Annotated in this window: 105 protein-coding genes, 1 tRNA gene and 1 pseudogene (1 of these 107 cut by a window edge); 72 read left to right on the forward strand and 35 right to left on the reverse strand. The window is 59.0% G+C overall.

What is annotated here, in order from left to right; translation table 11 throughout:
- The first annotated feature begins 65 nt into the window (after nt 1-65).
- The 4 genes from clpX to ACT7DV_RS14470 all read left to right on the forward strand — a co-directional run bounded on the left by clpX (nt 66) and on the right by ACT7DV_RS14470 (nt 4,657).
- Entirely contained in the window at nt 66-1,358 is a 1,293-nt protein-coding gene (clpX, locus tag ACT7DV_RS14455; protein WP_060701801.1) for an ATP-dependent Clp protease ATP-binding subunit ClpX, read from the forward strand.
- A 48-nt stretch (nt 1,359-1,406) separates the two neighbouring features.
- Nucleotides 1,407-2,015 (forward strand): mycothiol-dependent nitroreductase Rv2466c family protein, encoded by a 609-nt coding sequence (locus ACT7DV_RS14460; protein WP_444663578.1) that lies wholly within the window; start codon nt 1,407-1,409, stop codon nt 2,013-2,015.
- 227 nt (nt 2,016-2,242) lie between these two features.
- On the forward strand, nt 2,243-3,112 hold the full coding sequence (locus tag ACT7DV_RS14465) for a hypothetical protein (RefSeq protein WP_444663580.1): 870 nt from the start codon (nt 2,243-2,245) through the stop codon (nt 3,110-3,112).
- Nucleotides 3,113-3,652: 540 nt separating this feature from the next.
- The gene (locus ACT7DV_RS14470; RefSeq protein ID WP_444663582.1) at nt 3,653-4,657 is read left to right on the forward strand and encodes a trypsin-like serine peptidase; all 1,005 of its coding nucleotides are present in this window, start codon (nt 3,653-3,655) and stop codon (nt 4,655-4,657) included.
- Nucleotides 4,658-4,960: 303 nt separating this feature from the next.
- Here ACT7DV_RS14470 and valS read toward each other — a convergent pair whose 3' ends face one another.
- Nucleotides 4,961-7,579, reverse strand: a complete 2,619-nt coding sequence (gene valS, locus ACT7DV_RS14475; protein ID WP_444663584.1) for a valine--tRNA ligase — start codon at nt 7,577-7,579, stop codon at nt 4,961-4,963.
- A 244-nt stretch (nt 7,580-7,823) separates the two neighbouring features.
- Between valS and ACT7DV_RS14480 the strand changes: the two genes are divergently transcribed.
- The 11 genes from ACT7DV_RS14480 (at nt 7,824) to ACT7DV_RS14530 (ending at nt 18,980) form a co-directional block, all read left to right on the forward strand.
- Entirely contained in the window at nt 7,824-8,588 is a 765-nt protein-coding gene (locus tag ACT7DV_RS14480) for an SDR family oxidoreductase (RefSeq protein WP_444663586.1), read from the forward strand.
- Nucleotides 8,589-8,621: 33 nt separating this feature from the next.
- Nucleotides 8,622-9,362, forward strand: a complete 741-nt coding sequence (locus ACT7DV_RS14485) for a sirohydrochlorin chelatase (RefSeq protein WP_444663588.1) — start codon at nt 8,622-8,624, stop codon at nt 9,360-9,362.
- A 67-nt stretch (nt 9,363-9,429) separates the two neighbouring features.
- The gene (locus ACT7DV_RS14490; protein WP_060701794.1) at nt 9,430-11,130 is read left to right on the forward strand and encodes a nitrite/sulfite reductase; all 1,701 of its coding nucleotides are present in this window, start codon (nt 9,430-9,432) and stop codon (nt 11,128-11,130) included.
- Nucleotides 11,127-11,849: a phosphoadenylyl-sulfate reductase gene (locus ACT7DV_RS14495; RefSeq protein ID WP_444663590.1), complete on the forward strand. Its 723-nt coding sequence runs from the start codon at nt 11,127-11,129 to the stop codon at nt 11,847-11,849. Before ACT7DV_RS14490 ends, ACT7DV_RS14495 begins: the two co-directional genes overlap by 4 nt.
- A 10-nt stretch (nt 11,850-11,859) precedes the next feature.
- On the forward strand, nt 11,860-12,783 hold the full coding sequence (gene cysD, locus ACT7DV_RS14500) for a sulfate adenylyltransferase subunit CysD (RefSeq protein WP_444663592.1): 924 nt from the start codon (nt 11,860-11,862) through the stop codon (nt 12,781-12,783).
- A 1-nt stretch (nt 12,784) separates the two neighbouring features.
- Nucleotides 12,785-14,080, forward strand: a complete 1,296-nt coding sequence (locus ACT7DV_RS14505; RefSeq protein ID WP_444663594.1) for a sulfate adenylyltransferase subunit 1 — start codon at nt 12,785-12,787, stop codon at nt 14,078-14,080.
- The gene (locus ACT7DV_RS14510) at nt 14,067-15,164 is read left to right on the forward strand and encodes an ABC transporter substrate-binding protein (protein ID WP_444663596.1); all 1,098 of its coding nucleotides are present in this window, start codon (nt 14,067-14,069) and stop codon (nt 15,162-15,164) included. Before ACT7DV_RS14505 ends, ACT7DV_RS14510 begins: the two co-directional genes overlap by 14 nt.
- Complete coding sequence (locus tag ACT7DV_RS14515) at nt 15,164-15,907, forward strand: ABC transporter ATP-binding protein (RefSeq protein WP_060701789.1); 744 nt, start codon at nt 15,164-15,166, stop codon at nt 15,905-15,907. Before ACT7DV_RS14510 ends, ACT7DV_RS14515 begins: the two co-directional genes overlap by 1 nt.
- Nucleotides 15,879-16,736, forward strand: coding sequence for an ABC transporter permease (locus tag ACT7DV_RS14520; protein ID WP_060701788.1), 858 nt, complete (start codon nt 15,879-15,881; stop codon nt 16,734-16,736). Before ACT7DV_RS14515 ends, ACT7DV_RS14520 begins: the two co-directional genes overlap by 29 nt.
- Nucleotides 16,729-17,508, forward strand: a complete 780-nt coding sequence (gene cobA, locus ACT7DV_RS14525) for a uroporphyrinogen-III C-methyltransferase (RefSeq protein WP_060701787.1) — start codon at nt 16,729-16,731, stop codon at nt 17,506-17,508. Before ACT7DV_RS14520 ends, cobA begins: the two co-directional genes overlap by 8 nt.
- A gap of 17 nt (nt 17,509-17,525) precedes the next feature.
- Entirely contained in the window at nt 17,526-18,980 is a 1,455-nt protein-coding gene (locus ACT7DV_RS14530) for an FAD-dependent oxidoreductase (protein ID WP_060701786.1), read from the forward strand.
- Nucleotides 18,981-19,142: 162 nt separating this feature from the next.
- Here ACT7DV_RS14530 and ACT7DV_RS14535 read toward each other — a convergent pair whose 3' ends face one another.
- From ACT7DV_RS14535 to helR, 6 genes are all read right to left on the reverse strand, one after another.
- Nucleotides 19,143-20,435, reverse strand: a complete 1,293-nt coding sequence (locus tag ACT7DV_RS14535) for a hypothetical protein (RefSeq protein WP_444663600.1) — start codon at nt 20,433-20,435, stop codon at nt 19,143-19,145.
- Nucleotides 20,436-20,753: 318 nt separating this feature from the next.
- Complete coding sequence (locus ACT7DV_RS14540; protein WP_444663602.1) at nt 20,754-21,188, reverse strand: DUF2871 domain-containing protein; 435 nt, start codon at nt 21,186-21,188, stop codon at nt 20,754-20,756.
- Nucleotides 21,181-23,283: an MMPL family transporter gene (locus ACT7DV_RS14545; RefSeq protein WP_444663603.1), complete on the reverse strand. Its 2,103-nt coding sequence runs from the start codon at nt 23,281-23,283 to the stop codon at nt 21,181-21,183. The genes ACT7DV_RS14540 and ACT7DV_RS14545 overlap by 8 nt, the downstream gene beginning before the upstream one ends.
- 111 nt (nt 23,284-23,394) lie before the next feature.
- Nucleotides 23,395-24,012: a response regulator gene (locus ACT7DV_RS14550; protein WP_060701782.1), complete on the reverse strand. Its 618-nt coding sequence runs from the start codon at nt 24,010-24,012 to the stop codon at nt 23,395-23,397.
- Complete coding sequence (locus ACT7DV_RS14555) at nt 24,009-25,256, reverse strand: sensor histidine kinase (protein ID WP_444663606.1); 1,248 nt, start codon at nt 25,254-25,256, stop codon at nt 24,009-24,011. Before ACT7DV_RS14555 ends, ACT7DV_RS14550 begins: the two co-directional genes overlap by 4 nt.
- Nucleotides 25,257-25,286: 30 nt before the next feature.
- Entirely contained in the window at nt 25,287-27,446 is a 2,160-nt protein-coding gene (gene helR, locus ACT7DV_RS14560) for an RNA polymerase recycling motor ATPase HelR (protein WP_444663608.1), read from the reverse strand.
- A 139-nt stretch (nt 27,447-27,585) separates the two neighbouring features.
- Here helR and ACT7DV_RS14565 point away from each other — a divergent pair, with 139 nt between their 5' ends.
- From ACT7DV_RS14565 to ndk, 5 genes are all read left to right on the forward strand, one after another.
- Nucleotides 27,586-27,735 (forward strand): hypothetical protein, encoded by a 150-nt coding sequence (locus tag ACT7DV_RS14565; protein ID WP_444663610.1) that lies wholly within the window; start codon nt 27,586-27,588, stop codon nt 27,733-27,735.
- A 147-nt stretch (nt 27,736-27,882) separates the two neighbouring features.
- The gene (gene ileS / locus ACT7DV_RS14570; protein ID WP_444663612.1) at nt 27,883-31,143 is read left to right on the forward strand and encodes an isoleucine--tRNA ligase; all 3,261 of its coding nucleotides are present in this window, start codon (nt 27,883-27,885) and stop codon (nt 31,141-31,143) included.
- Nucleotides 31,144-31,199: 56 nt separating this feature from the next.
- Complete coding sequence (locus ACT7DV_RS14575; protein ID WP_444664862.1) at nt 31,200-32,495, forward strand: bifunctional folylpolyglutamate synthase/dihydrofolate synthase; 1,296 nt, start codon at nt 31,200-31,202, stop codon at nt 32,493-32,495.
- Complete coding sequence (locus tag ACT7DV_RS14580; RefSeq protein WP_444663614.1) at nt 32,495-32,929, forward strand: DUF4233 domain-containing protein; 435 nt, start codon at nt 32,495-32,497, stop codon at nt 32,927-32,929. Before ACT7DV_RS14575 ends, ACT7DV_RS14580 begins: the two co-directional genes overlap by 1 nt.
- A 39-nt stretch (nt 32,930-32,968) precedes the next feature.
- Nucleotides 32,969-33,385: a nucleoside-diphosphate kinase gene (ndk, locus tag ACT7DV_RS14585; protein ID WP_060701776.1), complete on the forward strand. Its 417-nt coding sequence runs from the start codon at nt 32,969-32,971 to the stop codon at nt 33,383-33,385.
- 63 nt (nt 33,386-33,448) lie between these two features.
- On the opposite strand, the gene ACT7DV_RS14590 is transcribed toward ndk, so the two are convergent.
- The 4 genes from ACT7DV_RS14590 to ACT7DV_RS14605 all read right to left on the reverse strand — a co-directional run bounded on the left by ACT7DV_RS14590 (nt 33,449) and on the right by ACT7DV_RS14605 (nt 36,865).
- Entirely contained in the window at nt 33,449-33,655 is a 207-nt protein-coding gene (locus ACT7DV_RS14590) for a hypothetical protein (RefSeq protein ID WP_444663616.1), read from the reverse strand.
- 348 nt (nt 33,656-34,003) lie between these two features.
- Nucleotides 34,004-35,290 (reverse strand): AI-2E family transporter, encoded by a 1,287-nt coding sequence (locus tag ACT7DV_RS14595; RefSeq protein WP_444663618.1) that lies wholly within the window; start codon nt 35,288-35,290, stop codon nt 34,004-34,006.
- Nucleotides 35,291-35,494: 204 nt separating this feature from the next.
- Nucleotides 35,495-36,079, reverse strand: coding sequence for a GNAT family N-acetyltransferase (locus ACT7DV_RS14600; protein WP_444663620.1), 585 nt, complete (start codon nt 36,077-36,079; stop codon nt 35,495-35,497).
- 162 nt (nt 36,080-36,241) lie between these two features.
- Nucleotides 36,242-36,865 carry a vitamin K epoxide reductase family protein gene (locus ACT7DV_RS14605; protein ID WP_444663622.1) on the reverse strand — a complete coding sequence of 208 codons (624 nt, stop codon included), beginning with the start codon at nt 36,863-36,865 and terminating at the stop codon, nt 36,242-36,244.
- A 604-nt stretch (nt 36,866-37,469) separates the two neighbouring features.
- Here ACT7DV_RS14605 and ACT7DV_RS14610 point away from each other — a divergent pair.
- From ACT7DV_RS14610 to ACT7DV_RS14675, 14 genes are all read left to right on the forward strand, one after another.
- Nucleotides 37,470-40,310, forward strand: coding sequence for an Rne/Rng family ribonuclease (locus ACT7DV_RS14610; RefSeq protein ID WP_444664863.1), 2,841 nt, complete (start codon nt 37,470-37,472; stop codon nt 40,308-40,310).
- 228 nt (nt 40,311-40,538) lie between these two features.
- Nucleotides 40,539-40,847, forward strand: coding sequence for a 50S ribosomal protein L21 (gene rplU, locus ACT7DV_RS14615; protein ID WP_013349163.1), 309 nt, complete (start codon nt 40,539-40,541; stop codon nt 40,845-40,847).
- Between the two features lie 49 nt (nt 40,848-40,896).
- Nucleotides 40,897-41,151 carry a 50S ribosomal protein L27 gene (gene rpmA, locus ACT7DV_RS14620; RefSeq protein ID WP_022875303.1) on the forward strand — a complete coding sequence of 85 codons (255 nt, stop codon included), beginning with the start codon at nt 40,897-40,899 and terminating at the stop codon, nt 41,149-41,151.
- 126 nt (nt 41,152-41,277) lie between these two features.
- Entirely contained in the window at nt 41,278-42,867 is a 1,590-nt protein-coding gene (gene obgE / locus ACT7DV_RS14625) for a GTPase ObgE (RefSeq protein WP_444663624.1), read from the forward strand.
- A gap of 3 nt (nt 42,868-42,870) precedes the next feature.
- Nucleotides 42,871-44,028 carry a glutamate 5-kinase gene (gene proB / locus ACT7DV_RS14630; protein WP_444663626.1) on the forward strand — a complete coding sequence of 386 codons (1,158 nt, stop codon included), beginning with the start codon at nt 42,871-42,873 and terminating at the stop codon, nt 44,026-44,028.
- Nucleotides 44,029-44,038: 10 nt separating this feature from the next.
- Complete coding sequence (locus ACT7DV_RS14635; RefSeq protein ID WP_444663628.1) at nt 44,039-45,331, forward strand: glutamate-5-semialdehyde dehydrogenase; 1,293 nt, start codon at nt 44,039-44,041, stop codon at nt 45,329-45,331.
- Nucleotides 45,332-45,449: 118 nt separating this feature from the next.
- Entirely contained in the window at nt 45,450-45,662 is a 213-nt protein-coding gene (locus ACT7DV_RS14640; RefSeq protein WP_146278150.1) for a hypothetical protein, read from the forward strand.
- Nucleotides 45,663-45,664: 2 nt separating this feature from the next.
- The gene (gene nadD / locus ACT7DV_RS14645) at nt 45,665-46,270 is read left to right on the forward strand and encodes a nicotinate-nucleotide adenylyltransferase (protein ID WP_444663631.1); all 606 of its coding nucleotides are present in this window, start codon (nt 45,665-45,667) and stop codon (nt 46,268-46,270) included.
- 82 nt (nt 46,271-46,352) lie between these two features.
- Nucleotides 46,353-47,852: a hypothetical protein gene (locus ACT7DV_RS14650; protein ID WP_444663633.1), complete on the forward strand. Its 1,500-nt coding sequence runs from the start codon at nt 46,353-46,355 to the stop codon at nt 47,850-47,852.
- 57 nt (nt 47,853-47,909) lie between these two features.
- Entirely contained in the window at nt 47,910-48,290 is a 381-nt protein-coding gene (rsfS, locus tag ACT7DV_RS14655; protein WP_444663635.1) for a ribosome silencing factor, read from the forward strand.
- A 72-nt stretch (nt 48,291-48,362) separates the two neighbouring features.
- Nucleotides 48,363-48,435: transfer RNA gene (locus tag ACT7DV_RS14660), tRNA-Ala, on the forward strand.
- A 309-nt stretch (nt 48,436-48,744) separates the two neighbouring features.
- Nucleotides 48,745-49,836, forward strand: a complete 1,092-nt coding sequence (locus ACT7DV_RS14665) for a magnesium and cobalt transport protein CorA (RefSeq protein WP_444663637.1) — start codon at nt 48,745-48,747, stop codon at nt 49,834-49,836.
- On the forward strand, nt 49,818-50,483 hold the full coding sequence (locus ACT7DV_RS14670) for a GyrI-like domain-containing protein (protein ID WP_444663639.1): 666 nt from the start codon (nt 49,818-49,820) through the stop codon (nt 50,481-50,483). The genes ACT7DV_RS14665 and ACT7DV_RS14670 overlap by 19 nt, the downstream gene beginning before the upstream one ends.
- Nucleotides 50,484-50,491: 8 nt before the next feature.
- Nucleotides 50,492-51,187: a DNA alkylation repair protein gene (locus ACT7DV_RS14675; protein WP_444663641.1), complete on the forward strand. Its 696-nt coding sequence runs from the start codon at nt 50,492-50,494 to the stop codon at nt 51,185-51,187.
- A 54-nt stretch (nt 51,188-51,241) separates the two neighbouring features.
- Here the strand turns inward: ACT7DV_RS14675 and ACT7DV_RS14680 are convergent, their stop codons facing one another.
- The 3 genes from ACT7DV_RS14680 to ACT7DV_RS14690 form a co-directional block, all read right to left on the reverse strand.
- Nucleotides 51,242-52,627 carry an amino acid permease gene (locus ACT7DV_RS14680; protein ID WP_444663643.1) on the reverse strand — a complete coding sequence of 462 codons (1,386 nt, stop codon included), beginning with the start codon at nt 52,625-52,627 and terminating at the stop codon, nt 51,242-51,244.
- Nucleotides 52,624-53,697, reverse strand: coding sequence for a histidinol-phosphate transaminase (gene hisC / locus ACT7DV_RS14685; RefSeq protein WP_444663644.1), 1,074 nt, complete (start codon nt 53,695-53,697; stop codon nt 52,624-52,626). Before hisC ends, ACT7DV_RS14680 begins: the two co-directional genes overlap by 4 nt.
- A gap of 208 nt (nt 53,698-53,905) precedes the next feature.
- Nucleotides 53,906-54,415 (reverse strand): Lrp/AsnC family transcriptional regulator, encoded by a 510-nt coding sequence (locus tag ACT7DV_RS14690; protein ID WP_444663646.1) that lies wholly within the window; start codon nt 54,413-54,415, stop codon nt 53,906-53,908.
- 661 nt (nt 54,416-55,076) lie between these two features.
- On the opposite strand from ACT7DV_RS14690, the gene ACT7DV_RS14695 reads away from it, so the two are divergent.
- From ACT7DV_RS14695 to ACT7DV_RS14705, 3 genes are read left to right on the forward strand one after another with little or no spacing between them, the layout of a single operon-like run.
- Nucleotides 55,077-55,952 carry a VOC family protein gene (locus tag ACT7DV_RS14695; protein ID WP_444663648.1) on the forward strand — a complete coding sequence of 292 codons (876 nt, stop codon included), beginning with the start codon at nt 55,077-55,079 and terminating at the stop codon, nt 55,950-55,952.
- Between the two features lie 14 nt (nt 55,953-55,966).
- Nucleotides 55,967-56,974: an epimerase gene (locus ACT7DV_RS14700; RefSeq protein ID WP_444663650.1), complete on the forward strand. Its 1,008-nt coding sequence runs from the start codon at nt 55,967-55,969 to the stop codon at nt 56,972-56,974.
- An 11-nt stretch (nt 56,975-56,985) separates the two neighbouring features.
- Nucleotides 56,986-57,615, forward strand: a complete 630-nt coding sequence (locus ACT7DV_RS14705) for a pentapeptide repeat-containing protein (protein WP_444663652.1) — start codon at nt 56,986-56,988, stop codon at nt 57,613-57,615.
- Here ACT7DV_RS14705 and ACT7DV_RS14710 read toward each other — a convergent pair.
- Entirely contained in the window at nt 57,599-58,525 is a 927-nt protein-coding gene (locus ACT7DV_RS14710) for a LysR family transcriptional regulator (RefSeq protein ID WP_444663654.1), read from the reverse strand. The genes ACT7DV_RS14705 and ACT7DV_RS14710 overlap by 17 nt on opposite strands.
- 77 nt (nt 58,526-58,602) lie before the next feature.
- On the opposite strand from ACT7DV_RS14710, the gene ACT7DV_RS14715 reads away from it, so the two are divergent.
- The 8 genes from ACT7DV_RS14715 (at nt 58,603) to ACT7DV_RS14750 (ending at nt 65,798) form a co-directional block, all read left to right on the forward strand.
- On the forward strand, nt 58,603-60,327 hold the full coding sequence (locus tag ACT7DV_RS14715; protein ID WP_444663656.1) for an FAD-binding protein: 1,725 nt from the start codon (nt 58,603-58,605) through the stop codon (nt 60,325-60,327).
- Between the two features lie 402 nt (nt 60,328-60,729).
- On the forward strand, nt 60,730-61,032 hold the full coding sequence (locus tag ACT7DV_RS14720) for an urease subunit gamma (RefSeq protein ID WP_444663658.1): 303 nt from the start codon (nt 60,730-60,732) through the stop codon (nt 61,030-61,032).
- Between the two features lie 27 nt (nt 61,033-61,059).
- Nucleotides 61,060-61,395, forward strand: coding sequence for an urease subunit beta (locus tag ACT7DV_RS14725; RefSeq protein WP_146275237.1), 336 nt, complete (start codon nt 61,060-61,062; stop codon nt 61,393-61,395).
- 2 nt (nt 61,396-61,397) lie between these two features.
- The gene (gene ureC, locus ACT7DV_RS14730; RefSeq protein WP_444663661.1) at nt 61,398-63,110 is read left to right on the forward strand and encodes an urease subunit alpha; all 1,713 of its coding nucleotides are present in this window, start codon (nt 61,398-61,400) and stop codon (nt 63,108-63,110) included.
- Nucleotides 63,111-63,143: 33 nt separating this feature from the next.
- Entirely contained in the window at nt 63,144-63,617 is a 474-nt protein-coding gene (gene ureE, locus ACT7DV_RS14735; protein ID WP_444663663.1) for an urease accessory protein UreE, read from the forward strand.
- Entirely contained in the window at nt 63,598-64,293 is a 696-nt protein-coding gene (locus ACT7DV_RS14740) for an urease accessory protein UreF (protein WP_444663665.1), read from the forward strand. The genes ureE and ACT7DV_RS14740 overlap by 20 nt, the downstream gene beginning before the upstream one ends.
- A gap of 51 nt (nt 64,294-64,344) precedes the next feature.
- A complete protein-coding gene (gene ureG, locus ACT7DV_RS14745; RefSeq protein WP_444663667.1) occupies nt 64,345-64,956 on the forward strand; it encodes an urease accessory protein UreG in 612 nt (203 codons plus the stop codon).
- Entirely contained in the window at nt 64,917-65,798 is an 882-nt protein-coding gene (locus ACT7DV_RS14750) for an urease accessory protein UreD (RefSeq protein ID WP_444663669.1), read from the forward strand. Before ureG ends, ACT7DV_RS14750 begins: the two co-directional genes overlap by 40 nt.
- Here the strand turns inward: ACT7DV_RS14750 and ACT7DV_RS14755 are convergent.
- The 4 genes from ACT7DV_RS14755 to ACT7DV_RS14770 are packed head-to-tail and all read right to left on the reverse strand — an operon-like array spanning nt 65,795 to nt 70,623.
- On the reverse strand, nt 65,795-66,481 hold the full coding sequence (locus tag ACT7DV_RS14755; protein WP_444663670.1) for an ATP-binding cassette domain-containing protein: 687 nt from the start codon (nt 66,479-66,481) through the stop codon (nt 65,795-65,797). The genes ACT7DV_RS14750 and ACT7DV_RS14755 overlap by 4 nt on opposite strands.
- Nucleotides 66,478-68,037, reverse strand: a complete 1,560-nt coding sequence (locus tag ACT7DV_RS14760) for an ABC transporter permease subunit (protein ID WP_444663672.1) — start codon at nt 68,035-68,037, stop codon at nt 66,478-66,480. The genes ACT7DV_RS14755 and ACT7DV_RS14760 overlap by 4 nt, the downstream gene beginning before the upstream one ends.
- Nucleotides 68,030-69,028, reverse strand: a complete 999-nt coding sequence (locus tag ACT7DV_RS14765; RefSeq protein ID WP_444663674.1) for an ABC transporter permease — start codon at nt 69,026-69,028, stop codon at nt 68,030-68,032. Before ACT7DV_RS14765 ends, ACT7DV_RS14760 begins: the two co-directional genes overlap by 8 nt.
- Entirely contained in the window at nt 69,013-70,623 is a 1,611-nt protein-coding gene (locus ACT7DV_RS14770; RefSeq protein WP_444663675.1) for an ABC transporter substrate-binding protein, read from the reverse strand. The genes ACT7DV_RS14765 and ACT7DV_RS14770 overlap by 16 nt, the downstream gene beginning before the upstream one ends.
- 117 nt (nt 70,624-70,740) lie before the next feature.
- Here ACT7DV_RS14770 and ACT7DV_RS14775 point away from each other — a divergent pair, with 117 nt between their 5' ends.
- Nucleotides 70,741-71,085, forward strand: a complete 345-nt coding sequence (locus ACT7DV_RS14775; protein ID WP_195182181.1) for a metalloregulator ArsR/SmtB family transcription factor — start codon at nt 70,741-70,743, stop codon at nt 71,083-71,085.
- A 115-nt stretch (nt 71,086-71,200) separates the two neighbouring features.
- On the opposite strand, the gene ACT7DV_RS14780 is transcribed toward ACT7DV_RS14775, so the two are convergent.
- Together ACT7DV_RS14780 and ACT7DV_RS14785 are read right to left on the reverse strand one after the other, a co-directional pair.
- Nucleotides 71,201-72,883 (reverse strand): ABC-F family ATP-binding cassette domain-containing protein, encoded by a 1,683-nt coding sequence (locus tag ACT7DV_RS14780; protein ID WP_444663677.1) that lies wholly within the window; start codon nt 72,881-72,883, stop codon nt 71,201-71,203.
- Nucleotides 72,884-72,937: 54 nt separating this feature from the next.
- Nucleotides 72,938-73,783 carry a 3-hydroxyacyl-CoA dehydrogenase gene (locus ACT7DV_RS14785; RefSeq protein ID WP_444663679.1) on the reverse strand — a complete coding sequence of 282 codons (846 nt, stop codon included), beginning with the start codon at nt 73,781-73,783 and terminating at the stop codon, nt 72,938-72,940.
- A gap of 190 nt (nt 73,784-73,973) precedes the next feature.
- On the opposite strand from ACT7DV_RS14785, the gene ACT7DV_RS14790 reads away from it, so the two are divergent.
- The gene (locus ACT7DV_RS14790; RefSeq protein ID WP_444663681.1) at nt 73,974-76,511 is read left to right on the forward strand and encodes an esterase-like activity of phytase family protein; all 2,538 of its coding nucleotides are present in this window, start codon (nt 73,974-73,976) and stop codon (nt 76,509-76,511) included.
- Between the two features lie 87 nt (nt 76,512-76,598).
- Here ACT7DV_RS14790 and ACT7DV_RS14795 read toward each other — a convergent pair whose 3' ends face one another.
- Together ACT7DV_RS14795 and ACT7DV_RS14800 are read right to left on the reverse strand one after the other, a co-directional pair.
- On the reverse strand, nt 76,599-76,949 hold the full coding sequence (locus ACT7DV_RS14795; RefSeq protein WP_444663683.1) for a hypothetical protein: 351 nt from the start codon (nt 76,947-76,949) through the stop codon (nt 76,599-76,601).
- Nucleotides 76,950-77,031: 82 nt separating this feature from the next.
- A complete protein-coding gene (locus tag ACT7DV_RS14800) occupies nt 77,032-77,811 on the reverse strand; it encodes a hypothetical protein (protein ID WP_444663685.1) in 780 nt (259 codons plus the stop codon).
- Between the two features lie 59 nt (nt 77,812-77,870).
- Between ACT7DV_RS14800 and ACT7DV_RS14805 the strand changes: the two genes are divergently transcribed.
- Nucleotides 77,871-78,944 carry a PLP-dependent cysteine synthase family protein gene (locus ACT7DV_RS14805; protein WP_444663687.1) on the forward strand — a complete coding sequence of 358 codons (1,074 nt, stop codon included), beginning with the start codon at nt 77,871-77,873 and terminating at the stop codon, nt 78,942-78,944.
- Here ACT7DV_RS14805 and ACT7DV_RS14810 read toward each other — a convergent pair whose 3' ends face one another.
- Complete coding sequence (locus ACT7DV_RS14810) at nt 78,945-79,307, reverse strand: cupin domain-containing protein (RefSeq protein WP_444663689.1); 363 nt, start codon at nt 79,305-79,307, stop codon at nt 78,945-78,947.
- A 201-nt stretch (nt 79,308-79,508) separates the two neighbouring features.
- On the opposite strand from ACT7DV_RS14810, the gene poxB reads away from it, so the two are divergent.
- From poxB to ACT7DV_RS14845, 7 genes are all read left to right on the forward strand, one after another.
- Entirely contained in the window at nt 79,509-81,233 is a 1,725-nt protein-coding gene (gene poxB, locus ACT7DV_RS14815; RefSeq protein WP_444663691.1) for a ubiquinone-dependent pyruvate dehydrogenase, read from the forward strand.
- 75 nt (nt 81,234-81,308) lie between these two features.
- Entirely contained in the window at nt 81,309-82,043 is a 735-nt protein-coding gene (locus tag ACT7DV_RS14820; protein ID WP_444663692.1) for a YggS family pyridoxal phosphate-dependent enzyme, read from the forward strand.
- Between the two features lie 525 nt (nt 82,044-82,568).
- Entirely contained in the window at nt 82,569-82,799 is a 231-nt protein-coding gene (gene nrdH, locus ACT7DV_RS14825) for a glutaredoxin-like protein NrdH (RefSeq protein ID WP_060703392.1), read from the forward strand.
- 44 nt (nt 82,800-82,843) lie between these two features.
- Nucleotides 82,844-83,329: a class Ib ribonucleoside-diphosphate reductase assembly flavoprotein NrdI gene (gene nrdI, locus ACT7DV_RS14830; protein WP_060701736.1), complete on the forward strand. Its 486-nt coding sequence runs from the start codon at nt 82,844-82,846 to the stop codon at nt 83,327-83,329.
- Nucleotides 83,326-85,464, forward strand: a complete 2,139-nt coding sequence (gene nrdE / locus ACT7DV_RS14835) for a class 1b ribonucleoside-diphosphate reductase subunit alpha (RefSeq protein ID WP_146275220.1) — start codon at nt 83,326-83,328, stop codon at nt 85,462-85,464. The genes nrdI and nrdE overlap by 4 nt, the downstream gene beginning before the upstream one ends.
- 222 nt (nt 85,465-85,686) lie before the next feature.
- Nucleotides 85,687-86,661, forward strand: a complete 975-nt coding sequence (nrdF, locus tag ACT7DV_RS14840) for a class 1b ribonucleoside-diphosphate reductase subunit beta (protein WP_060701734.1) — start codon at nt 85,687-85,689, stop codon at nt 86,659-86,661.
- 576 nt (nt 86,662-87,237) lie between these two features.
- Nucleotides 87,238-88,455, forward strand: coding sequence for an FAD-dependent oxidoreductase (locus tag ACT7DV_RS14845; protein ID WP_444663696.1), 1,218 nt, complete (start codon nt 87,238-87,240; stop codon nt 88,453-88,455).
- Between the two features lie 77 nt (nt 88,456-88,532).
- Here ACT7DV_RS14845 and ACT7DV_RS14850 read toward each other — a convergent pair whose 3' ends face one another.
- Together ACT7DV_RS14850 and ACT7DV_RS14855 are read right to left on the reverse strand one after the other, a co-directional pair.
- A complete protein-coding gene (locus ACT7DV_RS14850) occupies nt 88,533-88,736 on the reverse strand; it encodes a cold-shock protein (RefSeq protein ID WP_013349123.1) in 204 nt (67 codons plus the stop codon).
- A gap of 622 nt (nt 88,737-89,358) precedes the next feature.
- Complete coding sequence (locus ACT7DV_RS14855) at nt 89,359-90,276, reverse strand: NAD(P)/FAD-dependent oxidoreductase (RefSeq protein ID WP_444663698.1); 918 nt, start codon at nt 90,274-90,276, stop codon at nt 89,359-89,361.
- 79 nt (nt 90,277-90,355) lie between these two features.
- Here ACT7DV_RS14855 and ACT7DV_RS14860 point away from each other — a divergent pair, with 79 nt between their 5' ends.
- Together ACT7DV_RS14860 and ACT7DV_RS14865 are read left to right on the forward strand one after the other, a co-directional pair.
- Nucleotides 90,356-90,931 carry a helix-turn-helix domain-containing protein gene (locus ACT7DV_RS14860; RefSeq protein ID WP_060701731.1) on the forward strand — a complete coding sequence of 192 codons (576 nt, stop codon included), beginning with the start codon at nt 90,356-90,358 and terminating at the stop codon, nt 90,929-90,931.
- Nucleotides 90,932-91,004: 73 nt separating this feature from the next.
- Complete coding sequence (locus ACT7DV_RS14865; RefSeq protein WP_444663699.1) at nt 91,005-91,823, forward strand: thioesterase family protein; 819 nt, start codon at nt 91,005-91,007, stop codon at nt 91,821-91,823.
- A gap of 7 nt (nt 91,824-91,830) precedes the next feature.
- Here the strand turns inward: ACT7DV_RS14865 and ACT7DV_RS14870 are convergent, their stop codons facing one another.
- On the reverse strand, nt 91,831-92,436 hold the full coding sequence (locus ACT7DV_RS14870) for a uridine kinase family protein (protein WP_444663700.1): 606 nt from the start codon (nt 92,434-92,436) through the stop codon (nt 91,831-91,833).
- Between the two features lie 95 nt (nt 92,437-92,531).
- Here ACT7DV_RS14870 and ACT7DV_RS14875 point away from each other — a divergent pair, with 95 nt between their 5' ends.
- Nucleotides 92,532-93,263, forward strand: a complete 732-nt coding sequence (locus tag ACT7DV_RS14875; protein WP_444663702.1) for a lipoate--protein ligase family protein — start codon at nt 92,532-92,534, stop codon at nt 93,261-93,263.
- A 61-nt stretch (nt 93,264-93,324) separates the two neighbouring features.
- Here the strand turns inward: ACT7DV_RS14875 and ACT7DV_RS14880 are convergent, their stop codons facing one another.
- Nucleotides 93,325-93,603: a mycoredoxin gene (locus ACT7DV_RS14880; protein ID WP_444663704.1), complete on the reverse strand. Its 279-nt coding sequence runs from the start codon at nt 93,601-93,603 to the stop codon at nt 93,325-93,327.
- 125 nt (nt 93,604-93,728) lie between these two features.
- On the opposite strand from ACT7DV_RS14880, the gene ACT7DV_RS14885 reads away from it, so the two are divergent.
- Nucleotides 93,729-94,457, forward strand: coding sequence for an SOS response-associated peptidase (locus tag ACT7DV_RS14885; protein ID WP_444663706.1), 729 nt, complete (start codon nt 93,729-93,731; stop codon nt 94,455-94,457).
- Here ACT7DV_RS14885 and ACT7DV_RS14890 read toward each other — a convergent pair.
- The 4 genes from ACT7DV_RS14890 to ACT7DV_RS14905 form a co-directional block, all read right to left on the reverse strand.
- Nucleotides 94,454-94,966 carry a hypothetical protein gene (locus tag ACT7DV_RS14890; protein ID WP_444663708.1) on the reverse strand — a complete coding sequence of 171 codons (513 nt, stop codon included), beginning with the start codon at nt 94,964-94,966 and terminating at the stop codon, nt 94,454-94,456. The two genes, ACT7DV_RS14885 and ACT7DV_RS14890, sit on opposite strands and share 4 nt — an antisense overlap.
- Nucleotides 94,967-95,080: 114 nt before the next feature.
- Nucleotides 95,081-95,710: an MBL fold metallo-hydrolase gene (locus ACT7DV_RS14895; RefSeq protein ID WP_060701724.1), complete on the reverse strand. Its 630-nt coding sequence runs from the start codon at nt 95,708-95,710 to the stop codon at nt 95,081-95,083.
- On the reverse strand, nt 95,710-96,795 hold the full coding sequence (locus ACT7DV_RS14900; RefSeq protein WP_444663710.1) for an S-(hydroxymethyl)mycothiol dehydrogenase: 1,086 nt from the start codon (nt 96,793-96,795) through the stop codon (nt 95,710-95,712). The genes ACT7DV_RS14895 and ACT7DV_RS14900 overlap by 1 nt, the downstream gene beginning before the upstream one ends.
- Before the next feature lie 837 nt (nt 96,796-97,632).
- Complete coding sequence (locus tag ACT7DV_RS14905) at nt 97,633-98,430, reverse strand: hypothetical protein (RefSeq protein WP_444663712.1); 798 nt, start codon at nt 98,428-98,430, stop codon at nt 97,633-97,635.
- Between the two features lie 215 nt (nt 98,431-98,645).
- On the opposite strand from ACT7DV_RS14905, the gene ACT7DV_RS14910 reads away from it, so the two are divergent.
- The 4 genes and pseudogenes from ACT7DV_RS14910 (at nt 98,646) to ACT7DV_RS14925 (ending at nt 103,678) form a co-directional block, all read left to right on the forward strand.
- Entirely contained in the window at nt 98,646-98,954 is a 309-nt protein-coding gene (locus tag ACT7DV_RS14910; protein WP_444664864.1) for a hypothetical protein, read from the forward strand.
- A gap of 35 nt (nt 98,955-98,989) precedes the next feature.
- Nucleotides 98,990-102,445 carry a DNA polymerase III subunit alpha gene (locus ACT7DV_RS14915; protein ID WP_444663713.1) on the forward strand — a complete coding sequence of 1,152 codons (3,456 nt, stop codon included), beginning with the start codon at nt 98,990-98,992 and terminating at the stop codon, nt 102,443-102,445.
- A gap of 14 nt (nt 102,446-102,459) precedes the next feature.
- Nucleotides 102,460-103,067, forward strand: a pseudogene (locus tag ACT7DV_RS14920) (GrpB family protein).
- A 2-nt stretch (nt 103,068-103,069) separates the two neighbouring features.
- On the forward strand, nt 103,070-103,678 hold the full coding sequence (locus tag ACT7DV_RS14925; RefSeq protein WP_444663715.1) for a nucleotidyltransferase family protein: 609 nt from the start codon (nt 103,070-103,072) through the stop codon (nt 103,676-103,678).
- A gap of 6 nt (nt 103,679-103,684) precedes the next feature.
- On the opposite strand, the gene ACT7DV_RS14930 is transcribed toward ACT7DV_RS14925, so the two are convergent.
- The 3 genes from ACT7DV_RS14930 to ACT7DV_RS14940 are packed head-to-tail and all read right to left on the reverse strand — an operon-like array spanning nt 103,685 to nt 105,764.
- Nucleotides 103,685-104,161, reverse strand: a complete 477-nt coding sequence (locus ACT7DV_RS14930) for a VOC family protein (RefSeq protein WP_444663717.1) — start codon at nt 104,159-104,161, stop codon at nt 103,685-103,687.
- Between the two features lie 35 nt (nt 104,162-104,196).
- Nucleotides 104,197-104,373 (reverse strand): hypothetical protein, encoded by a 177-nt coding sequence (locus tag ACT7DV_RS14935; protein ID WP_444663718.1) that lies wholly within the window; start codon nt 104,371-104,373, stop codon nt 104,197-104,199.
- An 11-nt stretch (nt 104,374-104,384) separates the two neighbouring features.
- The gene (locus ACT7DV_RS14940; protein WP_444663720.1) at nt 104,385-105,764 is read right to left on the reverse strand and encodes an MFS transporter; all 1,380 of its coding nucleotides are present in this window, start codon (nt 105,762-105,764) and stop codon (nt 104,385-104,387) included.
- A gap of 80 nt (nt 105,765-105,844) precedes the next feature.
- On the opposite strand from ACT7DV_RS14940, the gene ACT7DV_RS14945 reads away from it, so the two are divergent.
- From ACT7DV_RS14945 to ACT7DV_RS14985, 9 genes are all read left to right on the forward strand, one after another.
- Nucleotides 105,845-106,492, forward strand: a complete 648-nt coding sequence (locus ACT7DV_RS14945; RefSeq protein ID WP_444663721.1) for a helix-turn-helix domain-containing protein — start codon at nt 105,845-105,847, stop codon at nt 106,490-106,492.
- A gap of 108 nt (nt 106,493-106,600) precedes the next feature.
- Entirely contained in the window at nt 106,601-108,616 is a 2,016-nt protein-coding gene (gene thrS, locus ACT7DV_RS14950) for a threonine--tRNA ligase (protein WP_444663723.1), read from the forward strand.
- 24 nt (nt 108,617-108,640) lie between these two features.
- Nucleotides 108,641-109,195, forward strand: coding sequence for an HIT family protein (locus ACT7DV_RS14955; RefSeq protein WP_444663725.1), 555 nt, complete (start codon nt 108,641-108,643; stop codon nt 109,193-109,195).
- 277 nt (nt 109,196-109,472) lie between these two features.
- Complete coding sequence (gene bioB, locus ACT7DV_RS14960) at nt 109,473-110,714, forward strand: biotin synthase BioB (protein WP_444663727.1); 1,242 nt, start codon at nt 109,473-109,475, stop codon at nt 110,712-110,714.
- Complete coding sequence (gene bioA, locus ACT7DV_RS14965) at nt 110,711-112,090, forward strand: adenosylmethionine--8-amino-7-oxononanoate transaminase (protein WP_444663728.1); 1,380 nt, start codon at nt 110,711-110,713, stop codon at nt 112,088-112,090. Before bioB ends, bioA begins: the two co-directional genes overlap by 4 nt.
- A gap of 1 nt (nt 112,091) precedes the next feature.
- Nucleotides 112,092-113,273, forward strand: a complete 1,182-nt coding sequence (locus tag ACT7DV_RS14970; RefSeq protein WP_444663730.1) for an aminotransferase class I/II-fold pyridoxal phosphate-dependent enzyme — start codon at nt 112,092-112,094, stop codon at nt 113,271-113,273.
- On the forward strand, nt 113,270-114,466 hold the full coding sequence (locus ACT7DV_RS14975; RefSeq protein ID WP_444663732.1) for a cytochrome P450: 1,197 nt from the start codon (nt 113,270-113,272) through the stop codon (nt 114,464-114,466). Before ACT7DV_RS14970 ends, ACT7DV_RS14975 begins: the two co-directional genes overlap by 4 nt.
- Nucleotides 114,463-115,179 carry a dethiobiotin synthase gene (gene bioD, locus ACT7DV_RS14980; protein WP_444663734.1) on the forward strand — a complete coding sequence of 239 codons (717 nt, stop codon included), beginning with the start codon at nt 114,463-114,465 and terminating at the stop codon, nt 115,177-115,179. Before ACT7DV_RS14975 ends, bioD begins: the two co-directional genes overlap by 4 nt.
- An 88-nt stretch (nt 115,180-115,267) precedes the next feature.
- Nucleotides 115,268-115,343, forward strand: the beginning of a protein-coding gene (locus tag ACT7DV_RS14985) for a TetR family transcriptional regulator (protein WP_444663736.1). It continues 596 nt past the right edge of the window; 76 of the gene's 672 nt are visible here — the first part of the coding sequence; the start codon lies at nt 115,268-115,270; its stop codon lies beyond the right edge, outside the window.

Below are 115,343 nucleotides of genomic sequence, written 5' to 3' on the forward strand. Positions count from 1 at the left end.
TGGGGGACAACTAGCCTAGAATTGAGTAAGTCCACAGCTACTCAAGTAAACAGGAGAATGGTGCGATGGGACGCATGGGTGAAGGCTCGGATCTGCTGAAATGCTCTTTCTGCGGGAAGAGCCAAAAGCAGGTTAAGAAGCTAATTGCAGGCCATGGTGTCTACATTTGTACTGAGTGCATTGAACTTTGCAACGAAATCATTGCTGAAGAGTTTGCAGAAGAACAGGTGCATGAGGAGTTCTCCTTGGCTAAGCCACGAGAGATCTTTGACTCGCTGCAGGAGTACGTCATCGGCCAGGAGAACGCCAAGCGCGCGCTTTCGGTCGCTGTCTACAACCACTACAAGCGCATCCATGGAAACCAGGATCATGGACCCGTGGCGGCATTGACTAATGATGACCCATTGGGTGAAGTCGAAGTCTCAAAGTCGAACATCATGTTGATTGGTCCGACCGGTTGTGGCAAGACCTATCTCGCACAATCCCTGGCCAAGAAACTAAACGTTCCTTTTGCTGTAGCTGATGCGACGAGCTTGACTGAAGCGGGCTATGTCGGTGAAGACGTAGAGAATATCCTGTTGAAGTTGTTGCAAGCAGCAGACTACGACGTTAAGAAAGCCGAAACCGGCATCATCTACATTGACGAAATCGACAAGATCTCCCGCAAGAGCGAGAACCCGTCGATCACGCGCGACGTTTCCGGTGAAGGTGTCCAGCAGGCGTTGTTGAAGATTCTTGAGGGAACTGTTGCTGCTGTTCCACCGCAGGGCGGTCGAAAGCACCCGCACCAGGATTTCATTCAATTGGATACCACCAATATTCTCTTCATTGTTGCCGGCGCTTTCGCGGGTCTAGAAGAGATCATTTCCTCCCGCGCAGGACAAAAAGGTATCGGTTTTGGCGCTCCTTTGACGGCGCTCAAGAACGAGACAGCATCGTACTCGGACGTTCGCCCCGAAGACCTCCTAAAGTTCGGATTGATTCCGGAATTTATCGGCCGCCTTCCAGTGATCACCACTGTTGAACATCTCGACAAGGAAGCACTTGTTCGTGTCTTGACTGAGCCCAAGAACGCTTTGCTCAAGCAGTACCAGAAGATGTTCCAGATGGATGGGGTTGCACTGAGCTTCGATCAGTCGGCGCTTGATGCCGTTGCGGAACTGGCCATCGAACGCGAGACTGGTGCCCGCGGGCTGCGGTCGATCCTGGAAGAAACTCTTGGTGGAGTCATGTTTGACCTGCCAAGTCGTGAAGATGTTGCTGAAGTTGTCGTGACACGTGCCACGGTCATTGACGGTGAAGAACCGGCAATGCTGTCACACGCAATGGTCGCCAAGCGCGACAAGAAGTCCGCCTAACCTGTTCATTGATCAATAGTTTGATTTTCGTAGGAAAGTTGGTAACGCATGGCTGAGCGTCAGCACGTTGATTTCTGGTTTGATCCAATTTGCCCATTTGCCTGGGCAACGAGCCGGTGGATCAAGGAAGTTGAAAAGGTGCGTGACATTGACGTTTCTTGGCACGTCATGAGCCTATCGGTGCTCAACGAGGGCCGGGATTTGCCTGAAGACTATCGTGCAATGATGGATTCGTCGTGGGGTCCGGTGCGCGTAGTTCTGAAAGCTGCAGAAGTGCATGGCGAAGAAGTCAAGGACAGCCTCTACACTGCCATGGGCGAGCTGTTCCATTACGAGAACATCTCCGACCGGGGCGAAGTGATCAAGAAGGCGCTTGAGAGGACCGGTCTGCCTGCAGAACTGGCCGAGGCAGCCGATACCGATGCCAACGACGAAGCCTTGCGAGCCAGCCACGAAACCGGCATTAGCAAGGTCGGCCAAGACGTGGGCACTCCCATCGTAGCTGTGGACGATGTGGCCTTCTTCGGGCCGGTAATCACCCGAGTTCCGACTGGTGAAGACGCAGGAAAGATGTTTGATGCAGCAGCACAGCTGGCATCTTTCCCATACTTCTTCGAAATGAAGCGCACTCGTACCGAGAGCCCAACCTTCGAGTAAGTATTCCGGATGCACCGATAGAAGGACGCTCACAATTCGGGGGCGTCCTTCGTTGCGTTAAGTCTTGGACATCGCGTTGGGTAAAGCTGGCACTTTCAGTGGTCATCCTCAGAATTATTCCCACCGGGGGATAGGTGGCCACCTTATCTAGGGAGTACGTTGTGGAAAGTCGTGTGCATATGCCTCTCTGGCGAAAAATAGTGTCCATTGCCTGCATAGTTGTGGGTGTGATCGTGGCCCCGTTTTCGGTCGGAGCTCTATGGGCCTCAGGGCATCTGACCAATACCGACGGCTTGGTAAAGACGTTGGGCCCTCTGGCGCAGAATCAAAAACTCCAAGAACTGGTTTCTGGGCAAGTCGCGCAGTCAATTTCCGGGCAGCTTCGGATTGAGGAACGCCTTGACGCCGTCGCTGGCTCAGGATGGTTGTCGCGTCTCATCCCCGCTGAAGAGCTGGCATCAAAGGCAAACGAGACAATTGAGAATGCTGCATTGCGAGTCGTTCAATCTGAGAATTTCGCTACGAACTGGCAATCGGCACTACGTGCGAGTCATCAACGAACAGATCAAATCTTCACTGGTCAGAGTTCAGCTTCTCTTGACCAGGCAGGAAATCTAACTTTCGAGCTGGACGCAGTATTCGCCGGGATTTCAAAGACATTGACTGGATTGGGTATTCCGGATCTACCCGTATCGGGCCATTTCGACTGGCAATTGAAATTGATCCAGAACGATGCGCTGCCCATGGTGAAACAGGCTTACCTGGTGGTTGGCAATATTGGACCGTGGGCAATCTACCTGAACGCCGCTTTGCTTGTTGCCGGAATCCTGCTCGCTCCGCGGTACCTCTCAAAATCGTTGTTGTGGCTCGCTGTTGTCACCGCGCTGGGCTTCATCGCAATTAAAACCGTGATTCCCGACTTTATCCAAGAGCGCTTACTGGCCAACATGGATAGGGAACTGGCACGCGCCATTTTTGACCAGATTACCGGTGGCTTGGCCACAAGTTTCATCATCACCGCTGTTGCCGCGGGAATTCTTGGAATGGCGTCAGTGCCTCTTTTGCGCACGCGCATGCGTGAACTCACGAACCACTGACCCACCGGCTTTGCTTGAGTGAATTCGGCTTAAGTCCGCTATTGGAGTACTGCGCAACATCTTGGTTCGAGAAGGAGCCGGCACCGTCCTGGTTCAAGGAGGCCAACGGTTCAATAAATCCTTTTTTGAACGAAAACGGTAACTAATTTTTGCACTCTTCAAGACCGGCCCGGGTGCATAAAGTACCTGATACCGAAGTTTTTCTTTCATAATTTTATTGAGTGCAACCCAGATGCTTCGTATGTCTGGGGGTTCCTCTGATGAGAGCTGGCTAAACCGAATTTTCTGGGACTGTCCTGGTCGCCGGGAACTGATCGCCACGTAACGGGTCGTCTTGTCTCCTGAATCCAACGGCTCGGATTTACCTGTGAAGAACCTGAGTTGCTTCATGTTCGCAGGCTAAACCGCCGGGTTCGTCGACGTTAGCGGAGGAAAAAATTCCTATAGAAATTGTGTGAAGTGTGTGTTTGACTAATTTGCACGAGTGCTGCGGCACACCCATCGATAGTGGCCATCCGCCACTGGACAAGGAGTTATATCGTGCAAGTTCGTTCAGTAAAGTCGAATTCCTCGAAGGTCAAAGGCCGGCGGAGGCTGGCCGGAGCCGCACTTTTGGCAGGCGCCATGATGCTCAGCGTTGCACCAATGGCCAGTGCGGCACCCACCTCAACAAACGATGACATCAAATCGATTAAGATATCGTCGCAGAAGTCTGATTCGGCACTCGAGTATTGGACTGCCGAGCGAATGAAGGCTGCCAAGAGCGCTGACGCACTGGTCGCTGGCAAGTCGGGATCCGCAGCCAAGGTGGATACCAGCAAAGCTTCCAAAGTTCCTGGCCAGTCAGCCAACGCTAAAGCAGGAAAAATCAGCACAAAGGCTGGCGGGAAAACCCGCGGACAAGAGGCGCCCGTATCGCATATCGGCAAGGTGTTCTTCACCCTCGGCGGGCAGGACTATGTTTGCTCCGGCAATTCAGTCGTGTCAACGAACGAATCCACGGTGTCCACCGCGGGCCACTGCTTGAACGAGGGCCCTGGCGCCTTTGCAACTCGCTGGGTTTTCGTACCTGCCTATGAAAATGGAAATGCGCCCTACGGTTCCTTCGCCGCCACCGAACTGGTCACTACCGCCCAGTGGTCAGATGATGGCGACATCACCTACGACACGGGCTTCGCTGTGGTTTCGAACAGCAATGGCACGACACTAACCGACACCGTTGGCGCTTCGGGTGTTGCCTTCAACCAGCCGCGCGGTGAGTACTACACAGCCTATGGTTACCCAGCTGCTTCACCATTCAATGGTGAGACTCTGCAATCCTGTGCCGGTTCGGCAACAGACGATCCATTTGGCCAGACTCAGTCGCAAGGTATACCTTGCAACATGACTGGCGGTTCCTCGGGCGGACCATGGTTCTTGGGCTCGGGCTCATCGTCGTACCAGAACTCGGTAAACAGCTTCGGCTACAACACCGTTCGCAACACGATGTTCGGCCCATACTGGGGCTCGGTAATCCAGCAAGCGTACCAGAACGCGCAAAGCTAGATCGCTGAAGGTGGGCGGAGGAAAAGCAATGAGGCTTTTCGAGGCATTTCAAGGAGAAAGAAGAGACGATGCCACAAGAGCATTCTTCAAAAGACGGGCCCAGCCGCCCACCGCAACGGCATGATTTAGAGCAAGGCGCTGAGGAGCAACTGGAGCACTTCAACGAAGAACGCCGGCGCCAGGCAAAACCAAGAAAACTCATCCGCCCTTCACCGCCAAAGCAAAAAGCGGGGGAGGAGAAGAGCTGAAACGCATTGGGCGGCCATTCCAAGAGGAATGGCCGCCCAATGCGTTTACTTGAAACTAGGCTTCTTCGGCAGGTGCCAACTCAACGTTGGTTACCGTGAGCTCGCCTTCTGCTTCAACCAGTGTCAATTCGCGTGCGTTGGCTGCGGACTTCAGGTCCTCGAAACCAGCGCGCAACTGAGCTACCCGCGCCGGGGATGCCTGGATTTCGCCCGAGAGCACCTCGGTGCGCTGCTTGACCTTCGCATCGGACTTGGCCTTGCGGATGCCCGAAAGGGCTTCGCCAACCAGCGGGAGAACCGCAGGATCGGCGCCCTCGACGGCGCTGGCCAAGTGATCGGTGCCCGGCCACTGGGTCAGGTGCACCGAGCCGGTGCGCCACCAGCCCCAGACCTCTTCGGTGGCGAAGGGCAGGAACGGCGCGAACAGGCGGAGGACCGAATCCAGTGTCGTAGCCAACGCAGCCAGGACGCTGGCCTGCTCGGCCTCGCCATGGCCGCCGTACGCACGGTCCTTGACCAGTTCCACGTAATCATCGGTGAACGACCAGAAGAACGACTCGGTGATATCCAAAGCGCGCGCGTAATCGTAGTTGTCGAAGGCGCGCTTGGCGTCCTCGATCACGGTGGACAGGCGTGCCAGCAGTGAACGATCCAGACCGTTGGTGACAACCGAAGCATCGTCAGCCAAGACGTTGGCCTCGGTGGCGCCCAGATTCAGCACGAACTTCGAAGCATTCAGAATCTTGATGGCCAGGCGGCGGCCAATCTTCATCTGGTTGATTTCGTACGCGGTATCGGCACCCAGCTTGGCGCTGGCTGCCCAATAGCGCACGGCGTCGGCGCCGAACTTCTCCAGCACCTCGTTGGGAACCACGACGTTGCCCTTGGACTTCGACATCTTCTTGCGGTCCGGATCCAGGATCCAGCCCGAAATCGCTGCGTGCTTCCACGGGGCGCTGGCGTGCAGGGAATCTGCGCGGACGGCGGTGGAGAACAGCCAGGTGCGGATGATGTCGTGGCCCTGCGGGCGCAGGTCGAAGGGGTAGACCTTCGAGAAGAACTCGTCGTCGCGGCCCCAGCGGCCCGCGATCTGCGGAGTTAGCGAACTGGTGGCCCAGGTGTCCAAGACGTCGGCATCGCCGATGAAGCCATTGGCGGTGCCACGCTGATCCTCGGTGTAGCCGGTTGGCGCATCCGCGGCCGGATCAACCGGAAGCTGCTCGATGGCCGGCAGGATCGGTGCGTCGTAGTTCGGCTCGCCGTGCTCGTCGACCTGGTACCACACGGGTACCGGAACGCCGAAGAAGCGCTGGCGGGAGACCAGCCAGTCGCCGTTCAAGCCCGATACCCAGTTCTCGTAGCGCGAGCGCATGAACGAAGGATGGAAGTCGATTTCCTTGCCGCGGGCAATCATCTGGTCGCGGCGCTCTTCATCGCGGCCACCATTGCGGATGTACCACTGGCGGGAAGTCACGATTTCTAGGGGCTTGTCGCCCTTTTCGAAGAAGTTCACCGGACGCGAGATCTTCTTCGGTTCTCCGTCAAGCAGGCCCGCGTCGGTCAGCAGCTCGACCATGGTTTCCTTGGCGGAGAACACCATCTTGCCGGCGATCTGGGCGTAGGATTCCTTGCCGGCTTCGGTGGTGATCCACTCCGGGGTCTCGGCCAGGATGCGGCCGTCGCGCCCGATGATGGGACGGGTTGGCAGCTGCAGTTCGCGCCACCAGGTCACGTCGGTCAAGTCGCCGAAAGTGCACACCATGGCGATGCCCGAACCCTTGTCGGCCTGGGCCAGCGGGTGCGGGTGCACGGTGACCGGGACGCCGAAGAGCGGGGAGGTGACGGTCTTGCCGAACAGGTGCTGGTAGCGTTCGTCATCCGGGTGGGCCACCAGTGCGGCGCAGGCCGCCAGCAGCTCCGGACGGGTGGTCTCGATGAAGACCTGCTCGCCGTTCTCGGCGTTGAAGCCATAGCGGTAGTACGCGCCGGGCATTTCGCGGTCTTCAAGCTCGGCCTGGGCCACGGCGGTGCGGAAGGTGACATCCCACAAGGTCGGTGCCTCGGACATGTAGGCATCGCCCTTGGCCAGGTTCTCCAGGAAGGCACGCTGGGACGCAGCGCGGGAGTTGTCGTCAATGGTGCGGTAGGTCATGCGCCAGTCAACGGACAGGCCCAGGGTGGTGAACAGCTGCTCGAAGACCTTTTCGTCTTCGACTGCCAGCTCCTCGCACACCTCGATGAAGTTCTTGCGGCTGATAACGTCCCAGTCGCGCTGGTTCTTGGCCGGTTTTTCTGGTGGACGGTAGCCCTCGATGTACGGCTTGGTCGGGTCGCAGCGCACCCCGAAGTAGTTCTGCACGCGGCGTTCGGTCGGCAAGCCGTTGTCATCCCAGCCCAGTGGGTAGAAAACGTTCTTTCCGCTCATGCGCTGGTAGCGGGCCAACACGTCGGTCTGCGTGTAGGAGAACATGTGTCCTACGTGCAGGGACCCGGACGCCGTTGGCGGGGGAGTGTCGATGGAGTACACGGACTCGCGAGTGGTGTCCTCGTTGAAGTGATAGGTGCCCTCGGTGCGCCACCGGGACGAAAGACGTTCTTCCAAGCCTTCCAAAGCGGGCTTGTCAGGAACGGAAACCGTTGCGGGCGTGTCTGTGCCCAAGTTTTCTTCTGCCATAGCCTTATTCTTTCATGTTTTGCACAGCGACAAGGCATTGTTTCCCATGGTCTGCGCCACGATGCCGCCAAGGGCGGGTAAAACCGCGTTTTGGCCGCATTTCGGGCAGAAAGCAGAGGTCAACAGCCACAGCTCCTGGCATCCTGCAATTTGCCCATGAAGCAGTTGGGATCTGGAGGTCCTGAAACGTAAGAGAAATTCACGCCTTACCAGCTGGCAATGAAGTAGCCATAGAGTTGGAGGTATGACTAACACAGAATTTCAAGCATCCCGTTCCGCCGTTGTCACCGGCGCTTCTAGCGGTATTGGCCAGGCCACCGTTCGAGCCCTGCGCAATCAAGGATGGACCGTTTTCGCTGTCGCGCGCCGTGCGGATCGATTGGAAGCTCTTGCCCAGCAGACGGGTGCGATGTCCGTCCCTGCGGATGTCAGCGTCCAAACCGATGTTGAGGTATTGGCCAAGACTGTTGAAGCCGCAGGAGGCATCGATACACTGATCAATTGCGCCGGTGGCGCACGAGGTACTGAGTACTGGGCCGATGCCATTGACGAGGACTGGGAATTCATGTGGCAGGCCAATGTCATGGGAACGATGAGGCTTACTCGCGCCCTGTTGCCACAGTTGCGCCAGGCCCGGGGCACGGTCCTGAACGTGACCTCGACAGCAGCGCTAGCAAGCTACGAAGGCGGCAGTGGATACAACGCCGCCAAGGCGGCCGAGCGTGCCATGACCCAGGCTTTGCGTTTGGAAGAAGTGGAAAACGGCTTGCGAGTCATCGAGATCCTCCCTGGCCTGGTGCAAACCGAGGAATTCGCGCTGCGGCGCCTTGGCAGCCAAAGCGCGGCAGACAGTGTCTATGCCGGGGTTGACAATCCGTTGACGGCCGAAGATGTCGCCGAGGTGATTCGCTACGCCGTCAGCGCTCCAGCCCACGTTAATCTCGACGAGATCGTCATCCGGCCCCAGGCGCAAGCAGCCAACCACAAGCTAATCCGCAACGCCAAATAATCGTTGCGCAACCCACCGTTGAGGATTTATTCAATGAGCCAAAAAACCCAGCGCACGATTCACGTAGTTGCAACATCGCACGGAACGGACAATGCCAACGGCCAACAGCTGATCCACGATTTGCGAGCCCAGCTCGAAGAGCTGGGCAAGGACCAGATTCCAGCCTCGCTGGTATGGCACGAGGCCTACGTGGATGTGCAGCAGCCGTCGTTGGATGACGTGGTTGCCGGACTGCCAGGTGCGGAACCAGCCGTGGTTCTGCCGCTGCTGGTTTCAGATGGCGTGCACACCACCCTCGACATCGCCAAGGCCGTGGATTCCCGAGAAAATACTGTGTCGGCCGGTCCGCTAGGTCCGATGCCCGAGCTTGCCCAGGTCCTCGCGGACCGGGCTGAAGAGCATCTCGACGGTGACCCAATGGTCGTCCTGGCCGCTGCGGGCACCCGGCTTGAAATCGGCCAACGCCAAGTCCGCGACCTCGCCGGGCAAATTTCGCGCATCCTAGACCGTGACGTGCCTGTTGGCTATTGCGCCGGAGCAAAACCACAGATCTCAGAAGTTGTTGACGGCGCGTTAAAGCGTCCGGTGCTTGTTCTGAGTTCCTTGCTGGCCGACGGATACTTCCAGTACAAGCTCGCTAGCACGGGAGCAGATGTGGTGACAAGGCCTCTTTTACCTGACGTAACGATTGCGCAATGTTTCCTCGTGCGTCTCCAAGAGACGCTAAAACAGGCCGGTTATATGTCGCCAAATGACGAAGTTCTAACTCAGTAGGCAACCAGCGGTCATGTGACTACTTGCGTTTGCCGTCCCCCTGGGGTGGGTTTCTACGCTGGATTACATGACGCAGACAACCACACCCGCTCGTCCTAAGAGGGCGGCAAAGCCCAATGGCCAATGGAAAATCGACGGCCCTGCGCCGTTGAACGCCAACGAAGAAATGAAGGCCGCGGATAACGGCCTGAACGTGCGCCAGCGCATCGAGGAAATCTACTCGAAGCAGGGCTTCGATTCCATTGACCCAGAGGACCTGCACGGGCGCTTCCGCTGGTGGGGCCTCTACACCCAGCGTGCCCAGGGGATCCCGGGCGGCAAGACTGCGACGCTGACCCCCGAAGAACTTGAAGACCGCTACTTCATGCTGCGCGTGCGCATCGACGGTGGCGCGCTGACCACTGAGCAGCTGCGCGTCATCGGCCAGATCTCCACCGAGTTTGCCCGCGACACCGCGGATTTGACGGACCGCCAGAACGTCCAGCTCCACTGGATCGACGTTGTCGACGTGCCTGAGATCTGGCAGCGGCTGGAAGCCGTGGGCCTGCACACCACCGAGGCCTGCGGCGACGTTCCCCGCGTGATCCTCGGTTCGCCGGTAGCTGGCATCAGCAAGGACGAGATCATCGATCCGACCCCGGTGATCGCCGAAATTTCCCGCCGCTACATCGGCAAGCCGGAATTCGCGAACCTGCCACGCAAGTTCAAGACGGCCATCACCGGCCACCCCAGCCAGGATGTCGTGCACGAAATCAATGACATCGCCCTGATCGGCACCGTCCACCCGGAACTTGGCCCCGGATACGACCTCTGGGTGGGTGGCGGCTTGTCCGCCAGCCCGCGGCTGGGCGAGCGTCTCGGCGCCTTCGTCACCGAAGAGCAAGCGCCAGATGTCTGGGAAGGCATTGTCTCGATTTTCCGCGATTACGGCTTCCGCCGTCTGCGCAACCGTGCGCGCCTGAAGTTCCTGCTGGCCGAATGGGGCACCGAGAAAATGCGCCAGGTGCTGCAGGACGAATACCTGGGCTATGAGCTGCCCGACGGCCCGTTGCCTGTCCAGCCGACCGAGGCCGGGGACCACAGCGGAGTGAACGAGCAGAAGGACGGCAAGTTCTACATCGGGCTGACTGCTCCAGCAGGGCGAGTCTCGGGCACCTCGCTGACCGCTCTGGCTGATCTGGCTGAGGCACACGGATCCACCCGGCTGCGCACCACCCCGCACCAGAAGATCATTGCGCTGGACATCGCCGAAGACCAGGTCAAGGGCTTTGTCGGTGCGGCCCGCAGCCTGGGGCTGGAAGCGTACCCGAGCCTGTTCAAGCGTTCGGCGATCGCCTGCACCGGTATCGAATTCTGCAAGCTGGCGATCGTGGATACCAAGGACACCATGATCGACGCCGTGGCAAAAATCGAAGATCGCCTGGCCGACCATGAGGGCAAGCTGCCGCGCCAGCTGTCGCTGCACGTGAATGGCTGCCCGAACTCGTGCGCCCGCATCCAGACCGCCGACTTGGGCTTCAAGGGCCAGCTGATCACCAATGAGCAAGGTGAACAGGTTTCTGGCTTCCAGGTGCACCTGGGCGGGACCCTGGCCGGTTTCGAAAATGGCGAAGCGGCCCTGGGCCGCACGGTCCGCGGCCTGAAAGTCGCTGCCGATGAACTTCCCGAATATGTAGAACGCGTTGTCAAGAACTACTCGGCTTCCGCCACAGAAGGCGAGTCTTTCGCCGCCTGGGCCCACCGAGCCGAAGAGGATGAACTGAAATGAGCCAGCAGACCCCTAACCGCACCCGCAGCGAAGCAGAACTGCGCGAAATCGCACGGCTCGGAGCTGAAGAGCTGGCGTGGGATGCCAGCGCCGCGGAGGTTGTCGCCTTTGCCGCCAAGCACTTTGACGCCAGCGAAGTAGCCGTGGCCTGCTCCATGGCTGATGCGGTACTTCCGCAAGTCGTTGCCGAGCAGCTTCCGAAGGTCGATGTTCTCTTCCTCGACACCGGCTACCACTTTGTCGAAACCCGCAGCACCCGCGATGAGGTGGCCCGCGTCCTGGACGTGAACATTGTCGATGTCCTTCCCGAGCTCACCGTGGCCGAACAGGACGCCAAATATGGCAAGGACCTCTTTGCCAGCAATCCGGCGCAGTGCTGCCAGATGCGCAAGGTGGACCCGCTGGCCAAGTCCCTGGGCGGCTACAGCGCCTGGTTCACCGGGGTCCGCCGCGACGAGGCTCCCACGCGAACCAATACTCCGTTGGTGACTTTTGACGAAAAGAACGGGCTGGTCAAGTTCAACCCCTTGGCACCGTGGAGCTTTGACGAGCTGATCGACTACGCCACCGACAAGCAGGTCCCCGTGAACCTGTTGCTGTCCAACGGCTACCCATCCATCGGTTGCGAACCGTGCACCCGGCCCGTTGCCGAGGGCGAAGATCCTCGTGCCGGCCGATGGGCCGGGCTGAACAAGACCGAATGCGGCATCCACATCTAAGGAGCAAGCCATGACCATTACCGCTAACGCCCCCACCGGCACCCAGCGCAGCGTACTGGACGCCCTGGAAGCTGAATCCATCCACATCATCCGTGAAGTCCTCGCCGAATTCGAGAAGCCAGGTCTGCTCTTCTCCGGCGGCAAGGACTCCGTGGTGGTCCTGCACCTGCTGGCAAAGGCCGTCGCGCCACTGCGCGTGCCGATCCCGGTGGTGCACATCGACACCGGCCACAACTTTGCCGAAGTCCTGAATTTCCGCGATTCAGTAGTCGAAAAGTACGGGCTGAACCTTGTAGTCGGCTCCGTGCAGGAGTACATCGACCGCGGCGAGCTGACCGAGCTGCCAGATGGCACCCGCAACCGCCTGCAGACTCGTGTCCTGCTGGACACCATCGAAAACAACGGTTTCGATGTCGTCTTCGGCGGCGCCCGCCGCGACGAGGACAAGGCCCGCGCCAAGGAGCGCATCCTGTCGCTGCGCGACGAATTCGGCGTCTGGGATCCGCGCAACCAGCGCCCGGAAATCTGGAGCCTGTACAACGGCCGCCACGAGCCGGACTGGCATGTGCGCGCCTTCCCGATTTCCAACTGGACCGAACGCGATATCTGGGCCTACATCCAGCGCGAAAACATCGAGCTGCCATCGATCTACTTTGCTCATTGCCGCCAGGTCTTTGAACGAGACGGCATGTGGCGGGCGCTGACCCCGGTGAGCCAGCCCAATGATGACGAGCCGGTGATCATCAAGCAGGTGCGCTACCGCACCGTGGGTGACGCCAGCTGCACCGGAGCTGTGCTCTCGGCCGCCGACACCGTAGCGAAGGTGCTCGACGAACTGGCCATCGCCACCGTCACCGAACGCGGGGCCACCCGCGCCGATGACCGCATTTCCGCCGCGGGAATGGAAGACCGCAAGACCGAAGGGTACTTCTAAAATGACCACCACACTATTGCGCATCGCTACTGCAGGGTCGGTAGACGACGGCAAGTCCACTTTGGTTGGCCGGCTCTTGCACGATGCCAAGGCGATCCTTGCCGATTCCCTGGATGACATTGCCCGCACCAGCGCCGAGCGGGGCTTCGGCGGGTCCGATGGCACCTTGGACCTGGCCCTGGTGACCGATGGCCTGCGCGCCGAACGCGAGCAGGGCATCACCATCGACGTGGCCTACCGCTACTTCTCCACCGACAAGCGTTCCTTCATCCTTGCGGACTGCCCTGGGCACGTTCAGTACACCCGCAACACCGTCACCGGCGCCTCCACTGCGGATGTTGCCATCGTGCTGGTGGACGCCCGCAATGGCGTCCTTGAGCAGACCCGCCGCCACCTCGGCGTCCTCACCTTGCTGCGCGTTCCCAACCTGGTCGTGGCAGTGAACAAGATGGATCTGATCGGGTGGGATGAGCAGGCCTTTGGCGCCATCGAAGCCGAAGTCCTGTCGCTGGCTGCGGAGCTGGGCCTCCAGTCAACCACTGTTATCCCGGTCTCTGCGCTGCAGGGCGATAATGTGGTTGAACCATCCCAGGCGGCTCCGTGGTATGCCGGCCCCACCCTGCTGGGCCTGCTCGAAGAACTGGAACCGAAACTCGGCAGCGGCACCGCACGCCTGGATGTCCAGTACGTCATTCGCCCGCAGGGCGCCCTCGCTCCAGGCCTGGATCCGGAAGCCTACCGCGATTACCGCGGATATGCCGGAACCCTGGTCGACGGCACCTTGAACGTGGGGGATGCCGTGCAGGTGCTCTCCAACGGCCAGCCAGCAGCCAGCCGGGTCAAGGCCATCAGCACCCCTGCCGGTCCAGCCCAGAGCGCTCAAGGCGGCGAGGCGGTTGTTGTCGAGCTGGAATCGGACGTGGACATTGCCCGCGGCGACACCATCGTGGCCGGTGAACTGCCTGCGGCACAGCGCGAATTCCAGGCGAACATCTGCGTCTTGGATCCGGTAAAGCTCACCAGCGGCCAGCGACTGCTGATCAAGCATGGAACCAAGGTAGCCGCAGCCAAGCTGTCGACCATTGATTACGTGATCAACGTGGCCGACTATTCGCAGCAGCCAGCCGAATCCCTGGAACTCAACGACCTGGGCCGGATCACCCTGCGCAGCCAAGCCGCCTTGGCAATTGAACAGTACGCCTCCTCGCGTACCGGCGGCAGCTTCTTGCTGATCGATCCAACCACGGGTCGAACGCTGGCCGCGGGGATCATCGAGGAAAACCATGAAGCGGCCTGAAACTGCTGAACCGGCAAGGCATGGCAATCGTGTGCGCTTAACGGCTCATGGTCCCGAGGCGGGATACGGCGGCAGGTTTCTTGGGCTTGCAGGCGTAGGGGTGCTCGCTGCCCTGGCAGTGGTCACGGCCTTGTTGCCCGGGCCCAGCGACGAGCAGGCGCAAGCTGCGGATCTTGGACCCGCAGCCGAACTGAAGGTCGGCTACTTCGCGAACCTGACGCATGCTCCAGCCCTGATTGCCCAATCCGAAGGAATTCTTCAGGACGCGGTGCAAGAAGACGGAACCAAGGTGCAGAGCCAGGTTTTTAATGCAGGACCCGCAGCAGTGGAAGCACTGAACTCCGGTGCCATTGACGCGGCATACCTGGGGCCAAACCCGGCGTTGAACAGCTACCTCTCCAGCCACGGCGAATCATTGCGGGTGGTATCTGGTGTAGCCTACGGCGGTGCCAGCCTCGTGGTGAACGACCAGATCAGCAGCCCTGGGCAACTGGCTGGCAGCAACCTGGCTAGCCCGCAGTTTGGCGGCACCCAGGATGTGGCGTTGCGAAATTACCTCAACGGGCTAGAACTGAACCAGGACGCAACCGTCACACCGAGTTCCAATGGCACGGTGGCCCAGCTATTTGGCCGCGGAGAAATCGATGGCGCTTGGCTTCCTGAGCCTTACGCGTCGCTGCTGGTGGAAAAGTACGACGGCCATCGCCTGGTCAATGAGTCGCAGCTGTGGCCTGACGGAAAATTCCCGACGACAGTTTTGGCTGTCTCCCAGGACTTCCTGGCAAGCCATCCGGAAACAGTCCAGAAATTGGTGGATGCCAATACCGAGGCAATCAGCTGGTTGAACCACGCGGATGAAAAGCAAAAGCTCGAGGCCGTGCAATCCGCTTTGGTGAAGGCCAATGGAAGTTCGTTTGATGAGTCAGTAATCGCTTCTGCGCTGAAACAGATTTCATTCAGCGAAGATCCATTGCCTGAAACCTACCAAACGCTGGTGGACCATGCCGCCGCTGTTGGCGTTGGGTCCACGGGTGATGCACAAAGGCTTGTCGACACTCGCTTTCTCAACCAACAGGAGCGGTAATGGGAGTTCTACTCAATGAAGTATCGCTGAGCTATCCGGGCACGGGGCTGGTCATTGACCGGCTCAGCGCTGAAATTGAAGATGGCGAATTCATTGCAGTTCTCGGCGCCTCCGGATGCGGGAAATCCTCCTTGCTGAATATGATCGCCGGCTTGCTGGCGCCGAGTTCTGGATGGCTGGAAGTACCTGAAGACGGGGCCGCCTTCATGTTCCAGGACGCAAACTTGTTGCCTTGGCTCACTGCCAGCCAAAACGTCGACTTGGCCTTGAAGCTTGCCGGTTACCCGGTAGAGAAGCGGCCAGCACGAGTTGAAGAATTGCTGGATCTTGTTCAGCTGGGGCACGCCAGCAGCAAAAAGCCCCACGAGCTATCCGGCGGCATGCGCCAGCGGGTAGCCCTGGCCAGGGCTCTGGCACAGGACCGGCAGGTCTTGCTGATGGATGAGCCTTTCGCGGCGCTGGATGCCATTACCCGCGACATGCTCCATGAACAGCTGCGCGCCCTGTGGGAGCAAACGGGAAAGACGATCATCTTCGTTACGCACAATGTGCGCGAGGCAATTCGGCTGTCCGGACGGATCCTGGTGCTCTCTTCGCATCCGGGACGAATTCTGGAAACCCGCCGGATCACCGACGAATTACGCCAGGACCCGGCCCAAGCGGCCGCACTGGCAGATGAACTAACCACGATTTTGAGAAAGGAGCAACGGAAGCATGAGCTCACTGACCGAGTCTCCAACTGAGTTGAAGCCATTGCAGCATTCAAAGCTGCGCCAGCGCAGCCGCCTGGACGCAGTGGTCGCACCGTTGCTCACCGTGGTGGTACTGATTAGCCTGTGGCAGATCATTTCTTGGGCCAGCCCGCTGCGCGAGGATCTCTTCCCGGGCCCGCTGGCTGTCGCCCAGAAGCTTCCACAGCTGCTCTCCGACGGATCGCTGCTTTCAGCGGTGGGCACATCGCTATTCCGTGCCATTAGCGGATTCGCTATCGCGGTGGTCGTTGCGACCCCTGTGGCGTTGCTCCTGGCCCATCAGCCTTTGCTGCGCAAAGGTGTCGGCCCGCTGGTATCGGCGATGCAGGTATTGCCATCCATCGCGTGGGTTCCAGCGGCAATCATCCTCTTCGGATTGAGCGACGCAACCATTTACACGGTTTTGCTGCTCGGCGCGATCCCGTCCATCATCAACGGGCTGCTCGCCGGAATCGACATGATCCCGGCACAGTACAAGGCGTTGTCCAAGGTGCTTGGCGCCTCCAAATGGGAACATGTCATGCACATTGAGCTGCCAGCTGCCATGCCAGGCTATGTTGCAGGATTGCGCCAAGGGTGGGCCTTCGCCTGGCGCTCGCTGATGGCGGCCGAATTGATCGCGGTGGGCGGCTCGCTGGCCCTCGGCGTAGGCTCGCTGTTGCAGCGTGGACGCGACCTGGCAGATCTGCCATTGGTCATGCTGGTGATCCTGACCATCCTGCTGGTTGGCGTGCTGATCGAATTAGTATTCTTTGCTCCGATTGAACGCAAGCTTTTGCGTGATCGCGGCATGAGCCGAACTGGAGACAACAATGGCTAAAGGACATATCACCCTCATTGGCGGTGGCCCCGGTGATCCAGAATTGATTACCGTCGCCGGCTACAAAGCGCTTTTGTCCGCCGATGTGGTTTTGGCTGACCGGCTTGGCCCCACCGCATTGCTTGCCGACTTATCCGATGACGTCCTGGTGATCAACGTGGGCAAGTCGCCTGGCTGCCACGTGAAGACCCAGGATGAGACCAACGAGCTTTTGGTCAAGCACGCGCTTGAAGGAAAGCACGTGGTCCGGCTTAAAGGCGGAGACCCATTTGTCTTGGGCCGCGGCGGGGAAGAGATGCTCTACGCCGCCGAATACGGGATTTCCACGCGCGTGATTCCCGGAATCACCAGCGCCATTTCGGTTCCCGGCGCTGCCGGCATCCCGGTGACGCACCGAGGAATCGCTGCGGGATTCACCGTAGTGAGCGGCCATGCTGAACTGGCCGACGTGCCGATTCGCTCCGATCACACCCTTGCGGTGCTGATGGGAGTATCAAATTTGGCACTAATTGTTGAGACATTGCTTACCCGAGGTTTGCCGTCAAGTACGCCAATTGCGATAGTTGAGCGAGGTTACTCACAGACGCAGCGCACAACTATCGGTACGCTAGAAGAGATTGTAGTGCGCGCCCGCAAGGCCGCAGTGGCGAATCCGGCCGTCATCGTCATCGGTGATGTCGTTCGGCTAGCCCCGGAAGCCTCCGACCAACTGGTAGACCTCCTGCCGCTAGAGAATGCCGATGCCACCGAGCCGGCCTCATTCGTTGACTAAGAAAGAGAAGTTGTTTGATGAGTGAAATTATCGTCCCTGATCACCTGGCCTCCCGGGCACTGCGCGTGGCCATCGTTGGCGCCGGTCCTGCAGGCATCTACGCAGCAGACCTGCTGAACAAGAGCCAGCCAGTGTCCAGCGGTCAACTGAAACTGCACGTCGACCTCTTCGATGAGCTGCCCACCCCTTTCGGCCTGATCCGCTACGGCGTATCCCCGGATCACCCGCGCATCAAGGGCATTATCAACGCGCTGCACAAGGTGCTCGACAATGACTGGATCAATTTCTACGGCAATGTCGGCCTGGGCCGAGACATCAGCCTCGACGACCTGCACGCACGCTACGATGCAGTGATCATTTCCACCGGGGCCCAGAAGGACGCCGACCTGAACATCCCGGGCATCGACTACGAAGGCTCCTTCGGCGGCGCTGACTTCGTTTCCTGGTATGACGCGCACCCGGATGCAGACAAGAACTGGGACCTGTCGGCCAAGGAAGTCGCTGTTATCGGCAACGGCAACGTGGCCCTCGACGTCGCTCGCATTCTCTCCAAGCACGCTGACCAGCTGCTGGAGACCGAAATCCCAGAGCACATCTACCAGCAGCTGAACGACTCGGCCGTCACCGACGTCCACGTCTTCGGCCGCCGCGGACCAGCCCAGGTGAAGTTCACTCCTCTGGAACTGCGCGAACTGTCGCACTCCAAGGATGTAGACATCGTGCTGTACCCGGAGGACTTCGAATTCGACAAGGCTTCGGACGAAGCCATGAAGACCAATAACCAGACCAAGACCATGGTCTCGACCTTGACCAACTGGCTCATTGAGCAGGAAGAACGCGAAGAGGCACCAAGTGCTTCACGCCGCCTGCACCTGCACTTCCTGCAGTCGCCAGTCGAGGTTCTCGGTGAAGACGGCAAGGTCACCGGCCTGAAGGTGGAACGCAACGAATTGGACGGCAACGGCGGTGCCCGCGGCACCGGCGAGTTCGTCGAATACCCGCTGCAGGCCATCTACCGCGCCGTAGGCTACTTCGGCTCGGCCGTTGACGACATTGAGTACGACGGCGCCAAGGGTGTACTGCCAAACATCGAAGGCCGTGTTCTTGACGCTGCCGGAACCCATGTTCCGGGCCTCTACGCGACTGGCTGGATCAAGCGTGGCCCAATCGGCCTGATCGGCCACACCAAGGGCGACGCCTTGGAGACCATCACCCACCTGCTTGAGGACCTGACCCAGCTGGCTGAGCCTGAATCCTCGCAGCAGATCGCAGAGCTGCTTGAAAGCCGCGGTGTGGACTTCTCGGATTGGGATGGCTGGAAGACACTGGATGAACGCGAGAAGGAACTCGGCGCAGCCGAAGGCACCGTCTCCACTCGCTTCGGTGACATCACCCGTGACCGAATCAAGGTTGTCGAGCGCGAGGCCATGATGGAATTCTCTCGCGCAAAAAAATTAGCTGAGAGCCTGTAAGTCTCACCCCAGGCTCTGAGTCAAGTGGCACCCGTTGATCTTATGATCCACGGGTGCCATTTTTCGTCCACCACCGCAGGGAGTCGGACCGTTTGGTGTTTTCTTATTGCAGTGTTCGACGATCAAAGTTTTTCAAGGTTGAAAGACTATCGTGAATAGAGCTTAATCCCCGAGGATCTTCTCTGACAGATCAGATCGGAAACTGCTGTAGCTTAACCGCCAGTTTGGCTCATTTTCTTTGATATTGCTGAGGATTTTTTTGTAACTGTTCGTGTATGCATTCCTCTTTTCGAGACCTGTTAAGCCGAGTAGCAGCCAATTTGATCTTGGGTATTTCTTTTTGTTCTTGGTTAGTGCATCCAACACGAATGAGACCAAAATTCTAGAAGAGTCGAGCGAATCGAGGCACTCCTGAAATTTAGGAAGGTATCCGCCATGAATTGCTCTATGCCGTAAGAGGTAACAGTTTTTATACCATTCGCCGATTACCCCATCATCAATCGACCATGGTTCGCCGCCAAGGAGTGGATTGTAGTTGGACTTAATGCGTTTTGTAAGCGAACTCGTGGGACCAAATAGATGCACATCTTTAGGATCTGGAAGTATATTGGATTCGTTCGAAAAGTCGCTTCTAATTACTTTCGATTCCCAGAGCAACATTGTAAGCACAGTATCCAGGAACATTTCAGAAGCAGTCGCAGATTCGAGACAGGAAGCAGTGAGGTCGCCCTGCAAATGGAGCGCCGTGTACGCAGCAACCATTCGGTCTTTCGCACTGAGGATCTTGTTACCCGTTGCCAAATCCTGTAGTGCTAATTCGAATTCTGTAATCTTATCCTTGGTGAAAATTACTTCACTTTCCATTTCGGGAGCACGCGTACCTCCTAGGCCCATGGCAAATTCAGCAAGAGGCTTCACCCTTATTGCTTCCTGACCATTCGATCTTATTTCCTGTACGCGGCACATTCTGTAATAGATCGGCCCTTGGAGATGTCCTCCGGGCAGCAGAGGGATCGTGGATTCGAAAACGACTCGTAGAGCCATTAAATACATGTTTATCCCGCGGGATGCTCTAACGAGAGGGTTCGAGAGATCATCCCAGTTAAAAGTTGAGTTGTGTTTGTCGTTATATTTTTTGTCACCTTTCATTTTAGGAACGATTACCTCGAATACGGTCAACTTTCCTTCTAAAGAAGGTGTGAAAGCTCCACCTTGTCGTTGCCAAGCGGGTGCGTGCTCTTGCATTGATGGTCCATGTCTTGCAAATTCGTCAAGCGACAATAGATTCCTCGCCATTGCGGATAGGGGTGAGGTCGCAGTGTGTGCGGTAACAAGAACGACTAGTTCTTTGTCGGGTGATTTCAGTTGAATTCGTGTAGGTTCGTGGTCGCCGTCGATGCAAACATCGGGCAGAATGACTAGAAACTGATTGGCTGCATACCCTGTTGCTGACATGATTTCCTATCGTAATCTCTTTGATCTAAACCAATAGGTTTTTTCGATTATATCGCGCCGGGCAGTCGAGCGGTCGACCTCAAATTCGAAAATGTTTTGTTGTTGTGTATTTAGCGAATAGAGAGAAAGGATCTCAGTTAATCGCGATACGATCTATTCATGATTACTGCCGGTATGTTTCTGGGATTACATCCGTGTTTTGAGGATTTTAGCTTATGTACCATTAGAAGGTTGGCTTTTATCGCACTTATATATCCGCATGTTCTACATTCCATAATCTAGCGGGTCAGGTTTATGGTCAAAATATGAATCGCTAGTTTAGTCTGTGAGCTTCGTTTCTTTGCGGGAAGGTACGCATCGGCGAAGCATGATGAACAGCAAGATCATGCCTGCAGTGATAGACATGTGGCCAAGACCGGCGATGCCCGAAATCATCTTGGAAGACTCCATGCCTAGTACGGTCATAGAGCCGTGGGTGAGCTGCATTCCCGCGGTCAGGATTACTCCTGCGTTGTAGGTGCCCATGAACCAGGCAAAGAGCTTGCGGTGCTTGCTTAGCCCGAAGGACTTCTCCAGCAGCAATACCAGCAGCAGCATGATGAAGCCCAGAACCAGCAGGTGAGTGTGCACCACCGAAAGCTGGGTCCACTGTCCCTCGGGGAAGCCATTGATCTTGGTGAATTCGCGGTAGAAAAGACCTGAAGCAACGCCGAGGAGCATGTAGGCGAAGGAGAAATTAACGAGATTACGCATCGATTTTGCTTTCTTTCTGAATGGCTGGTTGTGCAAAAGACTTGGCGGGCGGGGAAGCTTTGCCAAAGATTGGATGCTTTCCTGAGCCCAGGACAGCGAAGAGCGCGGGCAGCATCAGTGTTCGAACCACGAAAGTATCGAGCAGGACGCCGAGCCCGACTATCAAGCCCAGCTGGCCCAGAACCGTCAGCGGCAAGGTTGCCAGGGCCGCGAACACGCCAGCCAACACGAGTCCGGCACTGGTAATGACTGATCCCGTGCGGCTAGCTGCCATGACGACCGCCTCACGCAGATCCAGTGCCTGTGCGTCTTGGCGCACACGCTGCGTCAGGAATATCGTGTAGTCCACGCCAAGGGCTACCAGGAAGACGAAGGCCAAGAGCGGCACTTGGACATCCAGTGCGTCAGCCTCGAAGACTATCGAGGAAACCAGGGAGCCGAGGCCAACAGCAGCGGCAGCGCTGAGCAGATTTGCCAACCCCAAGGCGAAGGCGGTGCGCCACGAACGGGTGAGCCAGCCGAGCATCACGAAGCAGATGGCCATGATCAGCGGGGCAACGAGGTACAAGTCGCGCAAGTGCATCTGGTGGGAATCCAGCTGTTCGGCGCTCTGCCCGCCCATCAGCACCTGTCCTCTGCCGATTGCTGCCGCGGTATCGCGCAGATCTTCCACCAGATCCCGGGCTTGCGCGGAGCTGGGATCTACAGCCGGAATGACGGTGAACTGCTGCCACGCGGTCTTCCCGAGCTGATGGACCTCGCCCACACGCTTGACGTTCGCGACGCTTGAGAGATCATGGCGCAGTACCTCGGTATCGATGTCTTGCGCCAATACCGTGATCGGCTGTGTTTCACCGGCGGGGAAGTGCTCAGCGAGAGTCTGCATGGCGTTGGTTGATTCGGTGGCCGTGCGGAACTGCTGGGCCTGGTCCAAGCCAATGCGCGTCCCGGTCAGCGCACCGGCAAGAACCAGGAGCAAAACCGCCAGCGCCGCGAGGTTCAGTCCCGGGCGATTCATCACAGAACGAGCGGCACGACTGAAGAAGTTTTCATTCTTGGCTTCCTGACCTGGACGAGGAATCAAAGGCCAGAAGGCATTGCGGCCGCACATGGCCAAGACCGGAGGCAGGAGGAATAGCGCGAAGACCGCAGCGATCAGCAAGCCAGCAGCGCAAACGATACCCAAACCGCGGGTATCTTCCATGGCAGCCAGCCCCAGCGTGAGCAGCGCCAAAACCACGGTCAGGTTGGAAGTCAGGATGGCTTCAAAGCTGGATGCCCACGCCCTGGATAGCGCCTGGCGATGATCGGAGCTTTTGTGCAGCTCATCGCGATAGCGGGAGATCAGCAACAAGGCGTAATTGGTGCCCGCGCCGAAGACCAAAACGCTGAGCACCCCGGAGTCGAAGTGCAGATCGAAGGCATTGCCCAGCAAATTGGCCACCAGCGAGGCGCTGCGATCGGCAATGGCAATCACGACCAGCGGGATCAGCCAGAGCACCGGCGAACGGTAGGTGAGGATCAGCAGGACTGCCACGATGCCGACGGTCACGGCCAGCAGGGTGAAATCAGCCCCCGCGAAGGCATTGGTGATGTCCACCGCGAATGCGGTGGAACCTGTGACCTGCAGCGCCATCCCATCGGCGCGATGGTCCTGGACCCAGTCGCGGATCTCGTTGAGCTTCTCACGATCGGCCTGATCTGAGACCGTGCCCCAGGTCAGCGGAACCATCGCTGCCTGCTGGTCCTCGCTGGCCAAGGTGCGCCCTGCGGTGACCCCGACGTCGTGGCTCAGTGCCGTGCTGAGCTGGTCCAGGGACGCCAAGTCGGCGTTGCCCAAGACCTGGCCATCGGGGCGGTTGGCCACCAGCAGGGCCGAGCTCTGGGAATCGGTGGTGTTGGCCTCCAGGATTTCGGCGACCTGCGCCGAATCCGAGCCGTCGACCAGAGAACTGGCCGAACGGGCGGGAGCCTGGATGCTGCTCAGGGCTCCGAAGAGCACCAGGACCACTGCAAAAACTGCGGCGGCCCAGATGCGGGCACCGCGGCGGCTGGTCAGCGAATCGCCGACCCGGGAGATAACTGGAACTTTCATAGTTCCAGTCAACGAGAATTTACGGGTTCAGCCATCGTGGAATGAGGTGAATAAAAGATCAACCGAAAGGTTGAGAGTACCTCTAGCGTGTCGGCCACACGATAATCGACGCTACAGCAAACCGGCCTCGCGGGCTTTATTAATTGCGTCGGTCCGCGTCCTCGCCTGAAGCTTGTCGAAAATGTGCACCAAGTGCGTTTTGACCGTCGCTTCAGAGACAAACAAGGACTTGGCGATTTGCTTGTTGCCGGCCCCGGTTGCCAGCTGCACGAGAACATCGCGCTCTCGGGCGGTCAGCTCCGCTTTGGGCCGACGCATGCCTTCAACCACACGGCGGGTCATTTCCGGGGCCAGAACCATGAGACCCGCGGCAGCTTGGCGCAAGGACTCGACGATGGTTTGGGCGCTGACGTCCTTGAGCAGGTAACCGCAGGCACCGGCTTCAATGCACGCCAGAATCTCCGCATCCTTGTCAAAAGTAGTCAAGATCAGCACCTGTGGCGCGCGGGGCAGCCGTCTGATGCTTGCAGTTGTCTGGGCGCCATTCATCCCTGAACCCAGTCTCAGGTCGCAGAGCACAACGTCAATTTGCTGATCTTTGGCGAATTCAACGGCTTCTTCTCCGGTGGAAACTTCGCCCACGACCTGGATATCGCCGTAATTTTCGAAAAGCGCTCTCAGCCCGGTGCGAACTATCGGGTGATCGTCCACCAACAGGATGCGGATCATGGATTGTCCTTTCGTGCCCGAAGAGGCAGATGGGCGCACAAGGCGGTGCCGTCTCCAGCAGCGCTTTCCACTTCCAGTCCGCCGCCAAGTTCAATGAGGCGTCGGTTCATCGCCGTGAGGCCAAAGCCTCCCACCTGCGTGTTTGGCAATAGCCGGCCGGCCGGGGGAGTAAAACCAATACCGTCATCCACGATATCCAGGCGTATCTCGTCATCGCTGAAACTCAAGCTCACGACGACCTTTGCGGCTTGTGCATGCCGGCGAACGTTGGACAGCGCCGACTGGGCCGTCCTCAACAGGGCAATTTGAACACTGGGGTCCAACAGCGGCAATCCAGGCTCAATATCCAGAGCGGATTCAACACCGGAGTCGCTGCTGAAGTTCTCAAGGACGCGAGAGAGGGCTCCGGCGAGCGCCTGCGAATCGAGTTCAGCAGGTGCCAGGGCGGCAATGATTCGGCGCAGGTCATTGAGTGCCTGCGCGGAGAGCTGGTCGATTCGTTGCAGCGCCTCTTGCGCCGCACCGGCGTTGCTGGCGCCCGTGGCGGCCTTGGCATGCAAGCCGATGGACGATAGCTGCTGGGCGATAGTGTCGTGGATTTCCCGGGCTAGGCGTGTGCGCTCGGCCGCGATTCCTGCTTCATGCTGGGAACGGGCCAGATCCTCTTGGAGCGCGGCCATTTCCTGTTGGGCTCTCATTAAGGAATTGACCAAAGAGGTGCGTTCTTGGGCGTCCCGTTCCATCTGCAGGTAGCCTCGCGAAATGCCCCAGGCAAAAAGGCCGCCGACCAATGGACCGGCTGCGGACGCAAGGCTGAGCTGCGTGTGGTGCAGGTAGGGTGCGAGCAAGGTAAAGGCATAAACCACGACGGACCACAGCACTGAAGGCAGGAATGGCAGCTGGTGCCCAATTAGCAGCCAAAGGCTGAAGGCTAGCCACATGAATTCAGCCGAAATCAAGAGGCTTGCTATCCAGATTCCCAGCAGGAGCGCCAACCACCACGTGGGTTTGGGGAAGATCCTGTTCTTGGCATGCGGGATGAATCCTGCGCTGTACCAGACGGCGAAGAGCAGCGAGATGAGAATTGCCGGCAGCGCATTGTCTTGTGCCGAAACTTGTCGCAGCAGCGCGATGACAAGCAGAATGGCTGTCACCAGATGCTGTCCCCAGCGCAGCACCCTTGGCGAGGCCAAGGAGTGCTGCTGATTCTGGGTCTGAACCGATCGTGGCTCCGTAGTACTCATGGATGCCAGCCTACCTAAAGGGTGCGTTGCCTATTGCTCGGTGAGCACCACCAGTTGAGCTGTTGCCCGGGTCATGGCCACGTACCTGCGGACAGCGCCGCCCAAGCCTGTTCCGAAGGACTGTGGCTGGCAGACGAGTACCAGGTCGAATTCCAGCCCCTTGGCGTTCTCCGGAGATAGCACGCTGACCCTGCTGGGCGCACGGAAGACAGGGGCACCGATGACGGCTGCCGTGCCCTGGGCATTCTCGGCCAGCCAATGATCCAGAATTGTTCCGAGTTCTGTGGGCCGGGCGTACTTTACTGGCGCACCGTCTAGGCGCAATGATCGCGGCACGTTCGCTTCTGGCAGGTGGGCCAGAATCTGCTCTGCGGCAGCTTCCATGATCTGCGCGGTACCTCGGTAGTTGACGTGTAGCGGGGATACGGTGATGTCGCGAATGCCAACCTGGGCCAGCCGCTGTTCCCATGTCTTCCTGAAGCCGTCGACGGCCTGGGCCCTGTCGCCCACAATGGTCAGGCTTCCTGAGGGGCAGCGCCTTTGGACCATCGCCCACTGGGCATCGGTCAAATCTTGCGCTTCATCGATGATGACATGTGAAAAAGGTCCACTGTAGCCGCCTGAGGCCACATGGCTCTCCAGGCCTTGGGCAAGCAGTTGCTCCTGAAGGTCTTGGTGCATGAGCTGGGACGACAGGTCTTCCTTGTCGTCAGCCGAAGCCATCAGGTCATCAATCACGTTTTTCCACCGCTGGCGCTCGGCAGCTATGCGCGATTGCTCATCGAGATGTTTCGATTCGCTGTGCGGGTCGCCAATGAGGAAGCGGGCCAAATCAATCAGGGGGATATCTGATGCGGTCCATGCCCCGGCTGCAGAATTTGCCAGCAGCTTTGCAATTTCTTCACTGCCAAGTTCTCGGCCGCTATAGCGGAGCAGCGCTGGCGTCGAATACAGGGCCTTGAGCAGATTTAGCGGATCCAACACGGGCCAGTGCTCATCTAGCAACCCGTTCAGCGCTGTACTTCGCGCCAACTCTGCGCGCAGCAGCGGCTCATCGTCATCGGCACTGGCAACTTGGGGAAGCAGCTGGTCTATGAGGGCTTCGCGTAATTGGATGCGTGCTTCATTGTGCGGGGTATCGTGATCAATCGTGGCAGAGGCATTGCGCCACAGCTGTGATGTCACGGTGGCTTGAGCTTCTGCAAGGTCGATGAGCACGTCGGCGGAAGGAGGTTCTTCAAAGACCAGCACTGCCCGCTTGATTGTGTCCAGCATTGCCAAGCTGGATTTTATGCGATGGACTTCTTGATCCGGTTCCACAAGCACGCCGTCGCCATTCGAAACTATATTCGAAAGCGTTGAAATGAGAACTTCGTCCTCACCGAGATTCGGAAGAATGTCAGAGACATAGGTGGAATAGGCTTCGTGCGGGCTTACCACCAAAATTCTGCCACCTTGGCTGCGAAGCCGCGGATCCGCGTACAGCAAATAAGCTGCGCGATGCAGGGCAACCACCGTCTTGCCGGTACCAGGGCCTCCATCCACGACCAAGGCGCCCTGCGAGCCGCTTCGGATGATTGCATCTTGATCGGACTGGATGGTGGAAAGCACGTCCTGCATTTTTGGTGAACGCTTGCTGCCAAGGGACGCAAGAAATGATGAGTGGTCATCCAAACGGGCATGGGAAGCCAGCTGGGAAGAATCGAACACTTCGTCCCAATAGTCGGAAATGCGTTGCCGGCGCCAACGGTAGCGGCGGCGTATCGCCAGGCCGTAATTCTTTTCGTGCGTCGCAGCGAAAAACGGTTCTGCTGCCGGGGCGCGCCAATCAATCATCAGCTGCTTGCCGTGTTCATCGCTCAACCCCAGACGGCCCACGTAGATGCGCTCGCCGGTCTCAGCCAGTTCCATGAATCCCAAGCAGGCGTACGGGCCTATTCGGTCTAGCTGGCGCAGCCGCTGAGCCATTTCACCGAGTTCGACATCGCGTTCAAGGGATTGCTGCAGAATGCCGGCCTGGTCTTTTCCTCGTGCGGCGATGCGCTCGATCAGTTCGGAACGGAGCTGCTCGATCCGCGCGGCGATTTCGGAGAGCTGTTGCTGGTCTTGTTCGGTATTGGCAGGGCTCTCTGATGATGGACTTGGCTGGGTGGCATCGAAGTAGCTGGTATTTGAGGTTTTGGCAGGCACGCGGGCTCCCTGAAGTGGCTGGCTTTCGTGGCGAAGATATCGATTATGGACCATCTGCGGGGCCTTGCGGCAAGGCCCCCTCGACGCGCTATTCTGAAAATGCAGGGATTGTTGTTTTGGGTTTTTCAGGCTGGGTGCTGTGAGCCTGAACTCACTTGCGATCCCTGGGATTCTGGTGAATGTCCACCACGGGCATCACGCGGTACGATATAAGGACTGCGACTTTGACCCGGCTATCACCGGCGAGTCTTCGGAAGAACAGTGTTCCGCATTGATTGGAACCACCTAGTAGAACCGAACGGGACCAGCCCGTCACAGCTGATGATAAGTGGTTCTCCACCATCTGGTGGGGGATAAGCGGGGTGGTACCGCGGCATTCGTGCCGTCCTCGTAGGCAAGGATTTATCGACCCTACGCTTGAAGGACGGCCCATTCGATGAGCTTCTACCCGAAGGTCACTACTGACCCAACCGGTTCGACCCCGGCTTCACCGCGCTTCCCTGAACTAGAGAAGCGCGTCCTCGAATACTGGAAGAACGACGACACTTTCCAGGCCTCCATTGACCAGCGCGAGGGCGAAGAATTCGTCTTCTACGATGGCCCTCCATTTGCCAACGGGCTGCCGCACTACGGCCACCTGCTCACCGGCTACGTCAAGGACCTGGTCGCCCGCTACCAGACCCAGCGCGGCAAGCGCGTCGAGCGCCGCTTCGGCTGGGACACCCACGGCCTGCCCGCCGAGCTGGAAGCCATGAAGCAGCTGGGCATGACCGACAAGAAGCAGATCGAAGCCATGGGCATCGACAAGTTCAATGATGCCTGCCGCACCTCGGTGATGAAGTACGCCGACGAGTGGAAGCAATACGTGAACCGCCAGGCTCGCTGGGTCGACTTCGAAAACGACTACAAGACCCTGAATGTCGAGTTCATGGAATCGGTCATCTGGGCCTTCAAGCAGCTCTCGGACAAGGGCCTGACCTACCAGGGCTTCCGCGTGCTCCCATACTGCTGGAAGGACGAGACCCCGCTGTCCAACCATGAGCTGCGCATGGACGACGACGTCTACAAGAACCGCCAGGACCAGACCGTCACCGTGGGCTTCACCATCCTTGCCGGCGAAACCGAGGCTTCCAAGGCCCTGGCCGGCGTGCAGGCCCTGGCCTGGACCACCACCCCGTGGACGCTGCCGACCAACGCCGCGCTGGCCGTGCATCCAAGCATCGAGTACGTGGTGGTTCCTGCCGGTGAAGCTGGTGTGAAGGCTTCGGCCGCCGCCGGCCCATTCCTGCTGGCCAAGGACCTGCTCGGCTCCTACGCCAAGGACCTGGGCTACAAGGATGCCAAGGAAGCTGCCGCGGCGATCACCGCCAGCTACACCGGTGCCCAGCTGGCTGGCGTGCGCTACCAGCCGTTGTGGGATACCTACACCGACACCGAGAAGTACGGCACGCAGAACGCCTGGCAGATCCTCACCGCCGACTACGTCACCGTGGCCGACGGCACCGGCATCGTCCACCAGGCTCCGGCCTACGGCGAGGATGACCAGAAGGTCTGCGAAGAGCACGGCATCCCGGTGATCCTCTCGGTGGATGAGGGCGCCAAGTTCCTGCCGGTCTTCGCCTCCGGCCCGCTGGCCGAGATCGTCGGCGTGCAGGTCTTCGACGCCAACAAGACCATCACCACTGTGCTCAAGGACGAGGCCAAGCTGGTCAAGCAGGCCTCCTACGAGCACTCCTACCCGCACTGCTGGCGCTGCCGCACCCCGCTGATCTACCGCGCGATCTCCTCGTGGTACGTCGAGGTCTCCAAGTTCAAGGACCGCATGGTCGAGTTGAACGAGCAGATCAACTGGATCCCGGGCAACGTGAAGCACGGCCAGTTCGGCAAGTGGCTGGAAAACGCCCGCGACTGGTCCATCTCGCGCAACCGCTACTGGGGCTCGCCGATCCCGGTCTGGGAATGCACCGGCGCCGAGTGCACCCACCGCGAAGTCTTCGGCTCGCTTGAAGAGATCAAGAACTTCTTCGGACGCCTGCCGGTCAACCATGAGGGGCAGCCGGATCTGCACCGCCCGTTCATCGACGAGCTGACCTGCGCCCATGAGGGCTGCGCCGAAGGCGGCACCCTGGTGCGCGTGGAAGACGTGCTCGATGTCTGGTTCGACTCCGGCTCGATGCCCTACGCCCAGGTGCACTACCCATTCGACAACCAGGACTGGTTCGATGGGGGACACCACCCGGCTGACTTCATCGTGGAGTACATCGGCCAGACCCGTGGCTGGTTCTACACCATGCACGTGCTCTCCACCGCGCTCTTCGACCGCCCGGCCTACACCAACGTGATCTCCCACGGCATCGTGCTCGGCTCGGATGGCCAGAAGATGTCCAAGTCGCTGCGCAACTACCCGGACGTCACCGAGGTCCTGGACCGCGACGGCTCCGACGCCATGCGCTGGTTCCTGATGGCCAGCCCGATCCTGCGCGGCGGCAACCTGGTGGTCACCGAGCAGGGCATCCGCGACGGCGTGCGCCAGGTGCTGCTGCCGCTGTGGAACGTCTGGCACTTCTTCAACCTCTACACCAACTCCGCGAACAACGGGGCCGGCTACGAGGCCAAGCGCTCCACCAGCTCCACCGATCCGCTGGATAAGTACATGCTGGCAGCCACCGGCCAGCTGGTGCGCGAGGTCACCGTTGCACTGGATTCCTACGAGGTTTCGGACGCGACCGAAGCAGTGCGCCAGTACATGGACACGCTGACCAACTGGTACGTGCGCCGTTCCCGCCAGCGCTTCTTCGACGAAGACACCCAGGCCTTCGACACCCTGTACACCGCACTGGAAACCCTGGTGAAGGTCACCGCTTCGCTGCTGCCGCTGGCCAGCGAGGAGATCTTCCGCGGGCTCACCGGCCAGCGCTCGGTGCACCTGACCGACTGGCCAGATGCCAACGAGTTCCCAACCGATGCTTCCTTGCTGGAAACCATGGAAACCACCCGCAAGATCTGCTCGGTCGGCTCCTCGCTGCGCAAGGCCAAGAACCTGCGCGTGCGCCTGCCACTGGCAGAACTGAAGATCGTCCTGAACGGTGCGGCCCGGCTGGAGGGCACCTACGCCTCGATCATCAAGGACGAGCTGAACCTGAAGGCCGTGACCCTGATCGACGCCGAAGGCGTGGACGCCGCCAGCTACGGCATCAGCCAGCAACTGGTGGTCAATGCCCGCGCTGCAGGCCCCCGATTGGGCAAGAACGTGCAGCAGGCCATCAAGGGCGCCAAGTCCGGGGACTGGTCGGTAGCCAATGGCGTGGTCACCGCCGGCGGCCTGGAATTGGCCGAGGGCGAATACACCCTGGATACCGTGGTGGACGCGGCCGGCGAGATCGCCGCGGCGGTCATCGACGGCGGCTTCCTGGTGCTGGACACCGAGGTGACCGAGGCACTGGCCGCCGAAGGCACAGCGCGCGACATGATCCGCGCCATCCAGTCGGCCCGCAAGGATGCCGACCTGCAGGTTTCCGATCGCATCCGCACCGTGATCACCGCCAACGCCGCGACCATCGCGGCGCTGGAAGCCAACCGCGAGCTGGTGGCCGGTGAAACGCTGACCGCTCAGCTGGAACTGGTGGCCGATGATGCCGCCGCGGACGAGCAGATCACCGTATCCAAGCTGGATTCCGACAAAGTTGAGGTCAACTAGTGAGCGAACTGGACCGCGTCTACGGGCAGCTGCTGGCCCGCGCGCCGGAAAACAAGATGGAACCGCGCATGGATCCGATGTTCCGCGCGATGGAGATCCTCGGCGAGCCGAACAACGCCTGCCCGGTCATCCACATCACCGGCACCAACGGAAAGACCTCGACCGCCCGGATGATCGAGTCGCTGCTCATCGCCCATGACCTGCGCACCGGCCGCTATTCCTCGCCGCACCTGGTCTCGGTCACCGAGCGCATCGCCATCGATGGCGAGCCAGTGGACGATGAAACGTTCGTGCGCGTTTGGGACGAAATCAGCCCGTTCTTGGAGATTGTTGACGCCGAGCTCGTGGAGCGCGGCGAAAACAAGCTGACCTACTTCGAAGCCGTCACCATTTTGGCCTTCGCGATTTTCGCCGAAGTCCCGGTCGATGTTGTGGTGCTGGAAGTCGGCCTGGGCGGCATCACCGATGCCACCAACGTGGCGGATGCAGATGTCTCGGTGTTCACTCCGATCTCCCTGGACCACACGGACCTGCTGGGCGATACCACAGAGCTGATTGCCGAGGAAAAGGTGGGCATCCTCAAGCCCGGCGGATACCTGGTTTCCTCGGTGCAGCCCACGGATGCAGCCGATGTCTTGCTGGCCCGCGCCCGCGAGCTGGAAGTGCCGGCCGCGTTCGACACCCTGGACTTCAAGCTCTTGGAGCGGAAGTCCGGCGTTGGCGGACAGCTGCTTTCGATCCAGGGCCAGGCCGCACGCTATGAAGAGATTTTCCTGCCGCTCTTCGGTGCCCACCAGGCGCAGAACGCCACCGTCGCCCTGGCTGCGGTGGAGGCCTTCCTGGGCGGCGGGCAGCGCGAGCTGAACATTGAATTGGTGCGCCAGGGATTCGCTGCGGCGTCCAGCCCGGGCCGGCTGGAACTGGTGCGCAGCGCGCCGAGCATTCTTGTTGACGCCGGGCACAACCCGGAAGGCATTCGCGTCTCCGCGGAAGCCATCAAGGAGTCCTTCGGCTTTACCCGGCTGGTTCTGATGGTTGGCATCTTGGCGGAGAAGGACGCAGAAGCAATGCTCTACACCATGCGCGAGGAGTACGGCGATATGGTCGAAGATCTGTGCATTACCCAGTCCTCGTCGCCACGAGCTATCCCCGCCGGCGAATTGGCCAATCTGGCCATGAACGCCGGATGGCCTGAAGAAGATATCCACGTGACCGAGGACCTGGAAGACGCGGTGGAGTGGTCGGTGGGCCGCGCCGAAGCTGGCGAGGACCTCGGTGGCGGCGTGCTGGTGACCGGTTCGATTACACTGGTGGGCGAGATTTCCCTGTTGCTCAAGAAAGGCGACTCCTAATGGCCAAACTCACCCGTGCCCAGCGCGAGTGGCGTCCGGGCATGAAAAAGAAGCTGCGGTCGACCAAGATGATGTTCGCGTCAACCGTCCTGGTCTGCGAGGCGCTCCTTGCAGTATTCGTCACGCTTGCTGCCTTTGGACTGAAGCGCGGGGGAGAGCCGGTGGTCGTTCTCACCCTCGGCGCTGTGGTTGCACTGTTGTGCATCCTGAACTGCGCCTTGCTCGGCAAGAAAATCGGCTACATCATCGGCTGGATTCTGCAGGTGGTCTTCTTCCTCACGGGATTCATTCTCGTGGACATGTTCTACCTGGCCGCCGCCTTTGCGCTGTGCTGGTGGTACGCCTTGTACAAGGGCGAAGAAATCGACGTGGAAAATAAGCGCCGTGCCGCAGCCCAGGAAGCCTGGGATAAAGCCCATCCCGAACAAGCCTGAAAACCTAGAAATACATCAACGATACGAAGAGGTAGTCAAATGACTGAACGTACCCTGATCCTGGTCAAGCCAGATGGCGTCAAGCGCGCCCTGACCGGCCAGATTCTTGCCCGCATTGAAGCCAAGGGCTACACCATTGCCAAGCTGCAGCAGCTGGAAGCAACACGTGAGCTCCTGGCCGAGCACTACGCCGAGCACGAGGGCAAGCCATTCTACGAGCCGCTGGTCGAGTTCATGCTCTCCGGCCCGGTCGTCGCCATCGTCGCAGAGGGCCAGGGCGTTATCCCGGGCTTCCGCTCGCTGGCTGGCACGACCGACCCAACCACCGCAGCTCCAGGCACCATCCGTGGCGACTTCGGCCGCGACTGGGGCCTGAAGGTGCAGCAGAACCTGGTGCATGGTTCAGACTCCGCTGAGTCCGCAGAGCGCGAGATTGCGATCTGGTTCGGCAAGTAAGCCAGAGGCCGAAGAGCCCCGACAGTTTAAAACTGTCGGGGCTCTTTTGCGTTAATGCCGGTTTCAGTACCAGTCATCCAGGCTTTCGGCAACTGGCCCAGGAGCCTGGGTCGCGCGGTGCACAAACGGGTAGGAAGTTTGAGGATCATGAACCGAATTTCGTCCGAGGTCTTCAACCGAGCCGATCTTGACGACCTGATGATGCCCTGCCGTTGCATCGACCAGGTGCGACAAATCATCATCCATGTTCTCGTTGCTGAAACTCAACATTCTCAGTCCTTCCAGGCTTGTTGCGTATCGACCGCTATTTTGCGGGACTATAGGTCCGGGGTGAGTGATCGTCCCGGCGGAAGATCAGGTGCTGCCGGTCAACCATCCTCACTTCAGTCACATTAAACACACTGGGCACTTCCGTGACAACGCCATCCAGCTGATTTCGAGCTGCGGCAGCCAATGAACCGAAAGCCGATCAGCCGCGCATCACGCTGGATCAGCCCGTTTCGAAATCATGCTAGCAATCGCACCTGGCGTTTTAAAGAATTTGCTCCACAGAAACAAGCCGGGTGTCTGCTGTGAATCTGTGGAGCATCATATTCTTCAAGCTGTCGAGGGCCGCGGCTAGCCTTTGCCTTCCCCGGAAGGGTTGTCCTGGCCAGCCTCGAGCTTTTCGAGGGCTTTCTCGTCTTGGTCGGATTCAACTTCCGATTTGATCTCGGCGCTGGCATCAGGGACCGGGTCGTTTCTTTCCCGACCCGTCCAGACCTTGATCACTGCCCACGATGCGGCAACCAGCGGAACCGAAAGCACGGCGCCAACGATGCCGGCCAGGACAGTGCCTGCGGTCAAGGCCATCAAGACCACCAATGCGTGCAGGTTCAGGGCGCTGGCCATGACAACCGGCTGCAGGAAGTTTCCTTCAAGCTGGTTCACCAGGATCACTGAGGCCAAGACAATCAAGGCAACGATGGGGCCGTTGGTTACCAGGGCAATCAAGGTCGCAAGAACACCGGCGACCGTGGCGCCAACCATGGGCACGAACGAACCGAGGAACACGATAATGCCCAACGGAATCGCCAGAGGCACGCGGACGATCAGCAAGGTCGCCGTGATGCCAATGGCGTCTACGGCAGCAACGGTAGCGGTGCCGCGAATGTACCCGCCAAAGGTGCGCAGTGCCCGGTCTCCTGAGAGGATCCACTTGTGGCGGTAGTGCTCAGGAGTCCATGAAACGGCAAAGGCCCAAATCTTGTCGCCGTCCTTCAAGAAGAAGAACAGGATGACCAGCAGCAGTACCAGGCCTGTGAGGAAGCTGCCGGCTGCGCTAAGGGTATTCAGCGCGCCAGTTCCGAACTGCGAGCTGGTCAAGAAGCCGGTGATCGTGTCAACAACGCTATCGATCTGCGCTTGGTCAATCGCGATCGGCAAATTGCCCATCAGGTCCTGGACCATGTCGTTGAGCTGATTGAAACCCTGGACGGCTTTGTCAACGAGTTTTGGCCACTCGTTAATAACGGAGAAGACCAATCCGGTGCCGATTCCACCGAGAATCAGCAATGAACCGAGGAACACGATCCAGGCCGAGAGCATCGGCGAGAAAACCTTGCGCAGTTTCACTACCAGTGGCCACAGCGCGCAGGAGATGATCACGGCAAGCAGGGTGGGGATGACGATCATCGTCAAACGCAGCATTCCGATGACGAGGAAGGCGCCCAATGCGCCGACAACGAGCAGCTGGGCGCTGCGGATCCCCAGCCGGCCGAGAAGATCAGTCCACAGCCCGCTGACCGTGAAGTCGGGTTTTGCATCCGTGCCGGCCAGCGTGGAGCCCGTCGCCGAAGCTGGAATGGCTTCCTGTGCGTGCTGTTTCTTCGGCGCCTGGGATTTACCCTTGCGGAAAAGGGCCATGGTTACTCCTTGTCGCTAGTAATAATTAGTTCTAAGAATAGGCTAGCTAGTTCGGACGCTGTGCGGGCAACACCGAAAGGATGATTTAATCCAGCGCAAGGCTGAATATTTGTTTCCAATGCCGAGGTTCCCCAGCCGTGCCAAAAAGAAATGGCCGCCCGCGATCGCGGACGGCCAGCACGCCCGAACGGCGTGAGCTAGACGCTACTTTCTGAAATATTCCTCGGCGAGCAGTCCCATGATGATCTTGTCGTGGAACGATCCGTCATGGAAGCCGGCCTGCCGAATGCGCCCTTCTTCCCGGAAGCCGGAACGGATGAACGTGCGCAGCGCCCTTTCGTTGTAGGCCCAGACAGTCAATCCAATGCGGTTCAATCCCATTTCACGGAAGCCGTAGTCAATGATCATCTTGGCGGCCAGGGTTCCATAGCCCTGTCCGACATTTGATCCGCCAATCATGATCATGAGTTCTGCGGACCGGGCAGGTGCGTTGTAGTCATATAGCGCGGTGTGCCCGATCAACGTGTCGTCGGGCAGGGTGATCGATAGGCCAACACCGTCCGTGGTGCCACGATTCAGGCTTCGGGACTTGAAGAGGGCGGCCGCTTCGTTGACCGGATGGGGGAGCACCAGGCTTCCCTGCAGTGCCATGAATTCCGGGCTGTTCCACCATTGCGTGAGGAAAGGCAGATCATCTTCCTGGAGTTCGCGCAGGCGCAGTTGTTCCGAGATCAGAAGATCGATCCCGTAGTTTTGGGCATTTTCTGTGTTCCATGTGTCACTTGCCATGTTCCCAATCTAGCGGTCTTAGCTGGTCAAGGACGGCAAAATCGCGACGCGCGCGGCCAAATCATCGGAAATCAGACGCGCTGGCACAGCTATCCGCTGGCTGCAGGCAAAAGAAAAGCCGGTTCGTTCCCAAGGCAACGAACCGGCAATCGACAGCGGGGCTTAGCCGAAAAATGCGTTCGGGAAGCGAAGCACCACTGTAGCTGCAACCAAGAGCCACAAGATGGCGGTGACAATCAAGCTCCACTCGGTGAAGAACTTTCTCACCGCTGCGCCAGCGGGGATCACGCCCGTGACCACATTGCGAGCCGTAGTGAAGACAAAGAGCGGTATGGTCATGGCCCACACGACCATGCAGTACGGGCACAGCGCGTTGATCTCGTAGAGGGCTTGCGACCAGAACCAGATGACCAGGCCCATGGCGGCGGTAACACCAATCTGGAAGCAGATCCAGAACCAGCGCTGCAGCTTGTTCGCGCCGGCAAGCAGCACCACGCCGATGGTGATGACGATCGCGAAGCAGACGATGCCGAAGAACGGGTTGGGGAATCCGAAGATTCCAGCCTGCTCCGACCTCATCACGGTGCCGCAAGAGATCCATGGATTGATATCGCAGCTGGTGACGTAGTCAGGGTTCTTGTAGAGCTCGATGCGTTCCAAAACGAGAGTTCCGGCTGCGAGCCACGAAATGAAACCTGTGGCGATGAGAACCAGCCCGAAACCGCGATCCTTTGCCCACCATGGCAACACGCCCGGGTTGGGGCTCTTTTCTAGTGATGAAACCATGTTTCGACTATTCCATAAATTTGTAGGAAAGCGGGAGATTCCGCTTCGAGCGTTTTCATCTTAGGAAGCAATTCTGTGCAACGGATGAGAAGCAATGAACAAGGCATGAACTAAATATGAGAGAATGGAAATGGTTGCTCGCGGATCCACAGTCTGCTTTCAACCCGACGACAGACTTTTGAAACAACAGATCGCCAGGCGATGCATCGCTTCGGTTGAGTGCCCAATATGTGCGCCTCCCGAGGGAATACCGCGGATCGTAGGGCTGCAAAGGAAAGCAGCCGGTTTTCTTAGGCCACGTTGATCCGCAGGAATTGCGTCCGGCTCAGTTATATGAGCCAGTGGCAATCTTGCGGAAAATAGAGAGCTTTTGTGTCTGGCCGATTTAAAGTAGTCGGCCAAGGGACACGTGATGATTGTAGTTTCAGCTGAGGCGCCGTCTGTGGAGGATGCCAAAGCGGGACATAGTAGGAGTACGCGAATTTAAATGAGCGCAGCAAATCAACGAAAGGGTGGGGCGCAGGGTAGCAAGCGAGGCAATCGTTCAACGCGAGCCCGTCGTACCAGCGTTTCAACCACCCCTGCGCGGCCCCTGCGCCGCGCCATGACCCTGGCTGAACTCAATGCCGCAGCCGGCATTGAAGAAAGCCCATACCGTTGGCGAGCTACTCGCCGCACCCAGGTTTCCACCCCTGATTCAGCCCAGCGCGCCAGCCGCCAGGCAGAGCGCCGTGCGCAGGTTGCACGCCATGCTGCCAGCGACGAAGCAGTTGAGCAGGCAGCTGCCAAGCAGGAGACCACAGAGCAGGCCAGCGAAGAAATCGCTAACCCGGTGGCAGAAGACAACACTGAGCCGCAGGGCGCCCCAGAGGTTGCAGAAGACCACACCGGCCAGCTGTTGGCCGAGCACGGCAGCTCGATGATTTTGAACCCTTTCGCCATTCCAGAAACCGCTCAGGCGGTTCTGGCGCAGGTCGTTGCCAAGAAGCACGAACCAGCGCGCAAGGAAATTCCTGAAGCCGAGAGCGATGACGTGACCTCGCGCCGCCGCCGTCGCCGCCGCCGCGGGGATGTTGATCTGGAACTTGAGGGAGGCTCGCAGGACGATCCACCCAACACCGTGACCCGCGTTCGCGCACCGCGCGGCAGCGTCGAAAGCCATGGCTCGGTCAGCGACAAGGTGACCTCCGTGCGCGGTTCGACCCGCCTGGAAGCCAAGCGCCAGCGCCGCCGCGAATCACGCGAGACCGGCCGCCGCCGCCAGGTGATCACCGAGGCAGAGTTCTTGGCCCGCCGCGAATCCGTGGAGCGCAAGATGATCGTGCGCCAGCGCGAAGACCGTATTCAGATTGGCGTCCTGGAAGATGGGGTGCTCGCCGAGCACTTCGTGTCCAAGACCCAGCAGGATTCGCTGATCGGCAACGTGTACGTCGGCAAGGTGCAGAATGTGCTGCCTTCCATGGAAGCTGCTTTCGTGGATATCGGACGCGGACGCAATGCCGTGTTGTATGCAGGCGAAGTCAACTGGGACGTTGCTGCCCTCGAAGGCCAGCCGCGCCGCATTGAGAATGCGCTGAAGGCTGGCGACTCGGTGCTCGTGCAGGTCACCAAGGACCCCGTAGGGCACAAGGGTGCGCGCCTGACCAGCCAGATCTCCCTGCCGGGCCGCTACCTGGTCTACGTGCCGGGCGGCTCGATGACCGGCATCTCCCGCAAGCTGCCCGACGTTGAGCGCCAGCGCCTGAAGAAGATCCTGAAGGACCACCTTCCGGAAAACGCAGGCGTGATAGTGCGCACCGCAGCCGAAGGCGCCTCCGAGGAAGAGCTGACCAACGATATCAACCGGCTGCGCGCGCAGTGGGAAGCCATCGAAGAACAGGCCAACTCCAACAAGACCCTGGCTCCGGAACTGCTCTACTCCGAGCCGGACCTGACCATCAAGGTGGTCCGCGACGTCTTCAACGAGGACTTCACCAAGCTGATCGTCTCCGGAGAGCATGCCTGGGACACCATCGAGGCCTATGTCATGTATGTGGCGCCGGACTTGATGGGACGCCTGGAGAAGTGGGAATCCGACGAGGATATCTTCGCCGACTTCCGCGTCGATGAGCAGATCGCCAAGGCACTGGACCGCAAGGTCTTCCTGCCATCGGGTGGTTCGCTGGTCATCGACCGCACCGAAGCGATGACGGTCATCGACGTGAACACCGGCAAGTTCACCGGCTCGGGCGGCAACCTCGAAGAGACCGTGACCAAGAACAACTTGGAAGCGGCCGAGGAAGTCGTGCGCCAGCTGCGCCTGCGCGATATCGGCGGCATCATCGTCATCGACTTCATCGACATGGTCTTGGAGTCCAACCGCGATCTGGTGCTGCGCCGACTGGTGGAGTGCCTGGGCCGCGACCGGACCAAGCACCAGGTCGCCGAGGTCACGTCGCTGGGCCTGGTCCAGATGACGCGCAAGCGCATGGGCACCGGTTTGCTGGAAGTCTTCGGCGAAGAGTGCGAGCACTGTGCTGGAGCCGGTGTGATCACCCACGAAGAGCCGGTGGAATCCCGCCGCACCTTCAACTCGGCCGGTGAACCGCACGCCAAGAAGTTCACCGAGAAGCCATCTCGCAATTCCCGCCGCCGCCGCGGTGGCGAGAAGGACGAGGCCAAGCCAGTTGCCAACCAGGAGACTGCCGCCACGGGCGAGAAGGATGAAGCCACCCGCAATGCGCTGGCAAGTATTGCTGCCGCATCGCATTTGGAGCCACACGCTGAGAATGCTGTGAGCATCGAAGGCGAGCAGATTCCAGTGCTGAAGACCGGCACGCCAGTGGCCGCCGACGTCTCCGTCACCCTCGAAGCGCTCGAAGCTGCCCTGCCGGGCAAGGACGAGACCGAGGATGAGGGTGGCGAAGCCAACCGCAAGCCGCGCCGCCGTTCGCGCTCCCGTGGACGCAATCGTTCACAGGCAGATGCCGAGCAGCAGGGCGCAAAGGCTGAGGAAGCTGGCCAGGACATCGAAGCGGAGCAGCCTGCGGCTGTTGCCGTGGAGGATGAGGCGAAGCAGGTTGAGCAGCCGCGCAAGCGTTCCCGCCGGGCATCACGTCCACAGGGCTCGGGAGCTGCCTCAGCGCAGGATCAGCCGGTACTCACCGGCCTGGCCATGCCTGCATCGAGCGTTCCAGCAGCTGCAGAGGCCACGGCCCCCGCAGCAACATCGGCTACCGCTGCCGCGGTGGCCCCACAGAGTTCCACGAAGCCAAAGCGGCGCAGTCGTCGAGCCACCTCGGCTCAGGGCGACGCAACCGCAGAGGTTCTCGTGGCAGAGGTATCCGCTGCTACCGGTTCGGTAGTTCAAATGGATGCCTCCAGTACGCACAACGAAAAGCCAGCTGAGCCTGCCGGGCAACCGGTAATGTTCGGTGTCGGCGTTCCGGTGCGCGAACTGAAATAGATGAACTTGATCACGCTTCACCCGCTGGGGCAGTTTGTATTTGCCCCAGTGGTGTGGACTAGCGTAATCTAGTTGATCGGTGCTAAACGCCAAGATCACGGACTTTCCGTCCGCTCGGCGTCAAGGCACAAGCGCATGAGATCCCCGTTCATTGCACTCATTTATGGGTGTTCGGGTCGATATCTGCGCCGGTAAGACAATAAACGTCGAGTAGAAGTGAGTACCCACGTGGTGTACGCAATTGTCCGCGCAGGCGGCCACCAGGAGAAGGTTTCCGTTGGAGACCTCATCACCGTTGACCGTCTTCAGGCTGCCCCAGGTAGCTCCATCGAGCTTCCTGCTTTGCTGTTGGTAGATGGCGAGAAGGTAACTTCCGCAGCTGCCGATCTGGCTAAGGTCACGGTTACCGCTGAGGTTGTAGAAAACCTTCGCGGCGAGAAGATCGTTATCCAGAAGTACAAGAACAAGACCGGTTACAAGAAGCGCCAGGGCTTCCGTGCCGCTCTGACCAAGGTCAAGGTCACCTCGATCGCCTAATTCAGGCTGATCGTAATATCCATTTTTGTAGCGAAAGAGGCTAAAAGGCATGGCACATAAGAAAGGTGCGAGTTCCACTCGCAACGGTCGCGATTCCAACGCACAGTACCTAGGCGTAAAGCGCTTTGGTGGTCAGGAAGTCAAGGCAGGCGAAATCATCGTTCGCCAGCGTGGCACCCACTTCCACCCAGGCGCCGGCGTAGGCCGTGGCAAGGATGACACCCTGTTCGCCCTGGCTGCTGGTGCAGTCGAGTTCGGCACCCGTCGTGGTCGCCGCGTGGTGAACATTGTTGCTGCTGCCTAATTCAGGCATCAGGCAAATTTTTTAGTACAGAAGGGGTGGGCCGTTATTCGGTCCGCCCCTTGTGTGCGTAGATAGACTTTTTCTGCGAGAGCTTCTCGCAACCCCGTTCTAGGAGAAGATGGCCCCGTGGCTGCATTCGTTGATCGCGTAACCCTTCATGTCACCGCAGGTAATGGTGGCCACGGTTGTGTGTCCATCAAGCGCGAGAAATTCAAACCGCTTGGCGGACCCGATGGCGGCAACGGTGGCAAGGGCGGCGACATTATCCTGCGCGTTGACCCCCAGGTCACCACGCTGCTGGACTTCCACCACCTGCCGCACCGCAAGGCCGGCAACGGCGAACCCGGAAAGGGCGGACTGCACCCAGGCAAGCACGGCGAAGACCTGATCCTCGGTGTGCCCGCAGGCACCGTGGTGAAGACCAAGGACGGGGACATCCTGGGTGACCTGGTCAACACCGGCGACGAATACATTGCCGCCATCGGCGGCATGGGCGGCCTGGGCAACGCAGCGATCTCCTCGGACAAGCGCAAGGCCCCGGGCTTCGCGCTACTGGGCATTCCCGGAACCAGCCAGGACATCGTCCTGGAGCTGAAGTCCATGGCCGATATCGCGCTGGTGGGCTATCCCTCGGCTGGCAAGTCCTCCCTGATCGCGGCGGTCTCCGCAGCACGTCCGAAGATCGCGGACTACCCCTTCACCACCCTGGTGCCAAACCTCGGCGTGGTTCAGGCTGGCGAGACCCGCTTCACCGTAGCCGACGTCCCAGGGCTGATTCCTGGCGCTTCGGAGGGCAAGGGCCTGGGCCACGAGTTCCTGCGCCACGTTGAGCGCTGTGCCGCGATTGTGCACGTGCTGGACTGCGCGTCGCTGGAGTCCGACCGCGATCCGATTAGCGACCTGGACACCATCGAGGCCGAGCTGGCGAACTACGAAGCCGACTCGACCTTCGCGGGCACCGATGGAACGATTATCCCGCTGATCGAACGCCCCAAGCTGATCGCCCTGAACAAGGTCGACATGCCAGACGGTGCGGAAATGGCCGAATTCGTGCGTCCTGAATTGGAACAGCGCGGATATCGCGTCTTTGAGATCTCTGCCCTGTCACGTAATGGATTGCGTGAACTGTCCTTCGCTATGGCTGAATTGGTAGAACAAGCGCGAGCCGAACAGGTCGTTGAAGCACCGGTAGTCGAGGTGCCTGTGATCCGTCCGCGCTATAGCAACAAGGAAGAGTTCTACATTCGCCGCGAGGAACAAAACCTTGAGCCTCTGTGGCGCGTTATTGGCGAAAAGCCAGAACGCTGGATCATGCAGACCGACTTCCGGAATGATGAGGCCGTCGGCTACCTCGCTGACCGACTGGCCAAACTGGGGGTAGAAAACAAGTTATTCAAGGCCGGAGCCAAGCCGGGCGACGCAGTCGTCATTGGTTCCGAAGAAGATTCGGTGGTCTTCGACTGGGAGCCAACCATGGCTGCCGGCGCTGAATTGCTCGGCGGCAGCCGCCGTGGCGAAGACGTGCGACTCGAAGACCGCGGCAATCGAAAGACCCGCGAAGAAAAGCGTGCCGAACACGAAGACCGGAAGACCGCCAAGGCTGCCGCTCGTGCAGAACTGGAAGCCGAACGCAAGGCCGGCATCTGGACTGAATCGGTCAACGCCAAGAACGCAAAAAATGCTGCTGGGAAGAAGGCAGCACAGGAGGAAGAATAAAGTATGAGTGAAAGTGCCACCAAGACTATTTCAGCCATTACCTCTCCTCACGAATTGCCGGATGCACGGCGACTCGTTGTAAAGGTTGGATCCAGCTCGCTGACCACGGTCAGCGGGGGAATATCCCATGAGAGACTGAAGTTTTTGGTGGACACTCTCGCCGAAACCGTGAACAACGGCACCGAGGTCATCCTCGTTTCCTCCGGGGCAATTGCCGCCGGCCTGGCCCCGCTGGGTTTGCCCAAACGTCCCAAGGACTTGGCAACCCAGCAGGCCGCCGCGGCCGTCGGCCAGGGGCTGTTGCTGGCCGAATACACGCAGCTCTTTGAAGAACATGACCTGCGTGTTGGCCAGGTATTGCTCACGGCAGATGACTTGATGCGCCGTTCTTCCTACACCAACGCATTGCGTTCCCTGGTCAGGCTCTTGAACCTTGGTGTGCTGCCCATCGTCAATGAAAATGATGCGGTCGCAACCCGTGAAATCCGCTTCGGTGATAACGACCGCCTTGCATCTTTGGTGGCGCACCTTGTTAAAGCTGATGCGTTGCTGCTGTTCTCCGACGTCGATTCCGTTTATGACGCGCACCCTGAAGAGGGCGGAAGCCGCATTACCACCATCGAGCACCCCGATGAGCTTGAAGCGGTAGACCTGGGTACACCTGGTGCTGCTGGCGTGGGCACCGGCGGCATGATCACCAAGGTTGACGCCGCAACCATGAGCTCTTCGGCCGGCATCCCAACCTTGGTGACTAGCACCGACAACGCTGCCAAGGCGCTGCGGGGCGAAGACGTGGGTACCTGGTTTGCCGCTCGAAACTCTCGCCGCTCGGCACGCGATGTATGGCTTGCCTATTTGGCAAGCATTGAAGGGCGCCTGATCCTTGACGAAGGCGCGGTCCAAGCAATTTCCCGAGGCACCAACTCGCTGCTTGCCGCCGGCATCATCGATGTAGAGGGGGCCTTCGAGCCCGGAGATGCCGTGGAAATCTGCGGTTCAGACCGCGTGCCTTTTGCCCGCGGTCTGGTGAATTACAGCTCTGAAGAGCTGCCGGAGATGCTTGGGCAGAACACCGGCGACCTGGTTGAGCAACTTGGCGAAGGTTACGATAAGTCGGTCGTGCATGTCGATGACCTAGCTTTGATCGAACCTATTTTCTAGAATGGGGATCATGAGTATCGACGCCGCACGAACCGAAGAACAGATCACCGACGTCACCAGCTCGGTCAACCAACTAGCCGATCGCGCCCGGCGCGCATCGCGAGTTCTCAAACGCGCCAATCGAGACTGGAAGGATCGCGCACTGCTGGCCATGGCCGCTGGCATCGACGCGAACCGGTCCAAGATTTTTCAGGAGAACAAGAAAGATCTGGAAGCCGGCCGTGCCAACGGAACCTCAACGGCGATGCTGGATCGTTTGAAGCTTGATGATTCGCGTATTGATGGATTGATTGCCGCGCTGCACGAACTAGCCGGACTTCCTGATCCGGTCGGACGGGTAGTTCGAGGCGAGACGCTGCCTAATGGTTTGCGGATGCGGCAGGTCAATGTCCCGATGGGCGTCATCGGAACCATTTACGAAGCCCGTCCCAACGTGACTGTTGATATTGCCGGCTTGTCGCTGAAGAGCGGCAATGCGGTCTTGTTGCGGGGCGGCAGCGCCGCGCTGAATTCCAACCAGGCGCTTGTTGCGGTCATCCGTGATGCGCTGGAATCCGTATCGCTTCCTCGCGACTTGGTCATCTCCATTGACCAGTATGGACGCGACGGTGCGGATGCCATGATGGGCGCACGAGGCAAGATTGACGTCCTGATTCCCCGCGGTGGTCGCGAACTGATTCAGCGCGTGGTCACCACCGCCAAGGTTCCAGTGATTGAAACCGGCGAAGGCAATGTGCACATCTTCCTGGACGCTGATGCCAATGAGCAGATGGCAATTGACATCCTCACTAACGCCAAGACGCAGCGTCCAAGCGTGTGCAATACCGTTGAGACGCTGTTGATCCACAAGGATTCGCCGATCGCCGCTTCAGTGCTGAAGGCATTGTCTGCTGCTGGCGTGACGCTGCACGTTGAAGAACGCGCAGCAGCGTTGGTACCGCAGCTGGAGACCATTGCCGCTGGTGAAGATGACTGGCGCAACGAGTACCTGGACTTGGATATTGCGGTCAAGGTTGTGGATGACATCGAGGAGGCGCTGGATCATATCCGCGAGTACTCGACGGGGCACACCGAGGCGATTATCACTTCGTCCTTGGCTTCCTCCGAGCACTTCATCGCAGAAATCGAGTCGGCTGCTGTCATTGTGAATGCGTCGACCCGCTTTACCGATGGCGGACAGCTGGGCCTTGGTGCAGAGGTAGGGATCTCCACGCAGAAGATGCATGCGCGTGGTCCTATGGGTTTGGCTGAGCTTACGACCACCAAGTGGATCGTCCAGGGCGACGGGCACGTTCGCAAATAGTTTCTGACCGCCGTTTTCGGTAGGATGTAGAAGAAACGTACCGTTACTTTTCGGACTGCTGGATCTTCGAAAGAAATTGAAGATCCGGCGGCTTCCGTGGATACGACTGGAGATTTACTTGAACGCGCTGATTATGGCCTCCGAAGCCGCTGCCCCTGGCTTGAGTGCACACACTTGGTCCCTGCTGATCGGTGGCGGCATTTTTGTTGCATTGATGATCTTGCTATTGATCACCGTTTCCTACACCAACGTTGGCAACCGCCACTCGGTCAAGGACGAAGAACAAGATATTCACCGCCAGTTCAAGACGCACGAACCACATAGCCACTAGTCTTGAGTGAGCGGCAGCACAGTGATCGCCCATTACGCCTCGGCGTGATGGGCGGTACTTTTGACCCCATCCACAATGGCCACTTGGTCGCCGCGAGCGAAGTTGCGGCCGAGTACGACTTGGATGAGGTAGTTTTCGTACCCACCGGGCATCCTTGGCAGAAGGCCGACAAGCAGGTTACCAGCGCGGAACACCGCTACCTGATGACCGTCATTGCCACGGCTTCCAATCCCCGGTTTACGGTAAGCCGGGTCGATATTGACCGTGAAGGTGCCACCTTCACTCGTGACACCTTGCTTGATCTGCGAGCAGAACGGCCTGATGCGGAATTGTTCTTCATCACCGGTGCCGATGCGATGAGCCAGATCATGAGCTGGCGTGACATCGACCAGGTCTGGGACCTCGCTCATTTTGTTGGCGTGAGCCGTCCTGGGTACGTAATGAGCGATCTTGGCAGGGACAATGTTTCCCAGTTGGAGATCCCGGCGCTGGCGATTTCGTCGACGGATTGCCGTGTACGAGTCGCTCAGGATAAGCCAGTTTGGTACCTTGTGCCCGATGGTGTGGTGCAGTACATTGCAAAATATGGGCTGTATACCGAGTCGTAACCTCACATTAGGTGACGTAACACGGCATAATCTCTAGGTAAGGGTGACGGTATTTGTCTATGCGGTCGGGGAGAAGTACAGGATGAGCGATAACTCGCAGCCGGTTTCTAGCAGGCGAGCTCTGCGCGAAAAGCGACGTGCCGAAATGGAAGCATTGCTGGCAAGCAGCAAGGCAGAACAAGAAGCAAAAGAACTCGCAGGTGAGAAAAAGGCGGGAGGGGCCGAGCAATCGGCAACGCCAGCGAAAGCTGATGCCGCTCCCGCAGCAAAGCCAACTCCGAAACCGGAACCGGCCAAGCCACAGGCGGCAAAACCGACCCCGAAACCCGCACCGGCAGCCAAGACCAGCCCAGCAGCCCAGAAGCCTGCTCCGCAGACCACTTCAAAGCAAGCCGACGAAGCGCCACAAAGCCCAGACAAGCTTGCAGCAGCGCCTGGCGTTCAAAAGCAAGCTCCGTCGAAGGGCAATGACGAGCAGGTAGTCAAGCCTCAGCCTAAGCCAGCGCCGCAGGCCAAGGCTTCTGCGAAGAATGATTCGCCGGCCACTGAGCCGGCTAATGAGGAACCGGTAGGGGAGCGCGCATCGCTTCGTCGTGCCCGGAATCGTGAAGCTTTGCGTGAGCGCCGTCGCCTTGAAGGCGAAGTAGATGCGTTGACTAGCCACATTCCAACGGTTGAACCTGCGGACGATCCCAAGCCCCTGACTCGTCGCCAGCTTCGGTTGCAGGCATTGGCCGAACAGGGCAAAGCCGATCCGGCAGCCGCGCCCAAACTGGCAGCGAAGCCAGCCAAGAAACCGGCTGCTGACGAAGATTCACCCGAAACTACGGTGATGAGCGTTGAGCAAGCACTTGCAGCGCGACGCGCGCATGCTCCAAAAGCGCCAATCGACCCGAACCTCTTGGGCGAAGATGACTCCGAGATTGATCTCGAAGTACTTGCCCATCAGCGTGAAATGGCAGCTCGTGCCGCCATTATTTCCCGCCGTGCCGCGGAACGCGAGCGCTTGCGTGTCGAAAACGCCAAGCAGGGCAAGGATGATAAGTCATCTGATCCTTTCACCGGCGCAATGGGGAATATTCGCGAGGTAGAAGACCGCATTGCCAAGACTGGTGTCCAGGGCCCCAAGACGCAAAGCGTGTCTCTTAATCTTGATTCCGACGGCAAAATCAGTTCCAAGAAGGATGAATCTGCACCAGCTGCAAAAAAGCCTTCGGCTACAACAGCTGACGCTGCCAAGCCAGCGCCAAAGCCAGCTGCGACGAAGCCGGCGCCCAAGCCCGCTGCCAAGACTGCACCTAAACCTGCACCGAAGGCAGCACCCAAAGCGGCCCCCAAGCCGGCAGCCAAAGCGCCAGCTAAGCCAGTTGCTGAGGCAAAAAAACCAGCCGCGGCTCCTGAAGCCTCCCCAGAAGTTCAAATGCCGCGAATTGATGCTGTGAATGCCCAGGGGCTTGAGCCGTTGGATGTTCAAACACATGGCGTTCGTCGCGCCAACAATATGCTTATCGCCATGATCGTGGCACTGAGCGTCGGCGGTGCAGCGCTGATCGCCGGGCTGATCATGTTGCTCGGCAACTAGTTTCGTTGCAAAATTAAGTTCTCGATCTACACCTCTAACAAGGAGACACCCCACTCAATGGGAGCACACGCAGATTCAATTGCCCTCGTGATGATTGCAGCACAGGCTGCATCTGAAAAGTTGGCAGAAAACATGGTCGCGCTAGACGTAGCGGACCGCCTGGGCGTTACCGACGCCTTCTTGATTGTCTCTGGTGGATCAGAACCGCAGGTGAACGCAATCGTTGATGAAATTCAGGCCAAGGTCCTGGAAGAATACAGCATGCGCCCGGTCCGCCGTGAAGGTTTTGGCTTGGGCCGTTGGGTCCTGTTGGACTACGGAGATGTTGTAGTCCACGTACAGCACCAGGAAGACCGCGTTTTCTACGCGCTGGAACGTCTCTGGGCTGATTGCCCGGTGATCGAGCTGCCTGAGGATCCGAAACAGCAGAACCAGTAATCGTGAATTTGCATCCTGATCAGGTAGTCATCTATGATTATGGAGTTGCCTGATCAGGGTAGCAATCCTTTTGGGGGTATGGCGCAGTTGGTAGCGCGTCTGCATGGCATGCAGAAGGTCAGGGGTTCGAATCCCCTTACCTCCACAAATTAAATCCTGGAATTCTTGAAAAAGAATTCCAGGATTTTTTGTATATTCAGCGCCTATTTTTTGGGTTCTTTGTATTCCCGGTTTTGCCTCGCCTCCGGTGTGCAGATTCAGAGCAACTCACAACTTATGCCACCTGAATGAGGGGGACCGCGGTGACACCCAACGTCGTGGTTCCATGCCTCGTTCGGTTCCCCCGATGGGAGTAGTAATTAAGCCAAATCTCACGGTGCTTTGAATCAGTATGTGCGCCACAATTTGATACTCACTTGCGATACTTGAACAAAATCGTTCGACCGGGAGAAGCATGGCACGTATACAGCGACGGGCAAACCGAGCGCGGCAGGCCGGTAATGGCCAGGGCCCAGCGCATAGTTCCAAGCGCGTGCGCTATATCGATGACGGAACCGTCGAACTGGCGCCTTCAAGCGTTACTGCCGCAGAAGCGCTGGATTTCTGCCATAGCGGCGAGAACCGCATTGCCTTGTCGCTGTATCCCACCCCGGACGAAGCAGACATCCAGGAACTTGCAGAAGCCTGGGACCTGCATCCGGTACTCGTTGAGGACCTCCTGCACGCGCGACAGCGTCCAAAGCTTGAACGCTATGGTGATGTCTTATTGCTAGTTGTTCGTTCGGCCTTGTATCTCGACTCGGCCGAGGAGGTCGAACTCTCCGAATTCCACATTCTCGTTCGGCAAGGTTCGATAGCCGTCCTATGCCAGGACCATCGCTGGATTGACGGAACCGATGGGCATGAATTTGCCGAGTCGATAAGCAACGGCAGCCTGCAGCAACATCAAATGCTGCTCAAAGATCCACAATTGCTTCGGCTGGGCTCCGAGGCGGTTCTCTACCGGATCCTTGACGAGATTGTTGATGGCTACGCTCCAGTGCTGCATGGCCTGGGAATAGACAAGGAGCAGATCGAGCGCCAGGTATTCAGTGGAGACGCTGCAGTGACCGAACGCATTTACCGGTTGAGCCAAGAAGTGATCGACGTGCTCCACTCCACGGCCTCGCTCCTGGAAGTCGTAAGGTCCCTCGATGACGGATTTAAGAAGTACCCGGTTCCCGAGGAACTGGAAACCTACTTGCAAGATGTCACGGACCATCTCACCAGGGCTCATGCCCAAGCACTCGAGTATCGTGACGCGTTGTCTCAAATCCTGAATGTGAATGCCACGCTGGTGGCTCAACGCCAGAATGAGGATATGAAGAAAATATCAGGTTGGGCCGCAATTTTGTTTGCACCCACCTTGATAGCCGCGGTCTACGGCATGAATTTCGACAATATGCCGGAGTTGCACTGGGCCTTTGGCTATCCAGCTGCAATATTGCTAATGGTTGGTTTCGCTGCCGTGCTTTATGGTGTTTTCAAATGGCGCAAGTGGTTCTAGCCGGCGGGCAACGCGGGGGAGAAGAAGCTGTGGCAGAAAAAATTGATTTTAAAAAGGCGACTGGCAGCTACCGCGCCAAATATGGGGAATTCCGTATTTTGCAGGTTCCAGCGATGCGCTATCTCATGATTGATGGACAAGGCGATCCCAACCTCGAGCGAACGTATACCCAGGCGTTGGAAACGATCTATCCCGTAGCCTACAAGCTCAAATTCGCCAGCAAGCAAAACGGGCAAGACTACGTGGTCCCACCTTTGGAAGGCTTGTGGTGGGCCGATGACATGAACTCGTTCACGACTGAACGCGATAAATCGAAATGGTCCTGGACTCTCATGCTGATGGTTCCCGAATGGCTCAACGACGATGATGTTCAAGTCGCCGTTGAAGCAGCAAAGTCGAGGCGAGACCTGCCAAGCATCGAAAGGATGCGGTTCGAGTTGCTGGATGAAGGCCAGTGCGTACAGACGCTGCATCTCGGAGCATATGATGAAGAAGGGCCCGTGCTTCGCATGATGCATGAGAATATTATTGTCGGACATGGCATGCGGCCTACCGGCAAACATCATGAGGTTTATCTTGGAGATCCGCGGAAAGTAGCGCCAGATAAGCTGCGCACAATTCTGCGGCAGCCGGTGGAATCAGTGTAATTGAACCAATGATGGAGGAGACGTTGAGTAATCAGCTCGGACCTGAAAGTACGGTGGCAGAAATCCAGCAGGCGCTGGCGGAGCTGGAAGATCCCAAGGCGCGAGCAGTCAATGAACGCCACGGTGATGATTTCGGGGTCAACCTTGGCAAGCTCAGAGCAATAGCCAAGGCCCTGAAGTCCAACCAAGACCTGGCCCAGAAGCTGTGGGAGACGAAGGAAACCCCCAGTCGCCTGGTAGCCCTCCTGATTGCTAAACCCCGCAGCTTCACATTGGAACAATTGCAGGCCTGGAGCAAGGAAGCCAGCACGCCAAAAGTGCAAGCGTGGTTCCTCAGCTACATAGTGAAGAAAACCAAGCTGCTTGAAGAGCTGCGCGAAGTGCTGATGCGGGAAAAAGACCCGGTCCAGTTGGCGGCGGGGTGGGAACTCACCGCACACCAAGTCGCCGAGGACCCGGGAAGACTCGACCTGCCCGGGCTGCTGGATATCATCGAAGGCCAGATGCTCGATGCGCCGGATCGCCTGCAATGGGCAATGAACACAACCCTGGCTCAGATCGGTATCGAGCATGCAGCCTTGCGCGAACGCGCACTGGCAATTGGCGAAAAGCTCCAGGTGCTTGCCGATTATCCAACTTCAGCCGGATGCACCTCGCCATTTGCGCCCATCTGGATCAACGAAATGGTGAAGAGAAAAGCCTAGGCCTGATTCACAGAAGTGAACCAGGCCCAGGCTCGGTCGAACCACGCTCGCTGGCTACAGGCCGCTGTCCTGTTCAGCATCTGCCTCGTGGCGCAGGAGCAATTTGGATATAACCCAAATTGCGGCAGTCAGGCCACCGGTCAACAGCAGCTGGGTACGAGCCGCTGGATCGGTCATCGCTACGACAACAATTGCCGCCAAGACCACGATCGTGGCGATGGACAAGCCAGGGAAGCCCCACAGCCGCAAGGGGAGCTTCTCGCCATCGCGATCTGCCCGACGGCGCAAGATCAGCTGGGTAACTGCGATGAAGGACCAGATGAAGATGATGGTGGAGCCAACTACGTTGAGCAGGATCGGCATGACCGCATCTGGCCAAATCCAATTCAACCCGACCGCCAGGAATGAGAACGCCACGGAACTGATCACTGCCTTGGCTGGAACGCCCTTCCCAGTTACGTGGGTGACGCTGCGTGGAGCAAGTTTTCGCTGTCCGAGTGAATAAAGCATGCGTGATGAACCGTAGATGTTTGCATTCATTGCTGAAAGCAGTGCAACGACTACGACAGCATTCATCAGCAGGCCCACACCTGGAATATGCATGACGGCCAGGGCAGCGGCGAACGGCCCCTCAACCACCGAAGGATCATTCCAAGGCACCAAGGCAATGATGATCAAGATTGAGCCGAGGTAGAAGAAGAGGATGCGCAGCATCACTGACTTCACTACTCGCTTGATGTTTCCGGCTGGGTCCTTGGATTCGGCCGCAGCGATTGAAACGACTTCGGTTCCGCCGAAGGAGAAGATCACGATCAGCACGGCGGCGGCGATGCCAGCCATGCCTCCTGGCGCGAAGCCACCGTGGGCTGCCAAGTTCGCGAATCCAACCGGTTCATCGGTAGGAATCACGTGGGCCAGCACGAGCGCGCCAAAGACCAGGAAAGCAATGATTGCTGCGACCTTGATAACCGCAAACCAGTACTCGAAGCGGCCATAGTTACGAACGCCCAAGAGGTTGGCCCCGGTGAGCACCACGACGAAGCCCAGAACCCAGGCCCATTGCGGCAAGGCCGGGAACCATGCAGCAGTGATCGCAGCGGCGCCAGTGGCCTCGGCGGCAATGACCACAACTAGTTGCACCCAGTAAAGCCAGCCCAAGGTGCTGCCCGCGCTGCGTCCCATGGCCTTGTGCGCAAAGGTGCTGAAAGCTCCCGAGGAAGGATGCGCCGCAACCATCTCTGCCAGCATCGCCATGATCACGATGATGACCGTGCCGGCGAGCAGATAGGAAATAAGCACTGCGGGGCCGGCAATCGAAATCGCTTGACCCGAGCCAACGAACAGGCCGGCGCCTATCGCACCGCCAAGACCCATCATGGAAATCTGGCGTCGAGTCAGGCCTGTGTGCAGCTGGGCTTCGGTGTTTTTTACTGCCGTCATGCGGTGGCTGCCTCTGCGGATGCACATGCTGGCAAAGCCGCCAGCACGCGATTGACGTCTTCTTCTGTACCGGAGGAGATGCGCAAGCCATCACCGGGGAAGGCGCGTACTACAACGCCGCCGGCGGCAAGGTGTGCTTCCAAATCAACGGTGTCAGCCCCTGCGCCTACCCATACGAAGTTGGCTTGGGATTTGACTACCGGATAGCCGGCCTGTGCCAGCCCCTCATACATTCGTTCACGCTGAGCTACCACTTCGTCGATGCGCACAGCCAGCTCGTCGATCGCAGCCAGCGACGCGACAGCAGCACGCTGGGCCAAATCGGAAACTCCGAATGGCACAGCGACCTTGCGCAGGTTATTGGCGACTTCGAGGGGGCTGATTGCGTAGCCGATCCGCAGTCCAGCAAGACCGTAGGCCTTGGAGAAGGTATGGAGGACCGCAACGTGCGGGTATTTTCGGAATAGCTCGATGCCGTCAGCACGTACTTCGGACCGGTCGAAGTGCACGTAGGCTTCGTCAACAACTACAAGTATGTTCCGTGGCACCGCGTTGATGAACTGGTCCAGCGCTTGAGCCTCGACGACCGTCCCTGTGGGGTTGTTCGGGTTGCAGATGAAGATGAGACGGGTCTTGTCGGTGATGGCCTCCAGCATGGCTGGCAGGTCGTGGCGGGACTCGGCGTCCAGCGGAACCTCGACAGGAGCAGCTCCGGCAATACGAACCAACGATGGATATGCCTCGAAGGAGCGCCACGCATACATCACTTCATCGCCTTCGGCGGCGACCGCATGGATGATCTGCGCGGCGACTTCAACTGATCCAGCACCCAGAGTGACATGCTCAGCGCCAATGCTGAACTGCTTGCTCAGTGCTGCGGTCAGCTGGGGCGCGGCGATGCTTGGATAGCGGTGGATGTTCGCCAGACCCTCCTGGATGCTGGAGATCACCGAAGGCAAGGGTGCGTGTGGTGATTCATTCGATGAGAGTTTTGAAGCTCCAGCGGGTGCGGGCTTGCCCTGCTTATATGCCGGGACGTCCTGCAAGGAAGGGCGCTGGTGAAGGGTCATGAGTTTCCTCTCTGACTGCCACCACTGCATGATGCTGGCAATCGTTCAAACAGCAAGGACGTGAACTGATGTCTTCAGCCGTGGCCTTGCTCATATTCTCGCGTGTCGCGATTCACAAGCAATGACTGTAGATTGATCGAATCAGCGGTGCAATCGACATCCGCTGGCCTATGCAGGTTGCATAGCAGTAATTGCCCATCCCTCTATTTTACTGGTCAATCTGCATAGCCTTTTCCTGCTCTGGCTCAGTCTTAGCGCATGCGGCCACCAGCGGCAGTGTTCGTCCTTGGAAGTGTTCATGCAAGGCAAAGGAAGATGAAGTCCTGGCAACCCCGGACACGCGATTGATCCGATCAAAAATGTCTTGAAGGTCCTCCGCCGTTTGCGCAACTACGCGCAGCTGCAAATCAGAATTTCCAGTCACGGTATACATATCGATGATTTCGGGGATCGTTTCTTCTAGGGCTGAAGCCACTGGTGCGTGTCCGTAGCGCTGGATGATTTCAACCTGGCAGAAGGCGACAAGCGAGTAGCCGAAACCTGCCGGTTCAATCCGTGGAATTATTCCGCGGATCACTCCTGCCTCATGCAGACGGGCCAACCGACTGCTGACGGTACCGCGGGCAACGCCTAGGCGGCGTGCGCATTCCATCACCGGCAGCATAGGGGAGTCGGTGAGCAGCTCGATAAGATCTGCATCCAGGCGATCAATGCGCACTGTGGTCCTTTCAGAGAATTCAGTCAGTCATCCAAGGCTAACTCTCCAAGCTGGGTGCATGGAGCAGCACCTTCCTGCGGTGCTTCTCGTCAGACGGTACCCTGGACAAAATCCGAGCCGCGGGTCTTCTGCGGCAGGACGTTGGCTGGAATCTGTAGCCGGCCTGCACCAGAGGGTCACTCGTGAAGTGCAGTCCACGAGCAGAATAAACGAGTCGAGCAATTTATGGCGGACACCAGTGGCCTCGATCTCCGGCCTAGGCGCACGGGCAATTACCGGCGCATCCCCCGATTGGCCCCCACTTCATGGTGCACCTTTGCCACGATTGGATGGCGCTGGCAACGCGTGGAAGCTGGCTACGACGACTTGATTAAGCCGGGCTCCATAAGTGTCTTGTGCGCTTCTATCGGTAAGTTTGCCGAGTCCCGGTCGACGTTGCGTCCCCGGAGCATCGGGACGCGAAGTTTTCCCTCAACCTGCCTGGGAATATGTCGCTGGTATGGCCCACGCAACAAATCGAACGATGGAGGAATTTTCCTGCAGGACAAACGCGGAAAAACTCGGCGGTGAATCTGGGCTAAAAGTTCTCTGATGCATCTGTTTTTGTTGTATTCTTCGCGGTACCGTGAAAGCGTCATTCAGTTACCCGAGAGGTTTCGTCATGCAAAAGCTCACCGTCAACCTATGGATGCAAGGAACGGCCGGAGAAGCTGGGGAGTTCTACGCGGCAGCATTGCCAGAGGCCAAGACAGAGATTGAATCGCGCTATCCAACAGAAGGCCTGTTGGATTTCCAGCAACCACTTGCCGGCAAGCCACTCACCGTCTCGGTGTGGGTCCGCGGCACAAAAATAACTCTGATCAATGCCGGCGAAGAGTTCGCACCCAATGCTTCGATTTCGATGATCTTAAGTTTCAACACCGATGAGCGCGATGTCCTGGATGCAACCTGGGCGGCCTTGGCTGAAGGCGGTAGCGTGCTCATGCCGCTGGACACCTACGATTTCAGTGCACGCTATGGCTGGGTGAGCGATAAATATGGTGTCTCCTGGCAGCTGATGGAATCCGCAGAGCCAGTGTCTGAAAATGCAAGGGTCATGCCATGCCTCATGTTTGGCGGACAGGCCCAGAACCAGGCTGCCGAAGCAATCGAGTTCTATGGGCAAGTGCTTGGCGCCAAGCTGGAAAGTGCCTTCCCTTATGGGCAAGCTACCGAAGTCGCCACGGCAGAATCGCTGATGTTTGCACAGTTCTCCTTGGCCGAGGATGCCGTTGCGGCAATGGATTCGGGCGTGCGCCAAGACTTCTCATTCACTCCCGGTGTCTCGCTGGAGTGGCCATGTGATGGCCAAGAGGAAATTGACCGCGTTTGGGAGGCGCTGTCGGCCGTGCCGGAAGCTGAAGCCTGCGGTTGGCTTACCGACAAATTCGGTGTCAGCTGGCAAATCGTACCGTCCAATATGGGCGAGCTCATGGAACGCCCTGGAGCATTTGAGCATATGCTGAACATGAAGAAACTGGTGATCAACGACTTCTAAAAGGTGGAGGCGCGATGGGCGGGAATGCGCGACGGGCAGTTGTTGCTGGAGCCAGCGGGTTTATCGGCCAAAGGCTAGTGGCCGAGCTGCGATCGGCTGGCTATGACGTTTCCACCATTGGGCGTGGTCCCCATTCGTCGGTGTCGTGGGGTGATGCGCCGGGAATTTCCCGTCTTATTGATGGCGCGCAGTTGCTCATTAATTTGTCTGGGAAAAATGTAGGTTGCCGTTACACCGAGGCGGCGCGCGAGCAGATCTTGGCTTCACGTGTCGATACCACGCAAGCCTTGCATTCCGCCGTGGCCCAGGCAGCCCTTCCACCGCAGTTGTGGCTCAATGCTTCAACGGCCACCATTTATGAGCACAGCATTCACAAGCCCAATACGGAGTCCACCGGGATCCTCGGCGAGGGGTTCTCGGTGGACGTCGCTCGCAATTGGGAAGAAGAATTCTTCACGGGGAAACTGCCCAGCACTCGACGAGTGGCCCTGCGCATGGCGATCGTGCTTGGGGATGGCCCAGCCACGCGCAAATTGCTGGCTATTGCCCGCCTCGGTCTGGGCGGGACGCAACATGATGGGTGGTGGCCTTCGCACCGCAGGTACCGCGGCATCGGACCGCATCCAAGCGGCCCAGTGCGTAGCGTCTGGTATCGCACCGCTGGACAACAGCGTTTCAGCTGGATACATGTCGACGATGTGCTCGGAGCCATCTGGCACGTGATTGAACATCAAGAGATTTCAGGGGCAGTAAATCTGGCAGCTCCGAACCCTGTAGTGAACCACGAACTCATGGCGAGCCTGCGTCACGCTGTCGGACGGAAGATCGGGCTGCCCGTTTGTCGATGGATGCTAGAACCTGCGATGTTCCTGCTCAGGGTGGAACCTGAAATGCTGCTTAAATCCCGATGGGCACTGCCGGAAGTTTTGCAGGCTACTGGTTACCAATTTAAGTGGCCGCAGCTCGAAGCTGCCTTAGCTGATATTGTCGGAAGCCTTGGAAAGAAATCCGCATCGCATTAAGGATGTACCACTTGAAGCCCAAAATTCGCCCTTTCACCCTGCCCGCATTGGCAGCCGGATTTGCCGGGGATCTTGGTGGTGGCGAGTACGTGGAACTGCTGAACTTTGAAGGTATTGATACTCCGGTTCACGCGGATGATGCCAGGCTTGAGGAATGCCGGTTCACCGGGGTAGCGCTGGAAATGTTGCGCAACGCCCGGCTTTTGCAGTGTGAACTAAAACAGATTGGTGCCCCGTCGCTCAACGCCGCCGGAGCGTTCCTCAACGATGTGCGGGTGACCCACAGCAGAATAGGTTCGGGCGACTTTGCCGAGGCCGAGTTGGATGGCGTCGTGTTTGAAAACTGCAAATTCGGCTGGTTGAACCTGCGCCGAGCCAAGGTTCGCGACGTCGTCTTCCGCAACTGCCAATTTGAAGAGATTGATTTTGGCGGCCAGATCCAGAGAGTGAGTTTCACCGACTCGCGAACCTCGGTACTCAACTGCGTTGGCGCACAACTTCGCGATGTTGACCTTCAAGGGCTGGACTTCGCTCACATCGAGGGGCTTGAGGCGATGCGAGGAGCCCAAATCAACTCCCTGCAGCTAAGCCTGCTAGCCGAGGAGATGGCCAGCCACTTGGGGATCAAAGTAGCGACGTAATTTGCTCGTGTCGAGCAGACAGGATTTTCGCGGTATTCTCAATCAGCTCGTGCATGGCGGTCGCAGCCCGGGTTAGTGATACATCTCGCCGGTGGGCAAGTCCAATGGTTCGGACCAGCTGCGGGTCGCGCAAGGCTATGGCGCGAATTCCCGGGGTTTCCAGGGCTACGGTCGCCGGCACCACGGCAACTCCCAAACCGCGATGGACAAAGCGCAATACGGCATCCATTTCGCCTCCCTCCACCACGATATTCGGAACCAGTCCGGAGGCCTTGAATGCCTGTGCGGTGCTTGCGCGAAGGTCATAGCTGTGGGAGAACGCGAGTTGCGCGATCGGTGCCAGATCCTTGAGAGTCAGGAATGCCGCATCTGCCAAATGTGGGCGCTCTAGCGAGTCGATCACAACCAATTGCTCTTCCAGAAGTGGCAGATTCTGCAGGTGTTTTTCGTTCACAGCGTGCTCTGACGTCACGATAAGTGCAAGATCCAGTTCTCCGCCGGCTAATTGCTCCAAGAGGCGGTGCGACCCTGCTTCAAAAATTTGCAGCTGCACGCCAGGGTAATTCTCGCGGTAAATCTCCAATACTTCCGAAACTAGCGAAACACACAGCGTGGGAGGTGCTCCGAGCCGAACACGTCCGCGCCTTAAGCCGGCCAAATCCGCCATTTCGCTGCGAATGGTTTCTTCATCGGCCAGCATTCGCCGTGCTCGGGGGAGCAGCGCCTGGCCGGCCGCGGTAAGCGAGATATTCCCTCGGGCGCGATGAAAAAGTTCGGACCCCAGCTCCTGTTCGAGAGTGGAGATTTGGCGGCTCAACGAAGGCTGCGTAAGGTGCAAAAGTTCGGCTGCATGAGTGAAGTGTCCCACTTCGGCAATCGTAATGAAGCCGCGCAACTGCTCTAGATTCATGTGAATAGCATATCGCTATCGTAATCATGCCGATAATTCATTGGACGTATTCCAATAGCCGTCAGATGCTGGGAAACATGAGAAAAGAACAGCAGATAACCACGTCGGTACTCGTCATCGGAACCGGTGGTTCTGGCTTGAGAGCAGCAATCGAGCTGGCAGAATCGGGCACCGATGTTTTAGCCGTTGGCAAGCGTCCAAAGCACGATGCACACACCTCCCTGGCCGCCGGCGGGATCAACGCGGCCCTCGGAACCATGGACAAGGAAGACAGCTGGCAGCAACACGCGGCAGACACCATCAAGGAAAGCTATTACTTGGCGGACCCGCGAACCGTACAGGTAGTTGCCCAAGGCGCACAGCGAGGGATCGAAGACCTTGAACGCTACGGCATGAACTTTGCCCGCGAACAAGACGGACGCATTTCGCAGCGCTTTTTCGGGGCACACAAATTCCGCCGGACAGCTTTTGCCGGCGACTACACGGGACTGGAAATTCAGCGAACCCTGATCCGCCGCGCAGAACAACTGCAGATTCCAGTTCTGGATTCCGTCTACATCACCGAACTACTCGTAGCCGAAGGCAAAATTTTCGGAGCCTATGGCTTTGATGTCAACGACGGCACCGGATACCTGGTTTACGCCGATGCCGTCATCCTGGCCGCGGGTGGGCATAATCGCATCTGGCGACGCAGCAGCTCCCGGCGCGACGAAAACACTGGCGATTCCTTCCGCTTGGCGGTCGAAGCTGGCGCACGGTTGCGTGACGCTGAGCTTGTCCAGTTCCACCCTTCAGGCATTATCGAGCCTGAATCGGTCGCGGGCACCCTGATCTCAGAGGCAGCTCGCGGTGAAGGTGGAATATTGACCAACGCGCTAGGCGAGCGGTTCATGGAACGCTACGATCCCGAGCGCATGGAACTATCTACGCGAGATCGGGTAGCCCTCGCGGCCTATACCGAAATCAGTGAAGGCCGGGGCACAGGCAAAGGCGGGGTGTGGCTGGATGTATCCCACTTGCCGCGAGAGACCATCATGTCCAGGCTGCCGCGGGTGTACCAGACCATGCTTGAAGAGCAGATGCTCGATATCACCCAGGAGAAGATCGAGATTGCGCCAACAGCGCATTACTCCATGGGCGGTGTCTGGGTGGACCCTCTCACGCATGCAACGGAAGTTCCCGGGCTATACGCCATTGGCGAGGCATCCTCAGGATTGCATGGGGCCAATCGGCTGGGTGGCAATTCGCTCATTGAACTATTGGTCTTCGGGCGCATCGTGGGGCAGGAAGCCGCTGGCTATTCTCGTGCACTGATGACCCACCAGCGCTCACAGCAAGCCATTGACCAGGCACGGCATTCCGTGCAGTCACTGGTGTCAGCCGACGGTGAAGAGAATGTGCGCAGCCTGCAGCGAGCAATTCGCGATGTGATGACTGCGCATGCTGGAGTGGTGCGAAATGAAGCAGGGCTCCAGCTTGGATTGGAAAAGCTGGGCGAAATTGAACAGCGGATGCAAAATATTGGCATCCATCCAGACATCGCCGGTTTCCAGGACCTCTGCCACGCCTTCGATTTGAAGTCATCAGTCCTTGCAGCGCGAGCCACCTTGGAATCAGCGCTGGAACGCAAGGAAACGCGTGGCTGCCACAATCGCAGCGACTATCCCATGACCGACCCCGAACTGCAGGTGAATCTGGTGTGGTCTCCGAAGGGCATCGTGCGTGAATCCCTCCCAGAGATACCTGCCGAAATTTCCTCGCTGATCGCTGAAGTATCCCAGGTAGGAAAGCTGGTCGAATAAAAGACGGTTTTCCTGCAGGGAAACTCATTATTACTGCTCTTCGAATCTGAAGCTTCGCCATCGAGCGCCCTTTGGTATTCGGGGAGCAGTTTTGTCCTGTCCTAGGCGCATCAGCTGCAAAGAGTTTTCAGGCGCAGGCAAGAATTGGAAGCAGATGTAATGCATTCTTAATTCGGCAGAAACAGACATGCCGACGCCTCGTAATTTTGGGCCGATAAAATCGTCTCTGTCTTGGGGAAATAATTTAAGTCGATGAGTGTTTCATGGCCCGATTTTTTCCCTTCCGCGCACGTTGAGGAGGTCCACTGTTCTTGCCATATTCACACCCCTCTCGGCGTATTCTGGCCGTTTCTGAGTACAAATGTGGAACCTCTAAGCAACTCTTGAATGGGGAATCTGTCAATGCATTTAACGCCGAGGGAGCAAGAAAAGCTCATGATCGTCGTGGCTGCGGATCTAGCACGCCGTCGCCAATCACGGGGACTGAAGTTGAACTACCCGGAGTCCATTGCCGTCATTACCTATGAACTGATCGAAGGCGCACGCGATGGCCGTTCCGTGGCAGACCTGATGAGTTATGGAACCACTATTTTGCGTCGCGAGGACGTAATGGACGGTATTGCGGAAATGATCCATGACGTCCAGGTTGAAGCGACTTTTCCGGACGGGACCAAACTTGTCACGGTCCACAATCCCATTCGCTAGACCAGGTGGAAACGAAAGGCACGGACAATGATTCCGGGAGAGTACATTCTTCGAGGCGAGCCCATTGCTTGCAACCAGACGCAGAAAACGCTTGAGCTCAAACTCGTAAATCGTGGCGACCGGCCAGTGCAGGTCGGATCCCACTTTCATTTTGCCGAGGTCAACGCGCAGCTCGAATTTGATCGCGACTCCGCCAGGGGATTCCGCCTGGACATTCCAGCAGGAACTGCTGTCCGATTTGAACCCGGGGATGCCCGCACCGTAAATCTCGTGGAATTTTCCGGTGCCCGCCAGGTTCACGGTTTTCGCAATCACGTTGCCGGTCCTCTGGACAGCACATCCATGAACGATCAGGAGCGCTAAGCATGAGCTTCGAAATGTCCCGCAAGCAGTACTCGGAAATGTACGGTCCAACTGTTGGCGATGCCATCCGGTTGGCCGACACCGAACTGCTGTTGGAAATTGAACACGATTACACCACCTATGGCGAGGAAGTAGTCTTCGGCGGTGGAAAAGTCATTCGCGACGGCATGGGGCAAAACGGCCGGTTGACCAGGGGCCAGCAGATCCCGGACACCGTCATCACGAACGTCGTGGTGTTGGACTACTCCGGCATCTACAAAGCAGACGTCGCCCTGCGAGATGGCCACATCTTCAAGATTGGCAAAGCCGGCAACCCAGACATATCCGACGGTATTGACATCACTATCGGAGCCGCAACCGAGATTATCGCTGGCGAGCACAAGATCCTGACTGCGGGTGCCATCGATACCCATATCCACTTCGTCTCGCCCGGCCAGGTCGAGACTGCGCTTGCCAATGGCACCACCACCATGATTGGCGGTGGAACCGGACCAGCCGAGGGAAGCAAGGCAACCAGCCTGACCCCGGGGCCATGGAACATCTCGCGAATGCTGCAAGCGGTCGAGAACCTGCCTATGAATATCGGGTTCCTGGGCAAGGGCCACGCCAGCGGCGAAGCGCCGCTAGTCGAGCAAATCCGCGCTGGTGCCATCGGCCTGAAAATTCATGAAGACTGGGGCGCGACCACGTCATCCATCGACACCTCGTTGAAGGTGGCCGACAAGTATGACGTGCAAGTGGCAATCCACACCGATACCCTGAACGAATGCGGTTTCGTGGAGGACACCATCGAAGCCATCGCTGGGCGAGTCATTCACACCTTCCACACCGAGGGTGCTGGCGGAGGGCATGCCCCGGACATCATTCGCATGGCCGGCTTGCCCAACGTTATCCCCGCCTCGACCAACCCGACATTGCCCTACACGAGCAATACGGTGGACGAGCATCTGGACATGCTGATGGTCTGCCACCACCTGAACCCCGATATTCCAGAAGATGTCGCTTTTGCCGACTCGCGCATTCGTCCTGAGACGATTGCCGCCGAAGACGTCTTGCACGACATGGGCGTCTTTTCCATTACTTCTTCCGATTCCCAGGCCATGGGCCGGGTCGGGGAAGTGGTGCTGCGAACCTGGCAAGTAGCCGATGCGATGAAACGCCAACGCGGCAAGCTGCCCGGCGATCCCGAAGTGGGCGATAACGAGCGCCTGAAGCGCTATGTTGCGAAATACACCATCAATCCGGCCATTGCCCACGGCATCGCTGACTCAATTGGAAGCGTCGAGGAAGGCAAGTTTGCCGACCTCGTGCTGTGGGATCCGGCCTTCTTTGGCGTCAAGCCAGATTTGATTATCAAGGGCGGGCTGATTGTCCAGTCGATCATGGGGGACTCCAATGGGTCCATCCCAACACCGCAGCCACGCACGTTGCGCCCTAGCTTCGGCTCGATGGGCAGTGCCGTCTATGAAAGCTCGATCACGTTCATGTCTCAAGCGGCCATTGAAGATGGAGTCCCGCAACGCCTTGGCCTGCGCAAACTCATCCGACCCTGCCACGGCATTCGCGGTCTAACCAAGGCGGATTTGAAACTCAACGGGAACACCCCTGAGATCAAGGTTGACGCGCAGACCTACGAAGTTTTTGTCGACGGAGAATTGGCAACATGCGAGCCATCGACGCAATTGCCCATGACGCAGCGCTACTTCTTGTTCTAGCCGCTGGCGGAAAATTTTTTGTGAAGGAGAACAATGATTATTGAAAAACTCGTGGGAAATATCCACGAGGATGGCAGCGGACTGCTCGACGGCCGGCATCACGAAAAAGTGGTCCTGCCCAGCGCAGACCTGGTCAAGCGAATCCAACGGGTGAGCACTGATCATGGACGGGAATTGGGCCTGCGCTTAGCACCGGGACCGGACCTGCGCGACGGCGATATATTGCACATTACCGATTCGGAACTCATTACGGTGTCGGTATTGCCCACGGATGTGCTGGTCATTGCGCCGGAGTCGATCTTTGATATGGGTTTCATTGCCCACTCGTTGGGCAATCGGCATCTGCAAGCGCAATTTTTTGACCGCGAATCTGACTATGGTGCTGAAGTGATGGTGGTGCAGTACGACCACACCGTAGAGGACTTCCTCAAGCACCATCATGCACGCTACCAGCGGCAGGAACGCATCATGCCCGTTCCATTCCGACATGCAGAACATACCCACTAGCTCGGGGCCCCTGCTCACCCTGCTGCAACTCTCTGACTCGGCACTGCCTACGGGAGCCTTCAGCCATTCCTTCGGGATGGAATCCTATTTGGAAACCGGGCAAGTGCACGACGAAGCGAGTTTTGCCCACTGGCTGCGCCTGTTTTTGGAGCAATCCTTGACCTACACCGATGGACTGCTGCTGCGCCTTGCATTCGAAGCTGACAACGACCAGCGCATTATCGAACTGGACCGGCTGATTCATGCGTCGGCTTTGCCTCGCCAACTGCGAATTGCAGCACAGAAGATGGGTTCCCGAATGCTAGCCGTGGCATTGGCCGGTTTTGCCGTGCCATCACTGCGCAGCTATCAGCAAGCAGTCCAGGCAGGAACCGGCACCGGGCATCCGGCCATTGCCTTTGCCCTGGCTGCACGTGGCGCCGGTGCGCCGCTTGCCGACGCGCTGAGCAGCTATTTGTTTTCCACCGCGACAAGCCTGACTCAAAACGCCATCCGCGCCATTCCGCTTGGCCAGGATGCTGGCCAGCGTGTCATCCGCCAGATGCACGAGACTGTCAACGCTGCGGTTGCCAAAATTTTCACGCTGGATGATCAGGACCTGGGCGTGGCCACGCCCGGCTTGGAAATAGCGCAGATGCGCCATGAGCACCAGCGGGCGCGCATGTTCATGTCCTGATTATCCACCCCGGCCGTTTCTGCGGTCCCAACTGATTCGAGGAATATTAAAATGGAACCAATTCGCATTGGCATCGGCGGCCCAGTAGGTGCCGGCAAAACTCAGCTCATTGAGCGGATCACGCGCGCCTTGGATGGCGAGATCTCCATGGCAGCAATTACCAATGACATCTACACCATTGAAGACGCCAAGATCTTGGCTGCCAATGGTGTCCTGCCATTGGACAGAATTGTCGGCATTGAAACTGGCGGATGCCCCCATACCGCCATCCGCGAAGACACCTCGATGAACGAAGCGGCAATCGAAGACCTCATAGCCAAGCACGAAGACTTGCAGGTTATTTTTGTCGAGTCGGGTGGCGATAACCTCTCGGCCACGTTCTCGCCCGAGCTGGTGGATTTTTCCATCTACATCATCGATGTGGCGCAGGGAGAGAAGATCCCGCGCAAGGCTGGTCAAGGAATGATCAAGTCTGATCTGTTCATCATCAACAAGACTGATCTGGCACCCTACGTTGGCGCCGATTTGTCGATTATGGAGTCAGACTCCAAGCAGTTCCGTGGAGATAAGCCGTTTTGCTTCACGAACCTGAAGACCGACGATGGCCTGCAGCAAGTGATTGCATGGCTCAAGCACGACGTGCTGATGACGGATCTTGCATAGTGGTTGGGCAACGGCTAACTGGCGAACTTGATCTGCACATTGAACGCAGGGCAGGCAAGGATATAGCCACTCGCCAGTATCATCAGGGGGCGTTGCGGGTACTTCGCCCGCATTACCTCGATAGCACTGCGCAGGTTTGCTACACGGTAGTCAATCCAGGTGGCGGCTACCTCGGCGCGGACAAGTATCGCATAGGCATTGGTGTTGGCTCCTCAGCGAGCGTGCTGCTAACGACTCAATCTGCGACAAAGATCTATCGAACGCCGCAAGGCGAAGCGCAGTCACAGCTGAACATCGAGTTGGGTGAAGACGCTGTGCTGGAGTATCTGCCGGATCAATTAATTGCCTATCGCGACTCCAGCTATCGCCAGGAAACGATCGTGCACATGCACGAGTCCAGTTCTTTGGTGATGTGCGAAATCATCACTCCGGGCTGGAGCCCTGATGGCGAGCTCTTCAAATATCAGCGGATCCGCTTGCGCACCGAAGTGCATATCGGCGGTTACTTGGCGGTGCTCGATAATCTCCTGGTTCAGCCGGATGACCAAGAGGTGGATTCTTTGCTCTATTTGCAGGGATTCAGCCACGTCGGGATGCTCTTGGCCGTAGATGCACGCATCGATGCCGCCTTGGTTGATGACTTGCGAGTTCAGGCCTATGCCGTAGCGGCGCAACAAGGTGAACCGGTCCATGTGGGGATTTCCATGACCGCTGCGGCCGGCCTTTCGGTGCGTACCTTGGGTAAATCGACGCAGTCGGCTGCCGCCGTATTGATGTGCATCGTTAATGAATTGCGCGGCCGGTTGCGCGCCCAGGCGCCCGTTGAATTGCGCAAGTACTAGCAAATAGAAGGTTGATGCAGGCCGGCCAAGGGGAGCACCGCATCGCAGTATCGAGTCAACGAGTTTCGATCGTGGGAAGCGATCAGCACCGCAGCCCCTTCGGCCGCCTTGGTGCGCAATGCGCTCAATATGGCGTTGGTAGTAGCTGGATCCAGGGCAGAAGTTGGCTCGTCGCAGACTATAAGCTTTGGATCCAGGCTCAAGGCCCGGGCCATCAAGGCGCGCTGCAGCTGTCCATCAGAAACTTGGGACGGGAATCGGCTCAGCAGGGTTATGGACAGTTGCACCTGAGCGCTTAAGCGAAGCAATTGGTCTTGATAGCGTTGCGGTACAGGCCGGGATTTGCCATCTCGGAAAGCCAAGGGCGCGGTGATTGTTTCTGCCAGCGTTAGTCGCGGATCCGCAAAATTTCTAGGATTCTGGGGCAGCATGCCGATGTTTCTGCGGACTGCCACAGGGATTTTCGACGTGGCTAACTCTGCGGGGATGGGAATCCCGTCGAAGAAGATCCAGCCCGCGTCTGGGCGCTGTAAAAGTGAGGCAATTGAGAGCAAGCTGCTCTTGCCTGCCCCCGAAGGGGCAGTCAGGCCCAATATCTGGCCCGCAGGAACTATGAGGCTTGTTGGCGGAAAGACTTGGCGCCCTGCCAGCTTCAGTTCTACCGATTCCATTCTCAAGGTCATTTGATGCCCTCCCGGTGGCTGAAAAGCACCTTTGTGGAAATCAACTGGCCATCCTCCATGGTGTGGATGACTCCGGCCAATTGCTCTGCCAAATCAAGATCGTGGGTAACCATCAACACGATGGTGCCGGCATCGGCTGTTTTCCGCAGGATCTGCGCAACGATCAACCGGGTATCTTCATCCAAGGCGCCTGTTGGCTCGTCGAGCACAACGCATGCTGGATCACCGGCTAGCCCGAGCGCTAGCAATGCACGCTGAGCTTGTCCGCCCGACAACTGATGCGGGTAGCGATCCAGGAGGTGGGCGTCCAATCCAAATTGCCGCCAGTAGGCCTCAAGGTTCCCGCCGGTGGCCTGTTGCGAATGTTTTTGAAGTGCCCGCGTGAGCGCTTTGCGCATCGTATGCACCGGATTAAGCGCGGTGGCTGCCGAACCGGGAATGAAGACCAGATCGCTGCCCAGGAATTTTCCAGCCCTGGCGTTGGAGCCTGCGCGCCCGTTGAGTGTCACCATCGATGATGCCTCCAACGAATCTGGCAACAGCCCGGCAATCGAGCGCAGGAACAGGGTCTTGCCTGCTCCTGAAGTTCCCATCAGAACATTGATGGTTCCAGGCTCTGCGCTGATTTCTACCTGCCTGACCAGCAGTTGTTCACCGGCCCGCACCGTTGAGCGAGCACTGAATCCTTGAGAAGGCCTTGGCGCAAACTCAGGGCTGGATTTGAGCGCTTTGAATGCCTTCCCAGGCCGCCTGCGACCAGGAGAACGGCGGCCAGGATCTTGTTGGGCCAATCGGGCAACCGCCCAACAGGCGGTGATCAGCACCGTGGACGGGAAAATCAGCAACCACCAGGCACCGGCGAGGATTCCGCTGCGCGCATCCTCTAAAAGCAATCCGAGCGAGGCTGCCTGAGCGGGAAGCCCCACGCCCAGGAACGACAGGGCCGATTCATGCCACATTGCGTGTGGCACCTGCAGTGCGAAGGCGATTCCAGCCTGCGGCAAAATGGCAGGAATAAGGTGGGTTCTCCATAAGGCCAGCGAGCTGGCCCCGGACGCCGCGCTGAGCCTGACATAGCCGTTTTCTCGTTCTGAGAGCAACTTGGCGCGCACTACTCGGGCCACCTGAGTCCAGTGGGTCAGCCCGATAGAGATGATTATCGCCCAAATCTGTCCGGGCCAAAGCGCCAGGATCACCACCGATAGAAGCAGGTGCGGAATCGCGTTGAGGCCGTCAATTGCACGGCTGATGACGCCATCCACGAATTTTCCGGAGGTGACCGCAACCGTTGCGGCAATGATTCCCATGAGCGTTGCGAAGGTGGCCGAGCCCAGGGCCATTAGCAATGAAACCCGCAGCGCGGCAGCAGTGCGTACCCACAAGTCGCGTCCCAGCTGATCCGTGCCGAATATGCGCGTTGGACCAGGGCGCTGGTAGACGGCGGAAAGGTCCACAGCGCCAACTGCGTTTGGGTTTAGGGCGGGAACAAGAAATGCATAGCCGAGCAGTGCTGCGCACAACAGCGCGGCCGGCATCGAGACACGGAAATTACGCATGGGCCACCCGGGCATCAGCGATCAGATATGCTGCATCGGCCAGGGCATTGCCAGCGAATACGGCAAGGGCTGAGCAAGCCGTCACGGCCGCGAGCAGGGCAAAGTCGCCCGCGATGGCCGAATCGATGACTGCCGAAGCAATTCCAGGCCAGGCGAAAATCGTCTCAATGATGAGAGCGCCGGTTATGAGCTCTCCTAACCGGGATCCGATGACGGTGATGAAGGGCAGCAAAGCTTGCGGCAGCGCTTCCCTTAGCAGTATTTGCGATGCTCCTCTGCCGCGAGCTGCGAGAACCGCATCGGAATCCAGCGCTTCAAACAGTGATGCCCGAAGATTCAGCAGCAGCCACGGCAGCAAGCTGAAAGCCAGGACGCTGGCGGGCAAAATAAGATGGACCATGACTGAACCAGGAGTTGGCCTCGTGCCGGCTGCTGCGATGCCTCCCGTGGGCCAGCCCAGGGGGAGGGCAATCATTGCGATTGCCAGCAAGGCCACCACGAATACCGGTACAGACTGAGCGAGCTGGGCGACAGCTTGGGCGAGACGGTCAAGGAACCCATGACGGTATTTGGCCGCGGCGAGGGACAAGAGCAAGGCAGCCAGGATCGCCATAAGCAGTCCTGTTGCGGTGAGCAGCGCTGTCAGGGGAATACGCTCGGCCAGCACTTGCATTACCGGTCGCGCCGCTATTACGGAGACTCCAAAATCCCCCTGCAAGGCATGTGAGACCCAATGGGTCCAAACCTGGATCCAGGATTGGTCAAAGCCAAGTTCCGCGCGCAATTGGTCGCGCAGGTCCAGGCTGGTGTGGGCGTAGCTTGAACCGAGGTAGCTGGCCAAGGGGTTGAATGGCGCAATGCCGGCCAGCGCAAAGACCACCGCCGTAAGGCCGGCAGTCACCGGTAGCGCGATGAGCATGCGGCGGATCAGCAGCGTGCCAACCAGATTCCAGCGGTGTGCTGCGAAGCGCGCTTTCACTGGTTGGTCCACTGTCCAATTTGCGCCCATGGGCCCCAGGCAGTTCCGTGTTCGTGGGGCTCCAGCAGTGTTCCGGTCGTGTTCCACCGCTGGTGGACGTTGCTGCGCTGGACATAGCTGTGATCCACAAAGGCTATGATCAGCATGGAAGGATCTTCGACGTAGAGTTCCTGCACTTTTTGGTAGGCGCTGGCTCGGGTTTTCGGGTCCGTGCTGGTGCGTCCGGTATGCAGCGCCTGATCCATCAGCTTGTTGGAATAGTGGCTTGGATTGTCGTAGTAAGCGCCGGCATCGGGGTAGCTCGAGTGCAGCATCTTATACAGCTGGGTATCCACGTCGTAGGGCGTATCGCCGCCGCCAAGCATGATCGCATCCTTGCGCACTCGGGGTTCTGCCTGATCAAAGGTTGCAGGTTTAACAATAACTTTGATTCCGTATGCTTCTAATTGCGCAGCGAGGGCCAGCGACAAGTCCCGGCGGAGCGTATCCCCGGGGTTGTAGAGCAGGGTGAATTCCGCGCGTTCTCCGTTTTTGCTGCGCACTCCATCGGCCGCTACCGTCCACCCGGCTTCATCAAGCAGTTGCTGGGCGCGCATCGGATCATGCTCGAAAACGGCCTGCGAATTGTAGTACTTTCCGTATTCCGGGGGAACAAACGTGTACGCAGGACGCCCGGCACCGGCCAATACGCCAGCAACGATCTCGTCGCGGTCTATCGCAAGGTTCAGTGCCAGCCGGACCTTGGGGTCCTTGGTTAGCGGGTGATCGGAGGGCAGCGAAATGCCACGCCAGTCAGCGCTGGTAGCGGTCACCACGTCAAAGCCCTCGCGCTGCGCAAAGCTGGCTGCGAGGCGAGCAGGCAAGACGGTGCCGGTGTAATCAGATCCCGCCATCACTTGCGTGCGCGTATTATCGTCGGCGGATTCGGTGTAGGAGACTTTCCGGACCGCAGGGGCTCCATCCCGGTAGTTTTCATTAGCGCTTAGTACCAAGGACGAGCTGTCGAAGCTTTCTAGCATGTAGGGGCCGGTGCCGATAGGCTCGCGGTTCAGCGATGACTCGCTGACAGGTGTCCGCTCCTGGATTTTTTCGGACGGGGCGATGCCGATGAGCAGAGAAGTCTTGAAGGACACCTGTGGCTCGTGCAGAATGAAGCGCACGCCATCAGGGCCATGAGCCTCCACGGCCGCGAGGTTTTCCAGGGTTCCGGCTAGGGGAGAAGCAGTGCGCGGTTCCTTGATGGCCCGGTAGCTCGCAACGACATCAGCCGGGTCAAAAGGCGTTCCGTCGCTGAATTCGATCCCTTCTCGCAAGGTGATGTCCCAGATGAGTCCATCTGCGGAAATTGAAGGCTCGTCTTGTGCGAGCAGCGGCACGATCTCAGGCAAGGCATCCGGCTCGCCTCGGAGCGTGAAGAGGGATTCATTGATTTTCCCGATGCCGTTGTTATCAAATCCCGCCAGCGGATTGAGCGTGGACGGCAGTGCCGGGGTGAGCAAATTTACGCTGGAATCGACCGATGCGTCCGTGCTGGCTACCTGGCACCCGCTGCAGACAATTACGATGGGTAGGAGAATCGCTGTGGCCCGGGAAATCGGCTGGCGCACGGTGCATGGGTCCTTTCGGAAAAGGTGGGGTGCTTGATGTTCTCAGAATACATGTGTTCGTTCAGACAGATGTCTGTGTGACCCGATGTTTTCCCATCAGAACAGGAGTGGAGAACAGTGGCTGAGATAGAACTGGAAAAAATAGGTTCCGAGGCGCTCTCAAAGGTTCAGGCAACGATTCCCGAGTGGATCGAGGTGTTTTCCCTGTGTGCTGATGAAACGCGCATCAGGCTTCTCATAGCGATGCATGCCGCGCCCGGCTCGTCTGTCACCCAGCTGGCTGAAGCGACCGGCCTGTCGCCTAATACGGTCACCCAGGCCCTTTCGACGCTTCATCGCGCTGGCGTCATTCAAGTAGAGCGGGACGGGAAGTACCGGCGCTGGCGGCTAGTGCACCCGGGAATTCATCAATTGCTGCATCAGCTGCAGGCACCGCACTCGGTGCTGCACCCCGAGCATTAGCCGGGGGTGCCATTGCCCGGCGTTGCAGCGAGGCGCAAAGAAGCCCTGGCGCCGATCATTCCACCATGGGGTTCTTGATCGGCGGCCAGGGCCGCCTTTGACTCGACCTTGTAGCCTAGCGCTTGCGCACTACGCGGGTCTCGTCCCATACCGGTTCTGCTGATTCGTAGACCTTGCCGTCCGAACCGAAGACCAGGAACCGGTCGAAGCTCTTGGCAAACCAGCGGTCATGCGTGACCGCTAGAACCGTTCCTTCAAATGCATTGATGGCTCGTTCAAGCGCTTCGCCGGAGTGCAAGTCCAGGTTGTCGGTCGGCTCGTCCAGGAGCAGCAAGGTCGCCCCGGAGAGCTGCAGCAGCAGAATTTGGAAACGGGCCTGTTGTCCACCGGAGAGCGACTCGAACTTCTGCTCGGACTGCCCGGCCAGCCCGTAGCCGTCCAATGCGCCGGCCGCTGCCTCACGAGGCAAACCGGAGCGATGCTCATCGCCGCGATGCAAAATCTCAAGCAGCGTCCGGCCAAAAAGGTCCGGGCGCGTGTGGGTTTGAGCGAAATAGCCTGGTCTGATCCTTGCACCGAGTTTAACTGTGCCCTCGTGTTCAACCCTGTCGATCACGATGTCCGAAACTGGCAAGTGCTCGCGTTCCGGGTCGCTGCCGCCGCTGGCCAGCAAGCGCAAGAAGTGGGACTTGCCAGAACCATTGGAGCCCAGAACCCCCACACGGTCGCCAAACCAAATCTCGGCGGAGAAGGGGTTCATCAGGCCGGTGAGTTCAAGTTTTTCTGCCACCACGGCGCGTTTGGCTGTGCGTCCTCCCTTGAGCCGCATATTCACGTTCTGTTCCAGCGGAATTGCCTGTGGAGGACCAGCCTCCAAGAACTTTTCCAAGCGGGTGGTGGCCGCATGGTATCGATTGGCCATGTCTGAGCGGAAGGCGGCCTTGGTCTTGTACATGTTGACCAGTTCCTTGAGCTTGGCATGCTCTTCGTCCCAGCGCTTGCGCAGTTCCTCGAAGCGTTCGTTGCGTTCTTGCCGGGCTTCAACATAGCTGCCGAATGAGTCGCCATGGATCCAGGCCGTAGCTCCGCCATGCCCTGGTTCCAGGGTGACGATGCGGGTCGCTGCATTATTCAGAAGTTCACGGTCGTGGCTGATGAACAGCACCGTTTTGGGGGAGTTGCGCATCTTCTCTTCGAGCCAGCGCTTTCCGGGGACATCAAGATAGTTGTCCGGTTCATCGAGCAGCAGCAGGTCATCGTTGCCTTCGAAGAGCGCCTCGAGAACGAGGCGCTTCTGCTCGCCGCCAGATAAGGTCCGGGCCAAGCGATGTGAAGCAGCATCGAATTCCACGCCGAGAGCTGCCATGCAGACCTTGTCCCAGGTGGTTTCCAGCTCGTATCCGCCAGCGTCACCCCATTCGATGATGGCTTCGGCGTAGCGCATGTGGACTTTTTCGTCCTCGCTGGTGAGCATCAGCTCCTCGTACTTGGCCACCTTGTCCGCCGCTTTGGCCAGTGCGGGAGCTGCGGTGGAAAGCAGGAGTTCCTTGACCGTTGTCTCGTCGCGCACCTGGCCGACAAACTGGCGCATGATCCCCAGCGATCCGGTGCGGTTGATCGAGCCTTCGTCGGCTTTGAGGTCGCCAGCGATGATTTTGAACAGCGTGGTTTTACCCGTGCCGTTGGGCCCGATCAAGGCTGTCTTGGTTCCTGCGGAAACCTTAAAGGTGACACCGCCCAGCAGCTGGGTGCCGTCGGAGAGGAAATACTGGATGTCAGTCACGTCAATATGAGCCACCGAACCATCCTATCCGAGGGGCAGGGTCGCGTTTTGCCGGGCGGTGCGTGCAGGTCAGTTGTACTTGTAGAATCCTTCGCCCGTGGCTACGCCAAGTTTGCCGTGATCGATGTATTCGTTTTTCAGCAGCTCGGCGAACTTCTTGCTGGTTTCATCGCCATGGCTGGAGATGTGATAGGCGGTATTCAATCCAACGATGTCGTAGATTTCAAAGGGTCCGTAAGGGGCGCCGGTACCCAGTTTCCAGGTGGTGTCAATGGTAGAGGCGTCGGCAACTTCGTTGACCAATAGGTGGCTGGCGGACTCCAGGAATGGAACGAGCAATGAATTGAGCACATAGCCTGGTTGTTCCTTGAGCACCCGGATGGGGACCAGCCCGGTGCGTTCTGCAAAATCGACCACAGCCTCGTAGGCTTCTGTGCTGGTGCTGGCGGTGCCCATGACTTCGCCGGTGTTGTTCTTCCAGATGTTGTTGGCGTAGTGCAATGCCAAGAATTTTTCGGGCCGGCCGGTGAACGGCGCGATGTCCGAGGGCAGCAACGTTGAGGAGTTGGTCGCAAAGATGGTGTGCTGCGGGGCGAGCGCGGCCAGCTTTTGGTAAGTCTGTTCCTTGATTTCCAAGTTTTCCGGAACAGCTTCGATGACTAGGTCTGCGCCTTTGACGGCTTGGGCCAGGTCTGTCGTCAGCTGGATTGACTCCCGAGCCGCTTGGGCCTTGGCGGGGTCGCCAAAAAATGAGGCATATTCGGCTACCAGTGCATCGAGGCGTCCGGAGGCTGCGTGAAGGGCTTCATTGCTGATGTCGAAGCCGATGACTGGCACGCCGTGGTAGGCGGTTTGGAAGAGGATCTGTGAACCGAGAACCCCAGTGCCCAGCACGGTTGTATTTGTCAGTTGCATGTTAATCTCCTTGAAAATTGAAGTTTCATTGTGAGTCTGCGCTTTTAGTTGAAGCAATGCAACTAAATGTGAGGAGTGGAACCATTCGACATGTACCGTCCTGCCGGTGTCCGCCTTTCGTTCATCAGCAATTAGCCCGCTACTGAGAATCTTGGGAGGAAACAACTAGTACTTCATAAGGGAGAAGCCGGTGCATCGCGCTGCAGGTAAAAGTATTGGATTAGTCGCGGCTGCGATCCTAGCCGCCAGCATTAGCACCCCCGCCAGCGCTGACACCAGCGAATATTTTGAGCGGGTCGCCACGTATCCGGTGTACGAAAACCATCCGGACGGTGCTGAAGGTACCACCGCGGCAGAAATTTCCACCGTTTCAGAAGATGGCAATACCCTGATCTATTCGGATGCCCTCTCGCGAAGTGTCGGTTTTGTCGACATTTCTGATCCGGCGAAACCTCAAGGCCTGGGACTGCTGGGGTTGCATCAACTTGGCAGTGCCGAAGACGAGCCAACGAGCGTTGCAGCCTACGGGCCGTACGTGTTTGTTGTCGTCAATACCTCCGCAAGCTACAGCGAACCCTCCGGACGGGTGGACGTTGTGCGCATCGCAGACCGCTCGCTTGCGCATAGCTTCGAGTTGCCCGGACAGCCGGATTCGATCGCAATCTCCAAAGACGGCGCGTATGCAGGCATCGCCATCGAGAACGAACGCGATGAGGATGCCGGCGACGGCGGGCTTCCCCAAGCGCCTGCCGGTTCCGTGGCCATCCTGGATCTCAAGGCGGACAACCCAGAAGAGTGGAATCTGCGCGAAGTCCCATTGACTTCTGGAACACCAAGCGATCCCCGAGCATTGCCGCTCTTGGCAAAAGCCGGCCTGGACACCCCACAGGACCCGGAGCCAGAGTATGTGAGCATCAATTCTGAAAACCAGCTGGCGGTAACCCTCCAAGAAAACAACGGCATGGTGCTTATCGACATGCCAAGCGGCAAGCTCAAGCGGGCTTTCAGCACTGGCACTGTCGACCTTCAAGGAATCGACTCGACCGACGACGGCCAACTCGATGCCGATGGCTCACTGCAGAATGTTCCGCGAGAACCGGATGCTGTCGCCTGGCTCCAAGACCGCTATTTGGCCACCGCCAATGAAGGCGATTGGAAGGGCGGGAGCCGCGGCTTTTCGATCTTCGATTCACGCACGGGAAAGGTAGTTTGGGACTCCGGAAATACCCTTGAACAACTCGCGCTAGCCCAGGGCCTCTACCCCGAAAGCCGTGCGGACAAAAAGGGTGTCGAGCCTGAAGGCCTTGCTATTGCACAGTTCAACGGCGTCGACTACGGATTTGTTGCCGCAGAACGGGCGAACTTTGTCGCCGTCTATGACCTGTCCAATCCAAAGTCTCCGCGTTATGTGCAGACTTTGCCCAGCACCAACGGGCCAGAAGGGATCCTGCCCATTCCAGAACGCGGACTGCTTGCGGTCGCTTCTGAAACCGATGAGGACGATGTGCGTTCCGCGCTCAGCCTCTACTCCTTCGGAGCCGACCAGGCGCAATTCCCGCAACTTGTATCAAACCAGAACTCGCTAGTTCCATTTGGGGCGCTCAGCGGACTGAGCCCTGACCCGAAAGATCCGGGCAAGCTCTACGCGGTCAGCGATAACGCCTATGCGGCACAGATTTATGGCATCACCCTTGGCAAGCCGGCAACTGTCGACCACTCGATTTCCGTCACCGGTGCAAGCGTGGAATTGGACCTTGAAGGGCTGGCTGCACGTGAAGACGGTGGTTTCTGGGCGGCCCATGAAGGAGCCGAGGGAACTGGGAACCTGCTGGTGAAAATCGATGACTCTGGCGCGGTGGTTGAAGAAGTCGCATTGCCGGAAGATGTTGTCGGCCCGCTTCAGAAGCAGGGCCTGGAAGGCGTGGCAGTGCGGGGAAGCGGTGATGATGAGCAGGTGATCTTCGCATTGCAACGAGAAGTCCCGGGCGAGTCATTTGTCCGCCTTGGCAAATATCTTCCTGCCACCGGCTCGCTTAACTGGTATGGGTACCAGTTGGATAAGCCAGCCGAAGATTCCTGGAATGGGCTCTCGGAGATCACAGCGCTGCCGGACGGCTCCTATGCCGTCATCGAACGTGACAACCAGGTAGGTCCAGCAGCTCAGCACAAGGCGATATACCAAGTGGAACTGCCCGGGGGCGAAGCCAAGGGTGCCGGTTCAGGCATAATCATGGTGGACAAGAAGCTTGCTTTCGATGTCTTGCCGGTGCTTGAAGCGACCCGCGGATGGACCCAGGAGAAGCTTGAAGGCCTGGCCGTGGCAGGGGAAGAAGTCTATGTTGCCACTGACAACGATGCGGTAGACGACGCCACCGGCGAAACTGTCTTCGCCTCTCTAGGCAAAGCATCAAGCGTCTTCGACCTTGAATCCGGCAGTCCAACCCCAACGCCGGAACCAAGCGAATCATCGCCAGTGCCGTCGCCTTCGGAGGATGCAGCAGAGCCTGGGCCGTCGCAGCCTGCGCAAGAACCCGAGGCGGAAGACCAGGACTCGGCCTCGGGCGAATCAAGCAGCATTGATCCGGAAAAAGTTGTGCAAGCTGAACCAGAAGGGAATCTGGCAGATACCGGTGCCGATAGCTTGTGGCTGATTCCAGTCGGACTGGTGGTCGCATTGCTCGGTGCGGCCGCGGCATTCAAATCAGCGCGCGAACGCAGGGCCAAGTAGCCAGTAGGGAAAGTAGCGCAGAAACGACTCAAGGCGTGGCATCCGTGGATGCCACGCCTTGAGCCCATATCCCTGGGGCTAGAAAACCTAGTTCTTCTTCTGCACCTGGGAGAGAACTACGGCCGCTACTGCTGCAACAATCAGCGAGACAATCAGGAACTTGCCTCCCTTGCAGGACTTCTCCTTAGGCGCCAGATTCTTCTGCGCGGTCTGGACGGCATTCTGCACAGAGGTGCGTGCACGCTGGGCAGCCTTGGAATTTCCGGTGACGTTTTCGATCAGGTGGGAACCTGCCTTGCTGATGGCATCAGCATTGACACTGGAAACAGCCTCCGTCCAGCCGCCACGGATTTCCTTGGGCAGCTCTTCCTTGGCAGCCTTGGCGAGTTTCGCCAACGACTTTTCAACTTCTTTAAAGCTCTTAGCAGTCTTCGACATGTTTTCCTCTCTGATGGACCTTTGGGCCTCGCCTTCCACACTATCCAGACAGGGGATGGCTCTCAAGCGTACGGCGTTGCGCTCAGTGAGAACTCAGGATTCGCCGGATGCGGGTGCGCAGTGCGCTGAGCAGGCATATCAGCATCAGGGCTGCGGCGACGAGGCAAACGGTGGCAAACACCGGAGAAGTGTCGTGTCCCGAGTATCGATCAAGAATGATCCAGGCCAGAACCCACAGCGCTCCGGCATTCAGATAAATGCCCATCGGGTTCTTGAAGGTGACCGCGCACAAAAACAGGGCGAGCAAGATCAATGCCAGCGCGCTGGCCCCCTTGAACATCAACGCATCCGGGTTGCCATGGTGCATTGCGGCGAAGGCCAGTGCCTCGGCAACGATAATGACCGACAACCAACCGGCGAAGAGCCCGAAGCACGCCCTGGTGACCCAGCGGTCAATGTGCTGCACCAGAACGCTGCGGTCAATGGCCAGCACAATGCGAGCCAATACCGCCAGCAGCGCCAGGCCAGCAATCAGGCTCACGCCGATCAATTCGCGTTGCAGGCACAAGACCCACATCGCGTTGAGCAGCACCATGCCCAGGACCCAGGGACGGATCTTCCGGTGTATTTCGATGTGCCAGCGCGATAGCCCCTGCCAGATTGCATATGCGCCCAGCGCCGCCATCAACCCAAGCCAGGGGAACAGCCCGATGAGCGGCACCGAACTGGCAGTTGCGTCCTGCCCTAGCCAGCCGCCGGCAATATCCTCAAGGGCGGGAGCGGTGAGCACCGCCCAAACGGCCCAGCCTAGTCCAAGGAGCATGAGCGCGGCATAACCACCAGAAACCAGCTTTAATTCCACAATTTTGAATTTATCACGCCGGCTGTGTTCTGGCACGATGCCACCGCTACAGTGGAAGAATGACTGATCTTTGGGTGCGACATGCAATTTCCCAGCTCAACGCCGACGCGAATCGCAGCGCTGACACTCACCTGCTCCGCTTCGAACTGCCCGCCTCGTGGGGAATCGAACTGTATTTGAAGGATGAATCGGTGCACCCCACCGGTTCGCTCAAGCACCGGCTGGCCCGCTCGCTGATTCTCTATGGCCTGGTGAACGGACGGATCACCGAGGGCACTACCTTGGTGGAAGCCTCCAGCGGCTCAACAGCGGTCTCCGAGGCCTACTTCGCCCGGATGCTGGGACTGGATTTCATTGCCGTGGTCCCGGCTTCGACGAGCACCGAGAAAATTAATCTCATCGAGTTCTATGGAGGACGCTGCCATTTGGTCGACGGGGCCGGGCAGGTTGATGCCGCGGCTCGAGAATTGGCCGCAGAATGCCAGGGGTACTATCTGGACCAGTTCACCTATGCTGAACGGGCCACCGACTGGCGCGGCAACAACAATATCGCCGAATCGGTGTACGCGCAGATGTCCGCCGAGCCGCATCCGATCCCTAGCTGGATTGTCGTGGGAGCAGGCACCGGCGGCACCAGCGCGACCTTCGGCCGCTACGCCCGCTACAAGCAGCATGAAACATGCATCTGCGTCGCCGATCCCGAAGGATCCTCCTTCTATGAAGGGTGGCGGACCGGCAATCTGGCGTACGCCACCGGCACCGGGTCGCGGATCGAAGGCATTGGCCGGCCCAAGGTTGAAGCCTCCTTCATGCCCGGGGTGATCGATCACATGGTGCAGGTTCCCGACGCTGCCTCGTTGGCGGCCATGCATTTCCTGCGGGCCACCACGCGCTACTTCGCTGGCGGTTCCACCGGCACCAATCTGTATGCCGCCTTCGGGATCATCGCCCAAATGCTCCAGCGCGGGGAACATGGCAGCGTGGTCACGCTGATCTGCGACTCCGGCGAGCGCTACGCGAACACCTATTACAACCAGCAATGGCTCGATGAACAGGGCTTGGACCTGGAGCCGTACACCGGCCAGCTGGAGCAGTTCATCGAGAAAGGCGTGTGGAACAGCCCAGAACGCTAGCTAGCTGGTGCGGGATGCGGGCATCAGGCCGGTGGTGTTCTTGCGCTGGTGCACCGAGAAATAGCCCAGGCCGCCGTCCCCGGCGATGAACTGGCGCTGGCTGTGCGCGGGCAGGTAGACGATGTCACCGACCGCCAGGTCGATCTGCCCGCTATCGGTGCGCAGCACGCCCGAGCCGGCGAGGACATGCAGCAGCACATCCAGCTCTGGGCCCTGGTGCTGACCGATCTGCTCGCCGGGAGCCAGCGAGATGACGTTGGCATCCAGCCCCCGTTCTGCCGGCTCCAATTTCCACAGCGCCCCGTTGCGTTCTCCGATGGGAAGTTCTGCGGTGTTGGCCATGCGGCGCGGTTCGTTGCTCATGGCACCAGCCTAGCCAAGCGACGGCGGTCTTTTGCGCCATGGGCCAGCTGGATCCTGGGCCGCACCGGTGGTGTGCGGCGCGACACCTGGGGGTGTGTCTGGCGGAACCCGGCTTGGCGCCGCATATCCATGGCACAAGGCAGAACTGCGCAGTAGGGTGGGCAATAGACCCACTGGAAAATTGTGTGCAGGAGGAATGTTTTGCCTAACGTAGCCGACCACCTGATTGAACAGCTCGACACCCAGGGGGTGCGCCGAATCTACGGCATCCCGGGCGACTCGCTCAATGGCCTGACCGATGCCTTGCGGGAGAACGGGCACATGGAATGGGTGCACCACCGCCATGAGGAAGCTGCCGCCTTCGCTGCCGCGGCTGAAGCGGAAATCACCGGAGAGCTGGCGGTCTGCGTGGGCTCATGCGGACCGGGCAACCTGCACCTGATCAACGGGCTCTACGACGCGAATCGCTCCCGGGTTCCGGTGCTGGCCATTGCCGCGCAGATCCCCACCGAGGAGATCGGCTCCAACTATTTCCAGGAAACCAATCCGGTGGAAGTTTTCCGCGGCTGCTCGGTCTACGCAGAGCAGGTTTCCGATGTCAAGCAGATGCCGAGGATCTTGCGCATCGCCATGCGCGAGGCCATCGAAAAGCGCGGGGTCGCCGTGCTGGTGATTTCCGGAGACGTGGCCCTGTCGGAAATGGAGCGCACCGCCACCCAGCGCATCGCCAAGACCAGCCCCCGGGTCCTGCCCAATGAGCAGGAGCTGGAGCAGGCCGCAGAGATCCTTGAGGAGTCGCGGAAGGTCACCATCCTGGCCGGTGCCGGGGTGGCCGGTGCCCATGACGAGGTGATCGCGCTGGCGGACAAGCTGGCGGCCCCGATCGTGCACGCCGTGCGCGGCAAGGATCATATCGAGTACGACAACCCCTTTGATGTGGGGATGACCGGCCTGCTGGGCTTTGCCTCAGGGGCCAAGGCCATCGCGGAATGCGATGTGCTGCTCATGCTGGGCACCGACTTCCCGTACCAGCAGTTCTATCCGCAGGATGCCACGATCATCCAGGTGGATATCCGCGGCGAGCAGATTGGCCGCCGCACCCGGGTGGATGTTCCGCTGGTGGGCACGGTGAAGGACACTGCTGCCGCCCTGAATGCGCTGCTGCCGGTGCAAACTCATCGCAAGCACCTGGATAATGCCTTGGAGCATTACCGCAAGACCAGAGCCAAGCTCGATGAATTGGCCACAGGATCCAAGCCGGGCGCGGCAATTCATCCGCAGTACCTGGCCCGGCTGATCGACCAGGCCGCTGATGAAGACACGATCTTCACCGCGGATGTCGGCTCGCCGGTGATCTGGGCGGCCCGTTACCTGACGATGACCGGCAAGCGGCGGGTCCTGGGTTCCTTCAACCATGGCTCCATGGCCAACGCGCTGTGCCACGCGCTCGGAGCCCAGGCGATCGACCGCAATCGGCAAGTGATTGCCTTTGCCGGCGATGGCGGGTTGTCGATGATGCTCGGCGAGTTGCTGACCGCGACCCAGAACAAGCTGCCGGTGAAGATCGTGGTCTTCAATAATTCCTCGTTGAACTTTGTCGAGCTGGAAATGAAGGCGGCTGGATTCGTCACCTATGCCACCGACCTGCACAACCCGGATTTTGGCGCCGTTGCCACCGCCGCGGGGTTGAAGGGCTATCGGGTGGATGACTCCGCCCAGCTGGAATCCACCATCAGGGAGTTCTTGGCGCACGATGGCCCGGCGGTGCTCGACGTTGTCACCGACCGCCAGGAGATGTCGATGCCGCCGAACATCAAGCTGGAACAGGCCAAGGGCTTTGCGCTCTACGCCATCCGCACGGTGCTTTCGGGACGCGGGGACGAATTGCTGGATCTGGCGAAGACCAATTGGCGGCAAATGTTCTAGGCGTTTATGCCTATGCTTGTTGCTGGCGCCTTTTTGGCGCCAGCAACACTTTTGCAGATCGAGAAAGTTGGCGTTTTGACTTCGCAACCCGCAGCCGCCCATGCGGCTACTACCGAGGATTTCATTCGCAACCTGGCAGCGGTCAACCAGCGCATCGCCGCCGCGTGCACTGCTGCGGGCCGCGAGTTCGATTCCGTGCGCTTGCTGCCGGTGACCAAGACCATCGGCATCGAACGCCTGGAACTGGCTATTGCCGCCGGGGTGGATACCTTGGGGGAGAACAAGGTGCAAGAGGCGCAAGGCAAGTACGAGAGCTTCCATGAGCGTTTCCCGCACCTGCGCTATGCCGTCATCGGCCCCCTGCAGACGAACAAGGCGAAGTTCGTGGCGCAGTTCGCCGACGAGTTCCACGCCCTGGACTCCTTGAAGCTTGCCCAGACGCTGCAACGCCGTTTGGAGCTGGAGGATCGCACGCTGGAAGTTTTCATCCAGGTCAATACGTCCGGCGAGGAAAGCAAATCGGGGGTTCTGGCTTCCGAAGCCGCCGGGCTGCTGGCTTCCTTGGCGCCGCTGGATCGGCTCACGCCGGTGGGGCTGATGACCATGGCGGCCAACACCAGCGACGAGCAACAGGTTCGCAGTAGCTTCGCCTCCTTGCGCCACACCTTGCAACAGCTGCAGCCAGATGCCCCCGAGGGCTTCAAACACCTGTCGATGGGCATGAGCGGCGACTATGAGCTCGCTATCGCCGAAGGCGCCACCGTGGTGCGTGTGGGCCAAGGGATCTTCGGAGCGCGCAACTACGCCTGAACAATGGGTGGCCTGGCTTCTACCAAGGTGCAGCGCAAAGGGCGGACGGCTGGAAACAGCTGGCCGTCCTTTGCGCTGCGTTGTGCACAGTGCGATCGCAGGCAGGCCAAACTGTCGGTCGCGCGAGCGAAACTACATGTAGTGGCAGCCCATGGGAGGGCGCAACTAGATATGGGAGTGGAACACGCCGAGGAACATCTCACAACAAGAATTTTTAAACCACATGCGTCAGTGGCAGGGCTGTGGACAAAGTCGGGCAGACCGCGAGAAATCGCGGTTTAAACGGGGTCGAATATCCACAGTTCCTGTGGACGTTGCGGGGGAAGAATGACATACTTGTAATACATCATGTTGTGGCCGCTTGACCGGCAAAACACAACATGTAGTATTGAACCCGTTGGTGCGGCTCGCACCAGTAGCACCTCGGAAACCCTGTTTTTGAGGCATCCGAAAGGACAGCTGGGACTTTCCCTCAACAAGAGGGAATCCGGCCAACATCAAGAATTTCTAAAGGGGATCAGGGACATGGCCATCACGGTTTACACGAAGCCTTCCTGCGTTCAGTGCAACGCTACTTACCGCGCGTTGGATAAGAAGGGTGTCGAGTACAACAAGGTTGACATCTCACAGGATGCCACTGCCTTGGAACACGTACGTGGCTTGGGGTACATGCAGGCACCTGTCGTCGTTACCGACGATGATCACTGGTCGGGCTTCCGCCCAGACAAGATCGAATTGCTGGCTCCAGCCAACTAGAGCACGAGCCCATTCCGCTCACTTTGCAGTGGAGGCGAAAGAGGATGTCACCCACAGCTCTTGCTGACAAGCAGAACGCTGAGGCCCGCGAACCAGTCGAGTTCACGAAATCGAATCTGATTTACTTTTCATCGGTTTCGGAGAACACCAAGAGATTCGTGGAAAAACTTGAGATGGATGCGGCTCGGATTCCGGTTTTTGCGACCGAACCGCAGCTCATCTCCACTGCTCCGTATGTATTGCTCATCCCCACCTACGGTGGAGAACGAGGCAAGCATTCAATTGTCCCGCAAATTATGAAGTTCCTGCGGCATGACGAAAATCGGGCAAACCTTCGCGGTGTAATCGGCGCGGGAAACACAAACTTCGGCGAGTACTACTGCATCGCGGCTAAGCGTATTGCCCAGAAATGCAGCGTACCCGTACTTTATACATTCGAACTTATGGGAACCTCGGAAGACGTTCTCAACGTCAAAGAAGGGCTTGAAACCTTTTGGACACCAGCGTCGCAGAATTGGCAGGAACGATGACGAGCTCAAAGGAGCTCCCAGCCCAGTTCCAGGGCTTGAGCTACAACGATCTGAACGCCATGCTGAACCTTTACGGTCCAGATGGAAAGATCCAGTTCGAGGTGGACCGCTATGCAGCCCGCCAGTACTTCCTGGATCACGTGAACAACAACACCGTGTTCTTCCACGATCTTGACGAGAAGCTCGAATACCTCGTGAAGCACGAATACTACGAGCGCGAAACGCTTGACCAGTACTCGATGAACTTCATCCGCGACTTGTTCAAACATGCCTTCAACAAGAAGTTCCGTTTCGAAACCTTCTTGGGCGCGTTCAAGTTCTACACCTCGTACACCCTCAAGACTTTTGATGGCAAGCGCTATCTGGAACGCTACGAAGACCGCGTATGCATGGTTGCCCTGCACCTGGCTCGTGGCGACGAGAAGCTGGCTACCCAGCTGGTTGATGAAATCATCGACGGCCGCTTCCAGCCTGCAACCCCTACCTTCCTCAACGCCGGCAAGGCGCAGCGTGGCGAACTGGTTTCCTGCTTCCTGCTTCGCATTGAAGACAACATGGAATCGATCGCCCGTGCGGTGAACTCCTCGCTGCAGCTGTCCAAGCGCGGCGGCGGCGTGGCCCTGTCGCTGACCAACCTGCGTGAGCACGGTGCACCGATCAAGCAGATCGAGAACCAGTCCTCCGGCGTCATCCCGGTAATGAAGCTTCTGGAAGATTCTTTCTCCTACGCTAACCAGCTTGGCGCACGCCAGGGTGCCGGTGCCGTGTACCTGAACGCACACCACCCTGATATCTACCGCTTCTTGGACACCAAGCGCGAGAACGCGGATGAGAAGATCCGCATTAAGACCCTGTCGCTGGGTGTTGTCATCCCGGATGTCACCTTCGAGCTGGCCCGCAAGAACGAAGACATGTACCTCTTCAGCCCGTACGACGTGGAACGCGTTTACGGCGTGCCATTCAGCGAAATCTCGGTAACTGAGAAGTACTACGAGATGGTCGATGACTCGCGGATCAAGAAGACCAAGATCAGCGCGCGTGAATTCTTCCAGACCCTGGCAGAGATCCAGTTTGAGTCCGGCTACCCGTACATCATGTTCGAGGACACCGTGAACAAGGCCAACCCGATTGCTGGCCGCATCACGATGTCGAACCTCTGCTCGGAGATCTTGCAGGTTTCCTCGGCCTCCGAATTTGGCGACGACTTGAGCTACTCCAAGATTGGCAAGGATATTTCTTGCAACTTGGGCTCGATGAACATTGCCAAGGCCATGGACGGCAAGAACCTTGCCGGTTCGGTTGAAATTGCCATTCGGGCATTGAGCGCAGTGTCGGACATGTCCTACATCGCTTCGGTACCTTCGATTGCCGACGGCAACAAGAAGTCGCACGCTATCGGCCTGGGCCAGATGAACCTGCATGGCTTCCTTGCCCGCGAGCACATCTACTATGGTTCCGAAGAAGGCATCGATTTCACCAACATCTACTTCTACACGGTCCTGTTCCACGCCTTGAGCGCATCGAACAAGATCGCCATGGAACGTGGTGAGACCTTCGATAATTTCGAGAACTCGAAGTACGCGTCGGGAGAATTCTTCGACAAGTACACCGATCAGCAGTGGGCTCCGGCCACGGAGCGCGTGCGCGAACTCTTCGCAGACATCCACATTCCTACCCAGGAAGACTGGAACGCTCTGAAGGCTTCGGTCATGGAGCACGGCATCTACAACCAGAACCTGCAGGCTGTGCCTCCCACCGGTTCGATCTCGTACATCAACAACTCGACTTCCTCGATCCACCCGGTCGCAGCGAAGATCGAGATCCGCAAGGAAGGTAAGATCGGCCGCGTTTACTACCCGGCTCCTTACATGAACAACGAAAACATCGATTTCTACGAGGATGCCTACGAAATCGGCTACGAGAAGATCATTGACACCTACGCCGCTGCAACCCAGCACGTGGACCAGGGCTTGTCGCTGACCTTGTTCTTCAAGGACACCGTCACCACTCGTGACATCAACAAGGCCCAGATCTACGCATGGCGCAAGGGCATTAAGAGCCTGTACTACATTCGCCTGCGCCAGATGGCCCTGGAAGGCACCGAAGTTGAGGGTTGCGTTTCCTGCGCACTGTAACCCGGAACTTCAGGCTGCGGCCAAGGCCTTAGCTAACTGAGCAACCAGCTGCCAATTCTCCAAGAGAATTGGCAGCTGGTTGTATTTAAATGCCTAGTCAAAGGCGATAAGACGGCAAAAATCACAGAGTCAAAGGTTATGTTTTAAGGCGCAGAAGCGGTAGGATTTAAGCCAGTCTGACTGTATATTTTTTGCATATTTTCTGCTGATCGATGAGGGGCAATGACCGAGAAGATTCAGCTCACCCACAAGGTTGAAGCTATCAACTGGAACCGTATCCAGGACGAGAAGGACGTGGAGGTATGGAACCGCCTCGTTAATAACTTCTGGCTTCCCGAGAAGGTGCCGCTGTCCAACGACATCCAGTCGTGGGCGACCTTGACCGAAGATGAAAAGCTGCTGACCATGCGCGTGTTCACCGGCTTGACCTTGCTGGACACCTTGCAGGGAACCGTTGGTGCGGTCTCGCTGATCCCGGATGCGATCACCCCGCATGAAGAGGCCGTGTACACCAACATCGCCTTCATGGAATCGGTGCACGCCAAGAGCTACTCCTCGATCTTCTCGACCTTGGCCTCGACCAAGGAAATCGATGAGGCTTTCCGCTGGTCCACGGAGAACGTGAACCTGCAGAAGAAGGCGCAGATCATTGAGAGCTACTACCACGGTGAAGATCCGCTCAAGCGCAAGATCGCCTCGACCCTGCTCGAATCGTTCCTGTTCTACTCGGGCTTCTACCTGCCAATGCACTGGTCCTCGCACGCGAAGCTGACCAACACCGCAGACTTGATCCGCCTGATCATCCGTGACGAGGCTGTTCACGGATACTATATCGGCTACAAGTTCCAGAAGGGCCTGGAAGGCGCCAGCGAAGAGCGCAAGCAGGAACTGAAGGACTACACCTTCGAGCTGATGTTCGAGCTGTACGAAAACGAAGTCCAGTACACCCATGATCTTTATGATCCAGTAGGCCTGTCCGAGGACGTCAAGAAGTTCCTGCACTACAACGCCAACAAGGCCCTGATGAACCTGGGCTACGAGGCAATGTTCCCTGCAACCGTCACCGACGTGTCACCAGCCATCTTGGCTGCGTTGAGCCCGAACGCCGACGAGAACCACGACTTCTTCTCGGGATCCGGTTCTTCGTACGTTATCGGCAAGGCCGTGAACACCGAAGACGAGGACTGGGACTTCTAGTTCAGAATCTTAGAATGGCCTGAATCGGCCAACCAGCGGCCAGGACTTGCAGCATTCTGCAAGTCCTGGCCGTTTTTATGCCCATCTATTGGCAGCGGTGACCCAATAATATTTTGTGAAAATTCCGGAAGATCTGCGCGGGTACCCGTAGCACCTTTGTGCGCAGGAAGAAGCGGGAAAACACCCGGCGATGCACCATTTGCGGATAGTCAATCAGCGGTTGGGCCCTGCACCTTGGCTCTCGCCCGCCGGCTAAGACGCAAAGATGTCTCGGCTTCAATGCCGTCGATTCCGTCCCGGTGGAACTGAACCATTCCTCCATGTTAAAAGAGGGCAACCGATCGCTGCCAGAGGCGAGCGATATGCTGCTGCGGGAGCAGCCGAGCCCCGTCGTATTAGTGAGCCCGCCGTCGAATAATGCTGTTTGAGCCACCCACTGTGCCAGGCTCACGGGTAGGCGCGGCAATTCCTCCTCAAGCCCTGGGCCATCTCATCCCGAAAGCACCCTGTGCACTATTCAGGTGAGGGAATTGGTGACAAGGTGGAAGCAGTAGACAGCTTCCGAAAGGAATACCGATGAAGTCCGCCACCAGTTGCATCATCGTTGGGGGAGGACCTGCCGGGATGGTGGCAGGCCTTCTGCTGGCACGATCCGGAGTTCCCGTGACGGTATTTGAAAAACATGCTGATTTCCTCAGGGACTTTCGTGGAGATACTATCCACCCATCTACATTGCTGTTGCTCGATGAACTTGGATTGATGAATCAGTTTGAGCAGATCAAGTTCAATAAGGTTACGCAGGCGCAATTTCCCGCTCAGGACGGTTCACCTGTCACGGTCGTGGACTTGTCGAAGCTGCAACACCCGTATCCATATATCGCCATGGCTCCCCAATGGGATTTTTTGGATCTTTTAGCGCGCGCTGGTGAGGCAGAAGAGCATTTTGAACTTCGCTTGAATTGCGAGGTCACCGATGTGCTGAGCGAATCGGGAAAAATCATTGGAGTTCGATACTCGGGGCCAGATGGCGATCACGAGTTGAGGGCCGGGCTGACTATTGCAGCAGACGGCAGGTGGTCACGTATTCGTGATTCTGCTGCTATTGCGATGAAAGAATTTTCGGTCCCGATTGATGTTTGGTGGTTCAAAGTCCCTGGCAAGTTGAAACGCCAATATACGTTGTCGCCAGCATTTGTGAAGGGCCGAATGTTCGTTTTGATCCCGCGAACTGGTTATGTGCAGACTGCAATGATCTTGCCTAAGGGCAAGGATGCTGAATTGCGAAGCCTGGGTGTTGATCCTTGGCGCCAATCGATCACCAAGGCTGCCCCAGAGCTGGTCGAGGGAGTCGCTGCCTTGAGCCTCGAAGATGCGAAATTATTGGATGTTAAATTGAATCGAGCGCGAAAGTGGTGGCAGCCAGGGCTGTTGTGCATTGGAGATGCGGCGCATGCGATGAGTCCTGTCGGTGGAGTAGGCGTGAATTTGGCCGTTCAAGATGCAGTAGCAGCAGCGCGACTTCTGGCAGAGCCACTTCGGACGGCAACGCTGGCTGATCGGCATCTGGCCAAGGTACAGCTCCGACGAACTGTGCCTACCTTTGTTGTGCAGGGCATGCAACGAATAATGCATAGAGGGTTGAAGCAAGTACTGCGGGGAACAGCCGAGATAATCTTGCCAGCTCCGGCAACTATGATTTTTCGGCGTTTTCCTCGGCTGTCGGCGATACCAGCCCGTTTGCTTGGAGTAGGTGTTCTGAGGGAACGACCGCCGGCCAGGGCGCGCCGGAACTGATTGAATGGCTGGGGTTAAATGCAACAAAGGTGCAGTTCCAGCCCTTGCGGGGGAACTACACCTTTGAAGAAAGTCTCTTAGCGAGCCTGAATGTTGGTAGCCTGTGGGCCCTTTGGACCAGCTTCCAGGGTGTACTCAACGGTCTGGCCCTCTTCGAGGCTACGGAAACCGAAGCTCTGGATAGCGCTGTAGTGTGCGAAAACGTCAGCAGATCCATCCGAAGGAGCGATGAAGCCGAAGCCCTTTTCAGCGTTGAACCATTTCACGGTGCCAGTGGCCATAGTGTTATTTCCTTATTTATTGATTGGCCACGTTGTGGCCCGGTTGCCGATCCGAAGTTCCGAATCGGAAAATTTGGGGGTTACCTCGAGCAGAGCTGTCGAGAACTATTCGCCTGCCGTCGATACGGAGAATCGAATACTGATTTTGCCGGTACCGGCCAAAACGGGTGTCGCTGCACTAGCTTAAACATCATCGGAATCCAGGCTGCTAACGGGTAATGACCCCACGCTAGCGGAGTAGAACAAGGAATCCACAGAGGTACGACGTTGAGAAGCGTCGAGATGTTTTATCTGCAGTGAAGAAGAGAAGATGAAGAATTCGTTTCGATAGGAGTTCAATCAATCCGAAGATCGGTGAACCGATTTGTATTGCACAGACGATTTGTTGGCTGTGCTACAAATCCTACTGCTAACGCTTGCTGGCGGGTGAATCACACCTGCAAGCGTCGAGGTAACAAATCAACCCTACCATTGATCTGCTCGATGTGTGAAGTGATGAGTACAACGTTGGCGAGTCTGCGTACGCTGTGCGGCGGGATGGGGCGCCAAATGCACTGTCCCGCCACGCCTGGCGGTTGTCCAGCATGGCGGGACAGCTGTTGCATGCCGAAGAGTGCGCTTCCTACGGTTTTACTAGTTTTGAGTTGAGCAGGTCGGCGTTGACAGCAGCACCAGCCAAAGTGCCAGAGGCCGCAGCCGCCATAACCATTGCCCCTAGGTTGCTTGCGTTGCCGACGGCGTAGACCCCAGGAACCTCGGTGGCGCATGTCTCGTTGGCTTTGATGAATGTGCCGAGCGGATGTTCGCTTAGTTCGCCACCCAGTGACAGGTAGAGGTCGGCATTGGCGTTCATTCGGCTGGCTACGATGAGCGATTGGGCCTGAAGTTGTTGGCCATTATCCAGCTTGGCGGCCTTCAGCTGTCCCGACTGGTCGAATTCCAGCTCCTGGATTTGGTGGTTGACCACTGGAATGCCAAGGTCGGCCAAGAGGGCCGCTCCGTCCTCGCTCAGCTCAGAAGGGGCATGATTGATGAAGGTGATCTTGGAGCTCAATTGCTGGAACATCATGGCTTGGTGCGCGCTCATGGGCCCGCAGCCAATGACAAGGATTTCCTGATCTCGAACTTCCCACCCATGGCAATAAGCGCAGTGGATTGCGGAAGTTCCCCAAGCTTGCTGAAGGCCAGGAATCCTTGGAAGTTCATCCTTGAGCCCGGTGGCCAAAACGATGCGTTCGGCGCTAAACACCTGATTCCCGGCATGAACCGTGAATCCTTCGTCAATCGATCCTGAGAGTGAATCCACCGTTCCGGTCGTGATGCGGGCACCGTAATTTTGGGCTTCCGCGCGGCCTCGTTCCAACAGCTTCAATGGGCTGGTGCCCTCTTGCCCGAGGACGTTGTGCGCGTGTTGTGCGGGCTCATTACGCGGGTGCCCTTCATCGATCACAAGCACGCTTCGTCGCGATCGCGCTAGGGCAACCGAAGCTGCAAGTCCTGCGCTGCCGCCGCCGATGATGATTGCTTCGAAATGTTCCATGATATTCCTCCCGGGTATCTTGATTGATCAGGTTCACAGGCTATCGATCTTTTGCGCCTGGAGGTGTAGTCTTTTGCGTATGACGCAAGAATTAGATGTGGATCAGATTATTCGCCATCGTATTCGCACGCTGCGCCAGAATCGCGGCTGGTCCCTGGAAGCTCTGGCTAGCAAGGCGCAACTTAGCGTTTCGACCTTGAGCAGGATTGAAACCGGCAGCCGGCGTATCGCCTTGGACCAGCTGGTACCGCTGGCCAAGGCGCTAGAGACAAGCCTGGACGAGCTCGTTGCCACCTCCGAAGCCGAGATCATTATTCGCCCGGAGCCCATCACCATGCCTGGGATCACCTTGTGGAAGCTGTCCACCGATGACGCTGTTAACGGCGTGAACGTCTCTAAAATGCGCATCGACCCGTCCAAAGCTCCGGCGCCAAGCGAATTGCGCATTCACCCTGGGAAAGAATGGTTCACAGTGCTGCTCGGAGAGATCCAGCTGCAGCTCGGGGAACGCACCTATCACGTGAAAGCCGGTCAATCAGCCCAATTCGATACGATGACACCGCATGCGATGTGGGCAAAGAATGGTGTTGCAGAAATTCTGGGCATTATGGACAGTGCCGGTCAGCGGGCGCACGAACACGATAAAGATCGGTAATCTATTGATTTCAGTTGCTCTTGGATAACCTGAGTGCAGCGCAAATGATTTTCGTAAGGCCAGGAGGGCAGCAATGACGCACCAGCTCGCTGAGGAACTCGACAAGATTCTCGCCAAGGGCGACTTTTATTTTGAATCTCTGGGCGAAGGCCGATACCGCTCGTCATGGCATGCCCAAGGCGCATGGAATGAGCATGAACAGCATATGGGGCCAGCTTCTGGAATCCTGGCCTATGCGCTGGAAAACTTTGAGCCACGTGATGACATGCGTATCGCCCGGCTGAGCTTTGAGATCCACGGTTTAATCCATGCCGGAGAATTCGAAATCACGACACGAATGATTCGCCCTGGCCGTACCATCGAGTTGGTCGAAGCTGAAATGACTGCCAGAGGGCGGACCAGTATTGTCGCTCGCGCCTGGCGCGTGATTACTGGCGACTCAAGCGCCGTTGCCGGGATCGAGGACGCAAAAATTCCTGGCCCGGAAGAATGCGAAGTCCAAAAGATCAGCGAACGCTGGCCGGGAGGGTACATCCGTTCTATTGAATTGCGTTCGAATGACGACTGGCGTCCAGGCAGGGGAATCGCTTGGCTGCGTACCGACTACGCGCTGGTTGATGCCTTGGATGCTTCGGATATGGCCAGGCTCGTGGGAATGATCGACACCGCTAACGGCGTGGCGCCTCGTGTCGAGCCGAATGAGGGAACCTGGATTTATCCAAATCTCGATTTGCAGATCCATATGTATCGGCAGCCTGCCGGATCTTGGCTGGGGCTCGACGTCCAGCAAAGTTACGGTGCTGACGGAATCGGCCTAACCTCGACGGTGCTGCACGATGAAAGCGGACCGTTTGGCCGCGCCGAACAGATCTTGACCGTACGATCGCGCTAACGACAGGCTATGACGAGGAAAACCGGGCGAGCAGCTTTTTGAGCTCAGGCTTGGACTTCAAGACGAACTGGCGTTCGCGGTATTTTTCGCGATCTGCTCCATGCATTTGGAATAGCGCGTAGCCTCGCTTGAGCAAGAAAAGGATCGGTTTGCGACGTTGTGCCACGTCGCGAACGAAGCGTCGAATTCCGGTCACCAATGCCGGTTCGTCAACGTAGTAAGCCTGTACATTGATGCCTTTTTCTCGCAACGGCTCAAGCAGCTCGTAGAGGAAAATTCCTTCGGCGACGATGGGTCCGTTGCTGGAGCGGATTTCCCTGTGCCCGCTGTAGCTGGAGGTGGCGATCGAATAGTTGGGAACTATGGTGCTTCCGTTTTCCAGCAACTCATCGATGGCCTTCAGAGCAGCTTCCTTGTTCCATGTGCCTGAATGGTCCCAGTCGATTTCTCCGTAGGCCGTACGGGGGAACGCAACGGGGTTGCCGTCTTCGCTGATCTGCCGGTAGTACTCATCCAGCGGCAGATGCGGATTACCGTATTTGGAGGCGAGATAGGACTTGCCCGATCCGGAAGGTCCGCCGATCAGGATGACAGGGGTGGAAGAATTTGGCACGCCTTTTATTATGGCCCAAATTTGCCGCTGGACTGCACGCGAGCACTGTGACATCAACTCCACCGGCAGATAACTGCTGAATTAGACTCAGGGGTATGAGTTTGTTCAATCCTCGGTCGGATGCGCCGTTGACACTGGAATTCGAAGAGCCTAGCGGTGATCCTGCAGCAGATTTGGAACGTGGTGTTCAGCTGCTGCGCGAAGTCCAGTCGGCAGGCCGCGGACCGAGTTTGCGCCTGTATCGTCCCGACCCCACCCTGGCTTTTGGACAACGCGATGTTCGCCTGGCGGGCTATGAAGCTGCCCGGGAAGAAGCTGCACAACGGGGATTTGCCCCGTTGGTGCGCAAGGCTGGCGGGCGCGCCGCGGCATATCATCAAGGAACGCTGATCGTTGACCATCTTGAGCCAGAGCACGAAGCGGTGATGGGGCAGCGGCGCCGTTTTGAGGTTTTTGCCGATATTTATGCCAAGGCGTTGAGGCGCCTGGGTGTTGATGCCCAGGTTGGCCCCATCCCTGGGGAGTACTGCCCGGGGGAGCACTCGGTCCATGGTCTGCCGACGGCAGATTCTCCTCGCAGCTACCCGGTGAAACTTGTCGGCACAGCTCAGCGAGTAGTGGCTGGTGCGTGGTTGTTCTCATCCGTTTTTGTCATCGAGGATTCCGAGCCCCTGCGCGAGGTGCTTGACGCGGTGTATCAGGCCATGGATGTGCCGATGGATCCCACAACGGTAGGCGCTGCCAATGATCTGGTGGGAACGGTGAACATTGAAGCCTTCATTGCAGCCCTGCTCGCGGAATACCGGGAGCACATCAGCCTGGTCTAGTGTTCGGAGCAGCAAAAAATCGGTGCCTGATTTTTCAGGCACCGATTTATGGTTTCAATTCCTAGGCGCCGACGCGCTCGACGACTTCTTCAATCCGGGGATTAGTGGCCGCAGTGCCATCAGGGAAGATCAAGGTTGGAACTGTCTGGTTGCCGTTGTTGAACGACTCGACGATCTCTGCGGTGCCCTCGACTTCCTCAATGTTGACTTCGGTGTAGGCCACGCCCTTCTGATCCATGAGGCGCTTGAGGTTGCGGCAGTAGCCGCACCAGCTGGTAGTAAACATGGTGACCCCGCCAGCGGCAGGAACGTACTGGTCAAGGTTCAATTCGTTGCTCATGCTAGATGTAACGGCCCCGCTGTTCGCTTTGTTCCCGGCCGGGGCAAAAAACTTCGCTGATTTCCTCCATGCCGATAGCTAGACTGGTGAACAGATTTCCCTGTGCCGGTGCAAAGGAGCGGATGATGTGCGGACGGTATGTGATGGCCAAGGCGATCGGCGATCTGGTGGCAGAAGCCGAGGCCGAAGCGGATGCCAATTTGGAGCTGCGCCAGTCTTGGAACGTCGCCCCGACCACCGATGTGCCCATTGTGCTCGAGCGGCTGATTGACGATCAGCTGCATCGCCAGATCCACGTGGCCCGCTGGGGCCTGGTGCCCGGGTGGGCGAAGGAACTCTCGGTGGGCGTGCGCGCCTTCAACGCGCGCAGCGAAACCGCCAGCAGCAAGCCGACCTTCCGCGCCGCGGTGAAGAAGCGCCGCGCGGTGGTGCCGGTGGAAGGCTACTACGAGTGGAAGAAGGAAGGCAGCAAGAAGCGCCCCTTCTACGTGCACCGGGAGGACGGGAAGCTGATCTTCTTTGCCGGGCTCTATGAGTGGTGGAAGGACGAGGATGGCAGCTGGATCCTTTCAACCTCGATCATGACCATGGATTCCCCGTCGGCGGAGGAACCCGGGGTGCTGGGGGAATTGGCCGGCTTGCACGATCGCCTGCCGATTCCGCTGGACCATCAGATGATGAGCCGCTGGATGAACCCGGCCGAGGAAGATGGCGAAGGGCTGATCGAGCAGATCCGTGTCCAAGCTTTTGATGTCGCCTCCGAATGGAGAATGCACGAGGTTGATACCGCGGTGGGCAACGTGCGCAATGATTCGCCGCAGCTGATCGAAGAGCACAGCAACTCGCTGTTCTAGTCGCTGGCAGCTGATCCGGTGAGCGCGGAACTGTGCCGCAATCCCAGGTAACTGGCGGCCAAGAAAGTTCCGGCGGCTATCGCCAGCTTGCCCAGGATCAGGGTTGCGCTGGCCGGATGGAATTCTGATTTGCTCAACGGCGCATAGGCAAACCAGCTAAAGGTCCGGACCTGGTTGTAGTCCCATATCATCGCCGCCAGGCCTGCTGCCGCCAGCAGCAGTCCTGCAACCAGCAACCAGGCTTTGAAGGGAGCGAGCTGGCGAAGCAGCGATCCGGCTGCAATGCCTAGCGCGCCAACGCCGAGCAATGCCAGAACCCAGCCGATGATTTCGGCGGGACCCGGGCCAATGTAGAACCCAGAGCCAGCTTCCAGTGGTTCATAGGATCCGGTGTAGAGAATGATTTCTTGCTGGCTATCCCACCAGAGCACGGCGATGCCGGCAATTAAGAGCACTGCGGCGGCAATGAGCAATGGAATCACCAGTTTGCGAGGTTTAAGTTCAGGCATGGGATTAATCTTGCCATGCTAGCACCGCTGAAATACTGATTCTCTGGCAGAAGAAATTAAAGCGCAGGTGCAGCCGACCGCCATGGCCGACTGCACCTGCCCTGCAGCACGCTGCTAGTGCCCGCGCTTAATCCATTCCTCCAGGTTCGGCGCCTCGGCGCCGATGGTGGTGGCATCGCCGTGGCCGGTGTTGACTACGGTCTGCTCGGGCAGGACCAGCAGCTTGCCGCGGATCGATTCGATGATCGTCTCGAAGCTCGAGTAGCTGCGGCCGGTAGCCCCAGGGCCGCCGTTGAACAGCGTGTCGCCACTGAACAGCACTCCCAGGTCCTCTGCGTAGAAGCAGGTGGAGCCCGGCGAATGCCCGGGCGTGTGCATCGCGGTGAGCGTCGTGCCAGCAATGGTGAATGTGTCCCCATCACTGATTTCCGCGTCCACGTCGCGCTCTGGATAAACAGCTTCCCAGAGCATGCGATCCTCCGGGTTGAGGAACAGCGGTGCATCGACAATGTCCGAGAATTCGCCGGCTGCGCGGATGTGGTCATCGTGTCCGTGGGTGAGCAGAACTGCCATCACCTCACGTTCGCCGACGGCTTCCTGGATCTTCTCGATATCGTGGGCCGGGTCGATGACCATCACTTCCGAATCGTCACCGATGATCCAGACGTTGTTGTCCACGTCCCAGGTACCGCCATCCAGGGAAAAGGTTCCGGAGGTGACGACGTTCTCGATGCGTGCGGACATCAGAGTTCCACCACCGAACGCAGTACGGTTCCTTCATGCATCTTGTCGAAGGCTTCTTCGATCTGGTCGATGGTGATGCGCTCGGTCACGAAGGAGTCCAGGTCCAGGCGGCCCAGCTTGTACTGCTCGACAAGCATTGGGAAGTCGTGGCTTGGCAGGCAATCGCCGTACCAGGAGCTCTTCAGCGACCCGCCGCGGCCGAAGACATCGAGCAGCGGCAGCTCCAGCTTCATCTGCGGGGTGGGCACGCCCACCAGCACGACGCGGCCGGCAAGGTCGCGGGCGTAGAACGCCTGCTTGTAGGTTTCCGGGCGGCCCACTGCGTCGATGACCACGTCGGCGCCGAAGCCACCGGTCAGTTTCTGGATGGCTTCGACGGCATCAACCTTGGAGGAATCCACGGTGTGGGTGGCGCCGAACTTCTTGGCACCCTCCAGCTTGTCTACATTGACGTCCACCGCGATGATAGTGGTCGCGCCGGCCAGCTGCGCGCCGGCAATCGCTGCAGCGCCCACGCCGCCGCAGCCGATGACAGCCACGGATTCTCCGCGCTTGACTTCGCCGGTGTTGATGGCAGCTCCGATGCCAGCCATGACACCACAGCCGAGCAGGCCTACGGCAGCTGGATCGGCATCCTCATCCACGATGGTGCACTGGCCGGAATGGACTAGGGTCTTTTCGGCAAAGGAGCCAATGCCCAAAGCTGGGGAAAGCTCGGTGCCGTCCTCGAGGGTCATCTTCTGGGTGGCGTTGAAGGTGTTGAAGCAGTACTTCGGTTGGCCCTTGGCGCAAGCGCGGCACTGGCCGCAGACTGCACGCCAGTTCAGGATGACGCGGTCGCCAACCTTGACATTGGTGACGTTTTCGCCGATCTGGCTGACTATTGCGGTGGACTCGTGGCCCAGCAGGTAGGGGTACTCGTCGCCGATTCCGCCGAGTTTGTAGTGCAGGTCGGTGTGGCAGACACCGGTGGTGAGCACGTCAACGACTACTTCTCCGGGACCTGGGTCCGGAACGACGATGTCGACGACCTCTACCGGCGCGTCCTTGAGGCGGGAAATAACGGCTTTGACCTTATGAGGCATGGGATTTAACTCCTGGAACGATTGACTGTTGCTGTCTCGATGCTATCGGTGCGTTGGATGCGAATCGAGCATTGGGTCGATCATGACCCGGGAGTTTCGCGCAGAGCCTATGCGAACGGGCAATTACTCAGCCCTCATCCGCTTCTTTTGCCGTGGTGCGCAAGTTTCCTGCATCCTGTGCACGAGTTTGTACGGAAAGCGGCGCCTGGATTGAGAGCCAGGATGCACGCGCCGCATTGATGTAGCGCCACAGGGGGAGCGAAGGCGATATCCGCCAGAATTTATGTCGGGGTGGCTCGTTCCTGGAGGTAGGTGAGGAGCACAGCAAGCGTGCCCCATAAGGCGCCATAAACCAGTTGGCTGGCAGTCCTTCAAGTTGCCAAGCAGTAGCAGCTGGAAAGGTCATGCCTCAGGGCGACCGGGAGGCGAATAATGCAGGGATGTTTCGAGGCGGGCCTTGCCCCCAGGCAGTCTTGTCATCCCTCGCAAAATGACAAAGTCGTGCCCTCGAATCCTGCACTCAATACAGCCAGATGCCGTTGACCAGCGATGGTCAAGAAGAGCAATGACAGCACTTGCGCGGGGTTTTAATGCAGCAGGTCATTTGATCGCGGCGGCATTGCCATTTTCGAAGGTGCCACTACCTGAAAACCTTCCACTGCCGAATCAGAACGCGCATCAGTTGCGACGCGACCGATCGCAAGAACCGCCATTATTTTTATCCTCGACATTTCAAAGTCTTCTTAGAATGATTCCAGAGCAATGCGCGGTTCGGTCGATCAAATCGACCGGTCGTAGGTGCGCAGCAGCATGAGAGCGAAAGGGTTTGCGCCCCGGCTATTTGTTCATGGCTGCCTTGAAACGATATGCAATCGCCTTGTCATCAGCGGCTAGAGAAAGGAACCTTGTGTCTTCCCAGTTCGTTCGGCCTAGCTTTTTATCCATGAATTTGGAATTGATGAAGTACTTGTCTTCCCAGTTTGCGGGTCGCTGTTCCCAGATTTCTTCGAGCCAGACGTCATTTTCCTTGCGGTCTGTTCCGAAGTTTATGTATTCAGCCCGGATGTTCCAGAATTCCTTGGGATCCATGATCATCGGGTTATCCAGCCTGATCGCCCGAACCCGCCCTTGATGCGTGAAGTGGGCCAGGCCCGATAATCTCGTCACGTACCGGAGATCCAGTAAACCAATCGAATCAAACGAGCCCGCTGAACTGAGATCGACATTGCGAGCATGAGAAATTTCAACCCAGCTCGCACTGAATCTTGGCAAGAACCATTGTTTCATTTCACCGGATTTGATGAATGCGGCGCTGAAAGAACTGATGCCTTCACCGTCTATGGGCAATTCGTAGTCAAAGCAGTTGAGAGCTGCCTGGTTCGGACGATAGATCATTATCGAACTAGCTGTCCGCTGTTCCAAGACCTTCTGCCATTGTGGTTGCCAAGAGAATTCAAGAGTGCTGACACCAGACCAATCATGGTTCTCCGGAAGCAACACGCGTTTGGCATCGTATACCGAGATTCGTTCAAGGGAAGGGAAGCTCGAAATTCCGGTCAAATCTAGATGATCGCTTATTCCTTGGTAGACCACCTTGGTCTTTTTCTTATTCATCCATGGTTTGAAGTCTTCCATCGCTTTAATTGATGTCCCTAACGTTAGTTCTTCGCCATGCCTCGCATGCGTTATTAGCGTAAAGCGTATCTCCCCTGTTTTGTGTCCCTATGTGCTCGGTTTGCCCTCGAGCACGCCCGAGGACCAAACTGTCGGTGCACCTGACTAGTGTAACTGTCATTCGAACACGTGTTCGAATAGGATGGTTCTACTAGGTAAGGAGTGCACACGTGGGGATGTTCACCGAGTCAATCGAGGTTGCCCGCGCAGCGAACGGAATGCCTTTGCGCGTGAGCTGGCAGGGGCAGGAGTACCGCCTGGCTGCCGAGCCTCAGCGCTGGTTCGAGCGCCGCAGGTGGTGGGACGAAAACCTGCGGATTCCTCGAGGAATCGGCGCAGGAATCGCCGACTATGAGATGTGGCGACTGCAACTGGTTGCGGTGCGCGGACCCCAGCAGATGCACAGTGTTGACGTCAGTTTTGACGCGCAAACCGAACGCTGGCGACTGGTGCGTGTGCATGAGTCCCTGGCCCGCAGTGCCTAGGCTGCAGCCGGGGAACGTATATTCGAAGGACCGCAATGAGCTTCACCCATTTGAACGTCAGTTCTTCCTATAGTGCCCACTACGGGGTGTCGCACCCGCGCGCCTTGGCCCAAGCAGCCAAAGCCCACGGTGCGCAGATGCTGGCGCTCACTGACCGTGACGGGCTGTATGGCGCAGTCAAGCACGTCGCCGCCTGCAGGGCAGAAGGTCTGTCGCCCATCCTCGGTGCCAACCTCGCGGTGCTCGACTCTGCCGGCGAAACCCTGGCAAGAATCATCGTGCTAGCTCGCGGCGGTTGCGCAGGAGCTGGCTACGCAGCGTTATGCCGAGCGGTCACCCTCGCGCATGGCACCGCGCACGGCGTTCCGGGACTGAGCGCCAGGCAGGTTGGGGAACTGGGCCGCGAGGGAAACCTGATGATCCTGATCGGTGGCGATTCCGATGTAGCCAGGGCAATCCTCAAGGGAAAATACGCCCAGGCACGCGCCCTTATGGCCGACTGGAAAAAGCGAGTGGGGAAGATGCTGCGGGTGGAAATCACCACCTACCTCTCCGCCCACGGTTCACGCTACAGCCTGGGCGAGGCAGCCCGCTTGCTGCGCTACGCCCAAGAGCGGGGTATCGAGGCCGTGCTTACCAATGCCGTGCGCTACGTGGACCCCGACGGGGCGGTCACCGCAGATATCATTGACTCCGCGCGTACCTTGCACAGCTTGAAAAACCTGGATTCCTGCCAGCCCAATGGGCAAGGCTGGCTGAAAACCCCGCAGCAGATGCAGCAGCTTGCCACCGAAATCGGCAACGCCACCGAGCGGATCTGGGCCCATCAGATGCTGCGCAATACCGAACAGCTCGCCGCGTGGGCGGCACTGGATCCCGTCGCAGACCTCGGGTGGAAGAAACCGGTGATCCCCGAGGCAAAAATCATCGGACTCTATCGCCCAGCCCAGCAGGAACTCACAGATCGAGTCTATGCGGCAGTCCCGCGCCTGCTGCCTGACATCAACCGGAACCTGATCGAGAAGCAGCTGGACCTCGAGCTGGGGGTGATCGAGCGGCTGGACTTCGCCGGATACTTCCTGACCGTCGCCGAAACCGTCAAGCTGATCACCGACATGGGGGTGCGTGTTGCGGCCCGCGGCTCGGGGGCCTCCTCGCTGGTGAATTACCTGCTGGGCATCAGCCAGGTGAACCCGCTGGCCCATGACCTGGTGTTCGAGCGCTTCCTTTCGGACACCCGAACCACCTTGCCCGATATCGACATCGACGTGGAATCCGCGCGCCGCCACGAGATCTACCGCAAGATCTTCTCCACCTACGGAGAGGAGCGCGTCAGCCTGATGAGCATGCAGAACGCCTACCGGGCTCGCGGCGCAGTGCGCGATGCCGGATCCGCACTGGGCATCGAACAAGAGCAGATCGACGACATCGCCAAGCAGCTCTGGCGCTTCTCCGCCTCCTCCTTCCGCGAAGCGCTCACCGAGAAGCCCGAACTGGCGGCATTGGCCGAGCGCATCACCGATGACACCCAGCTCGATATCCTCATCGACGCCACCGAACGCCTGGACCGGCTGCCCCGGCATATCTCCATGCACCCCTGCGGGGTGATCCTCTCCGACGCGAGCCTGCTGGACCGCACCCCGGTCCAGCCCTCGGGCATCGGGCTGCAGATGAGCCAATTCGACAAGCACGATATGGACCTGATGGGCTTGATCAAGCTCGACGTGCTCGGGGTGCGCATGCAATCAGCCATCGCCTACACGCTCGAGGAGATTGCCCGCCTGCACCCAAGCAAAGAGCAAGCGGCCCGCGCCGGCGGACATGCCGACGATAGCTACATCGACGCCACCGGAGTGATCGACCTGGCCAGGGTGCCGCTGGATGACGAACCCACCTTCGAATTGATCCGCTCCACCCATACGCTGGGCTGCTTCCAGATCGAATCCCCGGGGCAGCGCGAACTGGTCGGAAAGCTCGCGCCCCGCGAATTCAACGACCTGATCATCGACATCTCCCTGTTCCGCCCGGGTCCCATGCAATCGAATATGGTCAAGCCCTACCTGGAACACCGCCACGGCTTCGCCCCCGAGCAGTTCCTGCACCCGGACCTGAAGCCAGCGCTCGCCGAAACCCACGGGGTCACCGTTTTCCACGAGCAGATCCTGCGCATCCTGCACGTGATGACCGGCTGCACTCTGGGGATGGCCGATGTCTATCGGCGGCTGCTCGGCAATCCCGAGAAGGAACCAGCAGTGGAACGCTACGTGCGCACCGAAGCAACTAAGCGCGGTTATAGCCAGGAGACGATCGACAAGGTCTGGAAGGTGCTGGCCGGTTTCGGCTCCTTCGGATTCTGCAAGGCCCATGGGGCTGCCTTTGCCGTACCCACCTACCATTCGGCCTGGCTCAAAGCCCATCACCCCGAAGCTTTCCTTGCGGGGATCTGGGAACATGACCCGGGGATGTATCCCAAGCGGCTGTTGGTCTCCGAGGCGCGCAGAATGGGTGTTCCCATCCTCCCGCTGGATATCAACCGCTCCACTGGGCACTATCGAGTCGAACGAGTTTTCGAATCTGCTCCTTCAAAGCTCCCAGTGGTGCCCCGCGCACCCAGCTCGCTGCGCCCAGGACGCTATGGAATCCGCCTGGCCTTCCGCGATATCCACCAGATGAGCGAACGCGAAGTCGAACGCCTGGTTGCCGGCCAGCCCTATGAGCACCTGGCCGATGTCCGAGCCCGCGCAGGACTCTCGCGCCGCACCTACCAGAATCTTGCAGCCCTCGGAGTCTTCGATTCCCTGCTTGCAGGAACCTCCCGTGCTGACACCATCGCCCATACCCAATCCATGGCGCATAGCACCCTCCCGGCCAAATACCGTCCGGGACCCGGACAGCTGGCACTGGACCTCGGGAAAATCGAACACATCAAAGCCAACGGAGTACAGCTGGATCCAGCCGAAGTAGTGCGCACCGAACTGGACCTGATGCACTTGGACGCCAGCGAGCACCTGATCTCCTCCTACCGTCAACGCCTGGCGCACTTGCCCATGACACAAGCCGCCGAGCTGTTGCACTTGCGCAACGGAACCGAAGTGCTGGTCGCCGGGGTACGCGTGGCCACACAGACCCCTCCCATGCGCGGAGGCAAGCGCGTGGTCTTCATTTCCGTGGATGACGGCACCGGCTGCATCGACGCCACCTTCTTCGACGACACGCAGCAACGCACCGGACCGCTGCTTTTCTCCACCCGCATGCTGCTCATCCACGGGGTCACCCGGCGCACCGGGCCACGCGGCATCTCCCTGCAAGCGCTCAACGCCTGGGACCTGCATCAGCCAGAAACGCTGCCTGCGGCCGGATACCTCGACGAGCTCACCCGGCCGCAACCCAGCTATCGGTCAAAGCTCGCCGAGGGGGCACGCAAGAGCGAAAGCCTTGGAGAACTCGCCAAGCGCATGGAAGCCGAAGGGCTGGACCAGCGCGGAGCCTAACCTAGGATGAAGCCATGAATACCGCGCGCAGAGAAGCAGCCAGCAGAATACGCGCCGACAAACCTCTGCAACTCAACCCGAAGCTCGTCGATGCGCTGACCGGCAAAGAACTCGGACTGCACAGGGGCGAAGTACGCCTAGCAAACCATTCGCCCCAATGGGAACAAGCCTTCACGCAACTGCAACAGATACTGCACGGCGACATGCCAGCAGGTGTCAAGGCAATCGAACACATCGGTTCCACCGCCGTACCAGGACTAAAGGCAAAACCCATCCTGGACATCATCATCGAACCGTCCCCGAGGCAAATAGCGAAGAACTGCATCGCTGGCTGCTTGAGCACGGATTCATCTACAGGGGAGAGGCGGGCAACCTACGCCCAGATACGATGTACGGATTCGAGATCCAAACAAACATCAGGCTCATCAATGCCCATCTCATCGCCTATGGGCAGACCGAATGGTCGTACTACCTCAACTTCAGAAACCACTTGCGAGCTAACCCCGAAGACAGGGCGGCCTACCAACAACTCAAAGAGCGACTAGCGGCTCGCCAGCTCCAAGATCGCCGCGGCTACCTCGACGGGAAAGCGAAATTCATAATCCAACGACGCAAGGCATGACCGTGGATACATCCGATGAAAAACTTTTCCTAACCTGCGTTCAGGCCAACCCGATCAATCGGCAAATACTCCAACTCGCCCCGCAGCTCGGCCTCTCCGACTGGTGGCTGACTGCAGGTGCGCTATTCCAAACGGTGTGGAACGTACTGGAAGGCAAAGACCCGCAAAACGGGATTCGCGACTACGACTTCTTCTACTTCGACGAAGATACATCCTATGAGGCGGAAGATGCAGTCATTCGCCGTGCAAAAGAACTCTTCAAAGACATCGACGCAGAAATCGAAGTCCGCAATGAAGCACGTGTTCACATTTGGTACGAAGAACACTTCGGGGTTCCAGCTATTCCATTCGCCAGCGTCACGGACGCTATCGATCATTTCGCAGCGAAAACCTGCTGCTTCGCAGTCACTAGCGATGCGAATGGGCAGATTAGCACCTATGCGCCATATGGATTTGCAGATCTATTCGCCCGGAAGATCATTCCGAACCCAGTGCTTGCGCCACGGAACGTGTATGAAGCCAAGACCAAACGGTGGTTATCCCATTGGCCGTCGCTTACCGCTGAACCCTGGCCTGAACGGAAACCATCACCGAACATCGCTGGAGACTGACAATTCTCAAACCGAGGAAACATGCCCGTCGGCATCAATGACAAACGACGGGTTATGCACAAAATCCCAGCGGAAGCCATCCGGATCGGCCACGCAGGCACTCTTGCCGCCCCAAGGCTGCACGGTGGGCTCGGTGATCGAGGTTGCTCCCGCATCAAGCGCTCGCCGGTAGTGGTGATCCACTTCCGCATCCGAGTGCACGTTATGCCCGAGCGAGATCGGCGGCGCCAACGGGCCATGCCCGACATCGCCGTACTCGCTGGGCATCTGCTTCACGTCCCAGAGGGCGAGCATCAAGCCATATCCGGCGCGGACAAAGGCGATTTCAGGGTGGGCTGGCTGCACCAGCTCAAACCCCAGGCCCTCGGTGTAGAACTTGGTGGAAGCGCCGACATCGCGCACGCCGAGGGTAATGGCGCTGATGACGGGTGGGGCCGGCTTGTTCATATTCCTAGGGTAGGAGCGGTTGAAAATGAAAGCCATGGATTAGAGGATCTTTCAAGACTTTTCCTGCGTCCCTATAAATAGATCCATTGCTCGTTGCGCAGCACTTGATACCTCATTCGGGCAACCACATCGTTGTTCTGGCGCTCCAACGCAGAAGAATGGCGGTAACGCTTTTCGCTGCTGAACATGCGTTTGAGGGCTGATCGCTTGAGCCGGGATTCACCGGGTGCAGTGGGATCGGAAGTCACGTCGGGTACTCCTATTCGGTGGGTGTCGCTGGGGCGGGGACTTCTGGGGAATCATCGGAACTGGCGCGTTCAGTCGGTGCTGGAGATGCGGCAGGAGCCCAATGCTCGGGGCGAGGGATCCCTCGGACCTGTGGCGAAAGCCAGGCCAAGATGGCAGCCAAGGAAACCAATGCTCCGAAAAAAATGAGTGTTGGGCCCATGCCAACCCACTCCAGGCCGAGCCCGGTGGCCAGCGGTGCCAAAGGCAAGGCGGCCAGGGCCATGAAGGTAATCAAGGAATTCGCTCGCCCGGACATGTCCTGGGGGACGCATGCCATGAAGTATCCGCCGACTGCGGCGTTGAGCGCAGGGACGCTCAGGAAACTAAGCAACAGCATGGAGCCCATCCACAACAGGTTCGTGTTAAACCCGATGAGGAGCATGGCTGCGCCAAGAAGAGTGAGGCAATTGCAAGCCAGAAGCCCGCTGCGGAATTTTTCAATGAGCGAGGTCGCCGCCAGCGAGCCGATCAGCATTCCAGCGCCCATGCACGTCGATGCCAGCCCAATGATCCACGGAGCTTCCGAACGCTGCTCCAGCCCATAGATCAGAGTGGTCATCAACCCGTTGACGCCGACGTTGACGACCGTAATCAGAATCAGCAGCGCTCGTAGTTGCGGGCGGGAAAAACACCAGCGCATGCCGGCCAGAATTCCGTGGGCGACTTTCTCTTCGCCGCCAGCGCCGGCCTCGCCTCGTTCCCGGAAGGATTGCTGTGCGGCCCGCAGAGGCCGGCGCAGGGCAAACCCGCTGGCCGCAGCAATCAAATTCAGGACAGCTACGGCAAGCAGGGCAATGCCACCGCCGAATCCGAGCAAGACACCGCCAAGGGGAGCGGAGCCGAGCATCAGCACCGAGTCGCGGCCTTGGTTGGCAGCCATCGCGCGGCCGAGCTGTTTCGGGTGCACCAGATCCTTGAGGGCGGCATTGGTTGTTGAGCCAAAGTATCCGCCGCGCAATTCCATCAGGACATGGGCGAGGCATAACAGGGGAACCGGCAGCGAACCAGAGCCGATGCCAAGAGCCAAGGCCGTGGTCACCGCTGCGCCGCACAAGCTCCCGATCACGATCATCCGGGCCTTGTCGGTGCGGTCCGCCATGGCGCCGCCGGCCAATATAACGCTGGCCCTGGCTGCCATCCCCAGCGCAGCCAAGGATCCGGCCAGCACCGGCGAGCCGGTGGCTGCCAGCAGCATCAAGGGGAAGATGAACCCATAGATGCCGCCCGAAAGCAGCGCCGAGGAGTCCGCCAGCAACCACCTGCGGTAATTTTTCTGCGCACGCAACGGGGGCAGTGGGCTTGCGTCAATCGCCGCGGTCTCTGGGCGGCCGCTGGGCTGGGTCGTGGTCATGGAATCCACTGTAAGTCCGCAAATAAAGTTGCGCAATAGAATTTGCGCAACTTTATTTGGGGGATTGCTAAGCTGTGCACATGAGCAATAACGAGTCGCTGGTCACGTTCACTACGCCAATGCTTAAGGCGATTGCCAACCCGCTGCGCCGGCAGATTCTCAATACGCTATCGGCCATGGGGTCGGCCCGCGCGGCGGACATGGCACAGGTGCTGGATATACCGGCGAACAAGATCAGCTTCCACCTGCGCGAATTAGCCAAGGCCGAGATGATTGTCGAGGTCCCGGAGCTCGCGCGGGACAAGCGCGACCGGGTTTGGAAGTCGGCTGCCGTTGCGTACACCACCGGCGAGGTGGGGGAGCGGGAAGACGATCCATCCGGAATGGCCATGGGTGCCTATCTCGGGCAGGTCATCAATGACGAGCAGCGGCGCCTGCATGCCGCCATGGTCCACGGCGGACGCCACTATTCCGGCGAAGAAGCCGGCGAGGCCAAGGCCCGCATGATGACCAGCGACCTGATGCTCACCATGGATGAAATGCGTGAGCTGATCCGCCGCCTGGAGAAGGTCATCCCGGCGTTCCGGAAGGACCTGGAGGATGGCAAGGTCCACAGCTCCCAGCCGGCCGGGGACCGCGAAATCTGGCACGTGATGACCTTGCTCAATGCCGAATCGCTGTTGAACGAGTCACATGCAGGCCAGCAATCATCGCAAAACCCGAAGTGAACGCGCGCTCGGGCGGGGTGCTGAACTAAACTGGATTCTGGCTGGCTGTGGCCAAGGTATGCCACAAGCTATGAAGCCATCCCAGATTGAAAGGTAGAACCCGATCTCATGAGCGAGCAGCTGACTCTCACCATCGATGGCGAGCAGGTACAGGTGGACGCGGGAACAACCGGTCTGCAGCACTACGCCGAGCAGAAAGACGTGGTTGTTATGCACGTCGACGGCGTATTGCGCGACCTGGCCCGCGAACTGGAAGCCGGTAGCACCGTCACCCGTGTCACCATCACCGACCCAGAAGGGTTGGAGGTGCTGCGTCACTCGACTGCCCACGTCATGGCCCAAGCTGTGCAGCAGCTGCGCCCCGATGCCAAGCTGGGCATTGGCCCGTACATCACCGACGGTTTCTACTTCGACTTCGACGTCGCCGAGCCGTTCACCCCCGAAGATCTGAAGCAGCTGGAAAAGATGATGCTCAAGATCGTCAACCAGAACCAGCTCTTTGCGCGCCGCGAGGTGTCGCCGGAAGAAGCCAAGGCCGAAATGGCCAACGAGCCCTACAAGTGCGAGCTGCTGGCCAAGGCCGACTCGGAGGACACCTCGGGCGAGGGCGTCACCGTTGAGGTGGCCGCCGGCGAAACCACCATCTATGACAATGTCGACCGCAAGTCCGGCGACATCGTGTGGAAGGACCTGTGCCGCGGCCCGCACCTGCCGAACACCAAGCTGATCAAGAACGCGTTCGCACTGACCCGTTCGGCCGCCGCCTACTGGCTGGGCAGCGAGAAGAACAAGCAGCTGCAGCGCATCTACGGCACCGCCTGGCCGACCAAGGAAGACCTCAAGGCCTACCAGGAGCGCCTGGCCGAGGCCGAGCGCCGCGACCACCGCAAGCTCGGTGCCGAGCTGGATCTGTTCTCCTTCCCGGATGAGCTGGGTTCGGGCCTGCCGGTGTTCCACCCCAAGGGCGGCATCATCAAGCGCGAGATGGAAGACTACGTGCGCGACCGCCACGTGGAAGAGGGCTTCCAGTACGTGGGCACCCCGCACATCTCCAAGGACGGGCTGTTCCACACCTCGGGCCACCTGCCGTACTACGCGGACACCATGTTCCCGGCGCTGCACATCGATGAAGAACGCGATGAAGATGGCAACATCACCAAGCAGGGCCAGGAATACCGGCTGAAGGCCATGAACTGCCCGATGCACAACCTGATCTTCCGCGGCCGCGGACGCAGCTACCGCGAACTGCCGCTGCGCTTGTTCGAGTTCGGCCACGTCTACCGCTACGAGAAGTCCGGCGTGGTCCACGGCCTGACCCGCGTGCGCGGTTTCGCCCAGGACGACTCGCACTCCTACGTCACCAAGGATCAGGCACCGGCCGAAGTTGAGCACCTGCTGAACTTCATGCTCTCCCTGCTCAAGGACTTCGGCATGGACGACTTCTACCTGGAGCTGTCCACCCGCGATCCCGAGTCGGACAAGTTCATCGGCTCGGACGAGCAGTGGGAAGAAGCCACCGCCGTGCTGGAGCGCGTTGCCACCGAAACCGGCGTCGAGCTGGTTGCCGACCCGGGTGGAGCCGCCTTCTACGGTCCGAAGATCTCGGTCCAGGCCAAGGATGCCATCGGCCGCACCTGGCAGATGGGCACCGTGCAGTACGACTTCAACCAGCCGGCGCGCTTCGGCTTGGAGTACCAGGCTGCCGACGGCTCCCGCCAGGAACCGGTGATGATCCACGCCGCCAAGTTCGGCTCCATCGAGCGCTTCCTCGGAGTGCTGACCGAGCACTACGCAGGCGCTTTCCCGGCATGGCTCTCGCCGGTGCAGGTTCGCGCCATCCCGGTGGCCGAGGCCTTCAACGACTACCTCTCCGAGGTTGTCGCGAAGCTCAAGGCGCAGGGTGTCCGAGTGGAGCTGGATGACTCCTCGGATCGCTTCCCGAAGAAGATCCGCAACGCGTCCAAGGACAAGATTCCGTTTGTGCTCATCGCCGGTGGCGAAGATGCCGATGCGAATGCCGTGTCCTTCCGCTTCCGCGATGGCAGCCAGGAGAACCAGGTTCCTGTCGACGAGGCGGTAGCCCGCATCGTTGAAGCCATCAAGAGCCGCGATAACAGCAACTAGCAGGGGATAGGGAGTCCATTGAGCATGCAGGAGCAAGCAGACCAGTCCGTCACCGACGACTTTGAACTCGCCGGAGTGCCGGATTCGTTCCAGCGGCTGTGGACTCCCTATCGCATGGCCTACATCAAGGGCGGGCAGGACCAGGTCAAGGACGAGGCCAGCTGCCCGTTCTGTGCCGGTCCGCAGCGCACGGATGAAGAGGCGCTGATCGTGCACCGCGGGGAAACCTGCTTCGTGATCCTGAACCTCTTCCCGTACAACCCGGGCCACCTGCTGATCTGCCCGTACCGCCATGTGCCGAACTACACCGACATCACGGTGGAGGAAACGGCGGAAATGGCGGCCCTGGCCCAGCATTCCATGCGGGTGCTGCGCAAGGTGTCCAACCCCTCGGGCTTCAACCTGGGCATGAACCAGGGCGAAGCCGGGGGAGCTGGCATCGCTGCCCACCTGCATCAGCATGTGGTGCCACGGTGGAGCGGGGACGGGAATTTCTTCCCGATCATCGCGCAGACCAAGGCCATTCCCCAGACGCTGTCCGAGGTGCGCGACGCAATTGCCACAGCCTGGAACCAATGAGGCGAACCTGCCTTGATCGCACCGCCTGATCTGGCGGACCCAAAGATCAATGAGCGCGTTGCCCGGAATCAGGAGGAAGGCAAGTGGTGCCGTGGCGCTTGGAACGCCGGTTGATGCAGGAGCGCCATGACACATCACTGAACAGTGTTCAAGAACATGATGATCAGGGTGTAGGGTGTGTATCCAATAGGAATTGAACACCGTTCAAGAGTTGTCCGGGTCCGGAGAAGACCGCAGACCCAGGCAGGCTCACGGTGTACCGGATGGAAAGGCACCCATGAACTTGAACATCGCAAACCCTGCCCAAGCGCCGGGGGAGAACCGACTGAACCCCGGACAGCTCGCCGAAAAGATCCTCGCCGGACACCGCATCACCGAATCCGAAGCCCTGGGCATTCTCGCAACACCGGATTCCGCCACGATGCCATTGATCTGCGCTGCCGGAATCCTGCGCCGCCAGCACTTCGGGAACACCGTCAAGGTCAACTACCTGGTCAACCTCAAGTCCGGCCTCTGCCCCGAAGACTGCACCTACTGCTCGCAGCGCCTTGGATCCACCGCCGAGATCCTCAAATACACCTGGCTCAAACCCGATGAAGCGGTGGCCCAGGCCGGATTCGGCATTGCCGGCGGCGCCTCGCGGGTCTGCATGGTCGCTTCCGGCAAGGGGCCGACCGACCGCGATGTGGACCGGGTGGCCACGATGGTCGAACAGCTCAAGGACGAGCACCCGCAGGTCGAGGTCTGCGCCTGCCTGGGCATCCTCAAGGACGGCCAGGCCGCCAGGCTCAAGGACGCCGGGGCCGATGCCTACAACCACAACCTGAACACCTCCGAATCCCTCTACCCTGAGATCTGCACCTCGCATAGCTACCAGGATCGGGTCAAGACGGTGGAACAGGCCCAGTCCGCGGGACTCTCCTCTTGTTCCGGGCTCATCGTGGGCATGGGGGAAACACCCGAGCAGTTGGTGGAAGCGATCTTCGCGCTGCGTGATCTGGGCTCCGAATCCATCCCGGTCAACTTCCTCATGCCTTTCGACGGAACCCCGATGCAGGGCACCTGGCTGCTGACCCCGATGGCCTGCCTGCGCATCCTCGCACTGGTGCGCATGGCCTGTCCGGACAAGGAGCTGCGCATTGCCGGCGGCCGCGAGATGCACCTGCGCTCATTGCAGTCCACCGCACTGGAAGCCGCCAACTCGATTTTCCTTGGCGACTATCTCACCAGCGAAGGCCAGGGCGCGGCCAAGGACCTGCAGATGATTGCCGACGCGGGCTTTGTTGTCCTGGGGCAAGAGTCCACCAGCCCGTCCGAGGTGGCCCGCCGCTTGCAGGACGCCGCTCATGCCGCACCTCCGGCCCCCGCCGAAGAAGAACGCGCCGGCGGCTGCGGCTCGGGCTGCGGAACCGGATGCGCACCGGCTCAATCAGGGGCGGCAGGCTGCGGGGCCGCGGCCGGGCGCGAACCAGTGCTGCGCCGCCGCGGAGCTGGCACCATGGAAGGGCCCAACGCGTGAAAACCCTGGCCGAAAACCTGCTGGACAGGGATGCGGGGCTGCTCTGGCACCCCTATGCGCCCGTGGACGCGGGAGCGCACTACGCGGTAAAGGGCGCGCAGGGTGCAGAACTCCTGCTGCACGATCGCGCCGACACCGAGCACCGGGTCGTGGATGGCATGGCTTCCTGGTGGTCGATGGTGCACGGCTACCGCAACCCGGTCCTAGACGCCGCGGCGCACGCACAGATCGAGAAATTCAGCCACGTCATGTTCGGGGGCCTGACCCACGAACCGGCGATCGAGCTGGCCGAACGGCTCGTGGCCATTACCCCGCAGAATTTGCGCCATGTGTTCCTGGCCGACTCCGGATCCATCAGCGTCGAGGTGGCGCTGAAGCTCGCTTTGCAGTACCAGGAGGCCTGCGGAGCCCCTGGACGCCAGCGGTTCCTGGCGCTGCGCGGAGGCTACCACGGGGACACCTTTGCCGCGATGAGCGTCTGCGACCCGGTCGATGGCATGCACTCGGCCTTCACGCCGCTGTGCAGCGAGCAGCTATTTCTGCCCCGCCCGCCCGCCGCAGAGCGCACGGCGGACGGCAACTGGATCTATGACCAAGGGGAATTCGACGCCTGGGCATCCGGGGCACGGGGCATCGCGGCGGCCCATGCGCATGAACTGGCGGGCATCATTGTCGAACCGGTCCTGCAGGGCGCTGGCGGCATGTTCATCTACCCGCCGCAGGCCATTGCGCTGTTGCGCGAGATTGCAGATGAACACGGCCTGCTGCTCATCGCCGACGAGATCGCCACGGGATTCGGGCGCACCGGAAGGATGTTTGCGGTGCAGCATGCCCAGGTGGAGCCGGACATCATGTGCGTGGGCAAGGCGCTGACCGGCGGCTACCTGTCGCTGGCCGCCATGCTTTGCTCGGGGCGCGTGGCCCAGGCGCTGGCCGCCGCGCGCGGTGCGTCGGCGTTGCTGCACGGCCCCACGTTCATGGGCAATCCGCTGGCCTGCGCCATCGCCATCGCCTCGCTGGACCTACTCACCGGAGCCGGCCCGGCCACGGATTTCGGCTCCGGCGCGCCGGAGCGGCCAGCACCCTGGCAATCGCAGGTGGCGCGGCTGGAACGCGGGCTGCGCGGCTCGCTGGCGCCGGCACGCACCCTGCCGCAGGTCAAAGCGGTGCGCGTGCTGGGCGGGGTCGGGGTGATCCAGCTGCACCAACCCGTCCAGGTCGCAGCGCTGACTGCCGCCGCGGTCGAACGCGGCGCCTGGATCCGGCCCTTCCGGGACCTGGTGTATGTCATGCCTCCCTACATTTGCACCGACGGCCAGCTGCAGCAATTGGGCGACGCGCTGTACGGCGCCATCGACCAGGTCCACGGAGGATGAGATGACAACCCTTGCCACCACCGCGAGCTGGGACGCTTGGCTGCGCACCCGGTCCGCAGTGCGCACCGCCAGGGACATGCAGCGCAGCGACAACTCGCGCCACGCACTGTTCGACCTGGCGTCCAATGACTATCTGGGGCTCAGTTCGCATCCACGGGTGCGCCAGGCGGCCATCGGTGCGATCAACTGTCTGGGCGCCGGAGCCACGGCCAGCCGTGTTGCCAGCGGAACCTGGCAGATCCACCGGGAGCTGGAGGCGGAGCTCAGCCGGTACACCGGCCGAAGCCAGGCACTGGTATTCTCCAGCGGATACTGCGCGAACCTGGGCCTGCTGGGCGCCTTGGGCGGTCCCGGCAGCCTGATGCTGCTCGACGCCCACGCCCACGCGAGCCTGATCGACGGGGCCAGGCTTTCCGGGGCGGGCACTGCACGCTTCGAACACAACAACCTCGATGAAGCGCGCGCCAAATTGCAGGCCAACGCCCAATCGCCCGCCCCGAAGCCCCGGGTGGTTGTGGTGGTGGAGTCGGTGTACTCGGTGCTCGGCGATGCCGCCCCGCTGCAACAGCTGGCCGAACTGTGCGCGCAGTACAACGCCCTGCTGCTCATTGACGAGGCGCACTCGCTGGCCACCGTGCCGGCCGGTTCGGCCGTGAACGCTGCCGGGCTGGCCCAGGCGGAGAACGTCCTGGTCACCGCCACCTTGTCCAAGGCGCTCGGGGCCCAGGGCGGAGCGGTGCTCTTCGGCGGCAGCCGGGCCGAATTGTGGCGCGAGCACCTGCTCAATACCGCCCGCACCTTCATCTTCGACACGGCCCTGGCCCCGGCCGCCGCGGCGGCCGCCCATGCGGCGCTGGAGCTGGCCACCGGGGAAAGAATCTCAGGCCTCGCAGCCAACGCCCTGATCATCCGGAGCTTGCTGAATGCCGAGGAGAACCTGGCTGGCCGGGTTGAGCAGGCCGCTGGCGCGGTGCAATCGGTGCGCATGAAATCCCCGCAGCAGGCCTTCTTGGCCGCAGCGCTGCTGCGCGAACACGGCATCGCAGTTTCCTGTTTCAGGCCGCCGAGTGTTCCCGATGGAATCTCGCGTCTGCGCCTGGCCGCCCATGCGCAGCAAGACCCTGCCGAGCTTGCCACAGCCCTGAAGGTTATGGCCCGAATCATTAGCGACGTGGAATCATGAACTGCCCTTTCGCCCGAACATCTCTGGCTCCCGAACCTTCGGCCACCAGCGCGGCCCCGCTGGCCCAGCCGCTGGAGAAGGTGCTCCCGCCGCGGATCAGCGAACGCTATCGCAGCATCGAGGATCCCCAACTGGTCCGAGAGATCCTGCGCCATGCCGAGGAATTCACTCCTGCCAACGCCCTGCAGGCGGCGGTGGACCTGGAACCTGCCACGTTGCGCGTCCTTGCCCGTGGGCGCTTTGCCCTGCCGCCGGTGCTGGCCAGTGCCTCCGGTGCCGGGCACCGTGCCGTCAGGAAGGTGGTTGCCGGATTCTTCAGCCCCGCAAAGGTTGCTGCGCAGCGCGAGTTTATCGCGCAGCGCACCCGCGAACTGTGCCTGAACTTGCGCGGCCGCTATCAGCTGGGTGAAGAACTGGACCTCGCCAACGAACTCGCCGCCGTCATCCCGCCAGAGGTGATGGCGCGGATGACCGGAACACCGCTGCCACCCCTCGACCAGCTCAAGGCCTGGAGCAAGGACTCGCTGGAATTGTTCTGGGGCTGGCCCGGAGCCCATCGGCAGCAGGAGCTGGCGCACAGCGCGGTTGCGTACCATGCGTGGCTTCGCAGGTCCGTCGAAGAGGCCACAACCCGCGATGACGGCAACCTCTATTCCGCCCTGCACCACGCCGGGGTGGATCGCGCCCGCATCGTCTCGCTGGCCTATTTCCTGGGGATCGCCGGCCAGGAGACCACCGCAATGCTCATCCAAAGTGCCCTGTTCACCGCCATGCGCGACGGGCACTGGTCCAGCTGCGCCGCGGCGGACGGCGGAGTTTCAGCCAGCGAACGCGTGGTGCACGAGGTGCTGCTGCGGGCATCCTCCGTGCCCACCTGGCGCCGTATCGCACTGCGCGATATTTCTCTTGTTGGCCACAGCTTCGCTGCCGGGGACGAGCTGCTGCTTCGCCTCTCCGGCGGGGACGTGGCCGCCTCGGGCGACGATTCCCTAGTCTTCGGGCAGGGGCTGCATCGCTGCCTCGGCGCAGGCCTTGCCCGGATGGAAACCGGGGTGGTGGTTCAACAGGCCGCAGCGGCGCTGCCTGGCATCGAGCTCAGCGATCCGAGCCCCCGCTGGCGCTACCTTATTTCCTTCCAGGCACCCGAAGCGGTCATCACCCGGAGCAGGAAAACCGGGAGCGCCAGCGCATGATCCATGTCATTTCAGGGACCGGCACCGATGTGGGAAAAACCGTCGCAACGGCGGCCCTGGCGGCCCGGGAGCTGGCCCAAGGACGCGCCGTGGCCATCTACAAGCCAACGCAAACCGGAGTGCAGGAAAGCGAACCCGGCGATGTCCGGAACATTGCAGCATGGCTGGATGATCCAGAGCGGTTGAGCACCGCAGAAGGGGTGCGGCTGCGCGAGCCCATGGCCCCGGTGGATGCAGCGCTGGTGGCCGGAGGCCAGGGCGCGGTCCAGGCGCTTCCCGGGCTCGCTGAGCATTGCGAACGGATTCGCAGGCTCGCCGCAGAATATGACACGGTCCTGGTTGAGGGCGCCGGGGGACTGCTTGTCACCCTGTGCCCGGAAGGCGCGAATATCGCGGATCTTGCCAGCGCGGTGGATGCCCGCCTAGTGGTCGTCACCCGCCCGGATTTGGGAACCTTGAACCATACGGCCCTGACCCTTGAGGCGGCGGTTAATCGGGGCTTTAGCCGCGGAACGCTGCTGCTGGGCAGCTTCCCCGAGCATCCCACGGCCCTGCATTGCAGGAATTTGCAGAACCTCCGGGCGCAAGCAGAGCATCACCGGTGGCACTTCGGCGGAGCGATTCCAGAGCTCGGGATGAACGAAAATATCAAGGAACAACTTCTCAGCGCCGGATTATCGCTGTCGATCCCGCCCGCCGGGGCGGGAAGCTGAACGGGTCGGCGAACGCGGAACCGGGCCGGTGGAACTGGGCTAAAAATACCCATTGCCAACCGCTATACACAGGCGTAGCCTCCTATACGTGAGTACAGCTGAGCAGGATCTGACAGGCCGGGCCAGGTTGCGCGATGCGGCAATCGAGGCCTTCGCCGCGCAGG

It is taken from the genome of Glutamicibacter sp. TV12E, from assembly GCF_052441935.1.
Taxonomy (GTDB): domain Bacteria; phylum Actinomycetota; class Actinomycetes; order Actinomycetales; family Micrococcaceae; genus Glutamicibacter.

Coding starts and splice junctions, on each gene's coding strand:
- clpX (WP_060701801.1), top strand. CDS start 66: ATGGGACGCATGGGTGAAGGCTCGGATCTGCTGAAATGCTCTTTCTGC.
- ACT7DV_RS14460 (WP_444663578.1), top strand. CDS start 1,407: ATGGCTGAGCGTCAGCACGTTGATTTCTGGTTTGATCCAATTTGCCCA.
- valS (WP_444663584.1), bottom strand. CDS start 7,579: ATGGCAGAAGAAAACTTGGGCACAGACACGCCCGCAACGGTTTCCGTT.
- ACT7DV_RS14480 (WP_444663586.1), top strand. CDS start 7,824: ATGACTAACACAGAATTTCAAGCATCCCGTTCCGCCGTTGTCACCGGC.
- ACT7DV_RS14485 (WP_444663588.1), top strand. CDS start 8,622: ATGAGCCAAAAAACCCAGCGCACGATTCACGTAGTTGCAACATCGCAC.
- ACT7DV_RS14490 (WP_060701794.1), top strand. CDS start 9,430: ATGACGCAGACAACCACACCCGCTCGTCCTAAGAGGGCGGCAAAGCCC.
- ACT7DV_RS14495 (WP_444663590.1), top strand. CDS start 11,127: ATGAGCCAGCAGACCCCTAACCGCACCCGCAGCGAAGCAGAACTGCGC.
- cysD (WP_444663592.1), top strand. CDS start 11,860: ATGACCATTACCGCTAACGCCCCCACCGGCACCCAGCGCAGCGTACTG.
- ACT7DV_RS14505 (WP_444663594.1), top strand. CDS start 12,785: ATGACCACCACACTATTGCGCATCGCTACTGCAGGGTCGGTAGACGAC.
- ACT7DV_RS14510 (WP_444663596.1), top strand. CDS start 14,067: ATGAAGCGGCCTGAAACTGCTGAACCGGCAAGGCATGGCAATCGTGTG.
- ACT7DV_RS14515 (WP_060701789.1), top strand. CDS start 15,164: ATGGGAGTTCTACTCAATGAAGTATCGCTGAGCTATCCGGGCACGGGG.
- ACT7DV_RS14520 (WP_060701788.1), top strand. CDS start 15,879: ATGAGCTCACTGACCGAGTCTCCAACTGAGTTGAAGCCATTGCAGCAT.
- cobA (WP_060701787.1), top strand. CDS start 16,729: ATGGCTAAAGGACATATCACCCTCATTGGCGGTGGCCCCGGTGATCCA.
- ACT7DV_RS14530 (WP_060701786.1), top strand. CDS start 17,526: ATGAGTGAAATTATCGTCCCTGATCACCTGGCCTCCCGGGCACTGCGC.
- ACT7DV_RS14535 (WP_444663600.1), bottom strand. CDS start 20,435: ATGTCAGCAACAGGGTATGCAGCCAATCAGTTTCTAGTCATTCTGCCC.
- ACT7DV_RS14540 (WP_444663602.1), bottom strand. CDS start 21,188: ATGCGTAATCTCGTTAATTTCTCCTTCGCCTACATGCTCCTCGGCGTT.
- ACT7DV_RS14545 (WP_444663603.1), bottom strand. CDS start 23,283: ATGAAAGTTCCAGTTATCTCCCGGGTCGGCGATTCGCTGACCAGCCGC.
- ACT7DV_RS14550 (WP_060701782.1), bottom strand. CDS start 24,012: ATGATCCGCATCCTGTTGGTGGACGATCACCCGATAGTTCGCACCGGG.
- ACT7DV_RS14555 (WP_444663606.1), bottom strand. CDS start 25,256: ATGAGTACTACGGAGCCACGATCGGTTCAGACCCAGAATCAGCAGCAC.
- ileS (WP_444663612.1), top strand. CDS start 27,883: ATGAGCTTCTACCCGAAGGTCACTACTGACCCAACCGGTTCGACCCCG.
- ACT7DV_RS14575 (WP_444664862.1), top strand. CDS start 31,200: ATGGAACCGCGCATGGATCCGATGTTCCGCGCGATGGAGATCCTCGGC.
- ACT7DV_RS14580 (WP_444663614.1), top strand. CDS start 32,495: ATGGCCAAACTCACCCGTGCCCAGCGCGAGTGGCGTCCGGGCATGAAA.
- ndk (WP_060701776.1), top strand. CDS start 32,969: ATGACTGAACGTACCCTGATCCTGGTCAAGCCAGATGGCGTCAAGCGC.
- ACT7DV_RS14590 (WP_444663616.1), bottom strand. CDS start 33,655: ATGTTGAGTTTCAGCAACGAGAACATGGATGATGATTTGTCGCACCTG.
- ACT7DV_RS14595 (WP_444663618.1), bottom strand. CDS start 35,290: ATGGCCCTTTTCCGCAAGGGTAAATCCCAGGCGCCGAAGAAACAGCAC.
- ACT7DV_RS14600 (WP_444663620.1), bottom strand. CDS start 36,079: ATGGCAAGTGACACATGGAACACAGAAAATGCCCAAAACTACGGGATC.
- ACT7DV_RS14605 (WP_444663622.1), bottom strand. CDS start 36,865: ATGGTTTCATCACTAGAAAAGAGCCCCAACCCGGGCGTGTTGCCATGG.
- ACT7DV_RS14610 (WP_444664863.1), top strand. CDS start 37,470: ATGACCCTGGCTGAACTCAATGCCGCAGCCGGCATTGAAGAAAGCCCA.
- rpmA (WP_022875303.1), top strand. CDS start 40,897: ATGGCACATAAGAAAGGTGCGAGTTCCACTCGCAACGGTCGCGATTCC.
- proB (WP_444663626.1), top strand. CDS start 42,871: ATGAGTGAAAGTGCCACCAAGACTATTTCAGCCATTACCTCTCCTCAC.
- ACT7DV_RS14635 (WP_444663628.1), top strand. CDS start 44,039: ATGAGTATCGACGCCGCACGAACCGAAGAACAGATCACCGACGTCACC.
- ACT7DV_RS14650 (WP_444663633.1), top strand. CDS start 46,353: ATGAGCGATAACTCGCAGCCGGTTTCTAGCAGGCGAGCTCTGCGCGAA.
- rsfS (WP_444663635.1), top strand. CDS start 47,910: ATGGGAGCACACGCAGATTCAATTGCCCTCGTGATGATTGCAGCACAG.
- ACT7DV_RS14665 (WP_444663637.1), top strand. CDS start 48,745: ATGGCACGTATACAGCGACGGGCAAACCGAGCGCGGCAGGCCGGTAAT.
- ACT7DV_RS14670 (WP_444663639.1), top strand. CDS start 49,818: ATGGCGCAAGTGGTTCTAGCCGGCGGGCAACGCGGGGGAGAAGAAGCT.
- ACT7DV_RS14675 (WP_444663641.1), top strand. CDS start 50,492: ATGATGGAGGAGACGTTGAGTAATCAGCTCGGACCTGAAAGTACGGTG.
- ACT7DV_RS14680 (WP_444663643.1), bottom strand. CDS start 52,627: ATGACGGCAGTAAAAAACACCGAAGCCCAGCTGCACACAGGCCTGACT.
- hisC (WP_444663644.1), bottom strand. CDS start 53,697: ATGACCCTTCACCAGCGCCCTTCCTTGCAGGACGTCCCGGCATATAAG.
- ACT7DV_RS14695 (WP_444663648.1), top strand. CDS start 55,077: ATGCAAAAGCTCACCGTCAACCTATGGATGCAAGGAACGGCCGGAGAA.
- ACT7DV_RS14700 (WP_444663650.1), top strand. CDS start 55,967: ATGGGCGGGAATGCGCGACGGGCAGTTGTTGCTGGAGCCAGCGGGTTT.
- ACT7DV_RS14710 (WP_444663654.1), bottom strand. CDS start 58,525: ATGAATCTAGAGCAGTTGCGCGGCTTCATTACGATTGCCGAAGTGGGA.
- ACT7DV_RS14715 (WP_444663656.1), top strand. CDS start 58,603: ATGAGAAAAGAACAGCAGATAACCACGTCGGTACTCGTCATCGGAACC.
- ACT7DV_RS14720 (WP_444663658.1), top strand. CDS start 60,730: ATGCATTTAACGCCGAGGGAGCAAGAAAAGCTCATGATCGTCGTGGCT.
- ACT7DV_RS14725 (WP_146275237.1), top strand. CDS start 61,060: ATGATTCCGGGAGAGTACATTCTTCGAGGCGAGCCCATTGCTTGCAAC.
- ureC (WP_444663661.1), top strand. CDS start 61,398: ATGAGCTTCGAAATGTCCCGCAAGCAGTACTCGGAAATGTACGGTCCA.
- ureE (WP_444663663.1), top strand. CDS start 63,144: ATGATTATTGAAAAACTCGTGGGAAATATCCACGAGGATGGCAGCGGA.
- ACT7DV_RS14740 (WP_444663665.1), top strand. CDS start 63,598: ATGCAGAACATACCCACTAGCTCGGGGCCCCTGCTCACCCTGCTGCAA.
- ureG (WP_444663667.1), top strand. CDS start 64,345: ATGGAACCAATTCGCATTGGCATCGGCGGCCCAGTAGGTGCCGGCAAA.
- ACT7DV_RS14750 (WP_444663669.1), top strand. CDS start 64,917: ATGGCTCAAGCACGACGTGCTGATGACGGATCTTGCATAGTGGTTGGG.
- ACT7DV_RS14755 (WP_444663670.1), bottom strand. CDS start 66,481: ATGACCTTGAGAATGGAATCGGTAGAACTGAAGCTGGCAGGGCGCCAA.
- ACT7DV_RS14760 (WP_444663672.1), bottom strand. CDS start 68,037: ATGCGTAATTTCCGTGTCTCGATGCCGGCCGCGCTGTTGTGCGCAGCA.
- ACT7DV_RS14785 (WP_444663679.1), bottom strand. CDS start 73,783: ATGCAACTGACAAATACAACCGTGCTGGGCACTGGGGTTCTCGGTTCA.
- ACT7DV_RS14795 (WP_444663683.1), bottom strand. CDS start 76,949: ATGTCGAAGACTGCTAAGAGCTTTAAAGAAGTTGAAAAGTCGTTGGCG.
- ACT7DV_RS14805 (WP_444663687.1), top strand. CDS start 77,871: ATGACTGATCTTTGGGTGCGACATGCAATTTCCCAGCTCAACGCCGAC.
- ACT7DV_RS14810 (WP_444663689.1), bottom strand. CDS start 79,307: ATGAGCAACGAACCGCGCCGCATGGCCAACACCGCAGAACTTCCCATC.
- nrdH (WP_060703392.1), top strand. CDS start 82,569: ATGGCCATCACGGTTTACACGAAGCCTTCCTGCGTTCAGTGCAACGCT.
- nrdI (WP_060701736.1), top strand. CDS start 82,844: ATGTCACCCACAGCTCTTGCTGACAAGCAGAACGCTGAGGCCCGCGAA.
- nrdE (WP_146275220.1), top strand. CDS start 83,326: ATGACGAGCTCAAAGGAGCTCCCAGCCCAGTTCCAGGGCTTGAGCTAC.
- nrdF (WP_060701734.1), top strand. CDS start 85,687: ATGACCGAGAAGATTCAGCTCACCCACAAGGTTGAAGCTATCAACTGG.
- ACT7DV_RS14845 (WP_444663696.1), top strand. CDS start 87,238: ATGAAGTCCGCCACCAGTTGCATCATCGTTGGGGGAGGACCTGCCGGG.
- ACT7DV_RS14850 (WP_013349123.1), bottom strand. CDS start 88,736: ATGGCCACTGGCACCGTGAAATGGTTCAACGCTGAAAAGGGCTTCGGC.
- ACT7DV_RS14855 (WP_444663698.1), bottom strand. CDS start 90,276: ATGGAACATTTCGAAGCAATCATCATCGGCGGCGGCAGCGCAGGACTT.
- ACT7DV_RS14860 (WP_060701731.1), top strand. CDS start 90,356: ATGACGCAAGAATTAGATGTGGATCAGATTATTCGCCATCGTATTCGC.
- ACT7DV_RS14865 (WP_444663699.1), top strand. CDS start 91,005: ATGACGCACCAGCTCGCTGAGGAACTCGACAAGATTCTCGCCAAGGGC.
- ACT7DV_RS14875 (WP_444663702.1), top strand. CDS start 92,532: ATGAGTTTGTTCAATCCTCGGTCGGATGCGCCGTTGACACTGGAATTC.
- ACT7DV_RS14880 (WP_444663704.1), bottom strand. CDS start 93,603: ATGAGCAACGAATTGAACCTTGACCAGTACGTTCCTGCCGCTGGCGGG.
- ACT7DV_RS14885 (WP_444663706.1), top strand. CDS start 93,729: ATGTGCGGACGGTATGTGATGGCCAAGGCGATCGGCGATCTGGTGGCA.
- ACT7DV_RS14890 (WP_444663708.1), bottom strand. CDS start 94,966: ATGCCTGAACTTAAACCTCGCAAACTGGTGATTCCATTGCTCATTGCC.
- ACT7DV_RS14895 (WP_060701724.1), bottom strand. CDS start 95,710: ATGTCCGCACGCATCGAGAACGTCGTCACCTCCGGAACCTTTTCCCTG.
- ACT7DV_RS14900 (WP_444663710.1), bottom strand. CDS start 96,795: ATGCCTCATAAGGTCAAAGCCGTTATTTCCCGCCTCAAGGACGCGCCG.
- ACT7DV_RS14905 (WP_444663712.1), bottom strand. CDS start 98,430: ATGGAAGACTTCAAACCATGGATGAATAAGAAAAAGACCAAGGTGGTC.
- ACT7DV_RS14910 (WP_444664864.1), top strand. CDS start 98,646: ATGTTCACCGAGTCAATCGAGGTTGCCCGCGCAGCGAACGGAATGCCT.
- ACT7DV_RS14915 (WP_444663713.1), top strand. CDS start 98,990: ATGAGCTTCACCCATTTGAACGTCAGTTCTTCCTATAGTGCCCACTAC.
- ACT7DV_RS14930 (WP_444663717.1), bottom strand. CDS start 104,161: ATGGCTTTCATTTTCAACCGCTCCTACCCTAGGAATATGAACAAGCCG.
- ACT7DV_RS14940 (WP_444663720.1), bottom strand. CDS start 105,764: ATGACCACGACCCAGCCCAGCGGCCGCCCAGAGACCGCGGCGATTGAC.
- ACT7DV_RS14945 (WP_444663721.1), top strand. CDS start 105,845: ATGAGCAATAACGAGTCGCTGGTCACGTTCACTACGCCAATGCTTAAG.
- thrS (WP_444663723.1), top strand. CDS start 106,601: ATGAGCGAGCAGCTGACTCTCACCATCGATGGCGAGCAGGTACAGGTG.
- ACT7DV_RS14955 (WP_444663725.1), top strand. CDS start 108,641: ATGCAGGAGCAAGCAGACCAGTCCGTCACCGACGACTTTGAACTCGCC.
- bioB (WP_444663727.1), top strand. CDS start 109,473: ATGAACTTGAACATCGCAAACCCTGCCCAAGCGCCGGGGGAGAACCGA.
- ACT7DV_RS14970 (WP_444663730.1), top strand. CDS start 112,092: ATGACAACCCTTGCCACCACCGCGAGCTGGGACGCTTGGCTGCGCACC.
- ACT7DV_RS14975 (WP_444663732.1), top strand. CDS start 113,270: ATGAACTGCCCTTTCGCCCGAACATCTCTGGCTCCCGAACCTTCGGCC.
- bioD (WP_444663734.1), top strand. CDS start 114,463: ATGATCCATGTCATTTCAGGGACCGGCACCGATGTGGGAAAAACCGTC.